Origin of the sequence: Acidovorax benzenivorans (assembly GCF_028680575.1) — a bacterium.
Taxonomy (GTDB): domain Bacteria; phylum Pseudomonadota; class Gammaproteobacteria; order Burkholderiales; family Burkholderiaceae_C; genus Acidovorax; species Acidovorax benzenivorans.
The window spans coordinates 281,519-394,336 of the sequence record NZ_JAPCKI010000004.1 but is presented as its reverse complement, the minus strand read 5'-3'; the positions used below and the strand labels follow the sequence as shown (position 1 = coordinate 394,336).

The 112,818-nt window shown below is 61.3% G+C and carries 103 protein-coding genes and 1 tRNA gene (2 of these 104 only partly in view); 40 read left to right on the top strand and 64 right to left on the bottom strand.

Annotated elements, in window-relative coordinates:
* The 3 genes in view from OIN59_RS09955 to OIN59_RS09945 are tightly spaced (at most 21 nt apart) and all read right to left on the bottom strand, a layout consistent with a single transcriptional unit that may run on beyond the window.
* Positions 1-510: the 5' portion of a type I restriction-modification system subunit M gene (locus tag OIN59_RS09955; protein ID WP_274109730.1), read on the bottom strand. Its footprint begins 969 nt before the window's first position; only the first 510 of its 1,479 coding nucleotides appear in the window; its start codon is at positions 508-510; the stop codon falls past the left edge of the window.
* A gap of 21 nt (positions 511-531) precedes the next feature.
* Entirely contained in the window at positions 532-2,928 is a 2,397-nt protein-coding gene (gene hsdR / locus OIN59_RS09950; protein ID WP_274109907.1) for an EcoAI/FtnUII family type I restriction enzme subunit R, read from the bottom strand.
* Position 2,929: 1 nt separating this feature from the next.
* Positions 2,930-3,139, bottom strand: a complete 210-nt coding sequence (locus OIN59_RS09945; RefSeq protein WP_274109728.1) for a helix-turn-helix domain-containing protein — start codon at positions 3,137-3,139, stop codon at positions 2,930-2,932.
* Between the two features lie 210 nt (positions 3,140-3,349).
* On the opposite strand from OIN59_RS09945, the gene OIN59_RS09940 reads away from it, so the two are divergent.
* From OIN59_RS09940 to OIN59_RS09930, 3 genes are all read left to right on the top strand, one after another.
* Positions 3,350-3,622: a hypothetical protein gene (locus OIN59_RS09940; RefSeq protein ID WP_274109726.1), complete on the top strand. Its 273-nt coding sequence runs from the start codon at positions 3,350-3,352 to the stop codon at positions 3,620-3,622.
* A gap of 219 nt (positions 3,623-3,841) precedes the next feature.
* Positions 3,842-4,843 carry a site-specific integrase gene (locus OIN59_RS09935; protein WP_274109724.1) on the top strand — a complete coding sequence of 334 codons (1,002 nt, stop codon included), beginning with the start codon at positions 3,842-3,844 and terminating at the stop codon, positions 4,841-4,843.
* Between the two features lie 135 nt (positions 4,844-4,978).
* Positions 4,979-5,815, top strand: coding sequence for a hypothetical protein (locus OIN59_RS09930; RefSeq protein WP_274109722.1), 837 nt, complete (start codon positions 4,979-4,981; stop codon positions 5,813-5,815).
* Here the strand turns inward: OIN59_RS09930 and OIN59_RS09925 are convergent.
* Positions 5,772-6,260, bottom strand: coding sequence for a DUF488 domain-containing protein (locus OIN59_RS09925; protein WP_274109720.1), 489 nt, complete (start codon positions 6,258-6,260; stop codon positions 5,772-5,774). The two genes, OIN59_RS09930 and OIN59_RS09925, sit on opposite strands and share 44 nt — an antisense overlap.
* A 38-nt stretch (positions 6,261-6,298) precedes the next feature.
* Here OIN59_RS09925 and OIN59_RS09920 point away from each other — a divergent pair, with 38 nt between their 5' ends.
* Complete coding sequence (locus tag OIN59_RS09920; protein WP_274109718.1) at positions 6,299-7,057, top strand: HNH endonuclease; 759 nt, start codon at positions 6,299-6,301, stop codon at positions 7,055-7,057.
* 438 nt (positions 7,058-7,495) lie between these two features.
* Complete coding sequence (locus OIN59_RS09915; RefSeq protein WP_274109716.1) at positions 7,496-8,764, top strand: tyrosine-type recombinase/integrase; 1,269 nt, start codon at positions 7,496-7,498, stop codon at positions 8,762-8,764.
* A 338-nt stretch (positions 8,765-9,102) separates the two neighbouring features.
* Here the strand turns inward: OIN59_RS09915 and maiA are convergent, their stop codons facing one another.
* The 17 genes from maiA to OIN59_RS09830 form a co-directional block, all read right to left on the bottom strand.
* Positions 9,103-9,744, bottom strand: a complete 642-nt coding sequence (gene maiA / locus OIN59_RS09910; protein WP_274109905.1) for a maleylacetoacetate isomerase — start codon at positions 9,742-9,744, stop codon at positions 9,103-9,105.
* A gap of 5 nt (positions 9,745-9,749) precedes the next feature.
* Positions 9,750-9,992, bottom strand: coding sequence for a hypothetical protein (locus OIN59_RS09905; protein ID WP_274109714.1), 243 nt, complete (start codon positions 9,990-9,992; stop codon positions 9,750-9,752).
* A 141-nt stretch (positions 9,993-10,133) separates the two neighbouring features.
* Complete coding sequence (locus OIN59_RS09900) at positions 10,134-11,258, bottom strand: cupin domain-containing protein (RefSeq protein ID WP_274109712.1); 1,125 nt, start codon at positions 11,256-11,258, stop codon at positions 10,134-10,136.
* A gap of 33 nt (positions 11,259-11,291) precedes the next feature.
* The gene (locus tag OIN59_RS09895) at positions 11,292-11,999 is read right to left on the bottom strand and encodes a fumarylacetoacetate hydrolase family protein (RefSeq protein ID WP_274109710.1); all 708 of its coding nucleotides are present in this window, start codon (positions 11,997-11,999) and stop codon (positions 11,292-11,294) included.
* A gap of 55 nt (positions 12,000-12,054) precedes the next feature.
* Positions 12,055-13,320: an NAD(P)/FAD-dependent oxidoreductase gene (locus tag OIN59_RS09890; RefSeq protein ID WP_274109708.1), complete on the bottom strand. Its 1,266-nt coding sequence runs from the start codon at positions 13,318-13,320 to the stop codon at positions 12,055-12,057.
* A gap of 29 nt (positions 13,321-13,349) precedes the next feature.
* Positions 13,350-13,664 carry a non-heme iron oxygenase ferredoxin subunit gene (locus OIN59_RS09885; RefSeq protein WP_274109706.1) on the bottom strand — a complete coding sequence of 105 codons (315 nt, stop codon included), beginning with the start codon at positions 13,662-13,664 and terminating at the stop codon, positions 13,350-13,352.
* A gap of 12 nt (positions 13,665-13,676) precedes the next feature.
* Entirely contained in the window at positions 13,677-14,150 is a 474-nt protein-coding gene (locus tag OIN59_RS09880) for an aromatic-ring-hydroxylating dioxygenase subunit beta (protein WP_274109703.1), read from the bottom strand.
* 2 nt (positions 14,151-14,152) lie between these two features.
* Entirely contained in the window at positions 14,153-15,421 is a 1,269-nt protein-coding gene (locus OIN59_RS09875; RefSeq protein WP_274109701.1) for an aromatic ring-hydroxylating dioxygenase subunit alpha, read from the bottom strand.
* A 734-nt stretch (positions 15,422-16,155) separates the two neighbouring features.
* A complete protein-coding gene (locus OIN59_RS09870) occupies positions 16,156-17,115 on the bottom strand; it encodes a tripartite tricarboxylate transporter substrate-binding protein (protein WP_274109699.1) in 960 nt (319 codons plus the stop codon).
* A 46-nt stretch (positions 17,116-17,161) separates the two neighbouring features.
* A complete protein-coding gene (locus OIN59_RS09865; RefSeq protein ID WP_274109697.1) occupies positions 17,162-18,157 on the bottom strand; it encodes a Bug family tripartite tricarboxylate transporter substrate binding protein in 996 nt (331 codons plus the stop codon).
* Positions 18,154-18,774, bottom strand: coding sequence for a 2-hydroxychromene-2-carboxylate isomerase (locus tag OIN59_RS09860; protein ID WP_274109695.1), 621 nt, complete (start codon positions 18,772-18,774; stop codon positions 18,154-18,156). Before OIN59_RS09860 ends, OIN59_RS09865 begins: the two co-directional genes overlap by 4 nt.
* A gap of 18 nt (positions 18,775-18,792) precedes the next feature.
* A complete protein-coding gene (locus OIN59_RS09855; protein ID WP_274109693.1) occupies positions 18,793-19,788 on the bottom strand; it encodes a dihydrodipicolinate synthase family protein in 996 nt (331 codons plus the stop codon).
* 23 nt (positions 19,789-19,811) lie between these two features.
* Positions 19,812-21,263 (bottom strand): aldehyde dehydrogenase, encoded by a 1,452-nt coding sequence (locus OIN59_RS09850; RefSeq protein ID WP_274109691.1) that lies wholly within the window; start codon positions 21,261-21,263, stop codon positions 19,812-19,814.
* A gap of 132 nt (positions 21,264-21,395) precedes the next feature.
* Positions 21,396-22,367: a LysR family transcriptional regulator gene (locus tag OIN59_RS09845; RefSeq protein WP_274109689.1), complete on the bottom strand. Its 972-nt coding sequence runs from the start codon at positions 22,365-22,367 to the stop codon at positions 21,396-21,398.
* A gap of 254 nt (positions 22,368-22,621) precedes the next feature.
* On the bottom strand, positions 22,622-23,557 hold the full coding sequence (locus OIN59_RS09840) for an IS5 family transposase (RefSeq protein WP_274109904.1): 936 nt from the start codon (positions 23,555-23,557) through the stop codon (positions 22,622-22,624).
* Between the two features lie 84 nt (positions 23,558-23,641).
* Positions 23,642-25,024: an IS701 family transposase gene (locus tag OIN59_RS09835; protein ID WP_274109687.1), complete on the bottom strand. Its 1,383-nt coding sequence runs from the start codon at positions 25,022-25,024 to the stop codon at positions 23,642-23,644.
* A gap of 38 nt (positions 25,025-25,062) precedes the next feature.
* Entirely contained in the window at positions 25,063-25,632 is a 570-nt protein-coding gene (locus OIN59_RS09830; RefSeq protein WP_274109685.1) for a hypothetical protein, read from the bottom strand.
* 198 nt (positions 25,633-25,830) lie between these two features.
* Between OIN59_RS09830 and OIN59_RS09825 the strand changes: the two genes are divergently transcribed.
* The 5 genes from OIN59_RS09825 to OIN59_RS09805 all read left to right on the top strand — a co-directional run bounded on the left by OIN59_RS09825 (position 25,831) and on the right by OIN59_RS09805 (position 30,429).
* A complete protein-coding gene (locus OIN59_RS09825) occupies positions 25,831-26,526 on the top strand; it encodes a DNA/RNA non-specific endonuclease (protein ID WP_274109683.1) in 696 nt (231 codons plus the stop codon).
* 192 nt (positions 26,527-26,718) lie between these two features.
* Positions 26,719-27,051, top strand: coding sequence for a hypothetical protein (locus tag OIN59_RS09820; RefSeq protein WP_274109681.1), 333 nt, complete (start codon positions 26,719-26,721; stop codon positions 27,049-27,051).
* 102 nt (positions 27,052-27,153) lie between these two features.
* Entirely contained in the window at positions 27,154-28,128 is a 975-nt protein-coding gene (locus tag OIN59_RS09815; RefSeq protein ID WP_121506776.1) for a DUF932 domain-containing protein, read from the top strand.
* 140 nt (positions 28,129-28,268) lie between these two features.
* Positions 28,269-29,297, top strand: a complete 1,029-nt coding sequence (locus OIN59_RS09810) for a YqaJ viral recombinase family nuclease (RefSeq protein ID WP_274109676.1) — start codon at positions 28,269-28,271, stop codon at positions 29,295-29,297.
* 106 nt (positions 29,298-29,403) lie between these two features.
* Positions 29,404-30,429, top strand: coding sequence for a recombination directionality factor (locus tag OIN59_RS09805; protein WP_274109674.1), 1,026 nt, complete (start codon positions 29,404-29,406; stop codon positions 30,427-30,429).
* Positions 30,430-31,360: 931 nt separating this feature from the next.
* Here the strand turns inward: OIN59_RS09805 and OIN59_RS09800 are convergent.
* From OIN59_RS09800 to OIN59_RS09790, 3 genes are all read right to left on the bottom strand, one after another.
* Entirely contained in the window at positions 31,361-31,753 is a 393-nt protein-coding gene (locus tag OIN59_RS09800; RefSeq protein WP_274109672.1) for a hypothetical protein, read from the bottom strand.
* 157 nt (positions 31,754-31,910) lie between these two features.
* A complete protein-coding gene (locus OIN59_RS09795; RefSeq protein ID WP_274109670.1) occupies positions 31,911-32,072 on the bottom strand; it encodes a hypothetical protein in 162 nt (53 codons plus the stop codon).
* 10 nt (positions 32,073-32,082) lie between these two features.
* A complete protein-coding gene (locus tag OIN59_RS09790) occupies positions 32,083-32,622 on the bottom strand; it encodes an SHOCT domain-containing protein (RefSeq protein WP_274109667.1) in 540 nt (179 codons plus the stop codon).
* Positions 32,623-32,781: 159 nt separating this feature from the next.
* On the opposite strand from OIN59_RS09790, the gene OIN59_RS09785 reads away from it, so the two are divergent.
* From OIN59_RS09785 to OIN59_RS09770, 4 genes are all read left to right on the top strand, one after another.
* Positions 32,782-33,045, top strand: a complete 264-nt coding sequence (locus tag OIN59_RS09785; protein WP_274109665.1) for a helix-turn-helix domain-containing protein — start codon at positions 32,782-32,784, stop codon at positions 33,043-33,045.
* A 232-nt stretch (positions 33,046-33,277) separates the two neighbouring features.
* Complete coding sequence (locus OIN59_RS09780) at positions 33,278-33,595, top strand: helix-turn-helix domain-containing protein (RefSeq protein ID WP_103018244.1); 318 nt, start codon at positions 33,278-33,280, stop codon at positions 33,593-33,595.
* Positions 33,588-34,619: an AAA family ATPase gene (locus tag OIN59_RS09775; RefSeq protein WP_274109662.1), complete on the top strand. Its 1,032-nt coding sequence runs from the start codon at positions 33,588-33,590 to the stop codon at positions 34,617-34,619. The genes OIN59_RS09780 and OIN59_RS09775 overlap by 8 nt, the downstream gene beginning before the upstream one ends.
* Positions 34,597-37,110, top strand: coding sequence for a S8 family peptidase (locus OIN59_RS09770; protein WP_274109660.1), 2,514 nt, complete (start codon positions 34,597-34,599; stop codon positions 37,108-37,110). The genes OIN59_RS09775 and OIN59_RS09770 overlap by 23 nt, the downstream gene beginning before the upstream one ends.
* A 31-nt stretch (positions 37,111-37,141) precedes the next feature.
* Here OIN59_RS09770 and OIN59_RS09765 read toward each other — a convergent pair whose 3' ends face one another.
* The 8 genes from OIN59_RS09765 to OIN59_RS09730 all read right to left on the bottom strand — a co-directional run bounded on the left by OIN59_RS09765 (position 37,142) and on the right by OIN59_RS09730 (position 49,972).
* Positions 37,142-38,113, bottom strand: a complete 972-nt coding sequence (locus OIN59_RS09765; RefSeq protein WP_274109658.1) for a plasmid partitioning protein RepB C-terminal domain-containing protein — start codon at positions 38,111-38,113, stop codon at positions 37,142-37,144.
* Positions 38,110-39,003, bottom strand: coding sequence for a plasmid partitioning protein RepB C-terminal domain-containing protein (locus OIN59_RS09760; protein WP_274109656.1), 894 nt, complete (start codon positions 39,001-39,003; stop codon positions 38,110-38,112). The genes OIN59_RS09765 and OIN59_RS09760 overlap by 4 nt, the downstream gene beginning before the upstream one ends.
* The gene (locus OIN59_RS09755; protein WP_274109654.1) at positions 39,000-40,565 is read right to left on the bottom strand and encodes a recombinase family protein; all 1,566 of its coding nucleotides are present in this window, start codon (positions 40,563-40,565) and stop codon (positions 39,000-39,002) included. Before OIN59_RS09755 ends, OIN59_RS09760 begins: the two co-directional genes overlap by 4 nt.
* Positions 40,566-40,819: 254 nt before the next feature.
* A complete protein-coding gene (locus OIN59_RS09750; protein ID WP_274109652.1) occupies positions 40,820-42,790 on the bottom strand; it encodes an AAA family ATPase in 1,971 nt (656 codons plus the stop codon).
* A 52-nt stretch (positions 42,791-42,842) separates the two neighbouring features.
* Positions 42,843-45,986, bottom strand: coding sequence for a type I restriction endonuclease subunit R (locus OIN59_RS09745; RefSeq protein ID WP_274109650.1), 3,144 nt, complete (start codon positions 45,984-45,986; stop codon positions 42,843-42,845).
* A 28-nt stretch (positions 45,987-46,014) separates the two neighbouring features.
* Positions 46,015-46,881, bottom strand: a complete 867-nt coding sequence (locus tag OIN59_RS09740) for a GIY-YIG nuclease family protein (RefSeq protein ID WP_274109648.1) — start codon at positions 46,879-46,881, stop codon at positions 46,015-46,017.
* The gene (locus OIN59_RS09735) at positions 46,878-48,230 is read right to left on the bottom strand and encodes a restriction endonuclease subunit S (protein ID WP_274109646.1); all 1,353 of its coding nucleotides are present in this window, start codon (positions 48,228-48,230) and stop codon (positions 46,878-46,880) included. The genes OIN59_RS09740 and OIN59_RS09735 overlap by 4 nt, the downstream gene beginning before the upstream one ends.
* Positions 48,227-49,972, bottom strand: a complete 1,746-nt coding sequence (locus OIN59_RS09730) for a type I restriction-modification system subunit M (protein WP_274109644.1) — start codon at positions 49,970-49,972, stop codon at positions 48,227-48,229. The genes OIN59_RS09735 and OIN59_RS09730 overlap by 4 nt, the downstream gene beginning before the upstream one ends.
* 469 nt (positions 49,973-50,441) lie before the next feature.
* Between OIN59_RS09730 and OIN59_RS09725 the strand changes: the two genes are divergently transcribed.
* Positions 50,442-50,867, top strand: a complete 426-nt coding sequence (locus OIN59_RS09725; RefSeq protein ID WP_456057487.1) for a hypothetical protein — start codon at positions 50,442-50,444, stop codon at positions 50,865-50,867.
* A 377-nt stretch (positions 50,868-51,244) separates the two neighbouring features.
* On the opposite strand, the gene OIN59_RS09720 is transcribed toward OIN59_RS09725, so the two are convergent.
* The 5 genes from OIN59_RS09720 to OIN59_RS09705 all read right to left on the bottom strand — a co-directional run bounded on the left by OIN59_RS09720 (position 51,245) and on the right by OIN59_RS09705 (position 54,980).
* The gene (locus OIN59_RS09720) at positions 51,245-52,666 is read right to left on the bottom strand and encodes a YfjI family protein (RefSeq protein WP_274109642.1); all 1,422 of its coding nucleotides are present in this window, start codon (positions 52,664-52,666) and stop codon (positions 51,245-51,247) included.
* The gene (locus OIN59_RS25345; RefSeq protein WP_082176562.1) at positions 52,663-52,893 is read right to left on the bottom strand and encodes a helix-turn-helix transcriptional regulator; all 231 of its coding nucleotides are present in this window, start codon (positions 52,891-52,893) and stop codon (positions 52,663-52,665) included. The genes OIN59_RS09720 and OIN59_RS25345 overlap by 4 nt, the downstream gene beginning before the upstream one ends.
* 523 nt (positions 52,894-53,416) lie before the next feature.
* Positions 53,417-53,506 (bottom strand) — tRNA-Ser (locus tag OIN59_RS09715).
* Positions 53,507-53,590: 84 nt separating this feature from the next.
* Positions 53,591-54,508 (bottom strand): SPFH domain-containing protein, encoded by a 918-nt coding sequence (locus OIN59_RS09710; protein ID WP_274109639.1) that lies wholly within the window; start codon positions 54,506-54,508, stop codon positions 53,591-53,593.
* A gap of 46 nt (positions 54,509-54,554) precedes the next feature.
* Positions 54,555-54,980, bottom strand: coding sequence for an NfeD family protein (locus OIN59_RS09705; protein WP_274109637.1), 426 nt, complete (start codon positions 54,978-54,980; stop codon positions 54,555-54,557).
* Between the two features lie 145 nt (positions 54,981-55,125).
* Between OIN59_RS09705 and OIN59_RS09700 the strand changes: the two genes are divergently transcribed.
* Positions 55,126-57,492 (top strand): arginine/lysine/ornithine decarboxylase, encoded by a 2,367-nt coding sequence (locus OIN59_RS09700; RefSeq protein WP_274109635.1) that lies wholly within the window; start codon positions 55,126-55,128, stop codon positions 57,490-57,492.
* 214 nt (positions 57,493-57,706) lie between these two features.
* Here the strand turns inward: OIN59_RS09700 and OIN59_RS09695 are convergent, their stop codons facing one another.
* Positions 57,707-58,570, bottom strand: coding sequence for a DNA ligase (locus tag OIN59_RS09695; RefSeq protein ID WP_274109633.1), 864 nt, complete (start codon positions 58,568-58,570; stop codon positions 57,707-57,709).
* 96 nt (positions 58,571-58,666) lie between these two features.
* Positions 58,667-59,467 carry an enoyl-ACP reductase FabI gene (fabI, locus tag OIN59_RS09690; protein ID WP_274109631.1) on the bottom strand — a complete coding sequence of 267 codons (801 nt, stop codon included), beginning with the start codon at positions 59,465-59,467 and terminating at the stop codon, positions 58,667-58,669.
* 104 nt (positions 59,468-59,571) lie between these two features.
* On the opposite strand from fabI, the gene OIN59_RS09685 reads away from it, so the two are divergent.
* The 4 genes from OIN59_RS09685 to OIN59_RS09670 are packed head-to-tail and all read left to right on the top strand — an operon-like array spanning position 59,572 to position 65,159.
* Positions 59,572-61,395, top strand: a complete 1,824-nt coding sequence (locus tag OIN59_RS09685) for an extracellular solute-binding protein (protein ID WP_274109629.1) — start codon at positions 59,572-59,574, stop codon at positions 61,393-61,395.
* Between the two features lie 8 nt (positions 61,396-61,403).
* Positions 61,404-62,417 (top strand): microcin C ABC transporter permease YejB, encoded by a 1,014-nt coding sequence (locus OIN59_RS09680; protein ID WP_274109627.1) that lies wholly within the window; start codon positions 61,404-61,406, stop codon positions 62,415-62,417.
* 22 nt (positions 62,418-62,439) lie between these two features.
* Positions 62,440-63,486, top strand: a complete 1,047-nt coding sequence (locus tag OIN59_RS09675; protein WP_274109626.1) for an ABC transporter permease — start codon at positions 62,440-62,442, stop codon at positions 63,484-63,486.
* Positions 63,486-65,159 (top strand): ABC transporter ATP-binding protein, encoded by a 1,674-nt coding sequence (locus tag OIN59_RS09670; protein ID WP_274109624.1) that lies wholly within the window; start codon positions 63,486-63,488, stop codon positions 65,157-65,159. The genes OIN59_RS09675 and OIN59_RS09670 overlap by 1 nt, the downstream gene beginning before the upstream one ends.
* 191 nt (positions 65,160-65,350) lie before the next feature.
* On the opposite strand, the gene OIN59_RS09665 is transcribed toward OIN59_RS09670, so the two are convergent.
* A complete protein-coding gene (locus OIN59_RS09665; RefSeq protein WP_274109622.1) occupies positions 65,351-65,947 on the bottom strand; it encodes a lipocalin family protein in 597 nt (198 codons plus the stop codon).
* A 295-nt stretch (positions 65,948-66,242) separates the two neighbouring features.
* Here OIN59_RS09665 and OIN59_RS09660 point away from each other — a divergent pair, with 295 nt between their 5' ends.
* From OIN59_RS09660 to OIN59_RS09650, 3 genes are all read left to right on the top strand, one after another.
* A complete protein-coding gene (locus OIN59_RS09660; RefSeq protein WP_274109620.1) occupies positions 66,243-66,800 on the top strand; it encodes a DUF1003 domain-containing protein in 558 nt (185 codons plus the stop codon).
* Between the two features lie 116 nt (positions 66,801-66,916).
* Positions 66,917-67,519 (top strand): hypothetical protein, encoded by a 603-nt coding sequence (locus OIN59_RS09655; protein ID WP_274109618.1) that lies wholly within the window; start codon positions 66,917-66,919, stop codon positions 67,517-67,519.
* Between the two features lie 213 nt (positions 67,520-67,732).
* Positions 67,733-68,893, top strand: a complete 1,161-nt coding sequence (locus tag OIN59_RS09650; protein WP_274109616.1) for a DUF4382 domain-containing protein — start codon at positions 67,733-67,735, stop codon at positions 68,891-68,893.
* A gap of 116 nt (positions 68,894-69,009) precedes the next feature.
* Here OIN59_RS09650 and OIN59_RS09645 read toward each other — a convergent pair whose 3' ends face one another.
* Entirely contained in the window at positions 69,010-69,924 is a 915-nt protein-coding gene (locus tag OIN59_RS09645) for a LysR substrate-binding domain-containing protein (RefSeq protein WP_274109614.1), read from the bottom strand.
* 184 nt (positions 69,925-70,108) lie between these two features.
* Between OIN59_RS09645 and OIN59_RS09640 the strand changes: the two genes are divergently transcribed.
* From OIN59_RS09640 to leuD, 3 genes are read left to right on the top strand one after another with little or no spacing between them, the layout of a single operon-like run.
* Complete coding sequence (locus OIN59_RS09640; RefSeq protein WP_274109612.1) at positions 70,109-71,011, top strand: alpha/beta fold hydrolase; 903 nt, start codon at positions 70,109-70,111, stop codon at positions 71,009-71,011.
* 33 nt (positions 71,012-71,044) lie between these two features.
* Entirely contained in the window at positions 71,045-72,463 is a 1,419-nt protein-coding gene (gene leuC / locus OIN59_RS09635) for a 3-isopropylmalate dehydratase large subunit (protein WP_274109611.1), read from the top strand.
* Positions 72,460-73,122 (top strand): 3-isopropylmalate dehydratase small subunit, encoded by a 663-nt coding sequence (leuD, locus tag OIN59_RS09630; RefSeq protein WP_274109610.1) that lies wholly within the window; start codon positions 72,460-72,462, stop codon positions 73,120-73,122. The genes leuC and leuD overlap by 4 nt, the downstream gene beginning before the upstream one ends.
* A gap of 42 nt (positions 73,123-73,164) precedes the next feature.
* On the opposite strand, the gene OIN59_RS09625 is transcribed toward leuD, so the two are convergent.
* The 4 genes from OIN59_RS09625 to OIN59_RS09610 all read right to left on the bottom strand — a co-directional run bounded on the left by OIN59_RS09625 (position 73,165) and on the right by OIN59_RS09610 (position 76,150).
* A complete protein-coding gene (locus tag OIN59_RS09625) occupies positions 73,165-74,154 on the bottom strand; it encodes a PhnD/SsuA/transferrin family substrate-binding protein (RefSeq protein ID WP_274109609.1) in 990 nt (329 codons plus the stop codon).
* A 202-nt stretch (positions 74,155-74,356) separates the two neighbouring features.
* A complete protein-coding gene (locus OIN59_RS09620) occupies positions 74,357-74,731 on the bottom strand; it encodes a reverse transcriptase-like protein (protein ID WP_274109608.1) in 375 nt (124 codons plus the stop codon).
* A gap of 40 nt (positions 74,732-74,771) precedes the next feature.
* Positions 74,772-75,020, bottom strand: coding sequence for a DUF3297 family protein (locus OIN59_RS09615; RefSeq protein ID WP_099656036.1), 249 nt, complete (start codon positions 75,018-75,020; stop codon positions 74,772-74,774).
* A gap of 191 nt (positions 75,021-75,211) precedes the next feature.
* A complete protein-coding gene (locus tag OIN59_RS09610; protein WP_274109607.1) occupies positions 75,212-76,150 on the bottom strand; it encodes a LysR family transcriptional regulator in 939 nt (312 codons plus the stop codon).
* Positions 76,151-76,235: 85 nt separating this feature from the next.
* On the opposite strand from OIN59_RS09610, the gene OIN59_RS09605 reads away from it, so the two are divergent.
* The 3 genes from OIN59_RS09605 to OIN59_RS09595 all read left to right on the top strand — a co-directional run bounded on the left by OIN59_RS09605 (position 76,236) and on the right by OIN59_RS09595 (position 79,049).
* Positions 76,236-77,603 carry an acyclic terpene utilization AtuA family protein gene (locus tag OIN59_RS09605; protein WP_274109606.1) on the top strand — a complete coding sequence of 456 codons (1,368 nt, stop codon included), beginning with the start codon at positions 76,236-76,238 and terminating at the stop codon, positions 77,601-77,603.
* Between the two features lie 14 nt (positions 77,604-77,617).
* Positions 77,618-77,980 (top strand): AtuA-related protein, encoded by a 363-nt coding sequence (locus tag OIN59_RS09600; RefSeq protein WP_274109605.1) that lies wholly within the window; start codon positions 77,618-77,620, stop codon positions 77,978-77,980.
* 67 nt (positions 77,981-78,047) lie between these two features.
* The gene (locus OIN59_RS09595) at positions 78,048-79,049 is read left to right on the top strand and encodes a Bug family tripartite tricarboxylate transporter substrate binding protein (RefSeq protein WP_407655081.1); all 1,002 of its coding nucleotides are present in this window, start codon (positions 78,048-78,050) and stop codon (positions 79,047-79,049) included.
* 265 nt (positions 79,050-79,314) lie between these two features.
* On the opposite strand, the gene OIN59_RS09590 is transcribed toward OIN59_RS09595, so the two are convergent.
* Positions 79,315-80,208 carry a LysR family transcriptional regulator gene (locus tag OIN59_RS09590; protein WP_274109603.1) on the bottom strand — a complete coding sequence of 298 codons (894 nt, stop codon included), beginning with the start codon at positions 80,206-80,208 and terminating at the stop codon, positions 79,315-79,317.
* A gap of 124 nt (positions 80,209-80,332) precedes the next feature.
* Here OIN59_RS09590 and OIN59_RS09585 point away from each other — a divergent pair, with 124 nt between their 5' ends.
* From OIN59_RS09585 to OIN59_RS09575, 3 genes are read left to right on the top strand one after another with little or no spacing between them, the layout of a single operon-like run.
* The gene (locus OIN59_RS09585; RefSeq protein ID WP_228894821.1) at positions 80,333-81,199 is read left to right on the top strand and encodes an MBL fold metallo-hydrolase; all 867 of its coding nucleotides are present in this window, start codon (positions 80,333-80,335) and stop codon (positions 81,197-81,199) included.
* 36 nt (positions 81,200-81,235) lie between these two features.
* Positions 81,236-81,556: a hypothetical protein gene (locus OIN59_RS09580; protein WP_407655080.1), complete on the top strand. Its 321-nt coding sequence runs from the start codon at positions 81,236-81,238 to the stop codon at positions 81,554-81,556.
* 3 nt (positions 81,557-81,559) lie between these two features.
* On the top strand, positions 81,560-82,216 hold the full coding sequence (locus tag OIN59_RS09575) for a DsbA family protein (RefSeq protein WP_274109601.1): 657 nt from the start codon (positions 81,560-81,562) through the stop codon (positions 82,214-82,216).
* Between the two features lie 76 nt (positions 82,217-82,292).
* On the opposite strand, the gene OIN59_RS09570 is transcribed toward OIN59_RS09575, so the two are convergent.
* The 8 genes from OIN59_RS09570 to OIN59_RS09535 all read right to left on the bottom strand — a co-directional run bounded on the left by OIN59_RS09570 (position 82,293) and on the right by OIN59_RS09535 (position 91,193).
* The gene (locus OIN59_RS09570; protein ID WP_274109599.1) at positions 82,293-82,859 is read right to left on the bottom strand and encodes an AAA family ATPase; all 567 of its coding nucleotides are present in this window, start codon (positions 82,857-82,859) and stop codon (positions 82,293-82,295) included.
* Positions 82,860-83,595: 736 nt separating this feature from the next.
* A complete protein-coding gene (locus OIN59_RS09565) occupies positions 83,596-84,198 on the bottom strand; it encodes a class I SAM-dependent methyltransferase (protein WP_274109596.1) in 603 nt (200 codons plus the stop codon).
* Positions 84,199-84,218: 20 nt separating this feature from the next.
* The gene (locus OIN59_RS09560) at positions 84,219-85,463 is read right to left on the bottom strand and encodes a glycosyltransferase (RefSeq protein WP_274109594.1); all 1,245 of its coding nucleotides are present in this window, start codon (positions 85,461-85,463) and stop codon (positions 84,219-84,221) included.
* A 50-nt stretch (positions 85,464-85,513) separates the two neighbouring features.
* Positions 85,514-86,698 (bottom strand): ABC transporter permease, encoded by a 1,185-nt coding sequence (locus tag OIN59_RS09555; RefSeq protein ID WP_274109592.1) that lies wholly within the window; start codon positions 86,696-86,698, stop codon positions 85,514-85,516.
* The gene (locus OIN59_RS09550; protein ID WP_274109590.1) at positions 86,698-87,870 is read right to left on the bottom strand and encodes an ABC transporter permease; all 1,173 of its coding nucleotides are present in this window, start codon (positions 87,868-87,870) and stop codon (positions 86,698-86,700) included. Before OIN59_RS09550 ends, OIN59_RS09555 begins: the two co-directional genes overlap by 1 nt.
* Positions 87,871-87,939: 69 nt before the next feature.
* Entirely contained in the window at positions 87,940-88,914 is a 975-nt protein-coding gene (locus OIN59_RS09545; protein ID WP_274109588.1) for an HlyD family secretion protein, read from the bottom strand.
* A gap of 5 nt (positions 88,915-88,919) precedes the next feature.
* Entirely contained in the window at positions 88,920-90,353 is a 1,434-nt protein-coding gene (locus OIN59_RS09540; RefSeq protein ID WP_274109586.1) for a TolC family protein, read from the bottom strand.
* 18 nt (positions 90,354-90,371) lie between these two features.
* Entirely contained in the window at positions 90,372-91,193 is an 822-nt protein-coding gene (locus OIN59_RS09535) for a metal-dependent hydrolase (RefSeq protein ID WP_274109584.1), read from the bottom strand.
* A gap of 142 nt (positions 91,194-91,335) precedes the next feature.
* Between OIN59_RS09535 and OIN59_RS09530 the strand changes: the two genes are divergently transcribed.
* Positions 91,336-91,950, top strand: coding sequence for a TetR/AcrR family transcriptional regulator (locus tag OIN59_RS09530; protein ID WP_274109582.1), 615 nt, complete (start codon positions 91,336-91,338; stop codon positions 91,948-91,950).
* Positions 91,951-91,993: 43 nt separating this feature from the next.
* Here the strand turns inward: OIN59_RS09530 and OIN59_RS09525 are convergent, their stop codons facing one another.
* From OIN59_RS09525 to OIN59_RS09500, 6 genes are all read right to left on the bottom strand, one after another.
* Entirely contained in the window at positions 91,994-92,380 is a 387-nt protein-coding gene (locus tag OIN59_RS09525) for a VOC family protein (RefSeq protein WP_274109580.1), read from the bottom strand.
* A 17-nt stretch (positions 92,381-92,397) separates the two neighbouring features.
* Positions 92,398-94,941: a cation-translocating P-type ATPase gene (locus OIN59_RS09520; RefSeq protein ID WP_407655083.1), complete on the bottom strand. Its 2,544-nt coding sequence runs from the start codon at positions 94,939-94,941 to the stop codon at positions 92,398-92,400.
* A gap of 112 nt (positions 94,942-95,053) precedes the next feature.
* On the bottom strand, positions 95,054-95,218 hold the full coding sequence (locus tag OIN59_RS09515; protein ID WP_274109575.1) for a rubredoxin: 165 nt from the start codon (positions 95,216-95,218) through the stop codon (positions 95,054-95,056).
* A 32-nt stretch (positions 95,219-95,250) separates the two neighbouring features.
* Positions 95,251-96,006 carry a cytochrome b/b6 domain-containing protein gene (locus OIN59_RS09510; RefSeq protein WP_274109573.1) on the bottom strand — a complete coding sequence of 252 codons (756 nt, stop codon included), beginning with the start codon at positions 96,004-96,006 and terminating at the stop codon, positions 95,251-95,253.
* 15 nt (positions 96,007-96,021) lie between these two features.
* Positions 96,022-96,546 (bottom strand): diheme cytochrome c, encoded by a 525-nt coding sequence (locus OIN59_RS09505; protein ID WP_274109572.1) that lies wholly within the window; start codon positions 96,544-96,546, stop codon positions 96,022-96,024.
* A gap of 13 nt (positions 96,547-96,559) precedes the next feature.
* Complete coding sequence (locus tag OIN59_RS09500) at positions 96,560-96,964, bottom strand: DUF1924 domain-containing protein (protein WP_274109571.1); 405 nt, start codon at positions 96,962-96,964, stop codon at positions 96,560-96,562.
* Positions 96,965-97,079: 115 nt separating this feature from the next.
* Between OIN59_RS09500 and OIN59_RS09495 the strand changes: the two genes are divergently transcribed.
* The 3 genes from OIN59_RS09495 to OIN59_RS09485 are packed head-to-tail and all read left to right on the top strand — an operon-like array spanning position 97,080 to position 99,606.
* The gene (locus OIN59_RS09495; protein WP_274109570.1) at positions 97,080-97,466 is read left to right on the top strand and encodes a PepSY domain-containing protein; all 387 of its coding nucleotides are present in this window, start codon (positions 97,080-97,082) and stop codon (positions 97,464-97,466) included.
* 23 nt (positions 97,467-97,489) lie between these two features.
* Positions 97,490-98,161 carry a response regulator gene (locus OIN59_RS09490; RefSeq protein WP_274109568.1) on the top strand — a complete coding sequence of 224 codons (672 nt, stop codon included), beginning with the start codon at positions 97,490-97,492 and terminating at the stop codon, positions 98,159-98,161.
* Positions 98,158-99,606 carry a sensor histidine kinase gene (locus OIN59_RS09485; RefSeq protein WP_274109566.1) on the top strand — a complete coding sequence of 483 codons (1,449 nt, stop codon included), beginning with the start codon at positions 98,158-98,160 and terminating at the stop codon, positions 99,604-99,606. The genes OIN59_RS09490 and OIN59_RS09485 overlap by 4 nt, the downstream gene beginning before the upstream one ends.
* Before the next feature lie 270 nt (positions 99,607-99,876).
* Here OIN59_RS09485 and OIN59_RS09480 read toward each other — a convergent pair whose 3' ends face one another.
* Positions 99,877-102,261: a DUF1631 family protein gene (locus OIN59_RS09480; protein ID WP_274109564.1), complete on the bottom strand. Its 2,385-nt coding sequence runs from the start codon at positions 102,259-102,261 to the stop codon at positions 99,877-99,879.
* 96 nt (positions 102,262-102,357) lie between these two features.
* Complete coding sequence (locus OIN59_RS09475; protein WP_274109562.1) at positions 102,358-104,439, bottom strand: sodium-translocating pyrophosphatase; 2,082 nt, start codon at positions 104,437-104,439, stop codon at positions 102,358-102,360.
* A 256-nt stretch (positions 104,440-104,695) separates the two neighbouring features.
* Here OIN59_RS09475 and ppa point away from each other — a divergent pair, with 256 nt between their 5' ends.
* Both ppa and OIN59_RS09465 read left to right on the top strand, forming a co-directional pair.
* A complete protein-coding gene (gene ppa, locus OIN59_RS09470; protein ID WP_274109560.1) occupies positions 104,696-105,232 on the top strand; it encodes an inorganic diphosphatase in 537 nt (178 codons plus the stop codon).
* Between the two features lie 205 nt (positions 105,233-105,437).
* The gene (locus tag OIN59_RS09465; RefSeq protein WP_274109558.1) at positions 105,438-107,288 is read left to right on the top strand and encodes a methyl-accepting chemotaxis protein; all 1,851 of its coding nucleotides are present in this window, start codon (positions 105,438-105,440) and stop codon (positions 107,286-107,288) included.
* 171 nt (positions 107,289-107,459) lie between these two features.
* Here OIN59_RS09465 and OIN59_RS09460 read toward each other — a convergent pair whose 3' ends face one another.
* Positions 107,460-108,269 carry an esterase/lipase family protein gene (locus OIN59_RS09460; protein WP_274109556.1) on the bottom strand — a complete coding sequence of 270 codons (810 nt, stop codon included), beginning with the start codon at positions 108,267-108,269 and terminating at the stop codon, positions 107,460-107,462.
* A gap of 269 nt (positions 108,270-108,538) precedes the next feature.
* Here OIN59_RS09460 and OIN59_RS09455 point away from each other — a divergent pair, with 269 nt between their 5' ends.
* Both OIN59_RS09455 and OIN59_RS09450 read left to right on the top strand, forming a co-directional pair.
* A complete protein-coding gene (locus OIN59_RS09455; protein ID WP_274109553.1) occupies positions 108,539-109,078 on the top strand; it encodes a chemotaxis protein CheW in 540 nt (179 codons plus the stop codon).
* A gap of 506 nt (positions 109,079-109,584) precedes the next feature.
* Positions 109,585-111,750 (top strand): methyl-accepting chemotaxis protein, encoded by a 2,166-nt coding sequence (locus OIN59_RS09450; RefSeq protein ID WP_328517976.1) that lies wholly within the window; start codon positions 109,585-109,587, stop codon positions 111,748-111,750.
* 66 nt (positions 111,751-111,816) lie between these two features.
* On the opposite strand, the gene OIN59_RS09440 is transcribed toward OIN59_RS09450, so the two are convergent.
* A protein-coding gene (locus OIN59_RS09440) for a GNAT family N-acetyltransferase (RefSeq protein ID WP_274109551.1) crosses the window boundary here: on the bottom strand, positions 111,817-112,818 show its 3' portion. Its footprint extends 249 nt past the window's final position; 1,002 of the gene's 1,251 nt are visible here — the last part of the coding sequence; its start codon lies off the right edge, out of view; its stop codon occupies positions 111,817-111,819.

Genomic DNA, 112,818 nt, shown 5'->3' with positions numbered 1-112,818 from the left:
GGCGCGTGGCGTGTAGTACTCGCCCGCGTTGCCCGCCGATTGCAGATCGGCCAGGATTTTTTCGTAGATGTCGTTGAACAGATGCCGGTCGGTGGAGGAGTTGAAATCGACATCGTCTTCAATGGTGTTGATGACCTGCCGCAGCAGGGTGCCGGATTTCATGTAGTTGTAGGCATCTTCGAACACCGAGCCCACGACTTTGCCATGAGGTGTGACGCCAGCGGAGGTGGCCAGTTTTTTCAGCGATGGGAAGAGCTCATTGTTGACGAAGTCAATCAACTCTTCGCCGGTGATGCCCTCGGCATCTTTGGCCCAGTTGCTCCAGCGGAAACGGCTTTGCAGCGGCGACTTGTAGCCGGGCACGGTGAGCTGCCATTCCTGCTCTTTGTCGTCGAAGATTTTCAGGAACAGCAGCCAGACAATCTGGCTGATGCGCTGGGCGTCGCCATCTACGCCGACGTCCTTGCGCATGATGTCTTGGATGGTTTTGATCAGGGTGCCGATGGCCATATAGGGGTTCCGAAGGGTTTGTTATGCGCACAGCGGCGAAGAGCCGTAGAGCACTTGTTCGAGTTCGTGCACCGCATGGTGGTATTTATCCAGCCCGCCGAAAGCGCGGATGATCTCCATGGGGGTGCCGAAACTGGTGAAAGGGGCAATGGTGAGGATCTGGGTTTCCTCAATGGGTCCGACGCCTTCATCGGCGTATTTGTCCAGCAAGGCCTGCAGTACGCGCTGCGCCTGTTCGCCATAGCGGGTGAAGTAGTCACGCTTCTTGACCTGCTCGGCGCGCTCTTTACGGGTGAGCGGCGGCTGATCCCAGGCTACGTGGCAGACCAGATCGAAAGGATCGAATTCCTTGCCGGACTGGCGGCCAATTTCTTCGGCCAGCGCCTCAAAGAACACGCCTTCGTTGGCCAATTCATCGATGATGGCCTGCTTTTTTTCGGCATCGTTCCAGCGCCGCAGGAAATCATCGAGGGAGCTGAACTCCTTGGCGAGTGCCTTGCGCGTGTAGTCTTTCAGCGATTCGGTGATCAGGCGGCCAGCGGCATCGAAATACTGCACCCGCTCAGACGCCACTTTGACTTCTACATTGGCGACCACATAGCGGCGAATGCTGCTGCCTTCCTCGCCGGGCAGCGGTTCGGCCACGCCCAACCACGGCGATTCCTCAGCATGCGGGTAGGTGAAGCCATCGTCGGTTTTTGGGCTTTCGCCATCCTCCGGTGGCACCGGCGAGTCATCGCCCTTGGGCTCATAAATCTGCACCGGGTCGCCATCAAAGTCTGGGTCGGCAAACAGCTCCGTTGCCTTCTTGAAATCGATGATGGTGAAGTAGTACTTGTCGTAATCCTCATTGATGCGCGTGCCGCGACCGATGATCTGCTTGAACTCGGTCATGGACTGAATGCGCTGGTCGAGGACAATGAGCTTGCAGGTCTGCGCATCCACACCGGTGGTCATCAGCTTTGAGGTGGTGGCGATAACGGGGTACTTGGATTCCGGGAAGATGAAGTTATCGAGCTCTGCCTTGCCTTCTTCGTTATCGCCGGTGATGCGCATCACGTACTTGCTGTTCTGCGCGACGAGGTCGGCGTTCTCGTTGACCAATGCTCGCCGCATGCGCTCGGCGTGATCGATGTTGTCGCAGAAGACGATTGTTTTATCGAAGCGATTGGTTTGCTTCAGGAAATCACTGATTTTTTTGGCAACCAGTTCGGTGCGCTTTTCCAGCACGAGGTTTCTGTCAAAATCGCGCTGGTTGTAAATCCGGTCCTCAATCTCATTGCCGTGCTTATCGACCATGCCTTTGTCGGGCCGCCAGCCGGTGAGGTCTTTATCCAGATCGATGCGCACTACCTTGTAGGGGGCGAGAAAGCCGTCGTCGATGCCTTGGCGCAGCGAGTAGGTGTAAATCGGTTCACCGAAGTAATCGATGTTGGAAACGTCTTTGGTTTCTTTCGGGGTGGCGGTCAGACCGATCTGGGTGGCCGACGAGAAGTATTCAAGAATCTCTCGCCAGGCCGAGTCGGCTGCCGCGCTGCCGCGATGGCATTCGTCGATGACGATCAGGTCGAAGAAATCACGGCTGAACTGCTTGTAGATGTTGCGTTCTTCTTCGGTGCCGGTAACGGCCTGATACAGCGACAGATAAATCTCATATGACTTGTTGGCCTGCCGCTTCTGGATCTTGGTCATGGCCGACCCGAAGGGCTTGAAGTCGTTGGTCATGGTCTGATCCACCAGGATATTGCGGTCGGCCAAAAACAAGATGCGCTTCTTGGCTTTGGACTTCCACAGGCGCCAGATGATCTGGAAGGCGGTGTAGGTTTTGCCGGTGCCGGTGGCCATGACCAGCAGTAGGCGATTCTGACCGCGAGCGATGGCTTCAATGGTCTTGTTGATCGCCAGCAGCTGGTAGTAGCGCGGGGTTTTGTTGCTGCCGTCGCTGTAATAGTCTTGCGAAACCAGCTCGCTTTGCGCCGGGTTCAAGCCAAGGTGTTCTGCCCACCATTGCCAAAGCACATCAGGGCCCGGCAATTCGTGCAGGGCCAATTCACGCTCGATCACACCGTCTTTGGCAATCTTATTGTGAAACAGGAAACCGTCGCCATTGCTGCTGAACACAAAGGGCACCTGCAACATGTCGGCATAGCCCAGCCCCTGTTGCATGCCATCGCCCAACGAGTGTTTATTGTCTTTGGCCTCGATGACCGCAATCGGCATGTTGGGCTTGTGGAACAAGACGTAGTCGGCGCGTTTGTTTCTAGCGCGAGTGTGCAGCTTGCCCCGGACGATGATGCGCCCCTTGGTGAGCGGAAACTCTTCACGTACCTGGGTAGCAATGTCCCAGCCCGCTTGCTCAATGGCAGGGGTGATGAACTTGGTGCAGATGTCGCGTTCACTGAGCTGGCGTTTGTCCATATCAGTTGGCTTCCCCATTGGCGCGGCCTTGATCGTCATCGGCGCCGCCTGCGCGCACCCACTCATCGACCTCAGAGAGCTGGAATTTCCACAGCCGCCCCACGCGGTGCGCGGGCAGACCCTTGCGCTCGCGCCAGCGGTAAACAGTGTCCTTGGCCACGCCCAAGTGCTGTGCGACCTCCTCGGCGGTGACCCACGGTTCAGTGTTCATGGTATTGACGCTCGGTTGATATGATTTAAAGTCGATGAAGATCGTTGAAAGTCTACCTAAATATCCCGCCGCAGACCATCTTGAAATGCGCACGTGATGGCTTGACTTCCTCACCGCTCATAGCGTGAATGGTGGCGTCATCCATCAACCCGGAGCCTGCCATGTCCACCCAGCCCACCGCCCTCGACACACGACCTACAACCTCTGCCGATGATCCTCGACAAGATCGAGGCTCAGCGGCAGTTGGCCGACGACAATTGCGGCCGCACTGAAGTCACTTTCCAGTCTTGGTACGTCGATGGCCCAGCTCGTCGAGATGGCGCGCAGCGGCGCGGAATGCCGCCTCCATCAAGAAGCACCGAAGACGCTTCATTGCTCTGGCGCAGTATCCCAGTTGGGACTCTTTTTCGTTCTTGTCCACCATATGCAAGCCTGAGAAAATTGCAGAAAATTCGTCGCAATGGTGAGGCATCGGCTGTGTGACGTTCCGGTCACCATTTTTCTTTCCTTAATCCGGTGTGATTTTTCTTGCTATGCCTTAGGCGTGTAACGGATTCACACGTTCACGCGGCGTTGGCGCATAGTTTTTTTCTCATTTCAGGTAGCGATAAGACGCAGTTAGCGCTATCCAGATAACCACCAAAACGGCCCCACTCGAGGGCCGTTTTTTATTGTTTTTCCAACCCGTCCATAGGACTCAATATGAAGAAAATTCGCACTCCGCAGGAGGGCGCTGGCGCAGCTTTGTCTGCTCGCAGCACCACCACATCCAATCGCACACCGCGAACGCAGCCAGAGGGCGTTTTGAGCGGTTTTTCGGCCACGGCTGAGCAGTTCATAGCGGCCAGTCAGTCAGCGGCAACCAAGCGCGCGTATGCCTCTGATTTGAAGCATTTTTTTGCCAATGGAGGCAGTGTTCCGGCCAGCCCAGCGGTTCTTGCCGAATACCTGGCCCGATGCGCGGAAACGTTGTCCGTAGCAACCTTGGAGCGACGGGTGACCGCGATCCACAAGGCTCACCTCGAAAAGAATCTGGAATCTCCGGCCCGAAGTGAGACTGTGAAGCGTGTGATGCAGGGCATACGCCGGACGCTGGGCACCAAGCAGAGGCAAGTTCAGCCGATGGTCAAAGACGATCTCCTGGCGGCGCTGGTGATGATCGACCTGCAGAAGATGCCGGTCAAGACGGCGCGTGATCGAGCCTTGCTGCTCGTGGGCTTTGCGTCAGCTATGCGCAGATCGGAGCTTGTGGCGGTGCGTGTGGAGCATCTGAGCTACTTGTCGAATGGAGTGGAGATTTTTTTACCGTCCAGCAAGACCGATCAAGAAGCGCGGGGCCGCACGGTGTTCATCCCGCACGCCAATGGCGAGCGTTGTCCGGTGCGTGCCCTCAGCCATTGGCTGGAAGTTTCGGAGATCAACGAGGGGTTCGTGTTTCGCGCCGTCACCCGTCATGACCGCGTTGCGCGGCAGGGATTGTCAGCGCAGTCGGTGGCGCTGGTGGTGAAGGCTTCGGTAGCGCGCGTGGGCGGTGACGCGAAGAAAGTTAGCGGCCATAGCTTGAGGGCTGGCTATTGCACAAGCGCGGCGGAAAAGGGCCTTCAGCTTTGGCAGATACGAGAGCAGACGGGGCATAAGTCTGACGTGACGCTTGCCAAGTACATCCGCCCAATAGCACGAAGGAAGATTCCAAGCTTGCTTTGAGGACAAAGCCTCACAGGTACGGCACTGACCTTGCGATGTCAGCTGAACACACCGCGACCCAGTGAGAGGCGAGGCCACTGTATTAGAGTGCTGGGATTGCCTCTGCATACCGGAAATTAACTCGGGAGGGATTTGATGGCGACGTTCTACGAGCGTGTTTTGATTCTCTGCAAAACCTATCCTTCGCCGAGTGCGACTTACTCCGAGACTTCCTGCGTTGCAGGCATGACTGAGGCGGGGATTCTCATTCGACTATTCCCCGTACCGTTCAGGCTCATCGCAGATGAACAGCAGTTTCGCAAGTGGCAATGGATTTCTGTGCTGTTGGAGAAGGCCCGAGATGACCATCGTCCGGAAAGTCACCGCATCTACATTGACAAGATTGAGTGCGATACGAACTCGTTGCCCTCCGGCAAAGAGGGGTGGCCTCGTCGCATGGAACTCCTGCGGAAAATTCCCGTGCACGCCGATTTTGCTGCTGCAGAGGCAGCTCGCCAACATGGGAACGCGACCTTGGCTATGATGCGACCGGCACGGATAGTTAGATTGGAAATTCGGCCTACGAAGAATTCCGATTGGACAGAGGAGGAGCGAGCTAAGCTGACCCAGATGGATCAACAGTCCAACCTCTTCTCAGAAGAGGAGAGTCGGAGGCAGGTGGCGCTGTTGGAGAAGATTCCCTTCGACTTCTACTACCACTACGAATGCGTGACCGAGGGCCAATCATTCATCTACCATCACAAACTAGTAGATTGGGAGGTTGGCGCTCTATACAGAAGGCTGCGCAAGCAGCATGGAGCTTCGGGGTGGGAATCTCCGTTCAGAGATAAGTACGAGCGAGAACTTCCATCGAGAGACCTAATCCTGCTTTTGGGAACCATTCACCGATTTCCCGACCAATGGCTCATCATCAGCGTGATATGCCCGCCTAAGCCACAGCCCGAAGACCAGAGTCAGCTTGGACTGTTTTAGCCGTCAGGTGCATAACTGTAGGGCCGCCAAGCTTGCGGGCAGCTCTTGCGACGTAAGTGCGGTGGCACAACGTGAACTCGGCTTCAAAGCATACCAAGCAGGCCTTGGTTGCCTTCGACAGTTTCACCAACTCGCGCACAGTTGCGTCTTGTGTTTCCACGTATGCAAGGAACGATTTGGTATAGGCCGCCCAGTCACGATCGACCTTGTATTGGTCACGCACATCCTTCGGACAACCAAGTGCCGGCACATGAAAGTACGCGATACCGGACTCGGCAAGCGCTTGACGGAATGCAGTTTTGGAGAACCCCTTCTTGCGAGACAGAGGAAGTTCACGAACATCAACAATGGTCTGAACACCTGCATCACTTAATCTGTTGATGAAGGCGCTGATATCCATACCCTCGTAACCGATGGTGTACAGGTGGTTCGTTGGGCTGCTCATGGTGGCGAGAGTGTACTCAACCGCATGCCTCAAAATCCTTGTCCTCCATCCTTCTGGCATGGGCACCGCCGAGGGCAGAGGCGGGTCCAGCCGACCACTCAGCATCTGCCAGCAATGGCTTTTCTTTATCAAGTAGTCCTAACATGCGCTGCATTTTCTGCAAGCAAGACTCCTCGACCAGTACTTCGGTGGAGCACATCATTCCCGAGTCTCTGGGCAACACGGAACACATGCTTCCGGTTGGTGCTGTATGCGACGCCTGCAACAACTACTTTGCGAGGAAGGTGGAGCGGCCAGTCCTCGAGTCACCTGTGTTTCGTCAGCTGCGCGCTGGAATGGTCGTGCCGAACAAGAAGGGGCGAATTCCGATTTGGCAAGCTGAAGATGGAACAAGTCGGCCGGAGTACCGCCAGATGGGTAGGTTCTTGGCCAAAGTAGGCCTTGAGGTGCTTGCTTTCAAAACCTTGGCGGTGCCTTCATGGAACGACGAGCTAGTCGATCATCCCGCTCTCGATGAGCTGCGCAACTTCGCGCGTTTCAATGAAGGACTAGATTGGCCGTTCACGGTGCGGCCGCTACACCCCGTGAACGCGGTGTTTTTGGAGGGGGACGAAGCCTTCGAACTGCTGCACGAGTTCGACATTCTTCTAACCCGCTCGTCCGAGGCATATCTTGCCACCTCAATCTTTGGTGTCGAGATGGTGATCAACTTAGGCGGACGAGAGAACGATGGCTTTAGGTGCTGGCTGGAAGAGAATCAATGGGCCTCTCCGTTGTACATGCCGAAAAGCCCCTGACGTCTGTGCAAAAGCTGGCGTCGGCTTCCGGCGCGGCCTTGTTCCGTGTCGATCCGGACGGCATCGTTCGCTGTCAGTTCTTTTTCAGAGTGGCCCAGCCCAAGCAATCTTTCAGGGGGGCTGCACGATGACTCAAAACACTTCAGTATGGCTCAACGCACCAGAAATTGAAATGGGGGTAGAACGTGGAGTAAAAAAGCGCCATGGGCTTGGAAGCCGCATGGCGCTTAGTGTTGTTGGCGGAGAGGGCGTCTACCTCCGCCATATCCAAGGACGCCCAGTCGTGATTGATGGAGTACTTTAAGTCGTTGAAATGTATGAATTTATCCTGCATTTATTGTCCATTGGCGTCCAGCAAAACCTTGCTCTATCCAAACCAAAAAGGCATACAAAAAGGTATACTAAAATCCATCGCAATTGGTATACAGAGGGCTAATCGTGGGATCGCATACGCCCGGCAAACTGCCGGCAATTGTTCTAACCAAACTGAAGGACGGTTGGCACGGAGACGGCGGGGGGCTGTACTTGTTTGTCCGAGGTACTTCCCGATCCTGGGTTTTTCGGTACACCGGCACGGACGGTAAGCGTCGAAACATGGGACTGGGTAGCCTTGCAGCGGTCGGGCTGTCGGAAGCCAGGCGGTTGGCGCTTCAGGCTAGGCAGCAGGTTCATCATCCAACAGAGCCGGTGGATCCTGTTGCCGTGCGGCGTGCCCAAGTGAACGAGCGTCGCTTGGTGAAGGCCCGCGAAATGACGTTCGAGGAATGTGCGATGGCCTGCATCGAGGCCAAGCGCCATGAGTGGAAGAACCCCAAGCACATCGCGCAGTGGATGAGCACACTGGAGACCTATGCCTACCCATTGATGGGTAAGCTACCGGTGAACTCGATTGATACCGATCTGGTGGTGAAGTGCCTGCAACCCATTTGGACAACCAAGACAGAGACGGCGGCCCGCTTGAGAGGTCGCATTGAAACGGTACTGGCTTGGGCTACTACCAGTAAGTATCGGCAAGGTGATAACCCAGCACGCTGGCGGGGCCATCTAGACACCCTGCTGGCGAAGCCATCCAAGATTGCGAAGGTAGAGCACTTTAGCGCCCTGGCATATCAGTCGGTGCCATCCTTCATGGTGGAACTCCGCGCGAAAGAAGGTCTGGGGGTTAAAGCCTTGGAATTTGCGATTCTGACTGCCGCTCGTTCTGGTGAAGTTCGGATGGCAACCTGGTCCGAAATCGATATTGACCGCAAAGAGTGGGTCATACCAGCGGGGCGAATGAAAGCGGGCAAGGAGCACACGGTCCCACTTTCCAAGTCTGCACTAGATCTGCTTCGCAACCTTCCAAAACTGGAAGGTTGCGAGCTAATATTTCCGAGCGCCACAAAGGAGAACAAACCTTTGTCCGATATGACGCTCACCTCGATTCTCCGGAGGATGGGCCACACAGACATCACAGTGCACGGTTTTCGCTCAAGTTTTCGTGACTGGGCTGGAGATACAACCCATTTCCCCAAAGAGGTCATCGAAAACGCGCTGGCGCATCGACTCAAAGACAAGGCAGAAGCTGCTTATGCGCGCAGTACGCAGTTGGCGAAGCGACGTGAGTTGATGGACGCTTGGGCAGTTTATTGCTCAACGCCCCAAGTCAGCGCTGATTTGAAAAAATCCAATTACGATGGGATCGTCAATTTGATCAAGAAGAAGTGACGCCTTGAACGATCCAGGAAACTTGGGTCGTTTCAGATCGATTTAAAGACCAGTGGATACCAAGTCGCGTATGAGTCGCCCACCAATCTCAACGCGGTCTACAGTATCGATGCCACCTTCTTGCGGGACGATATAGGCCTTCAGCGAGGCGTTGTATTCGGGGTACTGGTCTACGACACGATCAAAATTCTCACGCTCCATTCCGTTCTCAGGAACACCGGGCTTATTTTTTCGGCTCCCCTCCGATGGTAGAGACTACGATGCTGGTGGCACTTGGAAAAGGTATTCCTGCCGCCCATATCTACGCAGATGCGTTTTATCCGAAAGGAAATTGAGCTTCAGCGAGCGGCGTCGGGTTGGACGCTCGGTACCGCCCTGCGAAAGGCATCAAGTTCTCCGCATCGCGCGTCGATGGTTTGCACGCGTCGCCAGCGCGCTATGTCTACCTTGAAGCGACGCGCGCTCTCGACCTGCGGCACGAGGTAGACATCGGCCAGGGTGGGGCTGTTGCCGAAGCAATAGTCGCCCCGCCGCGTGTCGGCCGCCAACAGTGCCTCAATGGCGTCGAAGCCTGCACTGATCCAGGTGCCACACCAGTCGTTCACCGCCGCATCGTCCGCACCGAACCGGTGGCGCAGTGCCTCCAGGATGCGGCGGTTGTTGACCGGGTGGATGTCGCAGCCTACGATGGCCGCGAGCGCTCGGACTTGCGCACGGTCGGCGGTATCGGCCGGCAACAATGGATGATTCGGATAGCGTTCTTCGAGCCACTCAATGATGGCCGGAGATTGCGTCATAAGGCGACTCTCCGATTCGAGCACCGGCACGAACTGCTGCGGGTTGGTCGCCTTGAAGGCCTCGTCCAGGTGTTCCTCGCGTCGCAGGTCGACTGCGACTTGCTCGTAATCGAGTCCCTTCAGATTCAGCGCGATGCGCAGACGGTGCGAGGTTCCGCTGCGGAAAAATGTATAGAGCTTCATGGTCATCAATTTAGAGTAATCTTGGCTCGCTTGACGAATTCACTGAACATGCGCGACTTGTGGCCCATCGCGTTAGTGAGTTCGCCCGGGGAACTGATCAAAGGTTCGAAGCCGACGGTGCCCAGGCGTTCCTTGACCTCGGCGGTATCCGGGCCGCTGCCGGGCGAGAAGGGCGCCACAAACCTGACCGACTTGGTGTGGAACGTTTTTGCCAAGGCGCTGCGCAGGTGCGCAGTGGCCAGTGACAAGCGCAAAGGTTAAGCTCGCGGGCGTATGAAAGTGAACGGACGAATAAGCGCATGCGGTTGTTTTTTGACGGATCGGCCAAACGTGGCGGGCTAAAGGGCGTGATGGGTTTCGAGATGCTTGCCCGCTACCATCAACAACGATCAGACGCCGGCCAAGGTGCGGTGTGCATGCAGAGCCTCGAAGATCGGCGCGTCACCGAAGCGAAAAAGGTCCAGCGCGCTGCCACCTGAGGCCTGGGCGGAGAACGGCTGCCAGGACGGAACGACGAACAGATCGCCGCGCGCGACCTGCCAAGTGTGCTCGCCCACGGTGACCGTGCCGTTGCCGTCGAACACCTGTAACACGGAGGAGCCCACCTCGCGCTGCACCATCGTCGCAGCGCCCGCGCGCACGCGGTGCATCTCGGTGCGCATGGTTGGGAGCACGTCGCCGCCCGTGGTCGGGTTGGTGAAGCGCACGGCCGCGTGGCCCGGGCTCAGCGTGCCGGCTTGGCCTGCGTCTTCCAGTGCGAGCTGGTCGGCCAGCGCACGGTCCGTATCGATCCAGCGGTAGGCCAAGAGCGGTGTGGCGGGCTGGGCCGCCATGGCCGACACAGGGCGCAGGCCGGGGTGGCCCCACAGCTGCTCGGAGAACGAGCGCTCGGCCGTGGTGCGTTCGGCCGGCGAGATCTTCTCGCGGCCCGCCTCGAAGAACTGGCTCTCGGTGTAGTACGAGAACGGAATATCCAGCCCGTCTATCCAGGCCATGGGCGCGGTGGCGGCGTTGTGGTGAGCATGCCAGTTCCAGCCGGCCTGCGGCAGGAAGTCGCCACGCGACATCCGAACCGCGTCGCCGTTGACTACCGTCCACACCCCCTCGCCTTCGACCACGAAGCGGAAAGCATGCTGCGTGTGGCGGTGTTCCGGCGCATCTTCGCCAGGCATTAAGTATTGGATGGCCGCCCAAAGCGTGGGCGTTGCGAAGGGCCTGCCACCCAGGGCGGGGTTGGCCAGCGCGATGGCGCGGCGCTCACCGCCACGACCCACGGGCACGATATCTCCGGCCTGCGCGGCCAGGGCCTTCAGCCGATCCCAGCGCCAAAGGTGCGGCACGGCCTTGGACTTCGGGTGGCGGGGCATCAGGTCGCCGATTTCGGTCCACAGCGGCACCAGCAGTTCTTGCTCGAAGCCGCGGTACAACTGCTCCAGCGCGGGCGTGGGGTCGGGTTGACCGTGGCCCGCGACGGCATGCAGCCGCACGGGAGAAGGCGTCAGGTCGATGGTCATGGTGGCCTTGTCTCCTCTTTTTTCAACAATGCGTTATTCGGCCGGACCGACGTTCAGCACGATACTGCCGATGCCTTCGATCTGGCCCTCGATGCGGTCGCCCGCCTGCACGGCACTCACACCTTCGGGTGTGCCAGTGAAGATCAGGTCGCCGGGCAGCAAGTGGTAGAACTTGGACAGGTCGGCGATCAGTTCGGGGATGTCCCAGATCAACTTGGAGAGGTCCGACTTCTGCCGCACCTTGCCGTTGACCGACATCGACAGGTCGCCTTGGCTCAACACGGTCTGAGGCAGGGGCACGATCTCGGAGACGATGGAGGACTCTTCCACGTCCTTTCCCAGGTCCCAGGGCCTGCCCTTCTCGCGGGCCACGAGCTGCAGGTCGCGCCGCGTCATGTCCAGGCCGCAGGCGTAACCATAGATCAGGCTGGGCGCATCCGCTTCGTTCACGCGAAAGCCCGGCGCGCCGATGGCCACCACCAGCTCCATCTCGTGGTGGTAGTCCTTGGTGCCGGGCGGGTAGGCCACGGTGGCGCCCGACTCGACCAGTGTCGAAGGTGCCTTGGTGAAGTAGAACGGCACTTCGACCGACTTGTCGACGGGGCGACCCATCTCAACGGCATGCGCGTGGTAGTTGCGGCCGACGAAGAATAGGCGCTGGACCGGCAAGCGTTCGCTGCGGCCGCGCACGGGCAACGAATAGACGGGCGGCGGGGTCCAGAGGTAGGTGGTGGCGGTCATGGGGTTTCCTTTGCGGGTGTTGTGTAGATGAAAAATTGGGAGTGGCAGGCTGCTCTCACAGCCTGGACATCGGAATGCCCGGATCGGCCAACCGCGCATCGTCGACAGGTTTGCGCTGCTCGATCAACCGGCGCGCAAAGCGCAGGTCGCGCGCCGCGTTGGGGCCGATGGCGGCCTGCACCACGTCGCCGGCCAAGTAGAAAAGAATGAAGCTGCCGCTTGCCTTTTCACCGCGTTGCACCACGCGGTGTGTGGCAGTGGGTATGCCGTAAATCTGCAGGTTCATGCCGTATTGGTCGGACCAGAACCAAGGTAGGGGCTGGTAGTCGACGGCGTGGCCCAGGGCCGAGCGCGCGGCAGCGATGCCCTGTTCTTGCGCGTTCTGCCAAGACTCCAGCCGCATCCGTCGGCCTGCCCAGGGGTTGGGTGCCACGGCTACGTCGCCGGAGGCCAGGATGTCGGGGTCAGATGTGCGGCATTGCGCATCGACCAGCACCCCGCCGTCGCAGGCCAAGCCTGCCTCGCGCGCCAATTCGTCGTTGGGCACCAGGCCGACGCCTAGCACGATGGCGTCGCAACGCAGCGCGCTGCCATCGGCAAGCCAGACCTCCGAGCGGCCGTCTGCCGCCCGCGCGAAGCCGTTGACACCGGTGCCGAGCAGAACGCGTGTGCCCTGCGCCTGGTGCAGGGCTAGCAGATGCTCGGATATCTCGGCTGGTACGGTGCGTGCGCACAACCGGTTCTGGTTTTCTACGACGATCACCTCGGTGCCTTGCTGCCGTGCCGTGGCCGCCACTTCCAGGCCTATCCAGCCGCCACCCAGTACCACGACGCTGCGGCCCGGGCCCAGTACCGGGGCGAGCGCCTGCGCATCCTCGATGGTGCGCAGAGTGTGAACATGGACTTGGTCGGCACCCGGCAATGCGAGCTGGCGGGCGCGCCCGCCAGTGCACAGGATCAATTTGTCGTAAGACAGCGTCTCGCCATTGGCCACCAGCACTTGCTTGGCGGTGCGGTCAATGCGATGCACCTGCTCGCCGGGCCGCCATTCCAGGCCCAGGGCATCGAAGGCTTCGGGCTTCATGAGTCGCGTGGTTTCGGGCAAGGCAGTACCGGAAAGCACGGCCTTGGACAGCGGTGGTCGCTCGTACGGCAGATGCAATTCGTTACCGATCAAAACCAGTCGTCCGGTGAAGCCTTCGGTGCGCAGTGTGTGCGCAGCCCAGCCGCCAGCCTGGCCTGCGCCGATGATCACAATGGTGTTGATAGGGCACTCGTCCGCGCATGCGGCGGCTGCGGCCTCTGGTCGCTCAGCAGTCATAGGGTTTTCCTTGGAAGTAGCGGCTGCGCTCAGTCCACAGCCAGCCACACGCGGCCGCCTTCGATCTTCACGGGGTAGCTGCGCAGCGCCTCGGTCACCGGCGCGCAGGTAGGCTGGCCCGAGCGCACGTCGAACTTGCCCTGGTGCAGGGGGCATTCGATCTCGTACCCTTCCAGGAAACCGTCGCACAGCCGGGCATGGCCGTGCGTACACACGTTGTCGGTGGCGAAAACTTCGCCGTCCACCCCATACAGCGCGATGTCACGGCCCGCGACATCCAGGCTGATCACATCGTCCTGCGGCATCTCATCCAGCGCGGCCGCATCGATCCAGTTGGTTGTCATGGTTGCGGTTCCTCAGATGGGGTAGATCAACGAGTTGGGAATCATCTCGCTGTCGTAGATGACAATGCGAGAGGCGAACTTCAGTCCCTCTGGCGTGCGCACAATCTCATCCAGCGTCCGGCCGACGTTAAACACAGTCGACTCCTTGGACAAGCGTGTGCGGAACACGGCGTAGTTGGCCTCGCTTTGGATACGGCCGTCGGCATCGATCTTGCGTACGACCGGCGTGCCCACCACATGGCGTTGGTAGTAAGGGTCATGGAACAACGTCTCACGGATGCCGTATACGCGATCCTTGAGCATGCCCTTGCTGTCGAAGGCAAGTGTTGACAATGGGAAGCCGCGATCATGGTTCTCGCGCGGCTGTAGCTTGTACACACAATCTTCGATGAAAAATTCTGGCCAGGCATCCCAGTCAGCCGCGTCCAATGCCGCTGCATAGTTAGCGTACAGCTGTGTCAGTTCGAAGTAGTTTTGGAATTCCATGATCAATCCTCCGCCTCCATCAGTTTGCGCCAATATTCGTACATGCCGCGGATCAGAGTCTCGGTGACCATATGGTCCGTGTCGGCGACGTCCGTTCCACCCAGCTCGGCGAGAGTGCGGTGGGATGGCTTGGTCTCGAAACCTTCCTGTGACCATTCGATGACTTCGCCGTCGTCGGCGGAAACGAAGCCTGCAGGGCCGAAGAGGTTGGCCTGGCGCAGACGTCGCTGAGTCATCTCTTCGCTGTCGTCTTCGAAGCCGAAGTGCGTCCAGACGAAATCAAAAGCACCATGGCCGTCGGGCTGGATGTGGCGGGTGGACACGCTGTTGACCTGCTGCTGGAAAATGACGCTCGGGAAGACTGTCATCATCACTGCGGTTGGTCCACCCCACCATGGTTCTTGAACAATGTCCAGGAACCGTGGATCATTCAGCTCCATGTTGGCTTTGAAACTCGATACTTGGGTCACTTCGGCAGCCTTGCCAGCGGCGCCGCGTGTAGAAACCATGGCCGCATGGCGGTGGTGTGCGTCCATCAACAACTGAGACTTGTTGTCGGCGCGCCAGAGTCCGAAGGTCACGAACCAGGTGTGCAGCAGGCCCGGGTGGTATGGATCCTTGATGTTTTCCTGCATCAGCTTCCAGTTGCCTGGAATGCGCTGGCGGTTGTAGCCCAGAATCTTCAGTTTGCGACCATCGAAAAGGCGGTCGAAGTATCCGAGGATCACCGGGCCCAGGAAGTCTTCCAGCGACTCCACGTCATAGTCGAACGAGGCGAATACCACGCCTCCACGGGTGGCAACCTTGAGTTTGGTGAGATTGTGGTCGGATGGCTTGAAGTCCGCTGGCATACCGCCGTTGACCTTGCCGTCCTGCTTGACGCCACGTCTGAATGGAACACCCTGCAGGTCGCCCGATAGTGTGTAGTTCCACTGGTGGTAAGGGCAGGTCAGGCTCTCGCGGTTACCGTGGCGCTCGCGGCAGAAAGCCATGCCACGGTGGGCGCAGACGTTTTCGACCACGTGGATCGAGCCATCCTGGTCGCGCACCATCAGCACCGAGCGTTCGCCGACGACGGTTCGTTTGAAGTCGCCGCCATTTGGGATTTCGGCTTCAAGGCCGACATAGTTCCAGTGGTCGCGGTAGAAAATCCTGTCCAGTTCTTTCCGGTACAAGGCCTCGTCCGTATAGGCTTGGAAGGGGATCCGGCTGGTACTTTCCGTTTCCCAGCGAATTTGCGGTGGAAAAACTGTGACGGGGCGTTCTGGCATAAGTATCTCCTTGAGCCGTTCGTACGATTCTTAAATATGTATGTGGAGGCGGGCCGGTTGACCAACCTGGATAGGGTCTATCGTCTGGGTGTGGATCATTCGGCAGTTGACGACATCATTCAATTGAGGCAACGTGATACTGAACATCACTTGCATGAATATTGAGGTGGGTTTGGCTGGGAGCAGGCTCGGCCATAGGAGCAGGTGTTTGCATGCTGGGTTGGCGATCTCGATGCTTGTTGGCAAGCTCAAAAAGGTCAGCCGCGGACGGGGCCCATCCGTTAAGGTCGATATGAATAGCAGGCCATTGCCATGGCCGCCGATCAGAGTCTTGAGCAGTACCCACGCCCACTAAAGAACTGAACATGCGCTTCGTATAGGCGAAGAACGGCAGTATCGGTGCGCGAGACGCAATGACCTCTCTCGCGCCTGCCGCCTCGTTGACCTTCAACTTGGCGCGCCGCCTGCCGCCGCTATGCTGCCAATTGCGCACCGTGTTGCATTGAGCCCATGGGCTAATGCCACAGCCGCCACCGGGGCACCAGGCTCTCGACATTCGGCCAGTACCTTCGACTAGATCTGCTCGTTGTGGATTGAATAGATGCCCACCAAAACGTGAGCGGCCACCACCTTCACGCATGACGAGTCAGCGTTGAAGGTGGTATGACTCGACGCTCGCCCTCCATCGCGCCCGCTCACATTGGTTTTGATCTCAGGCCCGGAAATGCTGTTTGTCAAGACTCCGCTGTGAAACCGAGCTTCTTGACCAGTCGTCCCCAGTTGTCGTACTGCTTTCGCAGACTGTCGGTCATCTCGTCAGGGGTAGAACCCTTGGCGACAAGACCAAAGCCAGCGAGCGATTCGACAACGTTCCTATTTCCCAGAGAGTGGACAATAGCCTTGTTTGCCTCGGCCACCACAACATCAGGTGTAGTTGAAGGCGCAAAAAATCCAAACCACTGCTCTTCAGCAGGATAGCCATCGGCGTACTTCTGTTCGGCGAAGGTTGGTATTTCTTGTGTAAACGGTGTGCGCCGCAAGCCCGAGGTGCCAAGTATCCGCAACTTGCCCGACCGTTGGAAGTTCAGGAAATTTCCCGTCGGGGCTACCATGGCGGCGATCTGCCCGCCAACCAGATCAGCAACCCCGGGTACCGCACCACGGTACGCAACGTGTGCAAGTTGGATTCCACTTTCCTTGCCCAATAGCGATCCGAGCAAGTGTAGTGGAGAGCCGGTGCCCGGAGAGCCGAAGCTAGCCTGTTGCGGATGGGCCTTGGCCCAGGCCATAAAGTCACGCACTGTTTTGACTTGATCGGGCACCATGGGGCCAACTGCCAGCGCGTCGGTGGTCAGTGCCGCAATGGAGACAGGGCGGAAGTCCCGGAAAGGGTCGTAGTCAAGCTTGTTGTAGATGAATGGATACAGCGACAGCACCGTGTCTGGTGTGAGCAACAGCGTCTGGCCATCGGGCACAGCGGCCTTAACTGCCGTGCAGGCAATACGCCCGGCCGCGCCTGCACGGTTATCAACGACAACCGATTTGGCGTACCCGGCGACCACCATGCCTTCGCCAACACGTCGGCTGACAGTATCGACCACGCCGCCCGCTGGGAACCCGTTGATCACCTTCACCACGCTAGTTCCTTGAGCCATCGAGCGGGTCAATGCCCCAAGCGCAACAACAGTGCCCATTGACTGGATCATCGAACGTCTATTCAGCATTCCCTGCGACCTTTCGTCAAGATTGAGCGGTGAAGCCAATCTGCTTCACCACACCACGCCAACGCTCAATGTCTGATTTCAGGCGGACGCTGAGGTCTACTGAAGAGCTCCACACAGTTTCCATACCCATATGCCCATAGGCGTTCACCAGCTCCGGGTTGGTCAAGGCCACTTTGATCGCGGCATTCGCTTGTTGCACCAGCTTGTCCGACGTGCCAGCAGGTGCAAACACGCCAAACCATTCCGTCATGTCACTTAACGCAATGCCTAGCTCCTTGAATGTTGGCGCCTCAGGTAAAAAGCGCGATCGCGCATTGCCCGTGACAGCCAGCATTCGGATCTTCCCGGACTTCATATGCGGCAAGAACTCTCCTAAGGGCGAGGCCACGGCAGGAATATGTCCGCCAAGCAAATCCAGAATCGCCGGTTGCGAGCCACGGTATCCGGCTTGAACCATTTTTACACCCGACATTCGGCCCAGCAACTCTCCGAGAAAGTGTGGCCCCGACCCAGTGGCGCCGTGCCCGAAGGTTGCAGCGGCCGCTGAAGTTTTGATCCATGCCTGGTAATCTGCCATGGTCTTGACGGATTCGGGTACCGCTGACCCCACCCCATAGCCGAGCTCCGAGGTGGACACCATGGCGACGGGAACCAGGTCTTTCACCGGGTCATAGGCCAAGTCTTTATAGGTATGGGGGTAGATTGCCATCATGGATGCGGGCGTCAATAGCAGGGTGCTGCCATTGGGCGCGGCGGCTTTCACATGCTGGATCGCCAGGCGCGCACCTGCACCCGTGCGATTGTCAACCACAACGGTCTTGGCATAGTTGCCACGGATTCCCTCAGCCAGCCGGCGTGCGGCGGCGTCAGTAGCGCCTCCTGCAGCAAGGCCTACTACGATGGTGGCCAAGCCAATCGAAGGTTCGGCTTGCGCGAGGGCCGGGAGGGAGTTTGCGGCAAGCATGCCAATACTGGCAATAGCATGGCGCCGGGTCATCAAGGAACTGCTCATTTTTGTGTCTCCTGGTTCAAATACTTTTCAAGAAAAAATAGACGATCGTTGCCCCACCACATTTCAGCGCCAACCACCATGGTCGGCACCCCAAAGACTTGTCTAGCCACGGCTTCCTCGGTGGAGTCGTTGTATGCCTGCAAGCCTGACTCACTTTGTGTGAATCGGGCGAAATCGTCAGGATCCCACTGCATCTGCCGGGCAACGGTTTCAAGGGTTTGTGGATCATCTGGCGCTTTTCCATGGCCCCACACAAGCCCGAAGGCTGTGCGCACATAGTCCGCTTCCCGCCCCTGGCACCGCCCGTAGTACAGACCCACGTTCAGGCGGCTGCTGTTGTAGTTGGGCGGGAAAGCCAACGCAACGCCATAGAGCGCAGCCCAGCGGTACAAGTCCTTCTTCAGGTAAGTCAGCTTCACCGGCATGTCGCGGTTGGCTGGCCCTACATTGCCAATCGCTTTTTTGGCTCGGCCCAGGTCGATGCTGCAATAGTCGATGTGCCAGCCATGGCTGGCCGATAAATCGACCAAGTGATGGTGAGCCAAATAGGCATAGGGACTGAGAAAGTCAAAATAGAAGCGAACCTGCGCCTGTTTGGATTCGATTGAGTGAGGCATGGTGTTCGCCTTCTCTTTTCAGTCCGGCGTCGCATAGCGGACATGTAACGCCGCCCAGGCTTCACCAGACTTTCGCGCTCCCGCCAAGTATTCTTCCGGGACAACGTGATAGGGCGGCCGGCAAGGGCCGGCCTTGAGCCACCCAGCCGCGTCCATGCGTGCCTTTTCCAGACCAATGTTGTACTTAGAAAACTCGGCGAAGTCGCCGCGTGGAAACAACGTGGAATCGGCCAGTCGCATCGCATCCGAGATGGTTTTGGCGTCGCTCCAGTTGCCGCTTCGCTTGGCCTCGTTCACCGTGTCGCGCAGGCGAATTGCCGTGGCAGGACCGCACATGGCGCCGCTGGACCAGAATGCGGTCATGCGCTCTGGATCAATCCGTGCCGCCGCATAATAGTCATCCTCGTGGGGTAGGAAACGGATGCTGGGGGCCAGACGCAAGTCAACATCCAGCATGCCAATGCCCAGATACTTCGCTGTCACCACCTGAGGAATATTCGTCACCTGTGCCCAGAACGGCCGCGGAAAATCAAACTTGAAAGCCTCAGGATTGGCGTAGATGGCGATAGCCGCCTCGGGTACCGCCTCTGCAACGTCTCGGTAAAACTGCACTGCGGTGGGCACTTCCATCTTGCACCACATGGGCACGCCCAGCATGGTTCCACTCGCGCCAATGTCCATGACCTCTCGCGTCTGACGGATTACCTCGCGGGTATGCAAGGCGGTGGTGCCGCAAAAGAATGGGACGCGGCCGCGCGCGGTCTCGACAACCGTCGCGATGAAGTCGCGTTTTTCCTCCCAAGTGAGTGTGGCGCACTCGCCAAACGTGCCATTGCTGAAAATGCCATTCACACCTGCGGCAATCAACGCTTCCACAATGCGTGCTGTTTCGTCGAGATCGACGGTATGCTGGACGCGCCAGTCGGATGCGTCCGGCGTTGCAGGAGTGGGCATGATGGTCCACGCGCCGTGAATGTCATCGGCCGTCAGCCGCGTTTTTTTCTGCTTGGTCATGAAATTTCTTGATCGGTTGGAAATCAGATGGGGTACTGCTGCTTGGACGGCTCAATGGTGAGCCACTTCACTTCGGTGAATTCATCGATTACCGCGCGGCCGTCAAATCGGCCATAGCCGCTATCTTTTGTGCCGCCGTATGGCGCCTGAGCCTCGTTTTGAACGGTGGCGCCGTTGATGTGGCAGCTGCCCGTTTCGATGCGCATAGCCACAGCCAATGCGCGCGTCACGTCGCGGCCGAATACACCTGAGGACAGTCCGTAGGCGGTATCGTTGGCAATGCGCACTGCATCTTCGGTATCGCGCGCTCTAACTACGGTAGTGATGGGTCCGAAGGTTTCCTCGTCATAGATCTGCATGTCGCGCGTGACATGGTCGACAATCGTTGCAGGCATTACGGCGCCGGTGGCGAGTCCGCCGGCGGCTATTTGGGCGCCTTTCGCCTGTGCGTCATCGATCATGCGGTTGAGCCGCGCTCCTGATTCGTTCACGATCATCGGGCCGATAACGCACGCGGCGCCAGTGGCAGGGTCACCAACCGGCAGTTCGCGAGCACGCGCGGCAAACTTGGCCACGAATTCGTCGGCAATCTTCTCGTCCACTACGATACGCTCGGTGGACATGCAGATCTGCCCTTGATACAGGAAGGCGCCGAACACCGCAGCGTTTACGGCCTCGTTGATGTCTGCATCATCCAGAACCACCAGGGGTGACTTGCCTCCCAGTTCCAACAGGCAGCGCTTGAGGTGGCGTCCAGCCTTTTCGGCGATGATGCGACCCACACGGGTAGAGCCTGTGAAGTTGATGCGACGCACCGCTTTGTGGGCAATCAGTGCATCAATCACCTCGGGGGCGTCGTTCGGAGCGTTCGTGAGGACATTGAGTACACCGGGCGGCAGGCCTGCTTCCATGAGTGCTTCGGCAATCAGCAGGTGCGTTTTGGGGCTGGTTTCTGAAGCCCGGAAAACCACGGAGTTGCCGCAAATGATGGGATAAGCGATGGCGCGTGCCGCAAGAATCACGGGGCCGTTCCAGGGCACAATGCTCAAGATCACGCCTACCGGTTGGCGCACTGTCATGGAAAGCGTGCCCGGCTTGTCGGTTGGAATGGTCTCGCCCTGGATCTGCGTGGCCAACGCGGCGGCTTCCCTGAAAAGATTGGCTGCCAGCATCACGTTGAAGCCAGACCAGAGTTCTGAGGCTCCAATTTCCTTTGCCATTGCGTCGATGAATAGCGGCGTTTTGGCTTCCAGAATGTCTGCCGCTTTCAAAAGAATGCGTCGACGTTCAGTCGGGCCGGTCTGAGACCAGGACTGAAATGCACGGTGGGCGGAATCCACCGCGGCCACCGCGTCATCGACGCTGGCGGCAGCTGCACGGGTGATGACCTGGCCGGTGGTTGGATGGAGTCTGACGTAGGTCGCGCTGCCAGATGCTGGAACGGCCCGATTGTCGATGATGAGTTGGGTTTCCACGGATGTGTCTCCTGAGTCGGGTCAAAGTGCGAAAAAGCACTGACAACTCTAAGAGCACGGGTGCCGCCGGTAAAACGGAGATTTCGGATGCCATGTATCGGTCAGGCCGATAGCCCAGCCACCCGCTGCGTATCAGCAGTGGTTTGAATACGTTGCTGCAACGGCGTCAGAAGATGCTTTGCGCACCATTTGCCGCAACCAGGTCAGGTCGGGAAAAGCGTCTCTACTACTTGCCCAGATCATCACCAAATCCATGGTTGGCAATTCGAAAGGGGGATTGAATATATCAATCTCAAAAATCTGCACGTAATGCAGCGCAAGGGATCGCGGCACCAAGCCGATGATGTCAGTGCCAACAACCAATTGGGGTAGCAGCGTGAAATAAGGCACCTGGAACTGGGTGCGTTGTCGCAGGCCTAGGCGGGTCAGTGTTTCCTGCTCGATGGTGTCATGTCCATCTGTACGGCAGTACATGGCATGCGGCCGTTCAAGGTATTCTTTCTGATTCAACGCCTTGCCGCCGCTTGGATGGCTGCGCCACTGGATTGCCACCAAGTCATCCTGCATGAAAATCTCATGCCGGAAATCGTCGTCGCTACGACCGATGCCGCAGGCTTGCCAATTGGATGGAAGATTGGGGCAGATGATCAGGTCGAGGGATCCCAATTGCAATTCCTTGGCGGATGTGCCTGGCGTGGGTGTGAGCGTAAGCGTGACATTGGGCGCTTGGTCCTGCATGGCAGGTCCAAGCCTCGAAGTGACAAGTGCCGAAACATAGTCGGCCGTGGCGATACGAAAACGCGTCGCTGCCGTCAGTGGATCAAACTGTTCGCTTTGGAACAGGCGACCGGAAAGTTCCATGATGCGCTCAACGTCCGGTACCAACCGTCTGGCCCTTTCGGTGAGCAACATTTCCCTGCCACGCTGCACTAACAGCTCATCGCCGAAAATTTCCCGCAGTTGGCGCAGCGAGCCGCTGACCGTGGATTGGGTGAGATTTAGCCGGCCAGCCGCCCTTGTTACATTGGCCGAACGCAACAACTCGGCCAAAATGGGAAGCAGGTTCATGTTGACGCTGCGCAGCGTGCTGACGGGATTTTCCATGGCCTGCTTTGTGAATGAGGACTCAAACTAAGTTAACCAGTATTTTGGGGCGAGATCGGGTGGGTAACATGCAGGACACCTGCAGCTTAGGGCAATGCTGATCAAGTAGCGCCAATCCATCGAATAAACCATTTGGATACCAAATGGTGCGAAAAAAGCCGAGATTTGCCCCACAGGGCCGGGTTTGGGGGCCCTTGAGGTCCCTTCAGGCCCTCTTACGGGCGCACCTGTCCCAGCAAGCGCTCTCGGGCAAGTTAGATGTTGGCCAGCGCCAAGGCCGTGAACGCACGTGTGGCGTTCTTGTGCATCCCGCGATAGCGCACCTTGCCAAAGCCCCACAACCGCTTGACCACCCCGAATACATGCTCTACGCGAGCGCGGATGCGGGACTTGTTGCGGTTCTTGGACCGCTGCGTTTCATCGACCACCCCGCACCTGCGTGGGCGCTGGTTGGTGAAGTCTTTGGCTTGGGGCGCCTTGCCCCGGATCAGAGGTTTCTGGCTGGCGTAGGCCGAGTCGCTGTACACGCGCTGTTCGTTGCCATGCAACAAATCGGGTAGCAGGTGTTTGTCGTGCACGTTGGCCGCAGTCACCACGGCGCTGTGCGCCAGTCCGCTTTGACTGTCCACGCCAATGTGCAGCTTCATGCCGAAATACCATTGCTGGCCTTTGCGCGTTTGGTACATGTCGGGGTCGCGCGCCTTGTCGGCGTTCTTGGTGGAACTGGGCGCTGCGATGATGGTGGCATCCACGATGGTGCCGGTGTTGACCTTGAAGCCGCGCTCCTGCAGTTGCTGGCCTACCTTGGCAAACAGGGCTTCACCCAGTTTGTGCTCATGGAGCAGCTTGCGAAACTTCAGCAGCGTAGTGGCATCGGGCACGCTTTCGCGGCCCAGGTCAATGCCCGCAAAGCGGCGCAGACTGGCACTGTCATATAGAGCCTCTTCGCACGCCAGATCGGCCAGGTTGAACCAGTGCTGAAGGAAATGGATGCGCAGCATGCGCTCCAAGCCAATGGGGGGGCGGCCATTGCCTGCTTTGGGGTGGTGCGGCTCTATCACCTGGCAGAGCGCGGCCCACGGTACGATGGCATCCATGGTTTGCAAGAACTCTTCGCGTCGGCTGGGCTTGCGCGGTTGCTCGAATCCGCTGTCTTGATCTGCGGCCATGGCCAGGGTCTGCAGCTTCATGTGCAGGTAACGTTTGAGAAGCAACAACGGTGGACCTTAATCAGCATTGCCTTAGATCTACTGTGTCACAAACGTAGTCGAGCGCTAATGGCGGCGCAATGCGGGCAATGTCCCAGGGCGCCTGCGAGTGCGACGCTCAACTGAAGGCGCAGCGTCCTGATCGAGTCCGGCACGTGACGCTGCGCGCGCTGGGCTTGCCCGAGGGATGTAATCCGGGGAAACGGCAGGCACTTGGCGTTTGACGAAGTTTTTTTTACCTCCTGCATCGCTGCCGGCTTTCAGCCGCTGCTCCATCAGGAAACCGTAAGCGGCGATGCTCAGGCTGGCGTGATGGTGAAAGCCCCGCCAACCCCGTCCCTCATAGTGGCCCAGCCCCAGGTCCTGCTTGAGATCCTGGTAATCGCGCTCGATGCGCCAGCGCATGTGCGCGGCGCATACCAGGTCGTTCAGTGCCGTGGTTTCGGGCAGCGTGGACAGGTAGTACTTCTCGGGCTCGGCCTGATCTGCGGGCCACTCGATGAGCAGCCACTGCTGGGGCAGAAGACGCGCCTTGCCGACGTTGCCCCCGGCGCAGCGTACCCGCAGCGCCGCAAAGCGACCCGTCAGGCGCCCGTTTGTGCCTTCGCGCCAACTGATGTTCTGGAATGCGCTGTCCGGCAAGGACTGCGCCAATACCTTGACGCTCACAGGCTGTCTCTTAGCGGTGCGCCGTGGCATCACCGGTGGACGGCCCATGCCGCTGTAGGGCTTCGGCGGCAGGGGCTCCACTCCGGGTGGCCAGACCACCACGGCCGAGGTGATCCCGACCACGTAGGACAAGCCCAGATCGGTCAGCCCCTGACGAAACGCGTAGTCGATCCCGTAGCCGGCGTCGGCCAACACGCAGTGCCTGGGTGCTCCTTCAGAGAGCAGACCCCGTAGCTGTTGCAGGGCAATGTGAGGCTTGGTCGCAAACTCGATGTCTTCGGGAATCCCGGCCTTGAGTCTGCGCTCGGTGTCTTCGGCCCAGTTGCGGGGCAAGTACAGCTGCCAGGCCACCGGCAGGCTGCCTTGTTCGCAGGCCAGCGAGACGCTGACAGCCACTTGGCAGTTGTCCTGCTTGCCCAGCACCCCGCAGTATTGGCGTGTCACGCCTACCGAGTGCACTCCTTTCTTGGGAAAGCCTGTGTCATCGACGATCCACCAGCCGCCAGCACTGAAGTCCATATGCGGCACCACCCACTGCGCCACGCGATTGAGCAGTTGCTGGTCGCTCCATTGGGCCTTGGCAACAAAGTGATGCAGGGCTTGGTGCCGGGCGCTGGCTCGCAGCGGATCGACGCGGGCGGCCATGGGCTCGACGCTCTTGCGCGACAGGGGCAGCATCAGGCCGGTGCAATACCCAGCCAACCCTGCTTGACGGTCGGCATGGCCAAGCCCTTCGGCCAGATGAACCATGTAGCGATCAAATTCTTTGGATATGTCCATCGCACCCCATTCACAGGGACAGGTGGGCATATCATGCATTACTTTTTATGACACAGTAAGATTAGTCCTACTGTGCCATATCCTTTACGCAGCAACGCAATGACCAAGGCCAAAGGCTCCGCGTCGGTCACTGAAATGTGTTCATGCAGGCATGCCATGAGCGTGCCACCGCCAATGCTGTGAGCGGGCTTGCATGCAATCTCTCGCAAGTCGGCAGGGACGCACAGATCGAGCCCCAACTTGATGAGTATTTCGTACAGCACATCGCTTTCGGACCGGCCTTCCTCGATATGTTCCAAGTTGGCTAGCAAAGAGCCTGCGAGGTCTGAAGCGTTCGGATTCCAGGCGCGAATGTTGGAGGTGTCGAGCTTGAATGTACGAAAGCCAACGTCTCCCGAAAACATCGGGACTGCAGATCGATGCCGCTTTCCTGCCCCAACAAGTCGTGCCCGTGTAATGTCGGCAATGGAGGTCCAGCCTGCTACTTCTCCGCCCGCTAAGGGCTTTGGCAGCTGGACAAGAATGCAGCGCCGTTTGCCCCCATCCTCGGCATCCTGTTGATACACAGCATCCATCGTGCTGCCCGTTCCTGCGAAGAAGTCCAACACAAGATCATTTCCGTCAGGGCTTGTTGCAAGATGCGACGAAGCAAGCGAGTCGGCTTGGGTGTGTCGAACACCACATCCGAGTTGGGAAAATCGACAGTTGCAATCAGCTCCTTCTTCGCTTGTTGCGTGTGCCCGACTTCCTCATAAGTCCAGAGCGTTTGTGGAACGCGCCCGTCCTTCACTTCAGACAGAAATCGTTTGATCGCTGGAACATTGCTTACTCCCGAGCCCACCTCCCTCTCAAAGTGCCCACAGTTCTTTGCCAACGCCACACCACCCGCGATTGCAACCCGGGCCCAGTTTCGAGAGCTTTGCTACGAGGCCTTTGCGGTGCTGCACTCAGGCGTGACCAAGACGCCCGTCTATGTGGCCCAGCGCTTGAACCGCAGGCTCATCGAAGATGCGGATGAGAAGCAGGCCAAACGGTTCTTTGCAGATGCTCGCTTACCCAGTGCTGAGCGTGCCGAACTGGAGGATTACAAGAACTCTGGCTACAGCCGAGGTCACATGGCGCCTGCCGGAGACATGCATACACCGACCGCCATTGCCCAAAGTTTCAGTCTGGCCAACATGGTTCCCCAGATTGCCCAGCACAACAGTGGCGCCTGGAGCAAGATCGAACAGGACACACGGCACTACGTGAAACGTGCCAAGGGGGATGTGTTTGTGATCACTGGGCCGGTGTTCACAGATGCGGGGCCGCGCATTGGCGCCAACGGAGTGAAGGTGCCAACTTACCTTTACAAGCTGGTGTACGACGCCACCACCCAACGGGCCTGGGCACATTGGCGGCAAAACCGAGAAGGTGAGACGGTTGGGCGTCTGATCAGCTATCAGGAGCTCGTGAGCCGCACAGGCGTGGAGTTTCTCCCAAGAAACGCATTCCAGCACTGACCATCAGCTCTGCAAGCAGCCCCGAGCTGTATCCAGCTGCATTTGAATTCCCTTCAGTTCCACATATACCTATTGCCATCCAGGTAACCTCACCCTGACCAGCCCCTCGTTGGTCTGACTTCACCCCACCCACAAGCCCGGTGCACGTTCGTGTGCCCCGGGCTTTTTTGCGTCCATCGCAAGGAGCCTTCCATGACTGTTTGTCCCATCTGCAAATCCACCCACGTGACCACCCGCCAGGTCGGTCGCGATACCGGAAGAACCCTCGGAGGTGTCGCCGGAGCGGCGAGCGGCGCTGCCAGCACCTGGTCTGGTGCCCAGGTCGGCGCTTCCTTCGGGGCGGTTGGTGGCCCCGTTGGTATCGCCCTCGGAGGCATCGCTGGCGCTCTGCTGGGTGGACTGCTCGGCGCGACTGCGGGCTCCGTCGCAGGCAGCCGCTTGGGCGATGTAGTTGACGAGCACTACCTCGGCAACTGCGAATGCCAGGACTGCGGGGCTGTGTTTACCGGCACCTCTCGTTCCTGATCCCGTTTCCCCCGCTGCCTCTGCTGGAGGCCGCTGCGCTTTCCTTCATTCCTCTCTCTATCCCTCTCTGTCTCTGTCCATCTTCATTAAGAAAGCCCTCTCATGTCCCACCTCATCGAAACCATGGCCCATGTCGGCCAGACTCCCTGGCACCAACTGGGCAATGCCCTGCCCAAGAAACAACCCATCGACGTCTGGGCACAGGCCGCTGGCATGCAATGGCATATCCGGGAGACGCCCGTGCGCTACCTGGCTACCGACGACAGCTCCAACCTCTACGGCGAAGCCATGGAGTTTCCCGACCAGAAGGTGCTGTACCGCAGCGATACCAAGGCCCCCTTGTCCGTGGTGTCGGGACGCTACCAGGTGGTCCAGCCCAAGGAGGTGCTGGAGTTCTACCGGGATCTCACGGAGGTTTCGGGCTACGAACTAGAAACCGCCGGTGTTCTCAAGGCCGGACGCAAGTTCTGGGCACTGGCCCGCACAGGGAAGACCTCGGCCCTCAAAGGCAACGATGTGGTCAACGGCTACCTGCTGCTGGCCACCTCCTGCGACGGCAGCCTGGCCACCACTGCCACGCCCACCACCATCCGGGTGGTCTGCAACAACACCCTGTCCATTGCCCTCAGTGGCGCCACCAGTGCCATCAAGGTGCCCCACAGCACAACCTTTGATGCCCAGGCAGTGAAGAAGCAATTGGGTATTGCAGTCTCCCAATGGGACAGCTTCATGTACCGCATGAAGACGCTCTCGGAGCGCAAGGTCAAGAGCCACGAGTCCATGAACTACTTCCTCAAGGTGCTGTGCCAGACGGATGCCCATGCCGATCAGGCCATGGGCCTCACGAACGAGCGTGCCCTCAAGAAGGTGCAGGCGATGTACGAAGGTCAGGGCCGTGGTGCAGAACTGCAGGCCGCCAAGGGCACAGCCTGGGGCCTGCTGTGCGCCGTTACCGAGTTCGTGGACCACGAGCGGCGCGCGCGTAGCCAGGAATACCGGCTCGACAGTGCCTGGTTCGGCCAGGGCGCAGCCCTCAAGCAGCGGGCGCTGGAGCAGGCGCTGCAGTTGGCATCGTGAATGCCAGGTTCAACGGTTCAAAGCGCCGAAGCAAAAGAGCCTTCCTTCCATTCTTTCCACCCCTTCCGCAGCAAAGCCCCGGCCCTTGAATGGGACCGGGGCTTTTTGTTGTGCGGAGTTTCTACATCCAAGGAGTCACCATGTCTCAACCCTCTGTTCATACGGATTCCGTTTCTGCGCCGTCTTCCTCGGCAATCCCCAAGGCCCGACCCGCTTTGAAGCTGGTCAAGACGAACACTCTCAAGCGCGACGATTGGCTGCAAGTTCGCAAGGGGGGCATTGGCAGTTCCGATGCCGCCGCTGCGGTGGGCCTGCATCCCTACAAGTCCCAGCTCCAACTGTGGATGGAGAAGACCGGGCGCAATGCCGGTCTGCCCGTGGTCGATCCCAATGACGACCAGAGCCCGATGTACTGGGGCACGCTGCTCGAACCCATCGTGGCTGCGCACTACACCCGGCGCACGGGCAACAGAGTTCGGCGCGTCAATGCGGTGCTGCAGCACCCTGAACATCCCTGGATGCTGGCAAACCTCGACCGGGAGGTCATGGGTGCCCCGGATGTCCAGATCCTTGAATGCAAGACGGCGGGGATCAACGGAGCCAGGCTGTGGCGCGATGGCGTACCCGAGTATGTGCAGTTGCAGGTCATGCACCAGCTGGCCGTGACCGGCAAACAGGCTGCCGATGTGGCCGTGCTCATGGGTGGGCAGGAACTGCAGGTGTTCCGGATCGAACGGGACGCCGAGATGATCGCCCAGCTGATCCAGTTGGAGCAGCAGTTCTGGGGCTATGTGGAGCGGGACCAGGAGCCCCCAGCCGATGGCTCGGACTCTGCGGACCTGGCTCTGCGTTGTCTCTATCCCCGTGACAGTGGCACCACGCTGGATCTCTCCAGCGACCTGGAGATGTCAGCCGTGTTCTCTGACCTGCTGGCGGTGCGGGAGGTCATCACCACCCAGACCGCACTGGAAGCTCAACTCAAGCAACGCATCCAGCAGCGAATGGGCGAAGCCACACGGGCGGTATTCGAGACTGGGGAAGTGTCCTGGAAACGCAGCAAGGACGGAACGGCACTGGACACCGCGCAGTTGCTCAAAGATCGGCCCGAACTGGCGCAGGCCTATTCACTCACCAAGCCAGGCAGTCGGCGGTTTCTGGTGCAGCAGTAGTCGGGCGAGGCAGGCACTAGAGCCCTCCCATACCCATCAACCACTCACAGCGGACCTCCACCACATCGGTGCGGGTCCGCTTCTTTTTGTCTCGAAAGGAATCACCATGCTGAAAGGTTTGGCATTGACACCCCCGGTCATTGGCCGGATATCGATTGGCAAAGTCGTGGAGAAGAACGGCAAGCGGTTGCCGGAGAAGGATGACGAATTCACCATCACCAGCCAGGTACAGAACCGCGATGGCTGGGTGAACCATCCGGTCGATGAACAGTTGCGCAAGGACAAGAACGCCAAGCTTCGAAGCATTCCGGTGCGGCTGCTGTTTGACGATCCTCATCTCAGCCTGCGGGCGAACTACACGATGTTCGACCGCGCCACCGGACGGCCCCTGTGTGTGGGCAACGGGGAGACCTGCAAGCGGGCCACGCTGTCCGGGATGCAGAGCTTTGCATGCCCGTCACCTCAATCCTGTCCATTGGCCGAAGGCGGCAACTGCAAGCCCTATGGACGCCTGAATGTACGCATCGACGTGGAGGGAGCGGGGAGTGATGAACTGGGCAGCTTTGTGCTGCGCACCACCGGGTTCAACAGCATTCGGACGCTCGCGGCACGGCTGCGGTATTTTCATGCGGTGTCGAGTGGAATGCTGTCTACCCTGCCACTGGAGCTGCGTTTGCGCGGGAAGTCCACCACGCTGTCACACCGCACGCCGATCTACTACGTGGATCTGACGCTCAGGGGGGAGACCACGCTGGCGCAGGCCATCCAGAATGCCCGGACCGAATGGGAAGCTCGCAAGGCGGCAGGGATGGACCAGGCGGCGATGGATGACGCGGCCAGGGCTGGGTTTGCGCTGGGGGAGTTTGAGGAGTCCGAAGAGGACGGTGCTGCGGTGGTTGAGGAGTTTTATCCGGACGCGGAAGGGAGCTCTGGAGACGGACTGGACCAGGCCCCTCAAGATGCCGGGTACGGGCCATCGCAGCCGCAGAGCACACGACAGAGGCCGTCTGGACCCCAGCGCAATCTCGGCCACAAGCTGGGGGAACGGCTGAAGGCTCAGGGCATGGTGCCCATCGGCGCGCCTCGCTCTGGATCGGTTGTGGATACGGGGGTGGGCCATGGCAGCGGCTGACAAAGCAGAGAGGCTGCGCGCCGGTCGATCTGCACCGTTGGTGCAGGTGTACACGGCGGGACTGTGCTGGGAAACGGAGCCGATGGTCATGGCGTGGGCGCTGGCGCAGGGTGCGGCAACCGCCGCCCCTTTGCACCGCTTGCCCCTGGAATGCCCTGTGGAAGAACCGCCCGGAGATCACCGCTCTCTGTGGACGGCGCTGTGGCAGGCGGCATGTCTGTTGCGCCCAGAGGTCTCACCGGCCCGGTGGCGACCAAGGGTGTGTCGTCTGGCCCGGATAGCCGGTGCGCTGATCCGCGTTGTTACGAAGGCTGACGTACCAAATCAGCGCGAAGCCACGCAAGACCCAAGGACGGCATTGGACGTCCGAATGGAAGAGTGGGCTCGTCGCCTGCTACTGCCATTGCCGCCACCGACAGATTCGTTTCGCCCAGCTATCTCTGTGCAGGAATGTGCGGAGCTGGATCTTGATGCGATGGACCAATGCCGTCGTGAGGGCGGCGTCCTGCTTGTGGCTTGGCGACGGGCACGCCCGGCAACCCAAGGTGACGACGGCTGGCAATGGCGCGTCGTTGCTGGACTGGAGGGATTGGAAGACCCGAGAGCCAGGGGAGCTTCGGCAAACTTTGGAGAGGGATTCCAACCCCGTTCTGTGTTGTTGGTGCCCCAGGAGGTAGAGACAGTCTGGGGGTGTGGCTATGGGACGCGGTTGGATCCGGCTGCGTCCTTGGATACCACCTCACCCGAGACAAGCAACCACTGGCAGTTGCGCAGCCTCTATGGCGGTTGGACTGCAGTGGAGGTGGTGCGAGTGCTGATGCTCAGGCCGAGCCCGGGATGACGGGCTTGATGACCCAAGAGAACCATCGTCTGCATGACCGCCCCTGGCCTTTGCTGGGGGTGGTCTTTTTCTTTTCGAACTTGCAGCGCCTCAGCCGCCCGCATCGGCAATCAGGTAATCCATCTTGACGGGCTGGATACTCGCGGAGGCTTGAGATTTTTTCTGATCCTCCAGGTACTTCAAAGCGTACGAGATTTGCACCGTCCGGGTCTTGTTCTTGAATTCGTAGTTGTACGTGGCAGTGCACGAATACCTGCCGAGCTCCTTGTCGGACTCGGTGGTGGAGACATTGGACAGGTAGCGCTTGCCGAGGTGGGGCTTGATCCTGGAGTCGAATCCACCGACGTTGTCGATGTGCGAGTGGATGACTTCAAGGACTTCTTTTTTGGCCTCTTCGTCATTGCAGGTCAAGTGGTTGCTGCCGCAGGCCGTCAAGCCGCATGCCAGTGACAGAGCAACGATGGCGGCAGTGGGTTTGGGCATCCTGGTGTTGTTGGGTTGCATGTTGGCGTTTGGTTGGTTGAGGTGATGACCTGTGCCGGGGGCTCCGGCACAGGTCATCTGGGTACGGGGATTGGGTTGCGGCATGTCACGCTGGCGCACGCCGCCAGGGCTTTGGTAATTCGCGCACGCAGGGTGGCTATTTCCGCAGGTAGAACACGTAGTACACCAGGGGGGCAAACGGGTTCGAGAAGATCAGGATCAAGAAGCCAATGGGCTTCTTTTGAACGACGCAGTGGCCAAAACAGATCAGCCATAGCAGTACGTAAAGGGGGATCAAGAGCAGCAGCAGGACTTTCATTGAGGGACTTTCAGATTTGAGCCACCAGGACCTGGCGCTTTTGGGTGTATTCCGCCTCTGTCAGGAGGCCTTCGTCGAAGAGCTCTTTCAGTTCCCGCAGCGACTCTTTGGCGCGTTGAGCAGGGGAAGCATTCGGCGCATGCCGTTTTACGGTGTCCACGATGGCGGTCAGCATCTCTGCGAAGAGCGCCGCATTGGACTTCTTGGGCACGTTGGACCTGAAGACATAGGTGCCGTTGATCTTCAGCACGCTTTCCAGCAAGCCCTCTTGAAACTGGACATCCTTGATGTCGCTCAGCAGCACGTGGAAAGGTGTCTCCATGATGTTGTGCACATGCAGGGCTGATCGGGTCAGAAGCAGACCATCCTTCGCATTGCCAAAGACGGTGTTGTCGATCAATGCCAGTGCATCGTCTGCACCGTCATTGCCACCGAATTCGGAAACGGCGTTTGCCAGCTTCTTGGCAGGGATGTGCGGAGAGAAAAAGATCTTGTCGTCGTTGATGCTGGACCGGTAGGTCGCGAGGATTTCTTGGATTTCTTCTTCCATTGCGTGGCTCACAGTTCGAGGCTGCGTTTTGTCAATGCAGGAGCCGCGTGTCTGAAGCGCATTCAGCCCCTCCCAAGCGCTGCTTCTTTCTGACTTGCTGGGCCCATATGTGAAGCAAACACCGTAGATGCAAATTTATCAGAAAAGCATCCTCGCTCGGTGTCCGCAAAGCCCCAAGCACCCACCTCGCTGCCCGATCCCAACAATCTTCGGGACGTGCTGGCCTACTGGATGCGCCTCAAGCGGGTGGAGAAAGGGTGGTCGCAAGAGCGGCTCGCGATGGAGTGCGATCTGGATCGCACCTATGTGTCAGCGGTGGAGCGCTCGCGCTGGAATGTGTCGCTGTCGAACATCGAGCGCTTCGCGCAGGCGCTGGATGTGGAGCCTTGGAAGTTGCTTAAGCCACCGAACGGGGGCGAGTGAGTCGTGGCAGCTTACCACCGCTTTGACCGGGGGCAGCGCTTTACCTCGAAGCTTTATGCAGACCGTTGCGGCAGTGATCGCCAGGGCAATGGCCTCACATCGTGTCTCTGGACTGGTTGCCCACGCATTGTCGATGCGGTAACCATGGGTCGAGGCTTTGCTTCATGAATTTCACTGGTGGTAAAATTTATTTGCTCAAGACCTAGTCGCAACTCAAAGAGAAGTGAACACTATGAACGTAGGGCAAGCCATTCGACTATGCCGAACGCAACGGGGTGTCTCTCAGAGCGCCATCGCGAACAGAGCCAACTGCTCCGTGTCCTACCTGTCGATGCTTGAGAACAATAAGCGCGACCCGACACTTTCGACGGTCACCAAAATTGCCGAGGCATTACATGTGCCTGTCGGCCTGCTGTTCGTTCTGGCTGCCGATCAGAATGAACTGGGTGCGATTGATGAGAACCTCGCCGATCAGTTGATGCAGTCTGCGCTAGCATCGCTGGGAACATCGACCAACCTGACAGCGCGAGCGGGAAGTCACTATGGCTAATGCCGAACAACTCAAGGCGTTGGTGAAATCCCATATCGAGCGGGATGACCGACACTTCTATTCTGTCGCCATGCAGGTCGCGGCCCGTGAAGCGAAGGTGGGCCATGGCAAGCTCGCGGAAGAACTGCGTGACATGATCGACTCGGCAAAAGCCCGTGTCTCGCCGGATAGCCCCGAGGGAAAACTGGTGCCGCTGGCTCGTCCGCGCGGTGAACTGGCGAACCTATTGACGGTTTCCTATCCGAAAAATCGACTGGCGGACATGGTGCTCGACGCGGAAATGGCTGAACAGCTTGACCGCATCATGAAAGAGCAGAAACACCATTCGCGCATCCGCGAGCATGGCCTGTCGCCCAGACGCAAACTGCTGCTGGTCGGCCCGCCAGGCACTGGCAAGACGATGACCGCCTCTGTGCTGGCCGGTGAACTTGGCATTCCGTTGTTTGCTGTTCGACTGGATGCCCTGATTACCAAGTTCATGGGGGAGACTGCAGCTAAATTGCGTCAGATCTTCGATGCCATCAATGAGGTGCGCGGCGTTTACTTCTTCGACGAGTTCGATGCCATTGGTTCGCAGAGAGGGTTGGCCAACGATGTGGGCGAGATTCGGCGGGTGCTGAACAGCTTCCTGCAAATGATCGAGAGCGACCAATCCCATAGCTTGATCGTCGCGGCGACCAACCATGTGGAGATTCTTGATTACGCGCTTTTTCGTCGATTCGACGATGTGATCGAGTATCGGCTTCCGACTACGCCGCAGGCCGCCAAGCTGCTCCAGTCGCGGTTGGGCAAGTTCGCGCCCAAGCCTTTTCCGCTGAAGGCCATCACCGCCAAAGCGGAAGGCTTGAGTTACGCAGAGATCAAGCGCGCTGTGGATGAATCCATCAAGGAGGCAGTGATGCACGACGAGGAGCGCGTGAAGGTAGATGTGCTGGCACGAGCTTTCGATGAGCGCCGCAAGTTCAGCCTCAGAATGAACAACAAGAAGGTCGTGCTGAACCATGCCGGATCAACAAGAAGTTAAACGTCCGCATTTCATTCTTCGCGACACATCACAGGCCGTCGAATTCAAAGCGCACTCTGCTGGAGGCAGATCGACGCGCGACGTGCCGACTCTGCCCCGGCAGCAGCACGGTGCGTCCCTTCGCGGTCAGATCGAAAACTTGAAGCCCGCAGTAGCGGAGGCTGTGCAAGCTCAGCGAGACCTGCGACTGGAAAGCGGACTGGGTTTGCAAATTCAGTTCTCCAGCCAGCCTGATGTCGAACTGGCATTCGAGAGTTTGGCGAACGAGACCAAGAAGATCGAGCTCCTAAGTGTGCGCCATGAGGGCAACCAGACTTTCGCCAATGTCTTTGTCCCTGATGGGGGACTCGCGCACTTTGAGAAGTACGTTTCCGACTATCTGCTGGAGAAGAAGGACAGTCGCGGTCAGGCGCGTGACCACCGGAAGCTATTGGATGCCATCGAGTCCATTCGAGCAGCCGAAGTCCGGGCCTTATGGACTGATGATCCCGACCTCTTGCCAGCTGATTTGACGGCTGCCTTTTGGTGGGAGGTATGGCTGCCTGTTCGTGGTCAAGGGCAACGGCAGGTCGTCGTGGAAGACTTCAAGAAGCTTGCCCGCTTGGCGGAATGTGTCGTCAATGAGGAGCAGGTCAACTTCCCCGAGCGCACGGTACTGCTCATGTACGGATCGCAGCAGCAGCTTTCTCGGTCGGTGATGACGTTGAACTGCGTTGCCGAGCTTCGCTATGCCAAGGAAACTGCCGAATTCTTCGATGGCATGGGCGTGGGTGAGCAACGGGAATGGGCGGAAGATTTGCAGCGACGTGCCCAATTGCCGCCATCGGACGATATCGCCCCCCGAGTCTGCCTACTGGATTCCGGTGTGACGCGCGCGCATCCGCTGCTGGAGCCCCTTATGGATGCTGGAGACCTGCATACGGTGGAACCGGCATGGGGCGTGGATGACGAAGCGGATCACGGCACGGGGCTCGCCGGCTTGGCGGCCTATGGCGACCTTACGGATGCCTTGTCCTCTGCTGGCCCGATCAACGTTCCTCATCGGTTGGAGTCGGTCAAGCTCGTGCCTGCGGAAGGCGCTAACGAAGGAGATGCGCGTCACCATGCCTATCTTTTTACCGAAGGCGTTGCGCGCCCTGAAATCTCCGCTCCGAATCGGCCGCGCGTGTTTACGTCGGCTGTGACAGCTTCGGACTACCGTGATCGTGGCCGTCCTTCGTCATGGTCTGCGGCTGTCGATGGCCTTGCTGCGGATACCGATGGGGCTGGCGAAAGTCCGCGTCTGTTCGTGCTTTCTGCTGGCAATACACGCGATCCGAATGCGTGGGCTGGGTATCCCGATAGCCTTTCCACCAATCTTGTACATGACCCCGGCCAGGCATGGAACGCAATCACGGTGGGTGCTTGCACTGACAAGATCGATACGGAAGGACACCCTTCCTTGAATCCGGTCGCTGAAGCCGGTGGCCTCAGTCCTTTCACGACGACAACCAGAACGTGGGACCGGGCATGGCCGTTGAAACCCGAAGTGGTTCTGGAAGGTGGCAATGCTGCCAAGAATGATCTCGGCGCGGTCGGCATGGCCAGCCTGAACTTGCTGACGACCCACAACGAACCGCTGAATCGCCTGTTCACCACTAGCAACGCCACCAGCGCAGCGTCTGCACTGTGCGCGGGGATGGCGGCGCAGATCATGGCTGCCTATCCGCGCATTCGACCGGAAACTGTGCGTGCGCTGTTGGTGCATTCGGCGCAATGGAGCGAGACCATGCGCGGTATGTTCCTGCCCGCAGTGCCGAACAAGGATGACTATGTTCATCTGATCCGTCACTGTGGTTGGGGAGCCCCGGACTTAAGTCGGGCACTCTGGAGTGCGGGGGACTCGCTGACCTTACTGGTTGAAGATCAGGTGCATCCCTATGCGAAGGTTCAGGGCAAGGGCATCGTGACGCGCGACATGAATCTGCACTCATTGCCTTGGCCGAAGGATGAGTTGGAAGCTTTGCAGGACACGCCCGTCGAAATGCGTGTCACGCTCTCGTACTTCATTGAGCCCAATCCGTCGGCGCGTGGCGCTACATCGAAGTATCACTACCCTTCCCATCGCCTGCGATTCGATGTGCAGCGTCCGCTTGATGCGTCTACCGAGAACTTTGTCGCTCGGGTGAATGCGGCAGCCCAACGCGAGGATGAGGGTGATCCAGTGAATCCCTCTGATCCCAATTGGCTGCTGGGTGAACGGCAACGACATCGTGGTTCGCTGCACCAGGATGTCTGGAGAGGCACGGCGGCTGAATTGGCCAGCCGTGGCTTCATTGCTGTCTATCCTTCGGCAGGGTGGTGGCGTACGCGGCCTGCGCTAGAACGCTATGGCCTGCCGGCGCGGTATAGCCTTGTGGTGTCCATTCAGACGCAGCAGACAGACGTTGATCTTTACGCTGCGGTTGCTCAAAAAATCCCTGTCGCGAATGCCGTTGCTGTGCAAACATGACTGCTGCCGTTTGAGCTCCAAATCCGTACCCTTAAGCCACTTTGCCGCGACTTTGTTGGGGTGTGGTCCCGCTGGATCTGCTGTTGTCGATTTGCGTCGTTCCGACGATGCTCTGGAACTCTCTGAAATATTCCGGCTGATTTGCTGCAAGCCAACGAACAATTGGTGCGCAGTCCATCCACTTTTCCAAGAAGCGCTTTAGCACGGTAAGGTGCAGCACATCAGGCCCGTATGTTTCCTCAATGGCTTTGTTTTGCACTTGCAGTGCGGCCATCTCTCGTTCCATCTTTGCCATGGACTCCACCGATACAGTGTCACTGGCGGCCGCTTGCGTGACCAGCATGTTAGATGGTGTGTTGTACAGCAGGGCATTTGCAAACGCAGTAGTGAAGTTGTTCTGGCCAGACATCAACTCAGCAGCTTCGATTTGCCTGATGGGCTTCATGCGCCGCAAAATCGTGAATGTCTTGGCTGGACACGGTTTGTCTTGTAGTTGTTCAATAACCTCAGGGCAAATGCCATCCAGTAACCTAAAATGATTTCTGATGGTTGCTGGTGACAGATGCAGCGTCTTTCCCAGTCGTTCTGCGGAGACACCGTGTTCCATTGCCTTAACAATCATTTTGTGCGCTTGCACAACTGTCATCCGATTGATGCGTTTGTTGTATGTGTACGTGTCATCATCGGTGGCAACCAAGCAATCCACATCAGCAATGCCTAGAATTTTCAGTGCTTCAATGCGCAGATGCCCGTCCATCACGAAGTAGTGACCTTGGTTGATCGGATGCGGGAAAACTACTGGTGGTTCGACCAGGCCGACATCTCGTATTGATGACAGGATCTGCTGGAAGGTGATGCTGTCCTTGACGCGAGGTCGCAAAGTTTTAAGGTAGGTGAGGTTGGATAAGGGAATCAGCACACATTCTTTCAAGAAGGCAGATTTGGTCTTCTCGATTGGCTCGGTAGGCGGTGCGCTGTTCGCTGTGGGTGTAGTCGAATTCATGGCCGATCCCCTATCGCCATGCGATCTTTAATGAGCTTTGGAATTGAATCCATTTTTTCGGCACGAAGAATCGAAACAAAGCTCTTGTCCGCAAACAGCTCTTTCAGGGCCTGGGTCGCAAAAACCAACTTGTCATGCGTGAAATCAGCCTTCTTCGCGGCAAGGCGCTGGTTTTCCGCCTCACGCTCAAAGATTCGTCTCAGTTCAAGCGGAGTCAGCGTCTTGCGTTTTGCCGTTTTGCCAAGCGGGGGATTGCCGACCAGCTTGCTGCGATTCGCTCGCTGCTCCAGAAGCCTGCGTAGCGTAGACAACTTCTTGCCGCGAAATCCCTGTTCATAGGCATCGGACAGAAGGTCTTGAATTTCGCTAGCACTGCTCCTGGCAATTGTCGTCGCCATGCTCAATGGGATGGTTCCCATCTCGACCGCGCTCAGCAGCTTTTCTTCCCCGCGCTGCAAGAGCCCACCAATCATGTTTACCCACGAAGCGGTAACGCCAATTTTCAGTGCTATCTGGGTATCGTTGAAGCCGCGTTCCTTGAGGCTGCCCACCTCGCGCATCAAGTCGATAGGACGATGCTGCCTTCGCGCAATGTTCTCAACGAGGCTCATCACCAAGCAGTCGTCTTCAGGAGCGTCCGTCACAAACGCGGGAATCTCTTCCTGGTTCAGCATCTGAAATGCTTCTAGGCGACCTTGACCGCATATCAGATCGTATCGGACGGAGCCGTCTTTCAACGCTCGGCGGCTTACCTTTATGGGGCGCTTCAGACCTACGCAGCGGATGTTCTCCACGATGGCTTCGTGCTGCTTCTTGTTGCGAGTGCGGGGGTTGAGGACATCAACCAAACAGACGGGGATCATTTCCACGCTTTGATGCGTATTGGTCATGCTGCGTCCTTCAGGCTGTATCGAGCAGCTAATTCATTCAGGATGTCCAGCGTGTCGAACCTGTAGCTGTCAATCAGCCCATAATTTTCTTCGCTGATCCGGTCAGGCCACGCACCGGTGTCGATACGCGGAATGAGGTAGTAGTCCCGCACCTTCGCGTTTGAGCTGTCCATCCGTACCGCGACGGTAATGTCAGGCTCCAGGCTGGTATCGAAGCGGACGCGCCAACGCAGTGTTCCCGCTGCTGTTGTTTGGCATCTCGCAATGACCAAGGAGACCGTCCATTCCCCATTGATGGTCAGCAAATCATTGCCTGCATCGCGATGAACACTAGCGTTCACTGCATGCAATTGCTGAATGACCTGATCCACCAAATCGGGCCGGTGCTTTCTGAGTGCTCGATTGATTTCCAGATAGCGGTAGTCCCTATCAGGGTGAAAGCCAACCAATGCGTATGCGGTGATCAGTCCTCCAAATCGCGCCTGGTAGGCTGTGCTTGAGGGCATGCCCTCTTGCTCATCAATGATCAGTCCAGACAAGGTGCCTGACCGTGCCAATAGATCGCGAAGGAGTGCCAACATTTGCGCGTCGTCGAGTCGATGCGAACGCGCGGCAATGATCTCACGCGCTTTCTCGAACAAAGACGCAGAGATGATTCCCTCGAACGCACCGTCGCAGCGCACCCAAAGTTCCGGGGCATTCCGAACCCGTACCTGTTTAAGTTTGAATGACCGACGGTTGTAGACGTTGTTGCCGATGTACTTTTCGTTGGTCAGGATCTGGTGGACGGTGCCTCGTGTCCATGCTTTTCCCAGGTCTGTGAGAAGTCCTTCGGCATTGAGTGCATTGGCTATCTCCCGCTCTGGCCTACCAATTTCGACAAAGTCGTGGTAGATGCGGTGCACCACAGCAACTTCTTCAGGCGGACCGCGAACCAGAACCACGCGATCCGTCTGGATGCTTTTGTGCTCTCCTGATTGAAGCAACCCCTTCGACTCGCGCTGTTCGTTGATCAGTTCACGGCGTAGACCATAGCCAGGGGTACCCCCTTGGTGAAATCCACGTCCGGCCAGGTTGCACTGACCAATGAAGACTTTGGTCGAGAGCACACGGCTGAATTCGCCATCCATCGACCGCTTGAAGTTCTTGAAAACGGCTGCCATTGGCGTCCCATCGTTGTCGAAGGGCTCTGCGCAATAGGAAACAGGGGCACCTGCTTGGGTGCAGAGATATTCGTAATGAGCGCTTTCGTCGGTGTCTTGAAATCGACCCCAGCGGCTCACGTCATACACAAGGATTCCACGATACGCGGCGTGATGCCCCTGCACGTCAATGAGCAACTTGCGAAACTGTTCACGCCCTTCGGCATTCAACCCGCTCTTGCCTTCGTCTGCATAAATTTTTACGACCACCATGCCGTGCGCTTCGGCATACTTCTTAATAGCAAGAGTCTGATTCTCAGTGGAGTACCGTTGATGGTCCGTAGACATGCGGACATACGCAGCCACCGGCACCAAGCCGTTGGCTTTCGTCGTCTCAATTGCGGCGCTCAGACGGGTCAATTCGACCTCCCAGCTAGCAAGGGATGTCAGTGGTCGAACAGTATGGCAATGTATTCAAAGATCGGGGCACCAAACATCTTGAGGGATACGAAAAATTTCCCATGTAACATTTGGGAATATTTAGTCCGCGCTGAACAATTCAGTTTTCACCCCGAGACAGGCCGTTGATCAATGGCAGCGGCGATTGGTGTGCCGATGACTGCCAGCATGGTCAGCCCGAAGCGAGCGCATTCTCTTTGTGACCTTGCAACTGTTTAGGGCAGGAGGGCATTAAACGTTGCGAATATTTTTTCTGCCCTCTCCAGAGTAGCCAAGACGGCAGGAGAGTCTCGATCTAAGACTTGCGGATTGTCGAGCAGCCAGCGAGCAGGGCCAAAGTGATCAAACTCCGGTACTTCCGGTGGCATCAACTTGAAGAGAGCTTCTGCCTTCTTCACTATTCGCTCGGTCTCTGCCGCAGCTAAGAGTTCATCTTTGGAGACTTCTTTACCGACTGGCGGCTTGTAGGCGCCATTGAGAATTTCTGCAAACAGCTCGGGATCGAAGATGTCCTCCACGTCAGCCTCTTGCTGGCCAACGAAGTCTGCCGCAGTGAAGAACCGGCCAGCCTTCAGAATCTGTTCTCTTTTGACAGCCTCGATTTTTTTCTTTTCCGCGTTGGCCACATCCGACAGAACAGCGATGTCGATGTGATTGCCGCCGAACAGCCGGACGAAGGGGGCAATCTTGTCGATCCCACCAGATGGGCACAATGTCCAGCGGCGGTCCATACCTTCGCGGTCTCGTTTGCGTAGTGCCTGGGAAAGCGTTTGAAGGTAAAGGATGTCTGATGGGCCTTCGACAAGCCAAGTGTGTGAGCCTATGAACATCGACTGCGTGACTTCATAGCCTAGAGCGCCTTGCAAGGGGAACAAGGTGTCATCGCTGACTTCAAGCACATCAGCGTGAATTTTCGTACCCTTTAGTTCCGGTCTGCCGGTCCGCTGGTTGTACAGGATGAAATCTTCCACGATACGCACATCGCCCAATCGATCCATCGGAACCATGAATGGCGAATGGGTCGTGAAGATGACCTGATGATCCGGCAGCAGCCTTTCAACGATGTAGCGCAGTAGGTCTCCTTGCGCCTTGCCATGAAGTGTCAGACCTGGTTCATCCAGTAAGATGATGGCGTTGTTTTCTGTCTTTTTAAGTTGCTTGAATTGAGCCAAAAAGGAGAAGAACCACACGAACCCAGCGCTGCGCTCTGACAGCGGCAATGTTGCTTTGTGATTGGTATTTCGTATGCGTATGTCTGCGACCACCCCTGCATTGAATGGTGGGGGATCGTTGGGTTTTCCGGAGTCGATCTCAATGACCACCTCCAACGCGTTGTTCTGGCTCCAGAACTGAAAAATCTCCTCTGTGATCTCATTGCTGGCCGCCTCACATTTAGCCTTCAATGCCTCTCGCCGATCTGCGCCGATAAGCTCTTCCAACGTCGTCCCCGCGTATTCCAAGAAGGACAAGAAGATTTTGTCGCCGACGGTAACCTTGTTGTGTTGCCTGTCCTGCTGGAGCTGATTGAGCGATACGATCCCAGACATCCGCTCGAAATGCGATGTGAAAAAGAATCGTGGCTGCCTAGCTTCCAAGATGTCGATGATGCCTAGTACGAAGCGCGACTCGCGCACCTTTTTAAGGTCTTCTAGAAGAGCAGACTGCTTGGCTGTTGGCTCTGCCAGTCCAGAAAGCGCCTTTGTCGCCTCCTGACCATTTGCAACGTTGTGGAGAATGTTCCTTTCGGTAGCGTCCAGGGCGTGTTTGTTGACTAGATGCTCCAGACACTTAGCGTCATCGACCTCGATCTTCCATTGCCGCTTCTCATCGTCATAGCGAAATCCGTAGTGGACTTCAAAACTATCGCTCTTCAATGCTCCAGGCCCGAAGCGTCTGTCCACTGCCAAGATGTCAGCAGGATCGAGCTTCCACCATGTCCTAATGACTTCTGCTTCGCCATCCGGGTGTCGTTCGTCAAAGCGAGTAGAAAAGCGGCGCGGATAGTCGATAGTCTCATCAATATCGAATGACTGGGACTTTGATGGCCTCAATGCTCGAAGTGCACTCAGAATGGCTGTTTTGCCTGCCTCGTTCTTGCCAACCAAGCATGTGAGATTGCCAATCTCGAACGTACCGCTATCCTCGACTGATCGATAGTTTTGAACGCGCGCTTTAACCAGTTTCATCGCTGCCCTCCTCAACTAATTTCGGATGATTCTCGAATTCATCGAGCTTGATTTAGGGTGTACCACGCTCCCTCAGTGCCTCATACAACCCCGCAGGCCCCAGCAAAACATCCCTGAGCCCCGTTCGCACACGGTCTGACCCCAGTGCCTGTTTGCTCATGCTTCCGTGGGCTGCCAGTGCATCCATGATGGCGTTCATGATCTCGCTGGCCAGGTCGGGTGAGTTCGCAAACTGTTCCTTGGTGTTGTTCATGGCCTGCTGGTGCAGCAGGTCAGATTCGAGCAACTTGCCCTTGAGGACGTTGTTCACATAGACGAGCTTGTCGTCGTCCGTGAGTTCACCCTCGAACAGATCATTCACCTTGGACAGGATTTCAGAGAGCTTCACCTTCAGGGGCTCCTGCACCTCCCCACCGCCTGTGTCCGTCAGCGGCTTGAGCTTCGTATCGGTATCGCTTTCCTCATCCAGCGGGAGATCGCGCTTGCCAAGCTCTTTGAGCTTGTGGTGGGTGAGGAGGACTTTGGAAAGGTCAACTCCTTCGCGCTCGCGGCCGAAGTCCAGCAGGGGCAGCAGGCGTTTGAAGAAGATGGCCCGCTTCTCTATGGCGGTGTTGCCATAGTCAAACATTTGGCTGAGGAACGCGTATACGCGCACGAAGGTTCCGAGGTCACGCTTGAACAGGGTCAGGGCGTTGAGCTCATCTTTGGCTGCCTTGGCCTCTACACTGCCGGGTTTCTTGGACTCGTCAGTGACGAAAGTCTGGTGTGCTGCCTTGTACCGCTTGAGCAGTCTGTCCGCCACAGGCTCGATGGCTGCGACCAACATCGATTGCGACGCGTTAGGGTTGAGCTCCACGACAGCCACGCGGTCCACCTCATATTCATCGTAGTGCCCACTGCCATCCAGTTTGGCGCGCAGGTCGTAGATCAAATGGGGGTCCGTGACGCCCGCCAATTCGGCTGTTTCGTAGTACGTCTGAAAAGCGGCAAGGACTTCATCGGGGTCGTTGACGAAGTCGAGGATGTAGGTCGTATCTTTGAGCCCATGGGAACCGTTGTAGGCGCGATTCAAGCGGCTCAACGTTTGCACGGCTTGGATGCCCGCCAAACGCTTGTCTACGTACATGCCACACAGCAGCGGCTGGTCAAACCCCGTCTGGAATTTGTTCGCGACGAGCAGGATCTGGTATTCGTCTGTGGCGAAGGCATCGCGGATATCCCGCCCTTTGAGATTGGGGTTGAGTTTGGCACTGACTTCGGTGACAGGATCGGGCGAGCATTCCGGGTCGTTGACCTCTCCAGAGAAGGCAACCAACGAGTCGAGTTTGTAGCCGTAGTCGTTGATGTACTTGTCAATTGCCAGCTTCCAGCGCACAGCTTCAACGCGACTGCCCACCACCACCATCGCTTTGGCATTTCCATTCAGGAGCGGCTGTACGTTTTCTCGAAAATGCTCCACTACAACCGCAACCTTCTGGCTGACGTTGTAGGGATGCAGACGCACCCAGCGCATGAGGCCTTTCATGGCCTCATTGCGCTCTACGGATTTTTCATCCCACTCTTGGCCGTTGTGGGCCAGCTTGAAAGCCAGTTTGTAGGGGGTGTAGTTCTTGAGGACATCGAGGATGAAGCTCTCTTCGATGGCCTGGCGCATCGAATAGACATGAAACGCCCCAGGTAGATTGCCCGGGCCAGCGGGTTGATCTGGATTCGGTCTGCGTCCAAACAACTCCAGTGTCTTCGCCTTGGGAGTAGCGGTGAAAGCCACATAGGTGATGCCTGCATCCTGCCCAGCTCGCGCCGCCATCTGGATCGCCAGCAGATCTTCCGTACTGACTTCTCCACCATCAGCCAGCTCCTTGAGCTCCTCAGAGCTCAGGAGCTGTTTGAGCTTGGACGCCGCCTCGCCAGTCTGGCTGCTGTGTGCTTCATCGGCTATGACGGCAAAGCGCTTGCCTTGGGTCGCGGCCAGTTCCTGCACCGCCTTGAGGGCAAACGGGAAGGTCTGGATGGTGCAGACCACAATCTTCTTGCTACCCGACAGGGCTGCAGCCAGTTCGCCGCTTTTGCTGGCGCTCTCTCCCTTGATGGTGGCGACCACGCCAGCCGTCCGTTCAAAATCAAAGATGGCCTCTTGCAGCTGGGCGTCGAGCACGTTGCGGTCACTGACCACCAGTACCGTGCTGAACACCTTGTTGTTCTGGGTGTCATGCAGATCCGCCAGGAAGTGGGCTGTCCAGGCGATGGAATTGGTCTTGCCCGAGCCCGCGCTGTGCTGGATTAGGTACTTCTGACCCGGCCCTTCAGCGATCACGGCCCGAACCAATGCCCGTGTCGCATCGAGTTGGTGGAAGCGTGGGAACAGAATGGCTTTGATCTTTTTCTTGGTATCCCGTTGGGTCACAAGGTAGCGCCCCAGAATCTCCAGCCAACTGTCTCGCTGCCACACCTGCTCCCATAAGTACGCCGTGCGGTGACCCTGGGGGTTAGCCGGATTGCCCGCACCACCTCGGTCTCCCAGGTTGAAGGGCAGGAAATAAGTGGCAGGCCCTTGCAGCTTGGTTGTCATCATCACCGTGCGGTTGCTGACCGCAAAGTGCACCAATGCGCCACGAGGGAAGTCCAACAGAGGTTCTGTGGTGTTCTTGCCTTTGGGCTTGGGAAGGCGGTCAAAGCGGTACTGATCTACTGCCGCATTGATGTCCTGCGTGAAATCCGTTTTGAGCTCCGCCGTGGCTACAGGAATGCCGTTCAGGAACAGCACCAAGTCAATGATGTCGTCGTGGTTGGTGCGGCACTGGCGCACCACGCGAACGCGGTTGGCTGCGTAGCGGGACTGCAAATCGGGGTTCATCGCCAGCGCTGGCTTGAACTGGGCGAGCTTCAAGGGGACCTTGAGACCCAGCATATCGATACCCACCCGCAGCACTTCCAGGGTGCCGCGTTCATCCAAGGCCTTGCGCAGGCGGTCGAGCAGCATGGCTTCGGCAGAGGCGCCATGGGTCTTGGAAAGAGCATCCCAAGCAGCGGGCTGTGTAGCTTGAATCCAAGACAGCAAGTCGGCGGGGAAGAGGGCGCGAGGGGTGTCGTAGCCACTGGCATCGCCGTCACTCCCTGGTGCTCCATACAGCCAGCCATTGGCGGCCAAGTGGTTGCAAATATCGAGCTCGAACTGAATTTCGTTGTGCAGTGCCATCCCTCGCCCTCAGCAGCTTTCGTTGTTGTCAGGTGCCTATCGCTTGGCGCTTCAGGGCGTCCAAGGTTTTTCCGTCTTTGTCCTTCCAGACGTTCCATCCATTGGCCGTCGTACCGAGTAGGGCCACCGCCGCCATGCTGGGAGATCGAAACAGGTGGTTCTTCGTGAAGACCACCGCATCGCCGTTCACACTGAGCGTGCCGTTGGCCACCAGCTTGTCTCTAAAGCTCGCGTTGCTTGTGCCTGCGATGGACTGCATGTTCTCCTTGCGTCCCACCGATCCTGCCAAGACTACGAATCCCTCTTGCGTGTACAGGCCACGGCCATCCACTCCACTGACCGTACAAAAAAGATAGTCTTGCGGTGGCGTATCTTGGGGTGCCTGCACAACAGGGTCAAACATTGGATGCCCCAGGGTTGCCAGAAGCGTCCGAGCCGTCTCAAAGACTTCAAGGCAATCGGCTTCCATGGGAGCGGGGGTGTGCGGGCGCGATCCTCCGTTTCCATTGAGGTCCGTGTACCGTTTCACTTTCCTAATGGCCTGTAGGCTGCACCATTCCAGAAACAGGCCGTGTGTTTGGGTGAGGGATTTGGTGCGTGAGATGAGCACCAAAGCGCGCTCCCAGAACGGCTTATCTGCATCATGCTTGGCAAGGCGCTTGCGCAGATCGCCTGTCTGGCCCACGTACACATTCAGCTCGGTCCCGTCGTCCGACTCGCCCACGAGGAAATAGACCGCGACTTCATTGCTCTCCGGCATCTCCAAGAAGTCCGAGAGCAGCTTTCGAGGTACGTCGATGACCTGGACGATGCGTGTGGTGATTTCTGCAACGCGAATGCCAGTCGGGCTGCCACCTGGCAGGAATATCTGGATGGTCTTAGGCGTGGTGCTCATGCGACCTCCCGAGAGGCAATGCTGCGCACATCGATCTGGCCAGTGACGGCAGCGGAGATCAGGGCGGTGCGGCGTTCTTGAAGAAGGGTGATGGCGGTGCGGGCTTCAGTCACCAGATCATCAATCTTGGAGGTTGCCTGATCAAGGAAGGCGATGACAAGCTGCTGCTCTTCGATGGATGGAACCGGCAGAAACATGTTTGCGTATTTTTCCGCACTCACGTTTTGTATGGTGGATTGAATCTGACTGCCAAGCACATAGCCCCAGTACGAATCGGTTCGACAAAAATAATTCAGCCATTGCGGAACACACAGTCTTTGGCTAAGGCGCACACGAATCAAGTAACCCGCAAAGCATGCCTCGCCCCAATGGCGTTGATACATGAAGCTCTTGCCTACTGTGCCGCCACTGCGAGCCAATAAAACATCCCCCTCCCTTAGCAAAAATGGCTCTGCGATTTCTCGGGGAAGCGACCTGAATGTTTCATCGCGTAAGGCGCCACTCTCGGTTACATCGGTGATTCTGACGAACCGTGGAAGCGATGGATCGTCTAACTCTGCTGCCTCGTTGGCTCCATATTTCAAGGGTTCGTCGCACAGTTGCTTGAGACGTTTGACCTCCCAATGCCCCGGAACCTCCCCCAACCATTCCACACCCGAATCCTTCATCGGCACGCTCGGGTCCAGCCCCTTGGTCACGGCGTGGGAGATGACGGCCTGGCGCTTTTCCTGCAGCAGGGCGATCAGCTTTTCCTGCTCGGCCACCAGCGCGTCGATCTTGGCGGTTTCGCGGTCGAGGAAAGTGGCGATGGCCTGCTGTTCGTCGATTGGTGGAACGATGATCGGCAAGCTGGTCACATCGGCCAAACTCAGTTGAACCTTTGTTCCGCCGTACCCGGTCGTTTCCAGATGGGTTTTGCCGACGTAAGAAATTGCTACGTAAGCTAACCACTCTGAGAGGCAATGCTTTTTGCTGGGACGTACCAATGCAACATGCTGGCTCACGAAAGCCCGGCCAAGCCCTGCCGGGACGACAGCAACAGACCCGAGATAAGCCGTGATTGAAAACAGAATGTCGCCCGCTTGGACTTGGGTTCGATCAACTTCTGCACCATCTGGCACAACCACCCTCTGGGTATCAGACAGATCCAGACGAATGCTGTCTCGTGTCAGATTCCCAATCCGTAAAAACAGGTCTCCGTCATCTGCGTAGTTCTCAGCCCAACCTCTTGCACCACTGGTGACGAATTCAATATCGCGCTTGAGGGGTATCACTATCCAATGCTCCGGCACCAGCCCCAGCCACGCCACCCCACTGTCCTTGTAATCCGGGTATCGCGGAAAACTCATGCCGACAGCCCCTTGATCATGTCCAGGATGCGGTCGGTGGTCTGCTTCAACTCGGCGTCAATCTCGGCCAGCGGGCGCGGGGGCTTGAAGACGTAGAAGTGCCGATTGAACGGGATTTCGTAGCCCACCTTGGTTTTGTCGGGGTCGATCCAGGCGTCAGGGGCGTGGGGCAGCACCTCGCGCTTGAAATACTCGCCCACGTCTTCGCTGAGCGGTACGTTCTCGGTGTCGCGCAAGCTGGCGTCGGGCTGGGGCTTGCCCTTTTGCTTGCCCTTTTGACCCAATACGATGTTGCCCGCTTCGTCGCGCAGCGGGCGCTCGACGGTGATGCTGTGGTAGCCAAAGGCTTCGTTGTCGAAGATGCGGCTGATGGGGGTGCCGTCGTCGTCGTGGGCTTCGGCAAAGTCGCCAAACAGGCGGGTGATGCGCTCAATGTGGGCGTCGCTCAGTTCCTTGCGCTTGCTTCCGAGGCTCTTGCGCATCTTCTGCCACATGCCGGATGCGTCGATCAGCTGCACCTTGCCCTTGCGCGCTTCGGGCTTGCGGTTGCTGATGATCCACACATAGGTGCTGATGCCGGTATTGTAGAACATGTCGGTGGGCAGGCCGACGATGGCTTCGCACAGGTCGTTCTCCAGCACGTAGCGGCGGATTTCGGATTCGCCACTGCCCGCGCCTCCGGTGAACAGCGGCGAGCCGTTGAGCACGATCCCAAAGCGGCTGCCGCCCTCTGACGTGGGGCGCATCTTGCTAAGCAGGTGCAGCAGGAACAGCATGGAACCGTCGGACACACGCGGCAGGCCGGGGCCGAAGCGGCCGTTGTAGCCCTGTTGCTCGTGCTCTTTGCGCACTTCCTTTTCGACCTTTTTCCATTCCACGCCAAAGGGTGGGTTGGACAGCATGTAGTCGAACCGCTTGTGCGCGTGGCCGTCGTCGCTGAGGGTATTGCCAAACGCGATGTTGGCTACGTCCTGGCCCTTGATGAGCATGTCGGCCTTGCAGATGGCGTAGGACTCGGGGTTGAGCTCCTGGCCGAAGACCGTCAGGCGCGCCTGGGGGTTGTGCTCGGCCAGGTATTCGCCCGCCACGCTGAGCATGCCGCCCGTGCCCGCGGTGGGGTCGTAGATGGTGCGCACCACGCCGGGCTTGCTGAGGATGGCGTCGTCTTCAATGAAGATGAGGTTGACCATGAGCCGGATGACTTCACGCGGGGTGAAGTGCTCCCCGGCGGTTTCGTTGCTGATTTCGGCGAACTTGCGGATCAGCTCCTCGAACACCAGGCCCATTTGCATGTTGCTGACTACCTCGGGGTGCAGGTCAATCTGGGTGAACTTCTCTGTGACCTGATACAGCAGACCAGCTTTGGCCAACCGCTCAACCTGAGCCTGAAATTCGAAGCGCTCGAACACATCACGCACAGCGGGCGAAAAGCCTTGCACGTAAGTGAACAGGTTGTGCGCAATGTTGTCAGGATCTCCCAGCAACTTGGGCAGATCCAGCGGGCTCTGGTTGTAGAAGCTCTGCTTTGACTTGCGCAACAAGAAGGGCTCGGGATTGATGCCCTGTGCCTCTTTTTCTGCCAGCTCTGACAAGACGGCAGCCTTGGTGGGCTCCAGTACGCAGTCAAGTCGTCTTAAAACGGTGAACGGAAGGATGACTTTGCCGTAGTCGGACTGTTTGTAGTCTCCACGGAGGAGGTCGGCGACCGACCAAATGAATGCGGAGAGAGATTGTTGGTTCATGCGCTCAGGAAACTGACATTTGCTTACTGGGTGCAGTATGCCAGCCACCGATGGGTTCCCTTGAGTGTGCAGACCTGATCAGTAGCAAAGGCGCTGGATTTTTAACTTCTATTTTGCATAACTTCGTATATGTGAATAAATATAAATACGGATTTTCGCCTGTGTTGATTTGCGATGTGTTCTGATTTTACCCACTGCTGCGCCAGTGGTTGATATAGGTTATTAATACAATGGGATAATTAATTGATGATTGGTCTCTTTATGTGCGTGGTTATGATTTGTTTTATTTGGGGGTGGTATGCTGCGTGAGTCGGAATTGAATGGAAGAATCATGGGGAGTTTGATAAATTACTGCTGGGGGCTCCATAAGGTTTATTCAAAGTTGTTGGTTGTCAGGGTGGATCTTGGCTATGGAAAGGAGTATGCTAGAACGTGTCCTTTAGCGGAAATAAAAAAAGATATTAAGCACATGCTGGATAACCGTAGAGGCAATCGTTCATTGTTCGAGCATATGGTTGGTTACTTTATTAAATATGAGTTCACCGAAGAGAAGGGGCCGCACGCTCATGCTCTGTTTTTTTATGATGGTCAGAAAGTGCGCAAAGATGAACATTATGGTGATCAAATTGGTCGTTACTGGAGGGAAAAAATAACTGCTGGAAATGGTGTTTTTCACAATTGCAACTATGACAAGGATCGCTATAAACAATGCGGAATTGGAATGATTGACCATTCCGACATTGCTAAGCGGAAAATTCTAATTGACAGAGTTATTTCATACATGCTCAAAGAAGAGCAAAGCATTGACAGTATCAAGCAATCGAGTCGAGATCGGGCGGTTACTAAAGCCGTTCTCCCTCGCCACAAGAGCAGTGCTGGGCGACCACGGAACTAGCCGTCTGAGTTTGAGCGCTTCGATGCGCTCCAAGAGCGTTTGGCATTCGCGTGGGCTCCAAGGTCACAAGGCGACTGAGTCCTGTAGGGAACGCCTGGAAGTTGCTTTTTTCGCTAGTTTCAGCGGAAATTAGCGGTGATAGCGAAGTTGAAGAGCGTAGTTTTGCGATGTCTCCGGTCTGGTCTACAAGCGTACGGGGAGACTGGAGATCATGACTCGGCTCTATTGAAAAGAGCAAACTGGGGCAACGGTCTGTTCCTTAACTACAAACCGTTGGAGCGGAGAGTGCTTTCAATGTGGTTGGAAGTCTTTTTTCCAAGAAGAAAAGGCAACCCCAGATCCTCTGAGGCTACCTTTTCAATTTCTAAAAAATCGCTTTAGTACCGGTTTGAATCGTAGTATTGTGGTGCCGCAATGGTTGTATTTGCATAGACTACGGTCTTCTTGTTCATCTTCAAGATTGTGATTCGAAGGGATGAGGCTAAAATATCAAGTAGTAAGTCCAGCTTTGCCTTGTCGCGAAAGCGATTTGGTCCATATTGCAAGATATAAGCTTTCGGTATGCAACTCCATTGTTTGTTATTTTGAGTTGTTTGTATCCAATCTTCAAGATCGGTCAGATCTCGCTGCTGCTCTGTAACGGGATTGTATTTTCCGAAGATGTTTACATACTGCTCGCCATAGAAGCTGATTAAGTTGATGGCGCATTGTAAAGTTTCACTACAAATCTCATCGCTATCCTCGATGAGAAACGCGTGAAAGATGGCCGCGATCCTTGCGATGTTTTCCGCAGCTTTGGATGCAAAATCTCTTGCTGCAAAGTACACACCGCCAGGTTGCATGCTGGCTTCATAGGAGTTCGCAATCCCATTCCAGTTGGCTTGGGCCTGTGGTGAAAACCTCAACAACCGCGACTCACTTCTCTCCAGCAGTGTTTTGCATCGGTCATAGAACCAATTGAGTTTGGTGTAATCGCCCTGGGATCCACTCTCGAATCTTTGGCCCTGAGTTGAGTATGGCCAGCACACCAGCACACGCGCAAAGAAACCGTTGCCGAGAGCTTGCTCGCCCTGTTTGGCTAAAAATCTCTGAAACACAACAGGCTGCGCTTGCAGTAGGCAGGTCAGGCTGGAGTCGTGTAGCACAAAGCTCCCGCTCGTCTTGCGATCTACCGACCAATCTGAGCCGCTCCACAGTGCATTCAAGGCCCCCAATTGCCTTGACATAGGGCCGTCGCAAAACTGAGCAAACTCGTCGTGCACCATTACTGCACTGTTTCCTCGCTCATGCAGCCCTTCCAGCAGTGCTTCGATAGTGGTGTCCGAGTAGATCAGTTTGAGCGCCAAACTAGGCTGAGGCTCAGCTTCGAGGGCCACCCGAAGCTGCTTTTCGATCTCATCGATCGACTCCTCTTTACGAACAGCCCGCTTCATGGCGTCACGCAGCGCGTCCACCTTTTCGCGCCAGAGCGCATGCTCAACCCTGTGTGCCGCGACACTGTGCGTGGCCTCTTCACTCCAGAGGCGCTGGATCTCCGTGAGAGCTTTGAAAAGCAGCTTCTGTACCGCGCTTTTTCGCTCACCTGAGTCACAGATGGCAATCAGGTACACGCCCACAGGTCCATCCAGTCCTGACTTGCGTTGAACCCGACATCTGCGCTGAACAGTGGCGGCCAATGCGCATATCAATATGCTGATGATCAGCTCACGCGGAGCCTGTGTGATTCTTGCGATCTCATCGACAAGTTGCTCAAGTTCTGGCGGCAGAACATTCGGCCATGGTTGTGCTGGGACGTTCATTGTTCAGCCCTCCCGGTTGGTTGTGGACCGGCTTGACGGCTCTCCAGCCAAGCTTCGATTTCGTGCAAAAAATGTCCGACAGCTCTGCTAGAAAGCTGCACTTTTTTGGGGAATGTCGGATCGAAGCGGCGTGATCGCGGGTTCTGCAAATCTGACAGCGTTGCATTCCCGAGACCTGTGACCATCCTCAAACGTGGTCGGCGGATAATTTCCTTCTTGGACTGCATTTGGCAATCTCCCATTTGTTTCAGCGAAAAAAACCCTCACGCAATGTGTGGCGCATTACAGTGCGTAAACGAGGGGCTTTAGACCTACCAGCGTTGTGCGCAGTGACATCGTGCAGAGCGATGCCAAGGGAATTTCTTACGTTGATCAGGTGGGAGTACGCCGCCTGAAGAAGCCTGAAGGCTTTGAGGTACGCCGCCGAAGCGGGTTTGTAGATGTTGGCGGAACTAGGTCACGCCTGAGATGCTGACGACACGGACTTAAGACGTCCCGTGTACTCCAGTGTAGCGCGGATTGACTCGGATGCGCAAATCAAAATTTTAGGCAGTCCATCGTGTTCGCCGTGCGGTGAGGGGCTGAAGGTCCCACGGACCGGGCCAAGCACCTCGTAGAAATTTGATGGATCGCGGCATTTGGAATGCCAAGGATGGCCGAAAGCTGCCTGTAGCATCCAAGACAAAAAGGTCTACCAAATGGCATACAAAACAAAAAAGCGCCCCGAGAGGCGCTTGTTTGCTTGCTTACTGGCGGAGAGGGCGGGATTCGAACCCGCGGTGGGGATTAGCCCACACACGCTTTCCAGGCGTGCGACTTAAACCGCTCATCCACCTCTCCGAAGCCTTCGATTATAGCCACAGGATTGGGGCATTCAGGCCATTGCCCGGCCCAGCCTGAAAATATCCAGCAGCCGACGCGCCGTCAGCCTGCCTTCTGCGACGCCTGCACCATCTTCATCGCCGACCCGATCAACGCTGACACCTCGGTCATGTTGCTGGGCACGATGAGTGTCGTGGTGGCGTCCGACGCAACCTTGCTGTAAGCGTCCACGGCCTTTTCAGCCACCTTGAGTTGCACGGCCTGTTCGCCGCCGGGCTGGCGGATGGCGGCGGCCACGCGTTCGATGGCCTGGGCGTTGGCTTCGGCCACGGCCTTGATGGATTCGGCCTCGCCCTGGGCCTTGTTGATGACGGCCTGTTTTTCGCCCTCGGAGCGGGCGATGAAGGCCTCGCGCTCGCCGGTAGCGATGTTGATCTGTTCCTGGCGGCGGCCTTCGGAGGCGGCGATCAGCGCGCGCTTCTCGCGCTCGGCGGTGATCTGGGCCTGCATGGCGTGCAGGATTTCCTTCGGAGGGGTCAGGTCCTTGATTTCGTAGCGCAGCACCTTGACCCCCCAGTTGAGGGCGGCTTCGTCGATGGCCTGCACCACTTGGGCGTTGATGATGTCGCGTTCTTCGAAGGTCTTGTCCAGCTCCAGCTTGCCGATGACCGAGCGCAGCGAGGTCTGCGCCAGTTGGGTCACGGCCATGATGTAGTTGCTCGATCCATAGCTGGCGCGCATCGGATCTGTGACCTGAAAGTACAGGATGCCGTCCACCTGCAATTGCGTGTTGTCGCGGGTGATGCAGATCTGGCTGGGCACATCGAGAGGGATTTCCTTCAGGCTGTGCTTGTAAGCGACCTTGTCCACAAAGGGGATCAGAAAGTTCAGCCCCGGGGTGAGCGTGCCGGCATATTTGCCCAGGCGTTCCTTGACCCAGGCATTTTGTTGGGGCACGACCTTGACTGAGCGGGCAATGAAGATCACGGCAATGATCAGGATGACGATGGCAATTTCCATGGGAAGCCTTTCTTGGGTGATCAACAGGGAGAATCAGGGACGGGGCTTACAGCGGGTCCACCAGCAGGCGGTTGCCCACCAGCTCGGCGACACGGTGCATGCCGGTAGAGGGGGTGACACCAGGGCGGTGGATGGCGGTCCACTGGGCGCCCCGGTACTTCACGGTGGTGGTGCCGTCAGAGTTCCAGCTTTCGATGTGGATGGTTTCGCCCACGTCCATGTTCACGCTGCGGTCCGCACGCGCAAACGGGTCGCCAGGGCGCTTTTTTCTCAACAGGTAGCAGGCCACCACTGCTCCACCGCCCACGATGGCTGCAGACACCATCTGCAATGCGGACGCCAGGCCCAGGTGGGCGGCCAGGGCGGCGGCTACCAGCCCCAGTGCCACCATCAGCAAATAGAACGTGCCGGTGAGCAGTTCTGCCACGACCACGGCCCCTGCTGCCAGCCACCAGATGGTGGATGCTTCCATGTGAACCTCCTTGTGTGGTTGTGTTTAGTGCACCACATTCTGGGTCAAAAGGATGGCAGTTCAAAGGCGCGTCAACGTTATTCCTTACACTTCGCGCCTATTTCGTTTTTTGGCCGGGCAGGGCACGGTTGCACGGAGGCTGCGCATGAAGTTTCGCTTTCCCATCATCATCATCGATGAAGACTATCGTTCCGAGAACACCTCGGGGCTTGGCATTCGCGCGCTCGCGCAGGCCATCGAGACCGAGGGCTTCGAAGTGGTCGGGGTCACCAGCTATGGTGATCTGTCGCAGTTTGCGCAGCAGCAAAGCCGCGCCAGCGCGTTCATTTTGTCCATTGACGATGAAGAGTTCACTGTGGGCGAGGGGCTCGATCCCATCGTGCTGAGCCTGCGTAACTTCATTGGCGAGGTGCGCCGCAAGAACACCGAAGTGCCTATCTATGTGCATGGCGAGACCAAGACCAGTCGCCACTTGCCCAACGACATCTTGCGCGAGCTGCATGGCTTCATCCACATGTTCGAGGACACCCCCGAATTCGTGGCGCGCCACATCATCCGCGAGGCCAAGAGCTACCTCGAAAGTGTGCAGCCTCCGTTCTTCAAGGCGCTGCTGGACTACGCCGAAGACGGCTCGTACAGCTGGCACTGCCCCGGCCACTCGGGCGGCGTGGCGTTTCTGAAGAGCCCTGTGGGCCAGATGTACCACCAGTTCTACGGCGAGAACATGCTGCGTGCCGACGTGTGCAATGCCGTGGAAGAGCTGGGCCAGCTGCTGGACCACAACGGAGCCATTGGCGAGAGCGAGCGCAACGCCGCGCGCATCTTCAATGCCGACCACTGCTTCTTCGTGACCAACGGCACGTCCACATCCAACAAGATGGTGTGGCACCACACCGTGGCGCCCGGCGACGTGGTGGTGGTGGACCGCAACTGCCACAAGTCCATTCTGCACAGCATCATCATGACTGGGGCCATTCCCGTGTTCATGAAGCCCACGCGCAACCACTTCGGCATCATCGGCCCCATCCCGCAAAGCGAGTTCGAGCCCAAGGCCATCGAGGCCAAGATCAAGGCCAACCCCTTGCTCAAGGGCGTTGACGCCAAGAAGGTCAAACCACGCGTGCTCACGCTCACGCAGTCCACCTACGACGGCGTGCTTTACAACACCGAGACCATCAAGGGCATGCTCGATGGTTACGTGGACAACCTGCATTTTGACGAGGCCTGGTTGCCGCACGCGGCCTTCCATCCGTTCTATGGCAGCTACCACGCCATGGGCAAAAAGCGCATGCGCCCCAAGCATTCGGTGACTTACGCCACGCAGTCCATCCACAAGCTGCTGGCCGGTATCAGCCAGGCCAGCCATGTGCTGGTGCAGGACTCGCAGACCACCAAACTCGACCGCCACCTGTTCAACGAGGCCTATCTGATGCATACCAGCACCAGCCCTCAGTACAGCATCATCGCCAGCTGCGATGTGGCCGCCGCGATGATGGAGCCACCCGGTGGCACAGCGCTGGTGGAAGAGAGCATTCTGGAAGCGCTCGACTTCCGCCGCGCCATGCGCCAGGTGGAGGATGAGTTCGGCAAGAACGACTGGTGGTTCAAGGTCTGGGGCCCTGAAAAGCTCACCGACGAGGGCATTGGCCGCGCAGAAGACTGGATCATCCGCAGCGACAGCAAGAGCAAGAAGGGCAGCAAGTGGCACGGCTTCGGGCAACTGGCTGATGGCTTCAACATGCTGGACCCGATCAAGTCCACCATCGTCACGCCGGGCCTGAGCCTGGACGGCAAGTTCGACAAGACCGGCATCCCCGCGTCCATCGTGACCAAGTACCTCGCCGAGCACGGCGTGGTGGTGGAGAAGACGGGCCTGTACAGCTTCTTCATCATGTTCACCATCGGCATCACCAAGGGCCGCTGGAACACGCTGCTCACTGCGCTGCAGCAGTTCAAGGACGACTACGAGAAGAACCAGCCCATGTGGCGCATCCTTCCGGAGTTCTGCCAGCAGCACAAGCGCTACGAGCGCATGGGCCTGAAGGACCTGTGCCAGCATGTGCACCAGATGTACGCCAAGTACGACATCGCGCGCCTGACGACCGAAATGTACCTGTCGGACCTCACGCCCGCCATGAAGCCCTCGGATGCGTATGCGCACATCGCGCACCGCACCACCGAGCGCGTGGAGATCGACAACCTGGAAGGCCGCATCACTGTGGGTCTGGTCACGCCGTACCCACCGGGCATTCCGCTGCTCATTCCCGGCGAAGTCTTCAACAAGAAGATCGTGGACTACCTCAAGTTCGCCCGCGAGTTCGCCAAGCTATGCCCTGGCTTTGAAACCGACATTCATGGTCTGGTGGAAGTGGAAGACGAGAGCGGCCAGGTGCGCTACTACGCTGACTGCGTGGCGGAGCAAGCCAAGGCTGGCAAGAACCCCAAGCCGCTGGCGACCGCCAAGAACCTGGTGCAAGTGGGCGACGATGGCCCCTACGGACGCAACGTGTAAACACCGCCTTTGCGCTGGCGCTGGCGCTGGTGCGTTGGTGCACCGGCTCCCAAGAATCGCTCCCCCTGCATGGCTGGCGGAGCGATTTTTTTGTGCGCTTGAATTCACGGCAGTGGTGCTGCCGTAGTTATTGACCGTCAGCCGCGTGGTTCTCTTGCGGTGATTTCCTAGAGCCAGTTTCCTCGGCGGTGGGTGACGGCTGCGGCAGCCCCCGTCAGCGGGAGGGCTGCATGTCGTCCCGCACGCGCACAAAACTCGCGAAGCGTGGCAAGCCGCCATCATGGGTGCCTCGAAAGCGATACGTCACCCAGCTGCCCACGGGCGGTGGGTGGTCGCGTTCAGCATCGGTCAACCCTGCACCCAGCCTGAAGCGCTGTCCCGACGGCATCTCCACCACCAGCGCGCCCAGGCGTCCGGCATGGCGGCCCTGGCCGGGCAGATGAGCCACCACGCGGGCCTCGGTGTCTTCGTGGGTCTTGACCTTGATGAGGTCGTCACTGCGCCCCGCGCGGTACATCGATGCGCCACGGTGCAGCATCAGCCCTTCGCCACCTGCACGCACGGTGCGCAGCAGCAGTTTTTGCAAGGCGGCGTCGTTGGCCACACGCTGTTGTGGCACCGCCTGCACCCACGGCTGGCCCAGCGACTCCACCAGGGTGTTTAGCGCGGGAAGGCGCTGGTCAAACGTGCCGCCATGCGCGGGCAGGTCAAACACCATGAAGCGCATCTCGCGCCAGGCGGCATCGTCCAGCTGCTGTTGGCGTACGGTGGATTGGGTGTGGCTGAATCGGCCGCGTCCTGCCCACAGTTCTCCGTCCATGGGCACGTCGGACCAGTTGGCGGTGAACCAGGCTGGGGCCGCCACCGTCTCGCCACCCCGCGTGCGCAGCGTGTGGCCGTCCCAATAGCCGCGCACACCGTCGTATTTTTCGCTCACCCAATAGTCCGCCAGGCGCATGCCGGGGTGGTACACGTTGGCCAGCAGCAGGGCGGGCGCGTCGGCGGCCCAGGCCGGGGGCGTGGTCAGTGCGGCCAGGGGCACAAGGCCGAGCCAGGCCAGGCAGTGTCTGCGGAGCATGTTGTAGGGTTTTGCTATCAAAAAAATAGCTTCTAGCGCATGTTTTATAAGCGCTAGAAGCCTGTTTTTTGCGAAGGCTGTCAGCCCCGGCGAAGATTACACCTGGTCGGCGCTCAGGCCGGCCGTCTGGCTGAAGCCGCCGTCCACGTAGGTGATCTCGGCAGTCATGCCGCTGGCCAGGTCCGACAGCAGGAAGGCCGCAACGTTGCCTACGTCTTCAATCGTGACATTGCGGCGCAGGGGCGAGGCATCGGCCACGCGGCTGAGCAGCTTGCCAAAGTCTTTGATACCGCTGGCAGCCAGGGTCTTGATGGGGCCGGCGCTGATGCCGTTGGCGCGGATGCTGCGGCCGTCTTCGGTGCGGCCCACGGCCTCGGCCAGGTAGCGCACGCTGGCTTCCAGGCTGGCCTTGGCCAGGCCCATGGTGTTGTAGTTGGGGATGGAGCGCAGCGCGCCCAGGTAGCTCAGCGTGAGCAGCGACGACTTGTCGTTGAGGTAGGGCAGGGCGGCCTTGGCCATGGCCGGAAAGCTGTAGGCACTGATGTCGTGCGCAATGCGGAAGCCTTCGCGCGACAGGCCTTCCAGAAAATTGCCAGCAATCGCCTCGCGGGGGGCAAAGCCAATGCTGTGCACGAAACCGTCGAACTTGGGCCATACCTGGGCCAGGTCAGCGAACATGCGGTCGATCTGCTCGTCGCTGCCCACGTCGCAGTCAAAGATCAGCTTGGAGTCGAACTCGGCGGCAAAGTCGGTGATGCGGTCCTTGAAGCGCTCACCCACGTAGCTGAAAGCCAGCTCGGCGCCCTGTGCGTGGCAGGCCTTGGCGATGCCGTAGGCGATGGAACGGTTGGACAGCACGCCCGTGATGAGCAGCTTTTTGCCGGTCAGAAAACCCATGTGAAATCTCCTTGTGGAATAGCGAAATGCAGGCTTGGCGCCCGGTGCATGTGGGTATGCGGCTTTGGCTGCAAGCCCCTGCGAACGTAGTGCAGAATTGTCGCATGCGATTTTTGATGGCTTTTCTGTTGCTGTGCAGTGCCTTTCCCGCTTGGGCTGTGCATGGCATGGGCATGGGGTACGAGCCCAAATACCCGGCGGGTTTTTCGCACTTTGACTATGTGCGGCCTGATGCGCCCAAGGGGGGGCGGCTGCAGTTGTCGGCCAGCGGCAGCTTCGACAAGCTCAATCCCTTTACCCTGCGCGGACAGGTGGCTGCTGGCATGGGCTATAGCGGCAATGGGTTCGTCTTTGCAGAATATGGTTTGATATTCGACTCGCTCACTACGTCCAGCGAGGATGAGCCTTTCAGCCGATATGGTTTGCTGGCAGAAGACATTTCCCTGGCGCCAGACCAGCTCAGCGTGCAGTTCCGACTGAATCCCAAAGCCAGGTTTTCCAATGGTGATCCGGTGCTTGCGCAGGACGTCAAATACTCGTTCGACACGTTGACCAGCAAGCAGGCATCGCCCACATTCCGGGCCTATTGGGCAGATATTGCCCAGGCGGTGGTGGTTGACCGATTGACGATCCGCTTTGATTTCAAGCGCCGCAATTCCGAGCTGCATATGGTGATAGGTCAGTTGCCGGTGTTCTCCAAGGCCTGGACCCAGGGTAAGACCATAGACCAGATATTTCTGGAGCATCCGGTCGCCAGCGGCCCCTATGTGATCAAACATGTGGACCTGGGCAAGTCCGTCACCTACCAACGTCGCAAGGACTACTGGGCTGCTGACCTGCCGGTTCGCAAGGGCATGTTCAACTTCGATGAAGTTGAGTACGTCTATTACCGTGATCGCCTGGGCGAGGAGGAGGCCGTCAAGGCCGGTGATCTCGACGCCTTGGAAGAGTTTTCCATTTCTGCTTGGGTGCGCCGCTACAAAGGGCGCCGGTTTGATTCGGGTGAGCTGGTTAAAGACGAGATTGCTCACACACGTGCCACTGGCATGCAAGGTATCGTGATGAACCTGCGGCAACCCCGGTTTGCCGACAAGCGGGTGCGTACGGCCATTGCGCTGGCTTTTGACTTCGACTGGCTCAACAACCGGGTGTTTTACAACCGCCGCGCCCGGACTCAGAGCTACTTTCAGAACTCTGCGGACCTGATGGCTGGCGAAATGCCTACGCCAGAGGAACTGCAGATCGCTGCACGTCTGGAGCAGACCCCGGCACTGCTCGCTGCGTTGCGCGACCCCGTGGTTCGCCCCGCAAGCAGTGGCGGCACGGCCGAGGGGCTTCGAAAGAATCTGCTGCGGGCGCGGCAACTGCTCAGTGAAGCGGGCTGGACTTACCGGGACGGTGCTTTGCGCAACAGTGCCGGGGATCCTTTTGTCATGACCATCATGATTCCAGATCGCAGCTCTGAAATTGTGCTGGCCCCCTATGCCCGCAACTTGGGAAAGATTGGCATCGAATTGCGCTACCGCCTCAGTGATGCCAGCCTCATCAAGAAGCGGTTGGACGATTTCGACTTTGACCTAGCTATCAATATCCTGGGCGGATCCTCCAGTCCTGGAAACGAGTTGTACGACGATTTTGGTTCCGCCTCTGCAGACGAGAAGGGAAGCCAGAACCTCTCCGGCATCAAAGACAAAACCATTGACCAGTTGATTGAAGAGATCGTCAAGAGCCCTGACCGCAAGGCGATTGCCGCTGGCGCACGTCTGCTGGACCGCTATCTGCTGCACCAGCAATATGTGGTGCCCATGTACTATGGCCGTCAGTTCTTCATTGCCCGCAAGAACTACCTGCAGCATCCCCCGGCCTTGCCTCCCCATATGTTGGCTGGCTCATGGCTGCTGACCATGTGGTGGCGTGAACAACCCTGAAATTCACCATGGTCACCTATATTCTTCGCCGCTTACTGCTGATAGTTCCCACGCTGCTGGGGGTGCTGGTGATCAACTTTGCTGTTATCCAGTTTGTTCCAGGCGGTCCCGTCGAGCAACTCATGGCACAGCTGACCAACAAGGAAAACTCTCTGGGTAGTGGGCAGGGCGCGCGTGCATTGACCCCTGCGCAGGTGGGCGAAATCAAGGCCATGTATGGCTTCGACAAGCCTGCGCCCGAACGCTTTTGGCAGATGCTCAAGCAATATGCCCAGTTCGATCTGGGCAAAAGTTTTCTGCAACGCAAGGATGTCTGGGGGCTCATCAAGGAAAAACTGCCGGTGTCTATTACCCTGGGCTTGTGGACATTTTTCATCAGCTATTTGGTGGCTGTGCCGCTGGGGGTGCTTAAGGCTGTGCGGGCTGGCTCACGCTTTGATTTGGTGAGCACGGTATTGATCCTTGTCGGATATGCCATTCCCGGGTTCGTGCTGGGGGTTGCACTATTGGTGGTATTTGGTGGCCAGCTGCAGTGGTTTCCGTTGCGTGGTCTGGTTTCGTCCGGTTGGGACGACCTGACTTGGGGTGCTCGCATCGTCGATTACCTGTGGCACATCACGCTGCCTGTGACAGCCATGGTGCTGGGCAGTTTTGCCGTGACGGCCATGCTGACCAAGAACGCGTTTCTGGAAGAGATACGCAAGCAATACGTACTCACGGCCCGCGCCAAGGGGCTGAGCGAGCGGCAGGTGCTCTGGAAGCATGTGTTCCGCAATGCGCTCATCCCCATCGTCACCGGCTTTCCGGCCGCCTTCATCAGTGCGTTCTTTGCGGGCTCGCTGCTCATTGAAACGCTGTTCTCGCTCGACGGGCTGGGCCTGCTCAGCTACGAGAGCGTGATCCGCCGCGACTACCCCGTGGTGCTGGGCACGTTGTACCTGTTCACGCTGATTGGGCTGGTTACCAAGCTCGTCAGTGACCTTTGTTATGTGTGGGTGGACCCGCGCGTGAAGTTTGACTAGCCCGAACGGACCCATGGCCCTGATGAGTTCTGCTCCCGCATCGCCTTCGCTCTCGCCCTCCCGCCGTGCGTGGCTGCGCTTCAAGCGCAACCGCCTGGGGTACTGGAGCCTGCTGATCTTTTGTGCCCTGGTGCTGGTCAGCCTGTGTGCCGAGCTGGTCAGCAACGACAAGCCGCTCATCGTGCGCTACGAGGGGCAGACTTACTTTCCCATGCTCAAGGACTACCCCGAGAAGACCTTTGGCGGAGACTTTGATACGCCTACGGACTATCTGGACCCTTCCATTCAGCAACGGTTGAGTGCTGGCGCCAATTGGGCGCTTTACACCATCAATACCGCTGGCCCTAAAACGCTGAACTACTTTGCCAGGTTGCCCAACCCCTCGGGGCCGACGGCCAACAACTGGCTGGGCACGGATGACAGGGGGCGCGACATGGTGGCCCAATTGCTCTATGGCTTTCGGGTGAGCGTGCTGTTTGCGCTGGCGCTCACCGTTACTGGCGTGGTGCTGGGGTTGCTCACCGGGGCCATCCAGGGTTTTTTTGGAGGCAAAACAGACCTTGCGTTCCAGCGCTTTGTCGAGATCTGGGGCGCCATGCCAGAGCTGTATCTGCTCATCATCTTCAGCGCGCTGTTCTCGCCCAGCTTGGCCTTGCTGCTTATTCTGTTGAGCTTGTTCGGCTGGATGGGCCTGTCGGACTATGTGCGTGCCGAGTTCCTGCGCAACCGCCAGCTCGACTATGTGAAGGCGGCGCGGGCCCTGGGGGTGAGCAACAGCCAGATCATCTGGCGCCACATCTTGCCCAACAGTCTGACGCCGGTGGTCACCTTCTTGCCATTTCGTATGAGTGCGGCCATTTTGTCGCTGACCTCACTCGACTTTCTGGGTCTGGGCGTGCCACCTGGAACGCCTAGCTTGGGCGAGTTGCTGAGCCAGGGAAAAAACAACATCGACGCTTGGTGGATATCGCTGTCCACGTTTGGTGTGCTGGTGGTCACCTTGCTGCTGCTGACCTTCATGGGTGATGCGCTGCGCGATGCGCTGGACCCCAGAAAGGCGGATCAATGATGGCTCCCACGCTCGGCACTGGCGTGTCCTCCCTGCCCCCCGAGGGAGCTCCTGGTCAATCGCTGCTGACTGTCCAGGACCTGCATGTGCGCTTCGGCACCAAAGAGGTGGTGCGCGGCGTCAGCTTCAGCCTGGCTGCTGGCGAAAAGCTGGCGCTGGTGGGGGAGTCCGGCTCGGGCAAGACCATCACGGCGTTGAGCCTGCTGCGGCTGGCGGGCAATGCCGCCATCACGGGCCAGGCGCTGTTGCAGGGGCGTGGCGACCTGCTGGCGATGACTGAGCGCGAGATGCGTGGCGTGCGTGGCGGCGACATCGCCATGGTGTTCCAGGAGCCCATGACCGCGCTCAACCCGCTGATGACGATTGGTCAGCAGATCGCTGAAATCCTGCTGCTCAAGAAGGGCCTGACGGGTGCGCAATGCGCACAGGCCGCCATTGAGCTGCTGGCGCAAACCGGCATTCCCGAGCCCGCGCGCCGCGCCAACAGCTTTCCGCACCAGCTCTCGGGTGGCCAGCGCCAGCGCGCGATGATTGCCATGGCCCTGGCCAGCAGCCCCAAGCTGCTGTTGGCCGACGAGCCCACTACTGCGCTCGATGTGACCTTGCGCGGCCAGATTTTGGACCTGCTGAGCGATCTGCAACGCCAGACCGGCATGGCGGTGCTGCTGATCACGCACGACCTGAACCTGGTTCGCCGTTTTGCCGACCGCGTAGCCGTGATGGAGCAGGGCGTGCTGGTAGAGCAAGGCCCGGTGGCCGAAGTATTCGGCGCACCCCAGCATGCCTACACCCGCCGCCTGATCGCTAGCCAGCCCCGCCGCGATGTGGTCGAGGCAGACCCGCCTGCAGGCACCGCGCCCGTGGTGCAGACGCAGGATCTGCGCGTGGTGTACCCCACGCCATTGCCGGGCATCCAGGGCTGGTTCAAAAAGGGTGAGTTTGTGGCGGTGCAGAGCGCCACGCTGCAACTGCTGCCGGGGCAGACGCTGGGGGTGGTGGGTGAGTCCGGCTCGGGCAAGTCCACGCTGGCCCAGGCCATCCTGGGCCTGTTGCCCTCGACCGGCCAGTTGCAGGTAGGAGGGCAGGCGTGGCAACAGCCTGCCACGCGCAACACCCCCGCCAACCAGCAGCTGCGCCGCCGGGTGCAGGTGGTGTTTCAAGACCCGTTCTCATCGCTGTCTCCGCGCCTCACGGTGGAAGAGATCGTGGGTGAAGGCCTCAAGGTGCACGAACCCACACTGACCGTGGCCCAGCGCCGCGTGCGCGTCGAGGCTGCGCTGGACGAAGTGGGCCTGGCCGAGTCGCAGTACCCACGTCTGCTGGAGCGTTACCCGCACGAATTTTCTGGCGGACAGCGCCAGCGCCTGGCCATCGCGCGCGCCCTCATCGTGCAGGCCCAGGTGCTGGTGCTGGACGAGCCCACCAGCGCACTGGACGTCACCATTCAGCAGCAGGTGCTGGGCCTGCTGCAGCGCTTGCAAAAAGAAAAGGGCCTGAGCTACCTGCTCATCACCCACGACGTGGATGTGATCCGCGCCATGGCGCACGACGTGCTGGTGATGAAGGACGGCGCGGTGCTGGAAAGTGGCAGCGTGGATGAGGTGCTGAACGCACCCCAGCACCCCTACACCCAGCGCCTGGTGGCCGCAGCCACCGTGCCCGGGGTGGAGTAGTTTTTGGTGAAAATGGCCGCTGGTGCTTGTGTTTAAAGCGCTTGGCGCTATTTAATTCGTAGCATGAAGAGGCTTGATGCCAGTCGGGTGTCGGGCGCCGCGCACCGTATCGAATCTCGGGTGCTTTGCTGCATCACGGTCACGGCACTGGCATTCGGTGCGGCTCCACGCCTGCAGCGCCTGACCTCGCGTCAGGTCATCACTGTGCGCCTGGCTTGCTGTTCATCGGCGGGCGGCGCCCACAGGATGCGGCCCACGTCGATGCCCATGGCCTGCGCACGCTCGATCAGGTGTTCGCGCACATGCCAGGGCAGGGTGGGGGTGCGCGACAGGATCCACAGGTAGTCCTTGCTGGAGCCCACCACCATGGCCCATTGGTAGTTCTCATCCAGCGCCACCACGTTGTAGCCGCCGTAGAACGGCCCGAAGAACGACACCTTCAACGCCGCGCGCGTGGGCGCATCGACGAAGCGTGCCGTGCCCTCGGCCTCCTTCCACTCCTTGCGCACCGGGTCGTATCCGCGGTTCACCACTTTCACGGTGTCGTTGGGGTTGCGGCGGTAGGTGGCGCTGGTCTGGGTGAGCCCGCGCTCGAACGAATGGTCGATGCGCGCCACCTCGTGCCAGTGGCCGGTGTAGCGGTCCACATCGAAGCCGGTCACGGCCTGGATACCTTCGGGCGTGCGTGGCGTGGAGCAGGCCGTGAGCGCCAGCAGCGCCATCAGTGCGGCTCCGACCGCAAGGGACCAGGGAGAGTGTCGGCGAGGCATCATGGTGTGGACGCGCATGGGATTGCTCCTGCGGTGGTGGCTTTAGAAGGTGCGTTGCAGGGCTTTGTGGGCATGCGCTGCGCGGCGGTTGTTTGTGTGCGTTCGACTGTAGGCACGGCAGCTGCCCCGGCGTGTAGGCGCAGGCTGGCAGCGCGTGTCGGTGCTGCGCAGGGGTTGTGTGTGGGGCCACCGCCCGACAGCGCGGCGTTGACGGACCGGCGGCAGACGCCTAGGCGTAGAGTGGGGCCAGGCGCTTGCTGCCTGCTTGCCTGCTGCCTGCTGGCGAATGCGCCCCGATCGGAGAGGAACACCCATGACCGCCCACGTCCACCCTGCGCACAACGCACCACCCTTGGAAGACGGCCCGCCCCGGGTGGACCCCTTGCGCTTTCACCGGCGCCATGAGCACCTGGCCCCTACCTTCGGCACGGACCGGTTTGCGTTGCAGGCCGAGGCCTTTGCGCGGTTCTTTGGCACGCCGCTGTTTCTCGGTGCGCAAACGTTGATCGTGGCGGCGTGGATCTCGATCAACGTGCTGGGTGCTGTCAGGTTCGACCCTTATCCGTTCATCCTGCTCAACCTGGCATTCAGCCTGCAGGCGGCCTACGCCGCGCCGCTCATCCTGCTGGCCCAGACCCGGCAGGCTGCGCGCGACAAGCACCACGCCGACGCGGATGCGCAGCACCGCGAGGCGCTGGCCATTGCCAGCGAGCAGCGCCAGGCCATTGCCGCGCAGAATGCCGCGCAGGTGCTGGAACTGCTGCAGCAAAACACCCTGCTGACCGAACAGACGCGCCAGCTCACGCTGCGCGTAGAAGCACTGACCGTGGAGATCCACCAGCGTTTCGTCGCGCAGGCCGCGCGGCCGTGATGGGACGGATCCACGAACGACTTCCCCCCGTCCACGCGGGCCCGGGCCATGCCCTCCTGCTCCACTGCCGACCACATCGCGGAATGCCCATGCCCCCACCATCTCCACCATCTCCCTTGTTCCCTTCACCCCCGCCGGTGGCCCCAACGCCGTGGCCCCAGGAGGGTGATGCGGACTTCGATATCACGGCGCTGTACCGCCGGATCCATGGCCTTGCTATGCCAGGGCAACTGGCCACCGCCCTGCACTTGGGGGCGGAGCACACCGTGGTGGCAACGGGGCTGGACCCTCAGTTGCCCTCTGTGCTGCTGACACTGGCGCTGGGCAGCCAGAAGACGGCGCGCGATTTTTTCCGCGGGGCGCTTCCTACCCCCTTCGAGCTGGAGACCGCCATTGCGTGGGTGGAGGACGAGGTCTATGCCGCCCATGTCCGCCATCGCCCCTGGGTGCCGCAGGGTGTAGTGGTCGTGCCTTGTTCCACAGACCCGGCGCTGCACGAGATCGCCACCCTGGCGGGCATTGCGCAAGGGCCGCTGCGGATACTGACTCTCGACGCCCTGGAGCATGTGTTCAACCGGCTTGTCTCTGTATCGCAAGGGCGTCCGGCTTCGCAGGAGGGGCTGCCCGCCCACGCCGCATTCGCGGCCTCCCTGCTTGTGCTGCGCGAGCTGATGCACCACATGCCGTTCGGGTCACTCACGCTGATGGACGGTGCCTGAGGGGCCGTGGGCCGATGGGTGGTCCAACGCTGGGCGGCGCGGGCATGTGGTGGAAAGCGGCGCGCAGAGCGTGCGCTGCTCGTCGCCAAGTCTGGGTTTTGTCCTACAGACTCGCGCCGGGATGCCTCTAAGGTTGTTTGTGTGAGTTTTTCACATTCTTCGGGATGCTCCCTGGTCCCGCAGCCGCCAACATCTCACCAAAGAGGCCACCCCATGAAAACACATCCTTGTTTCCGCACCGTCCTGTGTGCACTGTCCATCGCCAGCCTTGCCGCCTGCGGGGGCGGTGGTGGAGGTGGTGAACCCAGCGGAAACGGCACGTTGCGCCTGGCGATGACGGATGCCCCCAGCTGCGGTTATTCGGCCGTGAATGTCACGGTCGAGAAAGTGCGTGTCCACCAAAGCAGCAGTGCTTCGGACAATGATGCGGGCTGGTCCGAGGTCGTGCTGAACCCGGCGCGCAGGGTGGACCTGCTGACGCTTACGAACGGTGTGCTCATGGAGCTGGGGCAGGTGCCGCTGCCTGCAGGAAAGTACACGCAATTGCGGCTCGTGCTGGCCAGTAACACAGGGGCGCAGCCGCTGACCAATTCGGTGGTTCCCACCGGGGCATCGGAAGTCGCGCTGAAAACACCGAGCGGGCAGCAATCAGGCGTCAAGACGAATGTGAATATCGACGTGGGCGCCAATCAGATGGCCGACTTCGTTCTGGACTTCGATGCCTGCAAGTCGGTGGTGGCTGCTGGTGCTTCGGGTCAGTATCTTCTCAAACCCGTGGTGTCGGTGATCCCGCGCTTCGTTTCCGGGGTGCAGGGTTATGTGGAACCAGGCACGGACACCAGCGTGTCCCTGCAGTTCAATGGCGAACTGGTGCGTGCCACCACCCCCGACAGCGCGGGCAAGTTCCTGCTTCAGCCGGTGGCCCCGGGCAACTACACGCTGGTCGTCGTGGGTGCGGGGCGCACCACCACGGTGATCACGGGGGTGCCGGTGGCCGCCGAGACAGTGACTTCCGTGAGCGCGGGCGCCGCGCCCTTGAGCCTGCAGCCGTCTCCGGTCGCGACGGTGAAGGGCACCGCCCCGGTGGACACCATAGTGCGGGTGCTCCAGCCCTTGTCGGCGGGGGGCACGATCGAAGTGGCCGGCCGGGGCGTTGACGGGGTGACAGGGGCTTACGGCTTCACGGTACCTACCCTTGCGCCGCGGGTCGCTCCTTATGCCGCGCCAGGCACCAGCCTGGTGTTTGCCGCCGACTCTGCGGCGGCAGGGCGCTATGCTGTTCAGGCCCGCCTGGGTGGTTTTGCCGACAAGACGCGGACACTGCCTGTTCTGACGGAGGGCGCTGTACAAACCACGGACTTCACCTTCCCCTGACACTGCGGGCGCGAGTGCGCCGCCCTGCCTGCAATGAATGGCACCAGGGCGGCCTTTCAGGCGGGTGGTGCACGCAGGCCGTCGCGCCCTGGTGCCAACCGGCCGGGGCGATGATGTCAAGGCTGCGCCAAAAGGTCCTTCCGGTCGCCGGAAAACCAGGCGGCCAAAAAATCCGCCAGCGCCCGCGTCTTGGCCGACAGGTCGCTGCGGGTGGGGTACACCAGCGTCACATCCGCCGCAGGCAAGGCCCAGGCGGGCAGCACGCGCTGCAGGCGGCCGGCGGCCAGGTGAGCTGCCACGTCCCATTCGGAGCGCATCAACACGCCGTGGCCCTCCAGCGCCCAGGTGGTGGCGGCTGCGCCATCGTTGGTGCTCAGCATGCCGCGCACTTTCACCGTCTCCTGGCGCTCGCCCTGGCGCAGATGCCAGGTGCCGTAGGTCTCATCGCTTTCGCGGATCACGATGCACTGGTGGGCCAGCAGGTCGGCGGGCTGCACGGGCTCGCCTGCCTGGGCGAGGTAGGCGGGCGATGCGCACAGCAGGCGCTGGTTGGCGAACAGTCTGCGGGCCGTGAGGCGTGAGTCCGGCAGGTCACCAAAACGGACGGCGGCGTCAAAGCCTTGTTCCACCAGATTCACGGGCCGGTCGGTCAGGTGCAATTGCACTTCCACCTCGGGGTAGGCGCGTGCAAAAGCCGACAGCGCGGGGGCAATGTGCATCCGGCCAAAACCCAGCGTGGCTGCCAGCTTGATGAGTCCGCGTGGCGAACTGCGCGCACCGGCCACCGTGCGCTCCAGCGCATCGAGGTCGCCAAGGATGCGCGTGCCGTCGAGCAGGTAGGTCTCCCCCTCGGGCGTCAGGCTCATGCGCCGCGTGGTGCGGCGCAGCAGCCGTACGCCCAGCCGCCGTTCCAACTGCGCCAGGCGCCGGCTGGCGGCCGGCGCAGTGATGCCCATCTGCTGCGCGGCAGCCGCCAGGCTGCCTTCCTTCATCAGCAGTGCAAAGAACCGCAAGTCTGAAAAAGCGTCCATGGGTCTGCAAGCAATTAGTGTGTTTGGTTTACGAATGAAGTAATTTTGAATGACTTTATGTGAATGCGGAACACTCATAAGATGCCCGGCTGGAGCAAGAAATGCCGCAGTGGGCCAAGCTCATCAAGGAGCGCGGCATCACTGCAGAGCGAGCAGACCTGCGCCGAAATACCCACCTACATCCATGACCACGACTCCGCTTTTCCCCGGTTTTGCCTCCCACCAACTGCCCACGCCAGACGGGCAGCACATCCACGCGCTCGTCGGTGGAGCTGGCCCGGCCCTGCTGCTGCTGCACGGGCACCCGCAGACCTCGGCCATCTGGCACAAGGTGGCGCCAAAGCTGGCGCAGCATTTCACGCTGGTGCTGGCGGACCTGCGTGGGTATGGCGATTCGGCGAAGCCCGAAGGCGACGCGGAGCACCTTCTCTACAGCAAACGCACCATGGCCGCCGACATGCTGGCTGTGATGCAGCACCTGGGCCACTCGCGCTTCACCGTGCTGGCCCATGACCGGGGCGCCCGCGTGGCGCACCGCCTGGCGGCCGACCACCCGGCGGCCGTGTTGCGCATGGTGTTGCTGGACATCGCCCCCACGCTGGCCATGTACGAGCAGGCCAGCAATGCGTTTGCCCGTGCCTACTGGCACTGGTTCTTCCTGATCCAGCCCGCGCCGCTGCCCGAACGCCTGATCGAGGCCGACCCCGCAGCCTACGTGCGCGACGTGATGGGCCGACGCAGTGCGGGTCTGGCCCCGTTTGATGTGCGCGCATTGGCCGAGTACGTGCGCTGCCTGGCCTTGCCCGGCACGGCCCATGGCATCTGCGAGGACTACCGTGCCTCTGCGGGCATCGACCTGGTGCACGACCGTGCCGACCGCGATGCGGGCCGCCAACTACCCATGCCGCTGCTGGCGCTGTGGGGCGAGCAAGGCGTAGTGCACCAATGCTTTGAGCCACTGGCTGAATGGCAACGCGTGGCGGCCGACGTGCGCGGCCATGCACTGCCTTGCGGCCACTACATCGCCGAGGAGGCCCCTGATGCTCTGCTCGATGCGGCGCTGCCCTTCCTGCTGGCCGACCGATAAGGCAGCACCCAACGACAACCCCCGACGCTGACCATGACCACTCCCTCAACGCTCTATCAGAAGCTGGTCGCATCGCACACCGTGGCCGTTCTCGATGAACAGAACGTGCTGCTCTTTTGCGACCTGCACCTGATGAACGAATACACCAGCCCCCAGGCCTTCGCGGGCCTGCACGAGGCCGGGCGCGGTGTGCCCGTGCCGGGGCAGAACGTGGCGGTGGTGAGCCACATCATCCCCACGCACCCAGTGCGCCAACGGGTCATTCAAGACCCACCTTCGGCGCTGCAGGCCAGCAACCTCAAGGCCAATTGCGACCGCCACGGCATCCCGCTGTTCGACACCAACGACCCGCTGCAGGGCATCGAGCACGTGATCGCGCCTGAGCACGGCATGGTGCGCCCGGGCATGGTCATCATCTGCGGCGACAGCCACACCACCACCTACGGCGCCTTGGGCGCACTGGGCTTTGGCATCGGTACCTCGGAGGTAGAGTATGTGCTGGCCACGCAAACCCTGGTCTACCGCCGGGCCCGGGACATGCGCATCCGCGTGGACGGTGCGTTGCCCCTGGGCACCACCGCCAAGGACCTGATCCTTCTCATCATCAGCCGCCTCGGCGCGCAGGGCGCACGCGGCTATGTGGTGGAGTTCTGCGGTAGCGCCATCAGCGCCCTGTCGGTGGAGGCGCGCTTTACGCTGTGCAACATGGCCGTGGAAGCCGGTGCGCGTGGCGCCTTGATTGCACCCGACGCCACCGCCATCGACTACGTGCTGGCCAAAGCCCCCGACATCACCGGCGGCGTGCGCACGCAGGCCCTGGCGCACTGGGCCACGCTGCGCAGTGATGAAGGCGCAGTGTTCGACGTGGAGCATGTGTTTGATGCGGCCGAAGTGGCCCCCTTCGTCACCTGGGGCACCAGCCCCGACCAGGCCATGGCCATCCACGCCACCGTGCCCCGGCCCGAAGACATGACCGACGCCGTGCAGCGCAGCAGCGCCGAGCAGGCCCTGCGCTACACCGCGCTGGCAGCAGGCCAGCCGCTGGCGGGCGTGCCTGTGCAGCATGTGTTCATCGGCTCGTGCACCAACGCCCGCATCGAGGATTTGCGCGAGGTGGACCGCGTCGTCGGCAGCCGCCGCGTGGCGCACGGTGTGCGCGCCATGGTCGTGCCTGGCTCGGGTGCGGTGAAGGCCCAGGCCGAGGCCGAGGGCATTGCCGCGCGCCTGGTGGCCGCAGGCTTCGAGTGGCGCCAGCCCGGCTGCTCCATGTGCCTGGCCATGAACGACGACGTGCTGGCGCCCGGCCAGCGCTGCGCCTCCACCACCAACCGCAACTTTGAAGGCCGCCAGGGCCGGGGTGCCATCACGCACCTGATGAGCCCGGCCATGGCCGCAGCCGCCGCCGTCACCGGCTGCATCACCGACGTCCGCAGCCTGGAGACCGCAGCATGACCACCGACAAACACACTGCCGACCACCGCGTGATTCACGGCCAAGCCGCCGTGCTGGCCACGCCCAACCTCGACACCGACCAGATCATGCCCAAGCAGTTTCTGCGGGGCATTGACAAGGCGGGGCTGGCGCCCGGCCTGCTGTACGACCTGCGCTTTGATGGCGCGGGGCAGCCGCGAGCAGACTTTGTGCTGAACCAACCCGCATTTGCCAGTGCGGATGTGCTCATTGCCGGGGCCAATTTTGGTTGTGGCTCCAGCCGCGAGCACGCCGTGTGGGGCATGCAGCAATACGGATTCAAGGCGGTGGTGGCTTCGAGCTTTGGCGAGATTTTTTACTCCAACGCCCTCAATAACCGCCTGCTGCTGGCCATGGTGGACGAGGCCGACGTGCAGGCCTTTGTGGCAGAGGCCGCCGCGCAGCCTGGCCCGCTGTCGCTCTCGATCGATGTGTCGCAGCGCGTGGTGCGCAGCCCGGGGCACAGCGCGGGCTTTGTGCTGTCTGACCGGCACCAGCGCATGTTTGTGCAGGGGCTCGATGTGATCGGCGCCTCGCTGACCTACGCTGAGCAGATCCGCGCATTTGCAGACCAGCACTGGGCTGCCCAGCCCTGGGTGCGCGATGTGGCCCGGCGCACCCGGGATCGGCTGGCAGGTTAACCCCGCCCCCGAAAAGGTCGTAAACAGGTTCTGTGCAGCGCCTTACTTGCCCGCTGCAGGCTTGGCTTCTGCCAGGGCCGCCTGGGTCTTTTTGTGGACCTCCATCACCGTGGCAAAGTCACGCTCGAAGTTGATGGGCAGCATGGTGTCGTTGCCCGGCAGCAGCTGCTTGAGCTTGGGCGAGAAGCTGTAGGCGTACGAGCATTTCTGCACGCGGTTTTGCACATCGGGCGACGCCGTCTTGCCCAGCGTCCAGGTCTCGGTCATGAAGGGCGCGCTTTCCCACAGGGTGCGAATGCTCGATCCCTTCACATCACCCTTGAGCACCATGCGCTGGTACAGGTCGCTGGCCACGGCGGCTGCGGGATAAAAGCCGTGCATCACGCCCGTCACCGAGCGTTCGTGTCCGTTGGAGAACACCACTTCGTAGTTCTTGTCCGGCACCAGACCAATGGCCGGGAACAGCGCGCGCGGCGCCAGGTTGCCCGAGTTGGAGGTGGGCGTGGAGTGGGCAATCTTCTTGCCGATCAGGTCCTTGGGTTCCTTGAAGGGGCTGTCCACCCGCGCAATCAGGATGAGGTGGTAGGAGTTGCGCTTGCCCGATGCCTTGTTGCCCGGCACGGCAAACGGCGTGGGCTGGCCTGCGGCCACCAGTTGCGGCACCAGTCCGGGGTTGACCTGGGCCAGTTGCACCTTGCCCGACGTGATGCCTTCGATCAGCTCTTTTTCGCCCAGCAGGTCGATGTTGGAGCTGCGCTCCAGCGACTCGCCTTGCTGGTTCTGCAAGTCCAGGTTGCCGCAGCGTGCCAGGTGGTTGAAGTAGTCGCCCCACAGCAGCATGGTTTCGGCCTTGGCGTAGGTCTTGGGCATGGCCACCACGAGCTTCTCACGGGGGCTGCTGGCAAAGTTGGGGGCCGGGCTGGCGGCTGCGGCACGGGCCTGGGCGGCTGCGTTGTTGTTCTGTGCTGTGGCAGTGCCCAGCACCGCAGTCGCGCCTGCCAAAAGCACCACCCAGCGTGCATCACGTCGCATGTTGTTCCTTCCTGTATGTGTGAGGCCTGGGCCGACGGCGCCAAGCCGACAAAGTATGCAGGAGGATGGTTGTCTAAACGTAAATTTAGTGACGGTTGTGTGACGGTGCTGCGACAAAGCAAGGTCGGTGCAGGCCTGTAACAGACCTTTACTGGGCCTGTCCGGCGGTGCTTCAGCGCTTCTTTTTCTTGTGGCTCGGGTGCTACGCCACCTTGGCGGAGGCGCCCAGGGCGGCGCGCGCCAGGGCGTCGGCGGCGCTGTTGCGGTGGCGCGGAATCCACTGCAGCTGCACGCTGTTAAAGCGCGCCAGACAGGCGCGTGCGCTGTCAAACAGTTCGGCCAGCCGGGCGATGGGCGCGGGGGCGCGCTTGTTCAATAGGGGTGGTTGCAGTTGTTCGATGAGGCGGCTGCTGTCGCTGCACACCGCCACGGCCCGTGCACCCAAGGCATGGGCTTGCTGCAGCGCGGCGATCAGGGCGCGCAGTTCGGCCTCGTTGTTGCAGCCCACCAGGCTGCTGGTGAGCGACAGGCTGTGTTGCTGCCCATCGGGGGCCAGCAGGGTGGCCCCCAGCCCCATGCGGGCGGATTTGGCGCAGTGCTTTGGGGGCAGCGCTGGCTCAGCGGTAAAACGCTTCGACCGTGCCCTTGAGCTTGATCATCACGGGCTGGCCCTTGCGGTCCACCGTCTTGCCCGAAGGCACTTTGACCCAGCCTTCGCTGATGCAGTATTCCTGCACATCAAAACGCTCTTTGCCATTGAAGCGGATGCCGATGTCGTGTTCGAACACAGCGGCGTTGTGGTGGGGGCTGCGTGGGTCCGACGAGAGGTGGTCGGGCAGGGCGGGGGCGGCGGTCGCTTCGGTCAAGGGGGCGGGATGGAGAGAAATGCTAAGGGGCGAGATTTTCGCGGATGTGCGGGCCGGTGTGCGGGGCTTGCCTTGCCAGTCTGCGGGGTTTCAGGCCTTTGGGCAGGCGCGAGGTGGGGCACGCGGGCTGTCTGTGCTGCGTAATTTTGAATAAAAATAGCCCGTAGCGCTTTATTGGTAAGCGCTAAATGCTATTTATTTGATAGCGTTTTCCGTTGCGTGCCTCCATCCAATCGAGGCTTGCGCGCCACCACCCATTCGTACAGCGACTGCGCGGCGGCCGACAGGCTTTGGTCGCGCCGACGTACCAGGTAAATCTGCCGCTGCAGACCGGGCAGCGGGAAAGGGCGCGTGACCACCCCCGGCTGCTGAAAGTGAAACAGAGTGAGCGCGGGCACCACGCTGATACCCAGGCCCGCCCGCACCATGCCGGTGACGGTGGCCAGTTGCTCTACCTCCATCAAGGTGTGCATGCCCTGGGGGTGAAAGGCGGCCTCCAGGTACTGGCGCACGCTGCTGTTGCGCGCCAGGTGGATGAAGGGGTAAGTGGCCAGGTCGGCCACGGCCAGCGGCTTTTTGCGCCGCGCCAGCGGGTGGGCGTCGGGGCACACCAGGTAAAAGGCATCGCTGCAAAACGGCTCGGCTTGCAGCGCGGGTGTGTCAGCGCGGATGGCGGCCAGGGCGAAGTCGGCCGTGCCGCTGGCCACGCGGTCAATGCAGGGCTCGGACAGCACATCGGCAATGTCCACCGCAATGCCGGGGTGGGCCTGCTGGTAGCCGGCCAGCACCTGCGGCAGCCAGCCCGCCGCCAGCGAGGGCAGCAGCGCCACGGCCACGCGGCCGCGTTGCAGCGTCACGGCATCGCGCAGGGCCGCCACGGCAGCGCGCATCTCGCCGCGAATGCGGTGGGCGGATTCGAGAAAGTTCGCCCCCTCGGGCGTCAGGTCCACATGCCGCGTGCTGCGGTCAAACAGGCGCGCGCCCAGCTCGTCCTCCAGCGCCTTGATCAGCGCGCTGAACGCGGGCTGCGACAGATTGCACTGCACGGCCGCGCGGGTAAAGCTGCGGTGTTCGGCCAGCGCCACAAAGGCATCGAGCTGGCGGGCGGAAAGCGCGGGGTTCTCATTCATTTGTTTTGTAGATGGATTGATTGAAACAATCGATTTCACAGAATAGCGCAGCCTGCGTACATTGCACTGCAGGAGACAGCGACTGATGTCACAACACATTCCCCATCTGCGCATTGGCTGCGCGGCAGGCTTTTCGGGCGACCGCACCGATGCCGCTGCGCCCGTGGTGCAGGCCCTTATCGCCAGCGGCCAACCCGCTGTGCTGATTTTTGAAACCCTGGCCGAGCGCACCCTGGCCCTGGCCCAGCTGGCACGCCGCACCCAGCCCGATGCGGGCTACGAACCCCTGCTGGTGGACTTGCTGCAGCCGGTGCTGGCCGACTGCCTGGCGCACGGCGTGCGCATCGTCAGCAACTTTGGCGCCGCCAACCCCGCCGGGGCAGCACGGCGCATTCACCAACTGGCGGCAGAGCTGGGCCTGCGCGCCCCGCGCATTGCCGTGGTGCAGGGCGACGACCTGAGCGGCCCCCACCACCGCGCCTTGCTCGAACGTGCCCTGGGCCTTGCGATGCCCTCCGAGCCCATCGTCAGCGCCAACGCCTACATCGGCGCACAGGCTATTGCCGATGCGCTGCGCGCCGGGGCTGACATCGTGGTGTGCGGCCGCGTGGCCGACCCATCGCTGGTGCTGGGCCCGGCCATGGCGCACTACGGCTGGGCGGCTGACGACTGGGACCGCCTGGCTCGCGCCACCATGGCAGGCCATTTGCTCGAATGCGGCGCGCAAGTCACCGGCGGCTACTTTGCTGACCCTGACTACAAGGATGTGGCGGGCTTGGCGCAACTGGGCTACCCCATCGCCGAGATTGACGCCGACGGCCACTGCACCATCACCAAGCCACCCGGCACGGGCGGCTGCATCACCGAACGCACGGTGAAGGAACAGCTGCTGTACGAGCTGCACGACCCGGCGGCCTACCTCACGCCCGATGTGGTGGCCGACATCACCGCCGCGCAGGTGATGCCCGTGGGGCCCGACGCCGTGCGGCTGGAAGACGTGCGCGGCCATCCGCAGCCGCCTACGCTCAAAGTGAATGTGTGCTTTGAATCCGGCTGGTTTGCCGAAGGCGAAATCTCTTACGCAGGCCCGCGTGCCGAAGCCCGTGCCCGCCTGGCGGGCGAGGTGCTGCGCGAGCGCTTGCACGGCCTGGGCCCGCTGCGCATCGACCTGATTGGCGTGACCAGCGTCTTTGGCGACGACACCAGCCGCTGGCTGGACGACCCCGCAGCGGGCGATGCCCGCAATGACCCCCGCGACGTGCGCCTGCGCGTGGCCCTGCAGCACCGCGACCACGCCAGCGCCCAGCGCCTGGTGCGCGAGGTGACGGCGCTTTACACCTGCGGCCCCGCAGGCGGCGGCGGTGTGCGCACCGCCATGCGCCCGCGCCTGGGCACCGTGTCGTGCCTAGTGCCGCGCGAGGCCGTGGCCGTGCGTTTTGAGATGGTGGATTGAGGAGCACACACACCATGACAAGCACCATCACTGTTCCGCTCTACCGCCTGGCCCACAGCCGCACCGGCGACAAAGGCAACCGCTCCAACATCAGCGTCATCGCCTGGCACCCCGCGCTGTGGGGTGTGCTGGTCGATCAGGTCACCGAGGCCGCCGTGGCGCAGCAGTTTGCACAGCGCCGGCCGCACCAGGTCACGCGCTACCTGCTGCCACAACTGCAGGCCATGAACATCGTGCTGGACGACGTGCTCGACGGCGGCGTGAACGATTCGCTCAATCTCGACAGTCACGGCAAGGCGCTGAGCTACCTGCTGCTGGACATGCCCGTTCAAGTGCCTGCCGTGCTGGCGCAGTACCTCGGCGGGCCGCCGCCGTAGCGGTCGTTTCTTTTTTTCTACTTCCCGATTCCTTTCCGCCTTTTATACCTACACACAAGGAGACAACATGAACCCATTCACGTCGCTGATGAACCCCGGCCGCCGCCATGCCATGGCCGCTGCCGTGCTGGCGTTGGGCGCTTTGCACGGCACGGCTGCCCAGGCGCAGGTGCCTGCTTACCCGACCAAGGCCATCACGTTTGTCGTGCCCTTCGCCGCAGGCAGCGCCACCGACCAGTTGGCACGCGCGCTGGGCCAGTCCATCACCAACGACACCAAGCAGCCCGTGGTCATCGACAACAAGGCCGGCGCCAGCGGCATGATCGCCGCGTCGGCCGTGGCCAAGTCGGCGGCCGATGGCTACAGCGTGCTCATCACCACCAACACCACGCACGCCGCCAACGAGCACCTGTACAAGAAGCTCTCGTACGACCCGGTGAAGGACTTTGCCCCCGTCACCGGCCTGGGCAAGGGGGGGCAGGTGCTGGTGGTCAACGCCAGCGCGCCGTACAAGAACGTGGGCGAGCTGCTGGCCTTTGCCAAGAAGAACCCCGGCAAGCTCAGCTTTGGCAGCGGTAGCTCATCGAGCCGCATGGCGGGCGAGATGCTCAAGCAGCTGGCGGCCGTGGACATCCTGCATGTGCCCTACAAGAGCAACCCGCTGGCCATCACCGACCTGCTGGGCGGGCAGATCGATCTGATGATCACTGATACCTCCACAGGCGTACCGCAGGTCAAGGCGGGCAAGCTGCGCGCGCTGGGCTACTCCACGCAAAAGCGCAGCACCCAGCTGCCCGACGTGCCCACCATCGACGAAGCCGGTGTGAAGGGCTACGACATGGGCTACTGGTTTGCAGCCTACGTGCCAGCGGGCACGCCCGCGCTGGTGGTGACGCGCCTGAACGAGCTGCTGACCGCCGCCACCAAGAGCGCTGCGGCCAAGAGCTTCTTCGAGAACGCAGGCTCCGAGGCGTGGACCACATCGCCCGATGAGCTGGCCAAGTTCCAGGCTACCGAAACGCAGAAGTGGGGCAAGGTGATCAAGGCCGCTGGCATCGAGGCGGAGTAGGTCGCCGATCTGGCCGCTGGGTTATCAACGCGCTCTGTGCCGGGTATTGCTCCCTCTCCCCTCGCGGGAGAGGGCGGGGGAGAGGGGGCTTTTCTTCCGGGCGCCGCGCCCCATGCTCCCCCCTCTCCCCAACCCTCTCCCACCAGGGGAGTGCCAGCGCGCTCTCAAAGTGTTGTGAAAATCAAGCCAAATAGGCCTCTATCGCCTGATGGAAAAGCGCTAGAAGCTATCAAATTTGTAGTAATTCAGCCGAGGCGACCATCCCTCACCACGGCACCCCTGCAAACCGGGCCACCAAAAAATCCAGCAACGCCCGCACCGCAGGCGACAAGTGCCGGCGCGACGGGTACAGCGCATAGATCGTCATCACCGGCAAGTCCCAGCCCGGCAGCACGGCCTGCAACTCGCCGCTGTGCAGGTAGGGGTTGACCAGATACGTCGGCTGCATCGCAATGCCGCCGCCCGCCAACGCCGCGCGCATCAGCGTGGTGGCCTCGTTGGCGCTGAAATGGCCGCTCACGCCCACGCGTTCCACCACATCGCCGCGCGTCAGCTGCCACACGCTTTTGCCAAAGTTGGCATAGCTCAGGCACCGGTGCTGCGCCAGGTCGGGAGGTTGCTGCGGCACGCCGTGCGCGGCCAGGTAGGCGGGCGACGCCACCAGGGCCGAATCGCAGCGGGCCAGTGGCCGGCCGATGAGCAGCGGGTCGGGTTCGGCGCTGATGCGGATGGCCAGGTCGATGCGCTTTTCCACCAGGTTCAGTGATCCTTCGCTCGCGTCCAGGTCGATCTTGAGCTGCGGGTGTTGCGCCAGAAAGTCCGCAATCGCCGCGCCCATCTGCGCAAACGCAAACGACACGCTGCAGGTCAGCCGGAGCTGGCCGCGCAGCGCGCCCTCGGTGGTGGTGGCTGTTTCTTCTTCCAGGTCTTGCGACAGCGCCAACATCTGCTGGCAGCGGCGCAGCGCGTGTTCGCCCGCGTCGGTCAGCGTCACGCTGCGGGTGGTGCGCTGCAGCAGCCGCGCCTGCAGCCACTGCTCCATCTCGCCCACATAGCGCGTGACCATGGCCCGCGACATCTCCAGTTTGTCGGCCGTGGCGCTAAAGCTGCCGCTGGTGGCGACCTCGGCAAACACATGCATGGCGGTCAGGCGGTCCATAAGGGGCTATTTGATCGATTGATGAAACAAATATGCGCGAATTATCGGGTTTATTGGATCGATTGGCGCAAATAAACTTCATTCCGTCATCTGCACCACCGCTCAACACACCGGAGAAACCACCATGTTCCGCACCACCCTCATCGCCGCCACCCTCGCCGTTGCCTTCACCGGCGCCCAGGCCGCCCAGCCCCTGCAGGTCAAGGTTTACAACGCCGACGGCAACAGCTTCAACGTCAACTCCACCCTGGTGTATGGCGAGAAGGAGGCCATGGTTATCGACGCTGGCTTTACCCGTGCCGACGCGCTGCGCATTGCCGCCAACGTGCTCGACACCGGCAAAGAGCTCAAGACCATCTACGTGAGCCAGGCCGACCCCGACTACTACTTTGGCGTCGAGACGCTGAAAGAAATCTTCCCCAAGGCCGACGTGGTGACCACGCCCGCCGTGCTGGAGAAGATCAACGCCAAGCTGGCTGGCAAGCTCGCCTTCTGGGGCCCCAAGATGGGCGCCAACGCACCGCGCACGCCCGTGCTGCCCAAGGCGATTGCTGGCAACACGCTGAGCGTGGACGGCCAGACGGTCGAGATCCGCGGCACCACCGGCCTGCTGGCGCACCGCCCGTATGCGTGGATTCCGTCCATCAAGGCCGTGGTGGGCACCATCGGCGTGTTTGGCACCAACACCCATGTGTGGACGGCCGACACGCAAACGGTGGCCGAACGCAGCGCCTGGGTGGCCCAGCTCGACGAAATGGCCGCGTTGCAGCCCACCGTGGTGGTGCCCGGCCACATGCCCGCCGGCGGCGCGCTGGATGCCGCCAACATCAGCTACACCAAGGGCTACCTGCAAGCGTTTGAGAAGAATGCCGCCGCCACCAAGACGAGCGCCGAACTCATCGACGCGATGAAAAAGGCCTACCCCGCAGCGCCCATGGGCCTGTCGCTGGACATCGGTGCCAAGGTCAACAAGGGCGAGATGAAGTGGTAAGGGCTGTCAAAGCAAGTTGTTGAAAGGAACCAGATCGTGACCACGCACCCGCTCCAACAAGTCCTGCAGCACCTGCACGCCGGGCGCTGGAACGCGGCGCACGATCTGGTGCAACACGACGGCTCCATGCTCGCCGCCTGGCTGCACGGCATCCTGCACCTGCAAGAGGGCGACCTGGAAGACGCCGAAAACTGGTACGACCGCGCCGCCCGCCATTTCCGCAGCCGGGGCACGCTGGCCGAAGAGATTGCAGCGTTTGAAGCCGCGCTGGCCGCAAACATGGCCCAGGCTCCACCCGCAGCGGCACCGGCCGCATCCACACCGCCTGATCCTGAAGATTCTGAAGAGAGACCCTGATCCATGCCCTCCACGCCTACCGTCACCGTGACGTACCTGTTCGACCCCCTGTGCGGCTGGTGCTACGCCGCCGCACCCGTGCTGGCCCGCTTGCAAGCCACGCCCGGCGTGCAGGTGGTGCTGGCGCCCACGGGCTTGTTTGCAGGCGCAGGCGCCCGGCCCATGGACGCGCAATTTGCGGCCTACGCCTGGTCCAACGACCAGCGCATCGCGCAGCTCACCGGCCAGCCGTTCAGCCAGGCCTACCGCGAGCAGGTGCTGGGCCAGCCGGCCGGGCGTTTTGACTCGGGCCCTGCCACGTTGGCCCTCACCGCCGTGGCGCAGACCGAGCCCGCGCGCGAGCTGGAGGCACTGCACGCCTTTCAGCACGCACGTTATGTGGACGGGCGCGACACCACGGCGCCCACCGTGCTGGCCGATGTGCTGAGCGCCCTGGGCCTGCATGCAGCCGCAGAGTTGGTGCGCGAGCCCACCGATGCCCTGCGCGCTGCCATGCTGCAGCGCGTGGCCGCCGCCCGTGCCGACATGCAAGCCCTGGGTGCGCAAGGCGTGCCACAGCTGGCAGTGGGCGACGCCGCCACCGGCCGCCGCCGCGCGCTGGGCAGCCAGGCCCTGCACGGCAACTTCGACGCATTGCTGAAGCAGGTGGCCCAGGCCTGAGCGGCGCTGCAGGGGCTGGACCACGGGCTGCGCTGGCGCCCGCGCTGCAAACTGCAGCCAGGCTTGCGCCATGTCTTCAAGCCCCGTGGTCCGCCACGGGTACCCACACCACGGTGTGGTCCGCGCACTCCACATCGCCAGGCGGCTGCCAGAGGTCGCTGGCCAGCTCAAAGATATGCGGCGGCACCACCATCGAAAACGTTGTGCCCTGTTCAGCGTTGCGCCGCAACACGCGCTCGCGCCGCACATCGCGCGGTGCGTCCAGCACATACACCACCATGGCATCGGCCCATGGCCCCATGCGGGCGTAAAACGCATTGCGCTGGTGCTGCTGGATCAGGCCCACCTCCAGCACCACATCGCCACCCGCGTTCAGCACGGCCTCGGCCGTCTTCCAGATCTGCGCCAGGCAGCGCAGCGTGCGGGGCACGTACCAGGCCATGACGTCCGCTGTATCGGGCCGGTCTGGCGAAAACAGCGTGGCCATCCAGTCGTCCAGGTTGAGCGGCACAGCGCGGTGCTGCTGCACCAACTGGCGCACAAAGGTGGACTTGCCCGCACCCACGGGCCCGATGACCAGGTGGATGCGGGGGGAGGGGACGGCGGCGCCTGCTGTGGCGGTGTGTGCGGAAGTGGTATGCATCAAAAAGGGCTCCAGAAATGCAAAAAGCCCTCTCTGCAAGCAGGGAGAGCCTTCAATGCGATGGACCAAAAAGAAAAGCCCTCAGCGGTGGTGGAGGGCTTTGCGGTTCGCTCTGGCTCCAAGGCCAGATGCGACATGGGCAGTGTAGGCGGCGGGTGCAGGCTGCGTCAACCTTGTGCCTGGCCTGTGCGTGACGCTAAGGAGGGGGCCTTGTACTTCGCTATTTCTTTGCCCCAGCACCAGCGTCTGTTGCGCTCCTGCTCACCTGCTGCCGGTCGCAAGCCAGCTGTGTCGCGGCGGGCAGGTCCGCAAAGCAGCCGCCCCCAGCATCACGTCTACGCTGTTTTGGTCGTTGTTGGCGCCATGAGAAATCTCCTTGAGCGAGTGGCACCCGAGCACCCTCCGCACATGTAAATCGGCTGGCAGCTGCGCCAGCGTTACTTCGTCAAGGCGCGTCAGCAGCACTTCTCCGGCAGTTTGACTTGTGTCTTGCCATCTACAGATGGCCCAGAGCAAACAGCGTGGCGATCTGCGCTGCGTTCTTCTTGCGCCGCAGTAGCGCACCTTCACATATCTGAACTGTGCTTGAGCGCCCGGAAGGGACGCCCACTCTGCCTAGGGAGCCGTCAGCTCTATGGCATCGAGGCATTCGCGCTTGAACTCATTGCTTGAGGTTCAGGCTTGTTCAGGCATATCGCTCAGGGATTCGTGCAGAGGACCGTTAGGCCTCCTGCGATCAGCTTGGAAAGTGCACCGCCGCGAGTTGCCTCAGCGTTGTCTCCGCTACAGGTTGTTTTGCCGCGAGCAGCCACAATGCATATGCTGGCGGTGGCTGGCGCTTTCCTGCGCATGCGGAAAATCCTGCGGCTTTGAACGTTTGCATGAGGCTATTGAGGGTGAACCCGGTGCGATGTGCCATGTACAGGTTGCCAAGCGCGAGTGCGGGCCTGTGGCCGTAGAGAATATCTAATGGAGTAATGGGGCCTGCCGGTGATTGGTAGGCAGGCTGCATGAGCTTATCTTGAGCTACCAAATCGGCGACGGCCTGAAGATCGGGGCAGGTGATGATGGCGAAGCCTTCCGGCTTGAGTACCCGCAGGAATTCAGCCAACGCGGCCGGTACTTCATGCGGATACAAATGTTCGATGTTGTGCGATGAATAGATGGCATCTACCGACCCATCAGCCACGGCCCGCATGTCTGTCATGCTGCCCACGATGTCTGGCGCGACTGCAGGATCAATGTCCAGCCGCAATTCTGTCCACTCGGGCGTATTCAGTGCACGCGTGGTACGTACTTTGGTGTTTTGGCCGCAGCCGACATGCAGGAAAATAGGCATGGAAAATAGGAAGTCTGGTTTCAGAGAGGGGCGCTCAGAAGACGGGACAGCAAATTGATCTGTGCGGGCAAGCAGGTGCGTTGCAGATCGAGGTTTGCAACGACATGCGAGCGCGCGGCACTGCGTAGTCTGCGAAGCTCTTCGCGCTGTTCAATGGCTTGTGCGATCGTATTGGCAAGTGCCTGCGGATCAAAGAAATCGACCAAAAGGCCGTTCTCTCCATGCCGTATGTGTTCTTGCACAGGTGCCGTGTCCGAGGCAACGATCAGGCAACCGACGCTCATGGCCTCCATCAGGGACCAGCTGAGCACGAAAGGGTAGGTCAGGTAGGCGTGGACCGTGGACACCTGCATTAATTGGGTCAGCGTCGCGTGCGGAAGCTTGCCGACAAAGTGCACCCGTCGGTGGTCGATGCGGTTGGCCACCTCATCGTGGAAGACCTTGCGCCAGGTAGTGCCTGCGGGGGCTGCTGCACCATAGCTGGCGCCGCTACCCCCGACGATGATGACATGCGCCTTGGGGCGCTGCGCTAGCAGTTCTGGCAAGGCTCGCATGAAGATGTGATAGCCACGATACGGCTCCAACTCCCGGACTGCGAAGGTCACGATCTCGTCCTGCGCAGTGAGGCGGATGCCGGCGTTGCGCAATGAAATGAACGCCTGGGCAGCGGGTGCAAAGCGTTCCGTATCAATGCCATCATGAATGACCTCAATATGCTCACGCAGCGCCTGTGGGTGCCTGTCGCGCTGGAACAAGGTAGGCGACAACCCACAGTCGGCATGCGTGAGGGCGTGCATCAGATGCAGATTCTTGGTGTGCAGTCGCCGTTGGTCGCCTTCCGTGGACCGGCTGAACTCAGGATCGAAGTGCGAATCGCCGCCGTTGGCTTGGTAGAAATACTCGGCATAGACAAGCAGCTTGGTTTCGGGGAATACGTCCTTGATATAAAAGGCTTCTCCCCATCCAGAGTGGGCATAGACCAGATCTGGAGTGAAACCACTGCGCTGCAGCGCCTGGAGTGCGCGGGCCACGGATATGCCTCGCTCCATCTTTTTGTGAAGCTCGTACAAGGCCGTGGTGTCCGGGTCGCTGGAGGCCACTACAGGTGTGAACTGGGGGCGGTGCAATACCACCTTGACTCCGAGCGTATCGCCGGATGGCTGGTTGATGCCCAAGGCAACAACCTCATGTCCACGGGCAGCGAGCGCGGGCGCCAGGTACTTGAACTGGCCAGGAAAATTCTGGTGGATGAACAGGATGCGCATGCACTCATTGTGCCGATCTGCGGCCTTTCCAGAGGTCGCAGTTGCAGCTTTTAGAAGGACTTGGCAACAACACAGCGATGTCGCGCCGTGCACAACAGAGCCAGCATGAACAAAACGCCCAGCGCCACCAGCACACACAAGTAGGGCAGCGCAGCTGACAACGGCGCCCCCAACTGGTTGAGCCGTAGCGACGCCTGCACGCCCGAGGTGCTGGGCAGCAGCCAGCGCAGCCACTGCAGCGGCTGTGGTAGCGCCTCCACTGGCCAGGAGAAACCGGCCACGAATGCGATGGGCAAGGTGGTCCACAGCAGCACCTGCAGCGCGCGTTCACGGTTGCCCATCCACAGGCCCAGCAACGCACCCAGCGCCGCGATGGCCGGGATGTAGCAGGCCAGCAGCGCCAGCGCGCCCAGTGGGTTGCCGCCGCGCGGGTAGTCGTGCAGCACAAAGATCCAGCCAAAGTAAAAGAGGCCACTGGCCCAGCCCAGCGTGCACAGCGCCAGCAGGCGGCCCAGCCAGGTGGTGGTGGTGGTGGTGGCGCGGTGTTGCCCGCTTTCCACCCAGGTGCCGGTGAGCATCGCAGCGCCCATCAACAGGGTCTGCTGCAGGATGAGCAGTGCCACGGCGGGCACCACAAAGCTGCCGTAGCCTTCGGTGGGGTTGAACAGCGCGACCATCTGCAGCTGCACCGGCGCGCGGCTGGCGCGGGCCTGCGGGGCGCTCTGGCCGCTGGCCTGCAGCTTGCGGATCTCGACCCCCGCCGACACCGTGCCCACTGCCTCGGCAAAACCGTATTGCACGGCCTTGTTCAACAGCGCATAGGCGCCGTTGGCCTCAATGCTGACCACGGCGCTTTCGCCCCGCACCACGCTGCGCTTGAGATTCTGCGGAATGAGTGCATAGCCTTCGATCTCGCCGCGCCACAGCGCCTCCTGCGCCTCGCGTTCGCTGGCGGTGACCATGCGCACTTCGATGCGCGGGTCGGCATCGGCAAGCCGGGTGATCTGGCGCGAGAGGCTGGTGTGGTCCCTGTCCACCACGGCCACGGGCACGCGGGTGAGTACCTCGTCGGTATAGAACCAGGGGTAGAAAAAACCGTAGAGCACGGGCGCGCCGATGAGCAGCAACAGCACGCCCTTGTCGCGCAGCACGGTGGCCAGCGCTTGCAGCCAGGCCCGTAGCAGGCCCTGGGGTGGCGGTGTCACCACCGGCATGGGTTTCATGGTGGTGTTCATCAGCGGCCTCCCCACGTGTCTGGGCGGCGGTGGGTCAGGGTGAGCGCGGTGGCACCCACCAGCCATAGCGCGGCGGTGGCGACCAGCAGTGCCACCATGGTCGAGACGCTGGTGGCCAGCGGCGCGCCCATCTGCAGCTGCTCAATCTGCAGGCGGATGTAGTGGGTGTAGGGCATGGCCTCGGCCCAGGCTCGGGCACTGCCGGGCATGCCCGCCAGCGGAAACGCCACGCCGCTGAATGCAAACGCAGGCGCTGCAAAAAAGCCCGCGCCCGACAAGGCAGTACGCAACGACCGTGTGATGCCCGCCAGCGCAGCACCCGCTGTCAGCGACACGGCCATCAACAGCGCCAGCGCCCCCGCTACCCACCACAGGTTGCCCGGTGAGTGCCAGCCCCGGCCCCAGGTGATGCCCACCAGCGCCAGCAGACCTACTAGCGTGAGCGCCGCCCAGGGAAGGGCCAGCTTGCCGACCAGCGCGCCCGCAGTGCGCATCCAGCCCCCTGCGCCCAGCCATTCGCCCAGCGTGCGGTCGCGCAACTCGCGCCCCACGGTCCAGGCACCGGCCGTCATGGCCAGGATGTGCAGCAGGGCAGGGATGAGCGCCGCACCCAGAAACTGCTCGTAGTTGCTCGACACGTTGAACAGCGCCACCATCTGCGTGTGGATGGGCTCCATGCTCACCTGCACGGCCTGGGCGCTTTCGCCGCGCTTGTTGCGCGCGGCCATCTCGATGCCAGCCGACAAGGTGCCCACAGCGGCGCGCACATCGCGTTGCAGCAGGCCTGAATGGGTAGACATCTGCGCGTTGTGCTGCAGCGTGACCTGCGCAGCGTGGCCTTCTTTCACGGTGCGCGCAAAGTCGCGGGGGATGGTGACCACGGCATACACATCCACCCCGCGCAGCGCGCGCTCGGCCTCGGCTGTGCTGGTGAAGTGCTGCGTGATCTGCACGCCCGGCGTGGCGTCCAGCATGCGCACCAACTGGCGCGACAGGCTGGAGTGGTCGTCATCGACCACACCCACGGCCAAGTGGCGCGGCAGACCGGCCGAGAAGATCCACCACAGCAGAGCCACACCCAGCAAAGGCACCCAGGTGACCATGGCCAGGTCCCACGGGTCGGCCGCCAGGCGGCGGGCCTCGCGGTGAAAGCTGTTTACTATTGAATTCATAGCTGCTCGCGCTTATCCGATAAGCGCTAGAGGCACTTTTTATCCAAATGTCTGTACATCAGGTGCATTTCACTGCACCAATACGGTCATGCCGGGGCGTGCGCCTTGGATGGGGTCCGCCGGGCGCGCGCGCACTTCAAAGGTGCGGGCGTCAAAGCCCTGGCCTGCCCGTGTTGCGCGCCAGGTGGCAAAGTCGGGCAGCGCAGCCGTGTGGTAGACCTTGAACTTCACGGTTTTGCCGCCCAGCGCTGGCAGCGTTGCGTCGAACTCGTTGCCAATGGCAAAGCGTTGCAGGCGGTCCTCGCGCACGTTCAGCACCACCCACTGATCCTTCAGGTCTACCACCGTGACCACGGCCACCCCCTGGGGCGACAGCTCGCCCGTGCGGGCCAGCACCTTGGCCACTTCGCCCGCCACGGGGCTCTTGAGCTCGGTCTCGGCCTGGGCCGCCTGCACCTCGGCGACCACGCCAGCCACCTGGCGCGCCTGGGCGCTGGCGGCGGATCGGTCTTCGGTGCGGGCACCGGCGCGGGCCAGGTCGTACTGCGCCTTGGCGGCCAGCGCCTGGTCGCGCGAGGCCTTGAAGTTGGCCTCGGCCTCGTCGCGTTTTTGCGCGGCCACCAGGCCCTCACGGGCCAGGCCGTCCACGCGTTTGAAGGACGACTCGGCCAAGTCGGCGGCGGCCACGGCGCGCTGCCAGTTCAGGCGGGCCATCTCAATCTCTTGCGGGCGCGCGCCGTGCTGGGCCTTGTCGGCCACGGCCTGCGCGGCCTCTTGCGCTGCCGTGGCCTGGGCCAGCTTGGCGGTGACCTCGGGGCTGTCCATGCGGATCAGCGGCGCGCCCACGGTGATCTGATCGCCTTCCTTCACCAGGATCTGCGCGATGCGCGCGGTGACCTTGGGGGCGATGTCGGCTTCTTGCGCTTCGATCTGGCCCTGGAACACCTCGGGCGCGGGCTGCGAGGCCTTCCATAGGCCAAATCCCACAAAGCCTGCCACGGCCACGAAGGCCACTGCGCCGACGGCTGCTGTTTTCTTGCTCATGCTCTTCACTCCACTTTCAGCGCATCAGCGCGCGCCATGTATTTGCCAAAGTCTTCCGACAGGCCGCAGCTTTCCAGCAGGTCGGCCAGCGCTTTCACGTAGTCGTGTGCTGTCTGGGCGCGCTCGGTTTGCGCCTTGGCCTGGTTGACCTGGGCGTCGATCAGGTCCAGCGTAGTGCTGGTACCGGCCTGGAGGCCCGAGGTGCGCAGGCGGAGCACTTCGTCGGTCAGCTCCAGGCCCGGTTGCAGCGCAAAGTAGGCGCGGCGCGCCTGCTCCAGCGCCAGCCAGCGCTTTTCCACCAGCAAGGCGATGTCGTTCTGCGCCTGTGCGCCGGTGCGCTCGGCCTGCTCGATTTGGCGGGTGGAGGATTCGGCCAGCGCGTTGCGGTCGATGGAGTCCCACAACGTCCAGCGCACGCCCACGCCCGCCACCCAGTCGGCATCGCGGCCGGTCTTGAGCTGGCGCTGGCCGAACGCGAACACCTGCGGCTTGCGCAGCGCCTCCTGGGCGGCGTGCAGTTGCGTGGCCTGCTCCTTCTTGGCGGCCACTTTGTAGAGGCCGGGGTGGCGGGCCAGGGCGGTGTCGATGAAATGGGGCAGAGGCTCCACCGGCTGGCTCAGCACAAACAGGGGGCTAGTGGGCGTGACCAGGTCGGTCGCCTTGAGGGTGCGAGTCAGCGCGGTGGCGGCCAACTCGGCATCGTCGCGGGCCTTGCGCGCATTGCGGCGGGCCTCTTCCAGCGCGGAGCGGGCCTGCAGGCGTTCGACGCGGGCGATCACACCGGCGTCCAGCATCTTCTGCGCGGCGGCGTCGTGCTGCTCGATGGTGGCCAGGGCCGATTCGCGCAGCACGGCGGCGCGCCGGGCCAGTTGGGCGCCAAAGTAGCGCTGCACCAGCAGGGTGGTGGCTTCGTGGCCGGTTTTGGTGGCGTCGGCCTGCACCTCTTGCGTCTGTGCATCCAGCAGGCCCCGGGCGGCGTTGCTGGCGCCGCCCATGTACAGGGGCCAGATGGCGGAGACCGAAGCGGTGGTGTCGCTCTTGCTGCGGTTGAGCGTGTAGCTGGACGGCAGGTGTGGCAACTGGGCCAGCGAGCCCGCCAGCTGGGGCGGCAGTTGCGACAGCACGCCGGGCAGGGCGCGGTTCAGCGGGTTCAGGTCCACATCCAGGTTGGCGTTGTAGGTGTAGGCCGCGCCGCTCAGGTTGACCACCGGGCCGCCTAGGCGCTGCATGGCGTCGCGCCGCAGTTGTGCGCTTTCGACGGCATTGCGCGATGCGGCCAGCTGGTCAGATCGCTGCTGCAGCTGCTGCAGCGCGGCGTCGAACGCCAGAGGGGAGGCCTGGGCCTGTATCGGCAGCAGGGCCAGAGGTGCGGAGGCGATCAGGCAGAGCAAAGCTTCGCCTGCCCGGCCAGTGCGCCGGGGCGTTTTCTTTGAGGTCATGGTTTCAGCTTGTCGTGGTCAGCGAGCGCCCACTGGGGTGTAGGCATCGCTGTGGTCCGCCAGCCAGCGCGCCGACAGGTCGGTGCCATGCTGGCTGGGGTGAAAGTCGGCACGCAGGTATTCGCGCCAGGGGCGCCAGGTCTCGCGCACCAGGCCGCCCTTGCCAAACAGCGTGCGTGCGGCGCTGGCCCAGGTGCTCCATTTCCACAGCGTGCCGCCCTGGCGCAGGTTTAACAGCGTCTGGCGCAGCACATCGCCCAGGAAGACCACGGTGATGCGGCGAAACCAGGTGATGCGCCACTCGTGGTTGCCGCCCAGGGCCTGGTAGAGGTCGAAGGCGGTGTTCTTGTGCTCGGACTCTTCGGCACAGTGCCATTGCCACATCGTGGCCAGGCGCGGCTCGGCGCCCTGCAACGCCTCGGGGTGGGCCAGCAGCCATTCGGCCAGCAGGGCGGTGAAGTGTTCGTTGGCAGCGGTCACGGCCAGCGGATGGCGTGGGTCGGCGTTGGCAAAGAGCTTCATGCGCTCTTGCGCGCGCGGGGCCCATTCGTTGACCAGGCCCTGCTGGTCGAGGTGGCCGTTGAACAGCGCGTGGATGCGGCGGTGTGTGGCCTCCTGCCCGATGAAGCCGCGCACCTCGTCGGCAAACTGCGCCTGCTTGTCGGGGGGCAGGGCCTTGTGGCCGTCACGCACGGCGTCGATGAAAAATTGCTCGCCCACCGGAAAGCTCATCGACAGCGCATTGAAAAGCGCCGAGCGAAACGCATCGCCACCACACCAATGGCGCGCAAAGGGTGTCTCCAAGTCGATCAGCAGGCGGCGGACAACGAGTTCGGTCATGGGAGGGCTCCTGGTGCGGGTTGGCGCCGCGCCGTGGGTGCATGGGTTTGGTACTTGATAGTACCGATGGGTTTGTATGATGCAGATCAACTGTGGTACTGTCAAGTACCTCGTTGAATTTTCTGTCCGAAGATCTGCCTCTATGAGTGAAGTCACAGCCCCAGCCGTTGCGCCCACCGCGGGCACCGAACACCGCGCCCGCCTGCTGGAAGGCATGGCCCGCACCGTGGCCGCCAAGGGCTACGCAGACACCACCATTGCTGACATCGTGCGCGAAGCCAGTGTGTCGCGCCGCACCTTCTATGAGAACTTTGCCGACAAGGCCGAATGCCTGATAGCGTTGTACGAGGCGGCCAGCGGCAACGCGATTGCCGTGCTGCGCGCCGCCATCGATCCGCTCAGCGATTGGGAGGCTCAGGTGGAGCAGGCCATGGCGGCCTACCTTGGTGTGCTGGCGCGCAACCCGGTGCTGCTGCGCACCTTGTTCATCGATATCCTGGGCCTGGGGCCCACGGGCCTGGCAGCGCGCCGCCGCGCCAACCAGCAGCTGGCCGACCTGATGCTGGACGTAGTGAACAACCGCCCGGGCGAGCGCAAGCGCAAGGCCCCGCTGCAACCCATGATGGCCATGGCCGTGGTGGGGGGCATCAACGAGATGGTGCTGCAATCCATCGAGCAGGACCGGGCCGGGCAACTGCAGGAGCTGGTGGAACCGGCAGCTACGTTGTTGCGGGCAGCGATCTCGGCGGAGTTCTGAACCTGTCGTTGACACGCGTGCCGCAGCCCGTGCGGCGAGCTGGTCACACCTCGTTGGCAATCTCGATCAGGTTCTCGTCCGGGTCGTAGATATAAACCGAGCGCAGCCTGTGGCGTGCGCCCGTTGCGCCCACCGGGCCTTGCACGATGGCTATGCCTTCGGCCTGCAGGTGGGCGATGACATCGTCGAGCGGCATCTTGGTGAGAAAACACAGGTCGCCGGAGCCTGCAGTGGCGTGGCGCACATTGGGGTCCACCACCGTGCCGACTTCGTGCAGGTTGATCTTTTGCGCGCCGAAGTGCAGCGCGTACCGCTGGGGCTTGAACTCCCGCGCGGCCATGCCCAGCACACGTTCATAAAACGCAATGGTTTTGTCGATGCTGGCGACGGTGAGGACGACGTGGTCGAGTGATTCCAGGACGATGGGCATGGAGCGTGTCGGGGTGGTCAGGCAGATCGATGATTGTGCGCCGGTGTCGCGGGCTGCAGCCACCGCTTGTTGGCCGTAAACACTGCTGTCAACGCCAGCCCTGCCAGCACGGCCATGAACCAGTGCAGGGGCGATAGCGGCACAAACCTGAAGGCGTTGGCCAGCCAAGGCACGGTGGTAATCGCAGTCAGCGCCGCCAGCGTGCCACCCGCCACCCACAGGCTGACCGGGGTGAGACCCGCCCACAGGCTGCGCCAGCCCCAACCGCCATGGGTATCGCTGCTGCGGCTGGGCAGGATGAGCGCGGCGTTGGCGGCCACCAGCACCACAAACGCGGCCGTGCTGGCGGTGGCGGCATATGCTGGTTGGCTCAGCAGCCAGGCATACAGGCCCACCACGGCGGCGGTCACCACGCTGCCTTGCAACATGCTCAGCAGGATGTGTCGGGCCGAGAGCAAAGGCTCGTTAGCCCCGCGCGGCGGCTGCTGCATGAGGTCGGCTGCGCCTTCTTCGGCCTCGAACACGATCGAGCAGGCCGGGTCGATGATTAGCTCCAGAAACGCAATGTGCAGCGGTGCCAGCACCAGCGGCAGCCCGAACAGCACCGGCAGCAGTGCCAGGCCAATGATGGGCACATGCACCGCCAGCGTGTAGACCATGGCCTGGCGCAGGTTGGCAAAGGTCAGACGCCCTCGGTGGATGGCGTGCACGATGGCTGCGAAATCGTCGTGCAGCAGCACCAGGGCTGCGGCCTCGCGCGCCACATCGGTGCCGCGCTGGCCCATGGCGATGCCGATGTGGGCGGCCTTGAGGGCGGGGGCGTCGTTCACGCCGTCACCGGTCATTGCCACCACCTCGCCCTGGGCCTTGAGGGCTTCGACCAGCGCGAGCTTCTGGTGCGGCTTGATGCGGGCAAACACACTCACCTGTCGGACTTTGCTGGTGAGCAAATCGGAGGGCATCAAGGTCATTTCATCGCCGGTGACGACCTTGTCGTGCGCGATGCCCGCCTGGGCCGCAATGGCGCGCGCAGTACGGGGGTGGTCGCCGGTGATCATCACCACACGGATACCTGCCTGGCGGCATTGCGCAACGGCTTGGGGCACCTCGGGGCGCAGCGGGTCGGCCAGGGCCACCAGGCCCAGCCACTCAAAGTCAAAGTCGTGCTGAATATCAGGCCAGGTGTCTTGTGTGTGATGCCGGGCCTTGGCCACGCCCAGTACCCGTAGGCCACGGTCGGCCAGGCGGGCGGCCTGGGCGCTGACTGCGGCGCGTTCGGCGTCGGGCAAATGGCAAAGGTCGGCCACGGCCTCGGGCGCGCCCTTGGTGGCCACGGTGTCGTGCGCCGAGGTACCGTCGCGCCACAGGTGGCTCATGGCCAGCAGTTGGGGCGACAGTTCGTATTCGCGTGCCAGTGACCATGCGGGGTGCAGGTGCTCGGTGTCCACCAGGTGGTCCGCCGCCATGCGATGAAAGGCCTGCTCCATGGGGTCGTGCGGTTCGATTTCGCTGGCCAGCACGGCGTATTCGAGCAGTTCGTGGAAGGCATCGGGCAGCGCGCTGCCATCCGCTGCGGCGGGCAGGTTTTGTACATCCAGCTCCTGGCCTGCAATACAGAGCGCAGCCACCGCCATGCGGTTTTGCGTGAGGGTGCCGGTCTTGTCCACGCACAGCACCGTGGTCTGGCCCAGCGTCTCGATGGCGTTGAGGCGCCGCGTCAGCACCTGCTGTGCCGCCAGCCGCCGCGCGGCCAGGGCCAGGAAGACGATCATGATCACAGGCAGCTCTTGCGGCAGGATGCCCATGGCCAGTGTGATGCCTGCCAGCACGGCCTGCAACGCGTCGCCGCGCAGTGCCCAGAACAGCGCCACCAGCAGCATACATAGCGACAGGCCGATGAGCACGAGCTTGTGGGTGAGCCGTGCCGTCTCTTCGCGCAGCGGCGAGGACTGCAGCGCAATGGTGTCGAGCGACTGGCCGATGCGGCCCAACTCGGTGTGGCGCCCCACGGCGGTCACCTGCAGCAGCCCCTGGCCGCTGACCACCAGCGTGCCCGCAAATACTTTGTCGGCAACCTGCTTGGCCACGGGCTCGGATTCGCCGGTCAGCATCGACTCGTTGGTGGCCAGCTCGTGTGCCTGCAGCAGCGTTCCGTCGGTCGGTATGCGGTCGCCCTCGGCAATCATCAGCAGGTCTTCGCGCACCACCTCGCGGCCCACTATGCGCACCAGGGTGCCGCCGCGCAACGCCAGGGCCCGGGGACTGGAGAGGTCGCGCAGGGCGTTCAGCGCGTTGTCGGTGCGGCGCTCCTGCAGCACCGTGATCGTCATGATGATGACCACAAAGCCCAGCAGGATCATTGCCTCGTGAGCGTCGCCCATGGCGAGGTAAATGGCACCTGCGCCCAGCAGGAGCAGGAACATGGGCTCGGTGAGCACGTCCCAGGCCATGTCACGCAGCGTGCGGCGCTGGCTGATACCCAGTTCGTTGGGGCCTTCTTCACGCAGTCGTTGGGCGGCCAGGGCCGGGTCGAGGCCGGTGGGGGAGTCGGTAGTGCGCATGTGGGGCGTGAGGCTGCGTTGCAAGGAGGGTCGCAACGGTGTAACGGTTATACCGCGCGCTGGTGCCTGCAGCCCTGACGGAGCGCAGTGCGCCGCACCCCATCTGCCTTCATCACACCTCGCACATCACAAAGTCTGCCTTGCCAACATTGCATTCGGGGCAGCGCCAGTCGTCGGGCACGTTGGCCCAGAGGGTGCCGGGTGCTATACCGTGTTCTGGCAGGCCCGCAGCCTCGTCGTAGATCCAGCCGCAAACGGCACACATGTAGATTTTCATGAGGCGGTTCCTTCGTGTTCGGTGGCTATGCGTCAGTCGTCATCGTGGTGCCGTTGGCGCTCGGTCGATGTGCCGTTGGCAACCCAGCTGCTGGGCGACTGCTGCCATTGCCAGGTGCCAAAGGCCAGGGATGCGATCAGCAGCAGGGCGGCCAGCCAGGTGCGGTTTTTGGGGATCAGGTCTGGCCCTTTGCCTTCCACCCGGCCCGTCAGCATGGGCAGTGCCTGGTTCTTGCGGCGCAGCACGCTCAAGCCTGCAATCAGCGCGATGTGGGCCAGCACCACAAAGAGCAGCGCGTTGCCAAAGAATTCATGCACTTCTTCCATCCAGTCGCCACCCAGCGCAGCGCCCCAGTCGTTGTAGGTGGCATAGCCACTGAGCGTGAGGGGCACCACCAACGTCAGCAGCAACACAATGGCCAGCGCCATCAGCAGGCTCTGGCCTTGGCGCCAGTTGATCTGTGTGATCGTTTTTGATGGGGGCAGGGCGCGCAACCATGCCGGGGCCCCCGCCAGCTTGCGCCACAGCAGGCCCAGGCCCGATGTGCGCGGCCCGAAGATGCCGTACAGCAAGCGAAAGCCCAGCAGGCCTGCCATGGTGTAGCCCAGCGTGACATGCAGCAGTCGCCAGTGCTCCCCGTCGGCCGTGGCGTAGGCCCCCGCAAAGCACACGGCAAACAGCCAGTGGAACATGCGCGTGGGCGCATCGGTCACCCGGCGGCTGGGCGCTTTGGTGGGTGCAGGCTGCGCTGTAGCGTTGGCTGGATGGAGGGATGGGTTGGTTTGCATGGTGTTTCCTCAGCTTCAGTCATTCCACGCGCGGCGTGATCGGGCATCGAGCCCTGTCGGCATACGCAGGTTGTGTTCGTCAAACTGCCCCTGGTCCGCACCCGTGTGGCAGGCTGCGCAGTTGGCGGCGCTTTTCACACTGGCGAGCTTCCAGGTAGCGGGTTCGATCTTTCGGTGCTTGCGTTCAAACCAGGCCGAGCGGGTGATGCGGTCCTCGGGTGGCTCCTCGTTCCCTCGCTTGTAGGTGCCTGCGTGGGCCTGCAGCCACTGGTTGAGCTGGCGCACGGTGACAGCGTCCAGCGACGCGTCGGTGCCGTAGTGTTTGGTCAGGCCCGTCATCATGCGGTTCCACGATGCGGCGGGCAGCAGACCGGGCGGATAGGCGGTGTGGCAGGCAGCGCATTCCTGCGTGTAGGCGCTGGGCACGTTGTTGGGCATGGCGCGCCCGCCGTCTGCATGGGCGCTGGAGAGCGACAGCAGGGTCAGCGCACACACAGCGGCGGCCATGGCCGCTGGGCGAAGGGGAACAGGTTTTTTCATGATGCGATGGGCTTCAGGGCTTGAGCGCGTTGAGGTAGGCCAGCACATCGGCCTTCTCGATGGCTGTGCATTCGCGGCTCAGCACGTCGTTGCAGTTGCGGCGGAACCACTTGTCCACCTTGGCGGTGTCGGTAAAGGCCTTGGGGTTGAAGGCAGGGGCCAGGGGCGAGATCGACTTGCCGGTGCTGGCATGTTTGCCCTGTGCGGTGGGCGGCGAGCCGTGGCAGGATGCGCAGGACCACTCGCCGCCATGGCGCGTGGTGAAGAACACCTTGCCCTTGTCTGCGTTGCCTGGGCTGCCAGCTTGCGCGCTCCAGTGGGCGAGCTGCTGGGCGGCGGTGGTGTCTGCTGCGTGGCTGATGCTGGTGAAAGCGAATGCACAGAGTGCGGCCAGTGCCAGGGTGCGAAGGGCGGGCATTGTGATTTGTCCTTGTGGGTGTTTTCGTGTGCAGTCATTGTTGAAACCCCCGCCTGAACGGCGCGTGAAAGGGCTGTTCATCGGCCGTTCAGACACCACGCAGGACAATGCGCCCATGTTTTTGATCCCCCACCGTGCTTCAGAGGGCCGCTACGTCAAGCGCTGGCGCTTGGCGGCCTGTGTGCTGTGGGCTGCTGCGCTGGCCATGCCACTGGCCTGGGCCAGCGGCAAGGACGACCACGACCGCGCCCGTCAGGCCGTGCAGGCCGGCCAGGTACTGCCGCTGCCCACGGTGCTGGAGCGCCTGCAGCGCGAGGTGCCCGGCCAGGTGCTCGACGTGGAGCTGGAGCAGGAGCGCGATCGCTGGATTTACGAGATCAAGCTGCTGACGCCTGCTGGGCAACTGACCAAAGTCAAGCTCGATGCGCGCACTGCCGAGGTGCTGCGCGTGCGATCGCGAGAATCGCGCGAAGATCAGCAGCGGAGCCGAGACAACCGCTGACCCCTACCGACCCCGACAGACCCATGCGCATACTGCTGGTAGAAGACGACACGCTGCTGCGCGCCCAGTTGCGCACCGCGCTGCACGGCGCGGGCTACACCGTGGATGAAGCCGACAACGGACGCGATGCGCAGTTTTTGGGAGAGACCGAGGCGGTGGACGCCGTGGTGCTGGACCTGGGTTTACCGGTGGTGGACGGGCTCACGGTGCTCAAGCGCTGGCGAGCTGAGGGGCGCAACATGCCCGTGCTGATCCTCACCGCGCGCGACAACTGGCACGAAAAGGTGGCGGGTATCGACGCTGGTGCCGACGACTACCTGACCAAGCCCTTTCACCTCGAAGAACTGTTGGCCCGCCTGCGCGCACTGATCCGCCGCGCCAGCGGACAGGCGTCTGCCGTGCTGCAATGTGGCGACTGGTCGCTGGACACCCGCAGCAGCCGCGTGACCTGCGCGGGCCAGCCCGTGGCGCTCACGGCGCATGAGTACAAGGTGCTTGACTACCTCATGCACCGGCCCGGCGTGCTGGTGTCGCGTGCCGAGCTGACCGAACACATCTACGCGCAGGACTTTGACCGCGACTCCAACACCATTGAGGTGTTTGTGGGGCGCCTGCGCAAGAAGCTTTCCTCCTCGTCGGCTTCGGCTCGCATCGAAACCGTGCGCGGCATGGGCTACCGCCTGGTGCCGCCATGAGCGTGCAAGGTTTGCCACCTGCGCCAGCCGTGCACTGGTTCCGGTCGTTGCGGGTGCGGCTGCTGGCTGTCACGCTGGCGGGGGTGGCCGTGGCCATGCTGCTGGCCGGGCTGGTGTTGAGCGGATTGTTCCGCGAGCATGTGCAGCAGCAGTTTCAGGCTGCGCTGCAGCTGCAACTGGACCAGATCACTGCGCGGCTGGAGTTTGATGCCCAAGGGCAACCGGTGATCGCCGCCGAGGCGTTGTCTGACCCGCGCTGGCTCAAGCCTTACTCGGGCCTGTATTGGCAGGTGGACGCCATGGCGCCCGACGGCAGGGGGCGGACAGGCGTGCTGCGCTCGCGCTCATTGTGGGACACCAGTCTGGCGCTGCAGGTGGATCCGCTGGCTGATGGTGCAGTGCATGTGCACGAGGTAGTGGGCCCGCAGGGCGCGCCGTTGCTGGTGCTGGAGCGCACGGTGCGCGCCGAGGGCGTGAATGCGGCGCGCTGGCGCCTGGTAGTGGCCGCCGACCTGCAGGTCACGCAGGCGGCCACTGCCCGGTTCACGGGGGTGCTGGCGCTGTCGCTCGCGGTGCTTTTGGTGCTGCTGGCCGCCGCTGCCTGGGCGCAAGTGACGGTGGGGCTCAAGCCCCTGAAGGCGTTGCAGCGTGCGGTGCAAGACGTGCAAGCGGCGCGCGCTCCGCAGCTGCAGGGGACCTTCCCGGCCGAGGTGCAGCCGCTGGTCGATGACTTCAACGCCGTGCTGCGCCGCCATGGCGAAGTGGTGGAGCGCGCACGCACCCAGGCGGGCAACCTGGCGCATGCGCTCAAGACGCCCCTTTCGGTACTGGAGAACGCGGCCCGCGCCCAGCCTCCCACCAATGGAACAGAGTTGGCAACGCTAGTGCGTGAGCAGGTGTTGGTGGCGCGCAGGCACATTGACTGGCACTTGGCGCGGTCGCGGGTGGCCGCTTCTGCGCACTTGCCTGGGCAGCGCACCGCGCTGCAGCCGGTGGTGGAAGGCCTGGTGCGCGTGATGAACAAGGTGCATGCGGACCGGGCGCTGGACATCAGCATCGCGCCGCCGCAGGTGCCGCTGTTTTTTGCGGGCGAGGCGCAGGACCTGCAGGAAATGCTGGGCAACCTGCTGGACAACGCCTGCAAATGGGCCCGGTCTGCGGTACGGCTGCAGGCGCAGGCGCAGGTGCTGCTCCCCGGCGTGGATGCAACGCAGCGCCTGCTGGTGGTCACTGTGGAAGACGACGGCCCTGGCATTGATGCCGCACAACGTGCGCAGGCGCTGGAGCGCGGCGTGCGCCTGGACGAAACCGTGCCTGGCACGGGGCTGGGCCTGGCCATTGTGCAGGACCTGGCGGCTTTGTATGGGGGGCGGCTGGACCTGGAGCCTGCAGGCTTGGGCGGTTTGCGCGCGGTGCTCACGCTGCCTGCTGCAATCTCCCACTGAGCAGTGGCAGCACCACCGCCGCAAAAGGACTGCCTCTGTGCGACACCCGTAAAAAAACCCGCCAAAGCGGGGTGCACAGAAAAAAGCTCGCCAAAGCGGGGCGCGCAGAAAAAAGCCCGCCAAAGCGGGCTAAGGCCCTGACAAATTCCCCTGAATCCTGCAAAGCCTTGGAGTGATGAGAGCAGGGTATCACCGTTGGCGCTGTTTGACCACTACCGCTGTGCCGACTGCGGTGTAGTGCCGTGTGCTGCGAAATCCAGCACGTTGCCGTCAGTGCCTGCTTTCCACGCTGTTGTGCATGGCTGTCTGGGCCACTGCGTTCAAGGCGTTGTCCACCACGGCTTGTTCGGCCAGCACCTGCATTGCGCCATGCTGCAGCAGTCGGCTCAGCAGCCGCAGGGTCATGGACTGGGTGCGGCCTGAGGGGCTGGTAAACAGAAACAGATTGCCATGCGAGCCGATCCAGGACAGCTGTGTGCGCTCCCACTGGCCGGCCACCTGCAGGTTGACCCAGGTGCCGACCGTGATGGTGGCGCGGGGCAAAGATGGGGCCGCTGCGTCGCTGGAGGCAGCCTCAGCTTGTGGGGCAGGATCTGCGCCTTCGCTCTCGCTCTGGGGCGACTGCGATATCTCGATGTAGCCTGATTCCCTCGCTTCGGAAGGTGCAACCCAGGGGTCGTCGTCAAGGGGGGCGGGTTGTGGTGGTGGCTCTGCAGTAGGTGTCGCAGCCGTTGCTGCGGGTGCGGGTGCGTGAGATGGTGCAGCCATCCCCGGTCCGGGCGTAAAGGCCTGCTGGTGCAGCTGCATCAGCAGTTCAAAGACAGCCTCCGTACGGTCGGCGGGGTAGTCGATGGATGCTAGACCCTCGCGCAGTTTGGTCAGCAGCTTGGGCAGCAGGCGGGCCAGCTGCGCTGTGTTGGCGCGCGTCAGCTCGGGCTGCACGCTCCAGATCAGGGCGTCCGCCAGTTCTTGATAGCGGCCCGGGTCGGCTGCGCCTGGCTTGGCAGACAGGCGGGACTCGGCCATGACTTGGGCCCATGGGCCCAGCAGAAAGCGCGAGATGGCGTCGGGTACCTTGCCGATGTCTGGCAGCAGCCAAAGCTCACGCGATATCTGTGCGGCCAGCAGGTGGCGCTGCTCTGCGTGCTGCAGCGCCTCGATAGCGCGCAGACGCTCTTGCTTGAGCGCCTGGTCTTTCTCATCCCATTTCGCGTGCAGCTGCTGCAGGACGTTCTCAAAGTCATCGGCACTGTCGATGGTGGCTGTGGTCAGCGGTCCCGCAATGTGCATGAGCGACCGCATGAAGCTCTGAAACCCGGGCGCGTCGGGGCTGTTGAAGGCCAGGCTGCGGTCGGTGATGTCCTGCAGCAGGCGGCGGGCGGCATGCTCCTTGTGGCTGAAAAAGCGCGGGTCTGCCAGCACCAGCTGCATCAGCGCGGGCTCCAGCGCGCGGATGAACTGCTGCACCGGCCAGAGCAGCCGGGTGTCGCGCGCGATGTTGTCCACCATCAGCGCCACCACCTCCATGCTCAGGGTCTGACCCAACCCCTGCACCTGCAGCCGTTGCGTGGCTGCAGGGGTTCCGTCGGCGCCGCTGCCTGCGGGTGCGCGCGGTGTGCCCAGGCGTTCCATCATCTGACCGACCTGGTTCATCTCCTGCAGCGCCTCGAAGGCGGCGGGCACGGTCATCGCGAAATCGGTGGCGGGCGAATCAATCTGGGGGAGGGCGGCGGCCGGGTGCTCAAACTCGCGCGCGAACCGTTCCGCAAAGGACTCTCCAGGGTCGCCGGGCAGGGCGTGCGCTTGGTCGGGAGCAGGTGCCGCGTTGAACTCACCCAGCAAAAGGCGACGCAGGCGGTCCAGCGTCAGCAACGGGTCGCCCGTGCTCGACGATGCAGACAGGTCGTTGTCGGCCGCGAATCCGGGCGACATTCCTTCGTCAGCAGGGGCCACATAAAGCATCTCGCCCGTAGCCTGCCGCATGGCGTAGCCCACGGGCTTGACGCCGCTTTGTTTGAGCTGGTCGATTTGCGTCAGATACAGGCTGCGCAGCTCGGTGCCCAGTGCCTGGGCCATGAGTCCCATCCAGTCGTGGCGCACCTGGGGAGTGACTTGCATTTGCGACACCACGGACTGCAGGGCCTGTAAAAAAACATCGGGCCGCAGCGGGTTGTGTTCAGGCTGTACCAGGGGCAATCCCCGGGCACCGCACACCAGTGCATCCAGGTCGGCCAGCGGCCCCTCCACGGCGGAGATCAAAATTTGCCGGGCGCGGGCGCGCTCCACGCTTTCGTTGATCTGCGTCTCGTCCATCAGTTCGAGTTCGTCAAAGTGCACGGTGAACAGAGAGCGCGTGGGCTTGTCGTCGCCCTGCGCGGTGTCCTGCTCCAGCGCCTTGCGCAGTGCGTCGGGGTAGCGCTCAGCCATCACCGATGCCAGTCGTACCAGTTGCTGCCGCGCCTCCAGCATCGCGTGGTGCTCGCCTGGGGTGCGGGCGCAGTCCAGGCGCGACTGAAGAGACATGCGCGTGGCTTCGATGACGCGCTCCGCCACAGGCCGGGCCTGGGCCTGCGCAATCTGGACGATGCGCTGCTGGGGCGCCGTGGGGCTGTCGGTCGGGGCCGTGGTGGGTGGGGTGGTGTGTTTCAAGGCCATCTGCGGTAGGGGGAGGCTGGTGGCTGCCGTGGTGGGGGCGATGTTACGCGTCAAAAAGGGGCCGCAGGCCCCTTTTTGACGGTGGTAGTGAGGGGGTTACCCGCCGTGGAACTTGACCACCAGCGGCACGATCAGCAGTGCCACGATGTTGATGATCTTGATCAGCGGATTGATGGCCGGGCCGGCCGTGTCCTTGTAGGGATCGCCCACGGTGTCGCCGGTCACGGCAGCCTTGTGTGCCTCAGAGCCCTTGCCGCCGTGGTGGCCGTCTTCGATGTACTTCTTGGCGTTGTCCCACGCGCCGCCGCCGGTGCACATGCTGATGGCTACAAACAGGCCCGTGACGATGGTGCCCATCAGCAAACCGCCGAGCGCCTTGGGGCCCAGCAGCAGGCCCACCACAATGGGTACCACCACGGGCAGCAAGCTGGGGATCACCATCTCCTTGATGGCGGCGGTGGTCAGCATGTCCACGGCCTTGCCATATTCGGGCTTGCCCGTGCCGTCCATGATGCCTGGGATGGTGCTGAACTGGCGGCGCACCTCTACCACCACCGCACCTGCGGCGCGGCCCACAGCCTCCATGGCCATGGCGCCAAACAGGTACGGAATCAGCCCGCCGATGAACAGGCCCACGATGACCAGCGGGTCGGACAGATCAAAGGTGATGGCCTTGCCGTAGCTTTCGAGCTTGTGCGTGTAGTCGGCAAACAGCACCAGTGCGGCCAGGCCGGCAGAGCCGATGGCGTAGCCCTTGGTCACGGCCTTGGTGGTGTTGCCCACGGCGTCCAGCGGGTCGGTGATGTCGCGCACGCTGCTGGGCAGCTCGGCCATTTCGGCAATGCCGCCCGCGTTGTCGGTGATGGGGCCGTACGCATCCAGCGCCACCACAATGCCTGCCATGCTCAGCATCGACGTGGCCGCCACCGCAATGCCGTACAGGCCAGCCAGGCCGTAGGACACGATGATGGCCGTGCACACAAACACCACGGGCCAGGCCGTGGAGCGCATCGACACGCCCAGGCCCGCAATGATGTTGGTGCCGTGGCCGGTGGTGGACGCCTGGGCAATGTGCTGCACCGGCGAGTATTGCGTGCCGGTGTAGAACTCGGTAATCCAGACCAGTGCGGCCGTCAGTACGAGGCCGGTGGCGCAGGCGCCAAACAGCCGCAGCTGGGTGCCCGTGGCCGTAACGGCGTTGTCCGGCATGATCCACAGCGTGACAAAGTAGAACGCCACCAGCGACAGCACCCCGGCAATGGCCAGGCCCTTGTACAGCGCGGGCATCACGTTCTTCATGCCCGGCGTCGCCTTGACGAAGAAGCAGCCGATGATGGACGCAATGATGGACACCGCCCCCAGCGCCAGTGGGTACACCACCGCATTGACCTGGGCCGTGGCCACCATCAGGGCGCCCAGCACCATGGTGGCGATCAGCGTCACCGCGTAGGTCTCAAACAAGTCGGCCGCCATGCCAGCGCAGTCGCCCACGTTGTCGCCCACGTTGTCGGCAATCACGGCCGGGTTGCGCGGGTCGTCCTCGGGGATGCCCGCCTCCACCTTGCCCACCAGGTCAGCGCCCACGTCGGCGCCTTTGGTGAAGATGCCGCCGCCCAGGCGCGCAAAGATCGAGATCAGCGACGAGCCAAACGCAAAGCCGATCAGCGGGTTGAGCAGCGTGGCCAGGTTGGCCGTGGGTGTGAGGTTGCCGTTGCCCGCCAGGAACCAGTAAAAGCCCGTGACGCCCAGCAGCCCCAGCCCCACCACCAGCATGCCGGTGATGGCCCCGCCGCGAAACGCAACGTCCAGCGCCGGGCCAATGCCGTGTGTGGCCGCCTGCGCCGTGCGCACGTTGGCGCGCACCGACACGTTCATGCCGATGAAGCCGCAGGCACCCGAAAGCACCGCGCCCACCACGAAGCCCACGGCCGTGGTGCCATCCAGAAACACGCCGATGAGCACCGCCAGCACCACGCCCACGATGGCAATGGTCTTGTACTGGCGGGCGAGGTAGGCGGCAGCGCCCGCCTGGATGGCGGCGGCAATCTCCTGCATGCGGGCGTTGCCCGGGTCTTTGGAAAGGATCCAGCCCCGGGCCCATACGCCGTAGGCCACCGCGATGAGCCCGCAAACGAGGGCGAGGATGAGAGGGGATGTCAGTGCTGAACTTGCAGCCATTCAATTCTCCTTGGTGTGTTGCACGGAGGGGGACCAACGCATCGGTGGTTTCCCCGCTGCGTTGCTTCCTCATGCTACCCATGCATTTCGCGCAGGAGCCGATTGGCCAACGGACCCAATTTACAGGTAAACGCCGGTTTGCAAGCGGGCAGAAAGGGGCGTGCGCCTAAAATCAGGGTTAATCCCGACGGTTCGTTGCGCTGCGTCAGCGCCCAAGGCCTCGCGGGTTACCGTTAACAAACCATTATCCAAAGACATGTCCCTCAACAACGTCCCCCCAGGTAAGAACATCCCCGAAGCCTTCAACGTGGTCATTGAGATCCCGATGAACGCCGACCCGATCAAGTACGAAGTGGACAAGGAGTCGGGTGCTATTTTTGTGGACCGTTTCATGACCACGGCCATGCATTACCCCACCAACTACGGCTACGTGCCGCAGACGCTGTCGGGCGACGGCGACCCGGTGGATGTGCTGGTGATCACGCCATACCCCCTGCACCCCGGCGTGGTCGTGACTTGCCGCGCGCTGGGCATCCTGATGATGGAAGACGAAGCGGGCGTGGATGGCAAGGTGATTGCCGTGCCCACTTCCAAGATCCTGCCCATGTACGACCACTGGAAGGACATTGACGACGTGAACGCCATGCGCCGCAACGCCATCGCCCACTTCTTCGAGCACTACAAGGATCTGGAAAAGGGCAAGTGGGTCAAGGTGTTGGGCTGGGAAGGCATTGACGCCGCCAAGAAGGAAATCACTGACGGCATCGACAACTACAAGAAGTCGCAAGCCTGATAGGCTTCTAGCGCCAGTGGCACATGCACTGGCTGCTATCAAAACAAAAGCACGCCATCCGCAATGGATGGCGTGCTTTTTTTGTGGGTGGCGCCCCTGTGGGGTAGGGAAAAGCCGCGCAGTGCGCGGCGGGGCGCGCTGATAGACTGCATTTGGTTACACAGCTGCGGCTGCCCCGGTGTTTCGAGGTACTTCGAGGTGATTCATGAAAATTTCTGATCTGCGCATTGGCGTGAAGCTGGCGGCGGGTTTTCTGGTGGTGGTGCTGCTGACGGCGCTGCTGGGCGCCATTGCGCTGGTGCAAATGTCCCGCATCCATGTCAACGCCGAGGAGATCGCCACCAATCTGCTGCCCAGCGTTACCCAAACGGGGGAGCTGCGCGTGTTGCTCAACCGCATGCGCCGGGCCGAGGCGGGCATGGTCACGGCGCGCAGCGCGGCCGAAGTCAAGGCGTTTGCTGAGCAAGTGGCTCAACGCCATAAGGACCTGGGCCGTGTAGAGGCGATCTATGAGCCGCTCATCAGCATGCCCAAGGAGAGCGAGGTTTTTCAGACCTACAAGACGCAAAAGGCCGCCTATGTGGCCTTGCAGGATAAGCTGGCAGACATTGCCAAGGGCGTGGATTTCAGCACCGCCGAGACCATGGAGTTGACCGCCGATGCGTTGAGCATGTTGTATGCGGGTGAATCGGAGTCGGCCTTCGTGTCCACTGCCGAGGCCTTGGGCGAGCTGCAAAAGATCAACGCTGACGCCGCCCTGCAGGCCAATGAGGACGCGCAGCAGGTGTTCGCCGTGGCACGCATCTGGGTGCTGGGCACGCTGGCGCTGTGCGTGGCGCTGGCCGCGGTGCTGGGCGTCGCCATCACCCGCGCCGTCACGCGCCCCGCCCACCACGCCGTGTTGGCCGCTCGCGCGATTGCCGATGGCGACCTGGCGACCGAAGTGCCCCCCGGCGGCAAGGACGAAATGGGCCAACTGCTGAACGCGTTGGGCGACATGCGGGTCAACCTGGCACGCGTGGTGTCGGGCGTGCGTAGCAACGCGGAAGGCGTGGCATCGGCGAGCGCGCAGATTGCCTCGGGCAACAACGACCTGAGCGCGCGCACAGAACAGCAAGCCTCGGCGCTGGAGGAAACCGCCGCGTCCATGGAAGAACTGGGCTCCACCGTGCGCCAGAACGCCGACAACGCTCGAACGGCCAACCAACTGGCCGTGAGCGCCAGCACCGTGGCTGTGCAAGGCGGCGACGTCGTGGCCGAGGTGGTCGAGACCATGAAGGGCATTAACGCCAGCAGCAACAAGATTGCCGACATCATCAGCGTGATCGACGGCATCGCGTTCCAGACCAACATCCTGGCGCTGAACGCTGCGGTAGAAGCTGCCCGTGCAGGCGAGCAAGGCCGGGGCTTTGCGGTGGTGGCCGGAGAGGTGCGCAACCTGGCAGGACGCAGCGCAGAAGCCGCCAAGGAAATCAAATCCCTCATCACCGCCAGCGTCGAGCGCGTGGAACAAGGCACCGCGCTGGTCGATAAAGCAGGCGCCACCATGACCGAAGTGGTCAGCGCCATCCGTCGAGTGACCGACATCATGGGAGAGATCAGCGCCGCCAGCAGCGAACAAAGCGCAGGCGTGGGCCAGGTGGGAGAAGCCGTCACGCAGATGGACCAGGCCACTCAGCAAAACGCAGCCCTGGTGGAAGAAATGGCTGCGGCCGCCAGCGCCCTGAACGCGCAGGCTGGCGAACTCGTCAACGCCGTGGCCGTGTTCAAGCTCGAAGCCAGCAGCGCTAGCACTAGCAGCAGCTACAGCCCAGCGCGCAGCTCTGCAGCCCCCGCCCGTGCTCCCATCCCCGCGCCCAGCTACAAAGCCCCGGCGCGCAGCACCAGCCTGGGCAGCAGCGTCCAGACCGGCAACAAGCCAGCCGCTAGCCTTGCAGCGCCCAAGGCCAGCGGCGCAGCACCCGCAACATCTGCAGCGGCCGCCAAGCCTGCTGCGCCAAGCCCGGCCCCGGCATCCAAGGCTGGAGGCAACGACGACGAGTGGGAGAGCTTTTGAAGGAGCCACAGACCTTCGGCTGAAAATTCAGGTCAAAATGGCCGCAAGCGCAGGTGGAATATGCGCTGATAGCTATCAAAAACAAAGCACGCAGAGGGGCACCTTCTGCGTGCTTTGTTTTGTGTGGGCGCTTTGTGGATGTGTGGGCGGATGCGTCGCCACACGGGCCGGTCAGCGGTGCGGGTTGGGGTACACCAAGTGCAGCCCTGGCAGCTTGGGGCGCTGGAAGGGTTGCCACACCACGCCCGGTCCGTGCGGCTGGCCCAGGCGGTCGGCCACGGCCCACCACGCGCTGGGGTTCAGGCCGATGCCAAAGTGGCTGGCCACCACCTCGATGTTCTCGGTGTGCGGGTTGTGGTCGGCTGGCGCCTGGATGCTGCCGCGCCAGGCCACCACGCCGTCGGTGCGGGAGTAGATGCTGGTGGTGGGCACCGGGGGCGCCTCGGGCAGGTTGTAGTTCTCGGTTTCGCGCTCGATGCTGCGGCCGCTGGCGAACTGGTAGATGCGCCAAGCGTTGGTAGAGGTGTGTGGCCCGGCAAATGGCGTGCCCAGGGTTAGCACGCAGCGCACCAGGTCCGGCATTTCCTTGGCCAGCTCGCGCGCGTAGATGCCGCCCAGGCTCCAGCCCACCAGGCTCACCTTGTTGCCGCTGGCATCAACGGCGCGCTGCAACTGGGCCTTGGCGTTCTCCAGCACGCCGTCGCGCGGCCCCAGGTTCAGGCCCTGGCCCCAGCCCAGCGTGTTGTAGTTGCGCGATTCGAGGTAGCGGCGCAGCGGCAGGGTGGTGGCGTCACCGGCTGTCAGGCCCGGAAACACGATGACCGTGTGCCCATCGCCCAGCGGAGCGCGCTGCAGCACGGGCCAGGCGGGCAGAACGGCGCCAAATTCCCAGGGGGCCCGCAACTCCAGCGCCAGCAGGGGCAAGCCAGGTGGCGGCATGTGGTGGTGGGCGGCGGATTTGCGGTCGGAGAAGAGAGGCATCAAGTCGTCGTTCCAAAACGGGCGCCTGCCGGGCAAGGCAGGACGGTGGTGCGACGGTAGCAGTTTTTGCGCACCAAGGCAGGGCGCGAAATGGAGCAAGCTCTCCAATTGCCCTGGCCCGTGCCAGGTGTAGTGCCCTTCCGATGGCCTGGGAGATTGTCAATAAATGTCATATTTTTCAACCATGCGCTGCTATGCTTTGGATAGCTTTTGCGTTCATCGCGTTCTGGCGCAGTCCGCATCCCTCCAACCGCCTGAAAGCCCGTGCCATGACCGCTATTGCCGATACTGCCGTCCCCGCTGCTGCCCGTCCCGCGCCCCGCGTGGTGGCAACCAGCCCCACCGCAGCTGCGCGTGAATTCCTGACCTTTCGCCTGGGCGCGGAGGAATACGGCATCGACATCCTGCGTGTGCAAGAGATCCGCTCGTACGAGCGGCCCACGCGCCTGGCGCATTCGCCCGACTTCATCAAGGGTGTGATCGACCTGCGCGGCCGAATCGTCCCTATCCTGGACCTGCGCGTGAAGCTGCAGTGCCCCGAGGCCAGCTACACCGATTTCACCGTGGTCATCATTCTGGACATCGGCGCTACCGTGATTGGCGCGGTGGTGGATGCGGTGGCCGATGTGGTCTCACTCACGCCCGATCTCATCAAGCCCACTCCCCAGTTTGAGCGGCAGGGCCATGTGGACCCGGCCTTTGTCACCGGCATTGCGAGTGTGGGCGAGCGCATGCTGATCGTGATGGACATCGAGGCACTGCTCAGCAGTGACGAAATAGGGCTGGTGAGCAAAGTCGCCCAGGGGTAAGAACGTTTTGATGCTCTCTCAGGGGGCGCGTAGCTGCGTAGTCGCGTAGTGGCCTTTGCTTAGCCTGTGACGGCAGGTGGTGACGACGGTAGGAAAGGCGGCTTTTGACTTGGAGCAAGGGGCGCACCATTTGTGAGATTTGTGCCCCTCCTGGAGGCATAGACTCGTTGTGATTGGGCAACCGCTCTGTGCAGCGCCGCCGCCCAGTATTTCAGGGCACATCGCCCGTCTGCAGTGCGCAAAAGGTCTGGTGCGCTTGGGGCCGTCTGAGCGGCACCAGGCTTGGTAACAAGGACGCTCTTGGTCGCTGTGGCCTTTGCCATCTGCGCCATCCACGTCAGCGTTTCTTTTTACAAAATGATAAAATCATTTTTATCATAATTGCAATATAATTGCGAAAGCATCCAGACTCGACACCACGTCCTGACGGTCGCTGGTCACGGCGCAAGAGCCGGTCGCTGTGCGTCAACGGCTGACAAAAACCTATAAATCCCACGAAAGAGCTTATGAATAACCTCAAAATCGGAGCGCGCCTGAGCCTGGCCTTTGGCCTTGTCTTGTTGATCACTGCCGTGATCGCCGTCACCGGTGTCTGGCGGCTGGCCGTCCTCAAGGATGCGAGCAGTCGCATTGCCACTGTCGAGATGGAGCGCAACGCCCTGGCGCAAGAGTGGAAAGCGGCCATTGACCTGAACTGGGTGCGCGCATCGGCGTCGCTCAAAGCCACTGATGCGGGCTATATCCAGTCGCTGACGGCCGATATGGCTGCCACATCCCAACGGGCCAGCGAGGCGCAGAAAAAGCTGGAAGCACTGGTGGACGATCCCACCGAAAAGGCGCTGATGGAGCGCGTGGCGGCCGCGCGCACCGCCTATGTGGGCGCGCGCGCCAAGTTGCTGGAGCGCAAGAAGGCCGGTGAAGACGTGTTTGCGCTGGTGGACAGCGACCTCAAGCCCTTGGCGGCCACCTACCTGCAGTCGCTGGCCAATGTGGCGGACAACACGCACAAGCAGCTGGATAATTTTGAAGACAGCATCATTCAGGCGGCAGGCACCAGCCAATGGGTGCTGGCGCTGGGTGCGGTGGTGTCGTTGGTGCTGGGGGCTTTGTTTGCGCTTTGGACCACACGCTCCATCGTGGGCCCCGTGCAGCGGGCCGTGCAGGCGGCTGGCGAAATCAGCCACGGCAACCTGTCGGTTCACATTCCCGATGCGGGCAATGGCAGCAATGAGATGGCCCAACTGCTGCGCTCGCTGGACGAAATGCAGCAGAACCTCTCACGCATCGTGGGACATGTGCGCTCGGGCTCCGAAAGCGTGGCCACGGCGTCGTCCGAGATCGCCCAGGGCAACAACGACCTGAGCGCACGCACCGAGCAGCAGGCCAGCGCCCTGCAGCAAACCGCAGCGTCGATGGAGCAACTCAATTCGACCGTGCGCCAGAACGCCGACAACGCGCGCCAGGCCAACCAGCTCGCGCAGAGTGCGTCGTCGGTGGCCGTGCATGGCGGCGAGGTGGTGAGCCAGGTGGTGGACACCATGAAGGGCATCCACGACAGCAGCAGCAAGATCGCCGACATCATTGGCGTGATCGACGGTATTGCCTTCCAGACCAACATCCTCGCGCTCAACGCGGCGGTGGAGGCAGCGCGTGCGGGTGAGCAGGGCCGGGGCTTTGCGGTGGTGGCCACCGAAGTGCGCAGCCTGGCGGGCCGCTCGGCCGATGCGGCCAAGCAGATCAAAACCCTGATCAACGACAGCGTGGAGCGTGTGACCGCAGGCACCACGCTGGTCGATCAGGCTGGCGCGACGATGACCGAGGTGGTGGGCTCCATCAAACGTGTGACGGACCTGATGGGCGAGATCAGCGCAGCCAGCTCCGAGCAGAGCCAAGGCGTGACCCAGGTGGGCGAGGCCGTGACGCAGATGGACCAGGTCACCCAGCAGAACGCGGCCCTGGTGGAGGAAATGGCCGCAGCCGCCAGCAGTCTCAACAACCAGGCGCAGGACCTGGTGAGCACCGTGGCGTTTTTCAAGCTCAGCACTCAGGGTGCGATGACCAGCCACGGGGCAAACGGCGGCGCGCAGCGTGCGTCCTTCGCTCCGGTGGGGCGTGTGGGGGCCGCACCAGCCTATGCACCGTTGCCATCCACCCGGGCCATCGGTGCCGCCACTGGTGGCAGCGCGGGCGCTGCGCTAAGCATCAACCTGGACACAGCCATTCAGGCCCATGCCAACTGGCGCGCCAAGCTGCGCACAGCCGTCACCCAAAAGGAACACCTGGACGCGGACACTGTGGGCCGGGACGATTGCTGCGAACTGGGCAAATGGCTGCACGGCGCCGGTGCTTCGCAATACGGTGGCAAACCGTCCTTTGTGAACCTGCTGGATTCACACCGCCAGTTCCATGAAGAGGCGGGCAAGGTCGCTCGCCTGATCAACCAGGGCGCCTACGACCACGCAGAAAAGCAGCTGGCCAACGACACCGCCTTCTCCCGCGCTTCGCAAAAGGTCGCCACAGCGGTGATCCAACTGGCCAAGGAGCTGAAGGTGCGCCTGGCCGGTTCGTCCCAGGCTGCGGCGCCCCGGCCGGCACAGCCTGCTGCGCTGGCCAGTGCGCCTCGCCCCAAGGTCACGAGTGCTGCAGGGGACGACGATTGGGAGTCGTTCTGAACTGCTGAACTGCGGACAACCGCATTGCCTGATGCGCTGTGCACGCAATACAGGTACAGCGCAGCCCTACGGCGTTTGTTTGAACGGAAGGCGCTGGTGCAAGGACTCCAGGTAGTCCTCCACGCCAGCGCCCTCGCGGTCCAGAAAGCGTTGCACCGCCTCTGCAAACGCCGGGTGCGCCAGCCAGTGCGTGCTGGTGGCCTGCACGGGCAGCAGGGCGCGGGCCATCTTGTGCTCGCCCTGGGCACCCCCTTCAAAGCGCACGGCACCATGGGCGATACACCACTGCAGCGGCTGGTAGTAGCAGGCCTCAAAGTGCAGGCAGTCCACACGCTCCAGTGCACCCCAGTAGCGGCCATAGGCCACCAGTTCGGGGGCTGATTCAAGGCCTTTTTGGCCTCGGGCGCAAGATCCATATGCGCCAATAGCTATCAAACTGCTAGCAATAGGTCGCCCGTCCCGTTCCCCCACAAACAGCAGCCAAGCCTCGGGCATGTGCGCCGCCATGCGGGCAAAGAAGTCGCGCGTGAGGTAGGGCGGGTTGCCGTGCTCCAGGTAGGTGCGCTCGTAGCAGCGGTAGAAAAAGTCCCAGTCCGCAGCGCTGATGTCTGCCCCGCGTGACCAGCGGAAGGTGACACCGGCATCGGCCACGCGCCGACGCTCCTGGCGGATCTTCTTGCGTTTGTCTTGCGACAGGCTGGCGAGGAAGTGGTCGAAGTCCTGGTAGCGCAGGCTGTCACCGTCGGCAGCCCCTACGCCCTGGGCCAAAGGGAGCGTGGGCGGCTCATTCTTCCAGTGAAACTGCACGGTGTGCCGCAGCATCAGGTCTTGCTGCGCGCTGGTCAGCACATCATCGTCGCTGGCAAACAGCACATGCACGGACGACACGTTCTCTTGCTCACACCACTGGCACACCGCCTGCACCAGCAGGGCGCGTGTGGCGGCATCACCTGCCAGCAGGCGGCTGCCCGGTACGGGAGTGAAGGGCACGGCAATGACGGCCTTGGGGTAGTAGGGCACGCCGTGCTGCTCGTAGGCGCTGGCCCAGGCCCAGTCAAAGACGTATTC

What these genes read in the sequence shown, in the direction of transcription:
- hsdR (WP_274109907.1), bottom strand. Translation starts at nt 2,928, where the DNA reads ATGGACAAACGCCAGCTCAGTGAACGCGACATCTGCACCAAGTTCATC.
- OIN59_RS09550 (WP_274109590.1), bottom strand. Translation starts at nt 87,870, where the DNA reads ATGAATTCAATAGTAAACAGCTTTCACCGCGAGGCCCGCCGCCTGGCG.
- OIN59_RS09565 (WP_274109596.1), bottom strand. Translation starts at nt 84,198, where the DNA reads ATGCCTATTTTCCTGCATGTCGGCTGCGGCCAAAACACCAAAGTACGT.
- OIN59_RS09900 (WP_274109712.1), bottom strand. Translation starts at nt 11,258, where the DNA reads ATGACCATCGACCTGACGCCTTCTCCCGTGCGGCTGCATGCCGTCGCG.
- OIN59_RS09625 (WP_274109609.1), bottom strand. Translation starts at nt 74,154, where the DNA reads ATGCGACGTGATGCACGCTGGGTGGTGCTTTTGGCAGGCGCGACTGCG.
- OIN59_RS25345 (WP_082176562.1), bottom strand. Translation starts at nt 52,893, where the DNA reads ATGCAGTCCAAGAAGGAAATTATCCGCCGACCACGTTTGAGGATGGTC.
- OIN59_RS09460 (WP_274109556.1), bottom strand. Translation starts at nt 108,269, where the DNA reads ATGCCTCTCTTCTCCGACCGCAAATCCGCCGCCCACCACCACATGCCG.
- OIN59_RS09570 (WP_274109599.1), bottom strand. Translation starts at nt 82,859, where the DNA reads ATGCATACCACTTCCGCACACACCGCCACAGCAGGCGCCGCCGTCCCC.
- OIN59_RS09935 (WP_274109724.1), top strand. Translation starts at nt 3,842, where the DNA reads ATGAAGAAAATTCGCACTCCGCAGGAGGGCGCTGGCGCAGCTTTGTCT.
- OIN59_RS09590 (WP_274109603.1), bottom strand. Translation starts at nt 80,208, where the DNA reads ATGGACCGCCTGACCGCCATGCATGTGTTTGCCGAGGTCGCCACCAGC.
- OIN59_RS09940 (WP_274109726.1), top strand. Translation starts at nt 3,350, where the DNA reads ATGATCCTCGACAAGATCGAGGCTCAGCGGCAGTTGGCCGACGACAAT.
- OIN59_RS09515 (WP_274109575.1), bottom strand. Translation starts at nt 95,218, where the DNA reads ATGAAAATCTACATGTGTGCCGTTTGCGGCTGGATCTACGACGAGGCT.
- OIN59_RS09730 (WP_274109644.1), bottom strand. Translation starts at nt 49,972, where the DNA reads ATGAACCAACAATCTCTCTCCGCATTCATTTGGTCGGTCGCCGACCTC.
- OIN59_RS09660 (WP_274109620.1), top strand. Translation starts at nt 66,243, where the DNA reads ATGACCGCCCACGTCCACCCTGCGCACAACGCACCACCCTTGGAAGAC.
- OIN59_RS09845 (WP_274109689.1), bottom strand. Translation starts at nt 22,367, where the DNA reads ATGGAAAATCCCGTCAGCACGCTGCGCAGCGTCAACATGAACCTGCTT.
- OIN59_RS09780 (WP_103018244.1), top strand. Translation starts at nt 33,278, where the DNA reads ATGAACGTAGGGCAAGCCATTCGACTATGCCGAACGCAACGGGGTGTC.
- OIN59_RS09770 (WP_274109660.1), top strand. Translation starts at nt 34,597, where the DNA reads ATGCCGGATCAACAAGAAGTTAAACGTCCGCATTTCATTCTTCGCGAC.
- OIN59_RS09675 (WP_274109626.1), top strand. Translation starts at nt 62,440, where the DNA reads ATGAGTTCTGCTCCCGCATCGCCTTCGCTCTCGCCCTCCCGCCGTGCG.
- OIN59_RS09710 (WP_274109639.1), bottom strand. Translation starts at nt 54,508, where the DNA reads ATGGAAATTGCCATCGTCATCCTGATCATTGCCGTGATCTTCATTGCC.
- OIN59_RS09765 (WP_274109658.1), bottom strand. Translation starts at nt 38,113, where the DNA reads ATGAATTCGACTACACCCACAGCGAACAGCGCACCGCCTACCGAGCCA.
- OIN59_RS09535 (WP_274109584.1), bottom strand. Translation starts at nt 91,193, where the DNA reads ATGACCGAACTCGTTGTCCGCCGCCTGCTGATCGACTTGGAGACACCC.
- OIN59_RS09685 (WP_274109629.1), top strand. Translation starts at nt 59,572, where the DNA reads ATGCGATTTTTGATGGCTTTTCTGTTGCTGTGCAGTGCCTTTCCCGCT.
- OIN59_RS09545 (WP_274109588.1), bottom strand. Translation starts at nt 88,914, where the DNA reads ATGAGCAAGAAAACAGCAGCCGTCGGCGCAGTGGCCTTCGTGGCCGTG.
- OIN59_RS09610 (WP_274109607.1), bottom strand. Translation starts at nt 76,150, where the DNA reads ATGAATGAGAACCCCGCGCTTTCCGCCCGCCAGCTCGATGCCTTTGTG.
- OIN59_RS09790 (WP_274109667.1), bottom strand. Translation starts at nt 32,622, where the DNA reads ATGGAAGAAGAAATCCAAGAAATCCTCGCGACCTACCGGTCCAGCATC.
- OIN59_RS09760 (WP_274109656.1), bottom strand. Translation starts at nt 39,003, where the DNA reads ATGACCAATACGCATCAAAGCGTGGAAATGATCCCCGTCTGTTTGGTT.
- OIN59_RS09500 (WP_274109571.1), bottom strand. Translation starts at nt 96,964, where the DNA reads ATGCCCGCCCTTCGCACCCTGGCACTGGCCGCACTCTGTGCATTCGCT.
- OIN59_RS09870 (WP_274109699.1), bottom strand. Translation starts at nt 17,115, where the DNA reads ATGGGCACTGTTGTTGCGCTTGGGGCATTGACCCGCTCGATGGCTCAA.
- OIN59_RS09650 (WP_274109616.1), top strand. Translation starts at nt 67,733, where the DNA reads ATGAAAACACATCCTTGTTTCCGCACCGTCCTGTGTGCACTGTCCATC.
- OIN59_RS09820 (WP_274109681.1), top strand. Translation starts at nt 26,719, where the DNA reads ATGACTGTTTGTCCCATCTGCAAATCCACCCACGTGACCACCCGCCAG.
- OIN59_RS09540 (WP_274109586.1), bottom strand. Translation starts at nt 90,353, where the DNA reads ATGACCTCAAAGAAAACGCCCCGGCGCACTGGCCGGGCAGGCGAAGCT.
- leuC (WP_274109611.1), top strand. Translation starts at nt 71,045, where the DNA reads ATGACCACTCCCTCAACGCTCTATCAGAAGCTGGTCGCATCGCACACC.
- OIN59_RS09880 (WP_274109703.1), bottom strand. Translation starts at nt 14,150, where the DNA reads ATGGAATTCCAAAACTACTTCGAACTGACACAGCTGTACGCTAACTAT.
- OIN59_RS09600 (WP_274109605.1), top strand. Translation starts at nt 77,618, where the DNA reads ATGACAAGCACCATCACTGTTCCGCTCTACCGCCTGGCCCACAGCCGC.
- OIN59_RS09930 (WP_274109722.1), top strand. Translation starts at nt 4,979, where the DNA reads ATGGCGACGTTCTACGAGCGTGTTTTGATTCTCTGCAAAACCTATCCT.
- OIN59_RS09840 (WP_274109904.1), bottom strand. Translation starts at nt 23,557, where the DNA reads ATGAAGCTGCAGACCCTGGCCATGGCCGCAGATCAAGACAGCGGATTC.
- leuD (WP_274109610.1), top strand. Translation starts at nt 72,460, where the DNA reads ATGACCACCGACAAACACACTGCCGACCACCGCGTGATTCACGGCCAA.
- OIN59_RS09890 (WP_274109708.1), bottom strand. Translation starts at nt 13,320, where the DNA reads ATGACTGCTGAGCGACCAGAGGCCGCAGCCGCCGCATGCGCGGACGAG.
- OIN59_RS09455 (WP_274109553.1), top strand. Translation starts at nt 108,539, where the DNA reads ATGACCGCTATTGCCGATACTGCCGTCCCCGCTGCTGCCCGTCCCGCG.
- OIN59_RS09585 (WP_228894821.1), top strand. Translation starts at nt 80,333, where the DNA reads ATGTTCCGCACCACCCTCATCGCCGCCACCCTCGCCGTTGCCTTCACC.
- OIN59_RS09800 (WP_274109672.1), bottom strand. Translation starts at nt 31,753, where the DNA reads ATGCCCAAACCCACTGCCGCCATCGTTGCTCTGTCACTGGCATGCGGC.
- OIN59_RS09875 (WP_274109701.1), bottom strand. Translation starts at nt 15,421, where the DNA reads ATGCCAGAACGCCCCGTCACAGTTTTTCCACCGCAAATTCGCTGGGAA.
- OIN59_RS09645 (WP_274109614.1), bottom strand. Translation starts at nt 69,924, where the DNA reads ATGGACGCTTTTTCAGACTTGCGGTTCTTTGCACTGCTGATGAAGGAA.
- OIN59_RS09860 (WP_274109695.1), bottom strand. Translation starts at nt 18,774, where the DNA reads ATGCCTCACTCAATCGAATCCAAACAGGCGCAGGTTCGCTTCTATTTT.
- OIN59_RS09735 (WP_274109646.1), bottom strand. Translation starts at nt 48,230, where the DNA reads ATGAGTTTTCCGCGATACCCGGATTACAAGGACAGTGGGGTGGCGTGG.
- OIN59_RS09490 (WP_274109568.1), top strand. Translation starts at nt 97,490, where the DNA reads ATGCGCATACTGCTGGTAGAAGACGACACGCTGCTGCGCGCCCAGTTG.
- OIN59_RS09560 (WP_274109594.1), bottom strand. Translation starts at nt 85,463, where the DNA reads ATGCGCATCCTGTTCATCCACCAGAATTTTCCTGGCCAGTTCAAGTAC.
- OIN59_RS09520 (WP_407655083.1), bottom strand. Translation starts at nt 94,941, where the DNA reads ATGCGCACTACCGACTCCCCCACCGGCCTCGACCCGGCCCTGGCCGCC.
- OIN59_RS09505 (WP_274109572.1), bottom strand. Translation starts at nt 96,546, where the DNA reads ATGAAAAAACCTGTTCCCCTTCGCCCAGCGGCCATGGCCGCCGCTGTG.
- OIN59_RS09555 (WP_274109592.1), bottom strand. Translation starts at nt 86,698, where the DNA reads ATGAACACCACCATGAAACCCATGCCGGTGGTGACACCGCCACCCCAG.
- OIN59_RS09815 (WP_121506776.1), top strand. Translation starts at nt 27,154, where the DNA reads ATGTCCCACCTCATCGAAACCATGGCCCATGTCGGCCAGACTCCCTGG.
- OIN59_RS09465 (WP_274109558.1), top strand. Translation starts at nt 105,438, where the DNA reads ATGAAAATTTCTGATCTGCGCATTGGCGTGAAGCTGGCGGCGGGTTTT.
- ppa (WP_274109560.1), top strand. Translation starts at nt 104,696, where the DNA reads ATGTCCCTCAACAACGTCCCCCCAGGTAAGAACATCCCCGAAGCCTTC.
- OIN59_RS09805 (WP_274109674.1), top strand. Translation starts at nt 29,404, where the DNA reads ATGCTGAAAGGTTTGGCATTGACACCCCCGGTCATTGGCCGGATATCG.
- OIN59_RS09680 (WP_274109627.1), top strand. Translation starts at nt 61,404, where the DNA reads ATGGTCACCTATATTCTTCGCCGCTTACTGCTGATAGTTCCCACGCTG.
- OIN59_RS09595 (WP_407655081.1), top strand. Translation starts at nt 78,048, where the DNA reads ATGAACCCATTCACGTCGCTGATGAACCCCGGCCGCCGCCATGCCATG.
- OIN59_RS09855 (WP_274109693.1), bottom strand. Translation starts at nt 19,788, where the DNA reads ATGACCAAGCAGAAAAAAACGCGGCTGACGGCCGATGACATTCACGGC.
- OIN59_RS09450 (WP_328517976.1), top strand. Translation starts at nt 109,585, where the DNA reads ATGAATAACCTCAAAATCGGAGCGCGCCTGAGCCTGGCCTTTGGCCTT.
- OIN59_RS09810 (WP_274109676.1), top strand. Translation starts at nt 28,269, where the DNA reads ATGTCTCAACCCTCTGTTCATACGGATTCCGTTTCTGCGCCGTCTTCC.
- OIN59_RS09725 (WP_456057487.1), top strand. Translation starts at nt 50,442, where the DNA reads ATGCTGGATAACCGTAGAGGCAATCGTTCATTGTTCGAGCATATGGTT.
- OIN59_RS09700 (WP_274109635.1), top strand. Translation starts at nt 55,126, where the DNA reads ATGAAGTTTCGCTTTCCCATCATCATCATCGATGAAGACTATCGTTCC.
- OIN59_RS09745 (WP_274109650.1), bottom strand. Translation starts at nt 45,986, where the DNA reads ATGGCACTGCACAACGAAATTCAGTTCGAGCTCGATATTTGCAACCAC.
- OIN59_RS09605 (WP_274109606.1), top strand. Translation starts at nt 76,236, where the DNA reads ATGTCACAACACATTCCCCATCTGCGCATTGGCTGCGCGGCAGGCTTT.
- OIN59_RS09480 (WP_274109564.1), bottom strand. Translation starts at nt 102,261, where the DNA reads ATGGCCTTGAAACACACCACCCCACCCACCACGGCCCCGACCGACAGC.
- OIN59_RS09620 (WP_274109608.1), bottom strand. Translation starts at nt 74,731, where the DNA reads ATGGGGCTGGGGGCCACCCTGCTGGCCCCCGATGGGCAGCAACACAGC.
- OIN59_RS09865 (WP_274109697.1), bottom strand. Translation starts at nt 18,157, where the DNA reads ATGAGCAGTTCCTTGATGACCCGGCGCCATGCTATTGCCAGTATTGGC.
- OIN59_RS09665 (WP_274109622.1), bottom strand. Translation starts at nt 65,947, where the DNA reads ATGCGCGTCCACACCATGATGCCTCGCCGACACTCTCCCTGGTCCCTT.
- OIN59_RS09475 (WP_274109562.1), bottom strand. Translation starts at nt 104,439, where the DNA reads ATGGCTGCAAGTTCAGCACTGACATCCCCTCTCATCCTCGCCCTCGTT.
- OIN59_RS09895 (WP_274109710.1), bottom strand. Translation starts at nt 11,999, where the DNA reads ATGACCGCCACCACCTACCTCTGGACCCCGCCGCCCGTCTATTCGTTG.
- fabI (WP_274109631.1), bottom strand. Translation starts at nt 59,467, where the DNA reads ATGGGTTTTCTGACCGGCAAAAAGCTGCTCATCACGGGCGTGCTGTCC.
- OIN59_RS09640 (WP_274109612.1), top strand. Translation starts at nt 70,109, where the DNA reads ATGACCACGACTCCGCTTTTCCCCGGTTTTGCCTCCCACCAACTGCCC.
- maiA (WP_274109905.1), bottom strand. Translation starts at nt 9,744, where the DNA reads ATGAAGCTCTATACATTTTTCCGCAGCGGAACCTCGCACCGTCTGCGC.
- OIN59_RS09740 (WP_274109648.1), bottom strand. Translation starts at nt 46,881, where the DNA reads ATGAGCACCACGCCTAAGACCATCCAGATATTCCTGCCAGGTGGCAGC.
- OIN59_RS09925 (WP_274109720.1), bottom strand. Translation starts at nt 6,260, where the DNA reads ATGAGCAGCCCAACGAACCACCTGTACACCATCGGTTACGAGGGTATG.
- OIN59_RS09795 (WP_274109670.1), bottom strand. Translation starts at nt 32,072, where the DNA reads ATGAAAGTCCTGCTGCTGCTCTTGATCCCCCTTTACGTACTGCTATGG.
- OIN59_RS09575 (WP_274109601.1), top strand. Translation starts at nt 81,560, where the DNA reads ATGCCCTCCACGCCTACCGTCACCGTGACGTACCTGTTCGACCCCCTG.
- OIN59_RS09485 (WP_274109566.1), top strand. Translation starts at nt 98,158, where the DNA reads ATGAGCGTGCAAGGTTTGCCACCTGCGCCAGCCGTGCACTGGTTCCGG.
- OIN59_RS09720 (WP_274109642.1), bottom strand. Translation starts at nt 52,666, where the DNA reads ATGAACGTCCCAGCACAACCATGGCCGAATGTTCTGCCGCCAGAACTT.
- OIN59_RS09705 (WP_274109637.1), bottom strand. Translation starts at nt 54,980, where the DNA reads ATGGAAGCATCCACCATCTGGTGGCTGGCAGCAGGGGCCGTGGTCGTG.
- OIN59_RS09495 (WP_274109570.1), top strand. Translation starts at nt 97,080, where the DNA reads ATGTTTTTGATCCCCCACCGTGCTTCAGAGGGCCGCTACGTCAAGCGC.
- OIN59_RS09525 (WP_274109580.1), bottom strand. Translation starts at nt 92,380, where the DNA reads ATGCCCATCGTCCTGGAATCACTCGACCACGTCGTCCTCACCGTCGCC.
- OIN59_RS09510 (WP_274109573.1), bottom strand. Translation starts at nt 96,006, where the DNA reads ATGCAAACCAACCCATCCCTCCATCCAGCCAACGCTACAGCGCAGCCT.
- OIN59_RS09885 (WP_274109706.1), bottom strand. Translation starts at nt 13,664, where the DNA reads ATGACAACCAACTGGATCGATGCGGCCGCGCTGGATGAGATGCCGCAG.
- OIN59_RS09695 (WP_274109633.1), bottom strand. Translation starts at nt 58,570, where the DNA reads ATGCTCCGCAGACACTGCCTGGCCTGGCTCGGCCTTGTGCCCCTGGCC.
- OIN59_RS09530 (WP_274109582.1), top strand. Translation starts at nt 91,336, where the DNA reads ATGAGTGAAGTCACAGCCCCAGCCGTTGCGCCCACCGCGGGCACCGAA.
- OIN59_RS09775 (WP_274109662.1), top strand. Translation starts at nt 33,588, where the DNA reads ATGGCTAATGCCGAACAACTCAAGGCGTTGGTGAAATCCCATATCGAG.
- OIN59_RS09945 (WP_274109728.1), bottom strand. Translation starts at nt 3,139, where the DNA reads ATGAACACTGAACCGTGGGTCACCGCCGAGGAGGTCGCACAGCACTTG.
- OIN59_RS09750 (WP_274109652.1), bottom strand. Translation starts at nt 42,790, where the DNA reads ATGAAACTGGTTAAAGCGCGCGTTCAAAACTATCGATCAGTCGAGGAT.
- OIN59_RS09835 (WP_274109687.1), bottom strand. Translation starts at nt 25,024, where the DNA reads ATGGACATATCCAAAGAATTTGATCGCTACATGGTTCATCTGGCCGAA.
- OIN59_RS09670 (WP_274109624.1), top strand. Translation starts at nt 63,486, where the DNA reads ATGGCTCCCACGCTCGGCACTGGCGTGTCCTCCCTGCCCCCCGAGGGA.